The 115,343-nt window shown below is 56.3% G+C and carries 97 protein-coding genes, 1 tRNA gene, 3 pseudogenes and 1 riboswitch (1 of these 102 running past the window's edge); of the genes and pseudogenes, 50 read left to right on the plus strand and 51 right to left on the minus strand.

Annotated elements, in window-relative coordinates; genetic code table 11:
* Window positions 1–269: 269 nt before the first annotated feature.
* Both HKD28_RS02915 and HKD28_RS02920 read right to left on the minus strand, forming a co-directional pair.
* Window positions 270–704 carry a hypothetical protein gene (locus HKD28_RS02915; RefSeq protein ID WP_099287713.1) on the minus strand — a complete coding sequence of 145 codons (435 nt, stop codon included), beginning with the start codon at window positions 702–704 and terminating at the stop codon, window positions 270–272.
* 77 nt (window positions 705–781) lie between these two features.
* Window positions 782–1,060, minus strand: a complete 279-nt coding sequence (locus tag HKD28_RS02920) for a hypothetical protein (protein WP_062027183.1) — start codon at window positions 1,058–1,060, stop codon at window positions 782–784.
* Window positions 1,061–1,146: 86 nt separating this feature from the next.
* Between HKD28_RS02920 and HKD28_RS02925 the strand changes: the two genes are divergently transcribed.
* The 11 genes from HKD28_RS02925 (at window position 1,147) to HKD28_RS02975 (ending at window position 12,974) form a co-directional block, all read left to right on the plus strand.
* Window positions 1,147–2,319 carry an ABC transporter ATP-binding protein gene (locus HKD28_RS02925; RefSeq protein ID WP_194266819.1) on the plus strand — a complete coding sequence of 391 codons (1,173 nt, stop codon included), beginning with the start codon at window positions 1,147–1,149 and terminating at the stop codon, window positions 2,317–2,319.
* 168 nt (window positions 2,320–2,487) lie between these two features.
* Window positions 2,488–3,525, plus strand: coding sequence for an extracellular solute-binding protein (locus HKD28_RS02930; protein WP_228125674.1), 1,038 nt, complete (start codon window positions 2,488–2,490; stop codon window positions 3,523–3,525).
* A complete protein-coding gene (locus HKD28_RS02935) occupies window positions 3,525–3,929 on the plus strand; it encodes a hypothetical protein (RefSeq protein WP_235993265.1) in 405 nt (134 codons plus the stop codon). The genes HKD28_RS02930 and HKD28_RS02935 overlap by 1 nt, the downstream gene beginning before the upstream one ends.
* A complete protein-coding gene (locus HKD28_RS02940) occupies window positions 3,926–4,417 on the plus strand; it encodes a YcgN family cysteine cluster protein (RefSeq protein WP_194266820.1) in 492 nt (163 codons plus the stop codon). The genes HKD28_RS02935 and HKD28_RS02940 overlap by 4 nt, the downstream gene beginning before the upstream one ends.
* A 5-nt stretch (window positions 4,418–4,422) precedes the next feature.
* On the plus strand, window positions 4,423–5,106 hold the full coding sequence (locus tag HKD28_RS02945) for a M48 family metallopeptidase (RefSeq protein WP_194266821.1): 684 nt from the start codon (window positions 4,423–4,425) through the stop codon (window positions 5,104–5,106).
* Window positions 5,107–5,113: 7 nt separating this feature from the next.
* Window positions 5,114–5,199: transfer RNA gene (locus HKD28_RS02950), tRNA-Leu, on the plus strand.
* A gap of 34 nt (window positions 5,200–5,233) precedes the next feature.
* Complete coding sequence (locus HKD28_RS02955; protein WP_235993266.1) at window positions 5,234–6,997, plus strand: site-specific integrase; 1,764 nt, start codon at window positions 5,234–5,236, stop codon at window positions 6,995–6,997.
* Window positions 6,998–7,603: 606 nt separating this feature from the next.
* Window positions 7,604–8,773 (plus strand): SIR2 family protein, encoded by a 1,170-nt coding sequence (locus HKD28_RS02960; RefSeq protein WP_207728839.1) that lies wholly within the window; start codon window positions 7,604–7,606, stop codon window positions 8,771–8,773.
* A gap of 1 nt (window position 8,774) precedes the next feature.
* Entirely contained in the window at window positions 8,775–10,805 is a 2,031-nt protein-coding gene (locus HKD28_RS02965; protein ID WP_194266823.1) for an ATP-binding protein, read from the plus strand.
* On the plus strand, window positions 10,798–11,697 hold the full coding sequence (locus HKD28_RS02970; protein ID WP_194266824.1) for a 3'-5' exonuclease: 900 nt from the start codon (window positions 10,798–10,800) through the stop codon (window positions 11,695–11,697). The genes HKD28_RS02965 and HKD28_RS02970 overlap by 8 nt, the downstream gene beginning before the upstream one ends.
* Window positions 11,698–11,948: 251 nt before the next feature.
* Window positions 11,949–12,974: a hypothetical protein gene (locus HKD28_RS02975; RefSeq protein WP_194266825.1), complete on the plus strand. Its 1,026-nt coding sequence runs from the start codon at window positions 11,949–11,951 to the stop codon at window positions 12,972–12,974.
* 308 nt (window positions 12,975–13,282) lie between these two features.
* On the opposite strand, the gene HKD28_RS02980 is transcribed toward HKD28_RS02975, so the two are convergent.
* Window positions 13,283–13,864 carry a recombinase family protein gene (locus tag HKD28_RS02980; protein WP_235993267.1) on the minus strand — a complete coding sequence of 194 codons (582 nt, stop codon included), beginning with the start codon at window positions 13,862–13,864 and terminating at the stop codon, window positions 13,283–13,285.
* 119 nt (window positions 13,865–13,983) lie between these two features.
* Between HKD28_RS02980 and HKD28_RS02985 the strand changes: the two genes are divergently transcribed.
* A complete protein-coding gene (locus tag HKD28_RS02985; protein WP_235993268.1) occupies window positions 13,984–15,168 on the plus strand; it encodes an acyltransferase family protein in 1,185 nt (394 codons plus the stop codon).
* Window positions 15,169–15,192: 24 nt separating this feature from the next.
* Here the strand turns inward: HKD28_RS02985 and HKD28_RS02990 are convergent, their stop codons facing one another.
* Window positions 15,193–15,756 carry a recombinase family protein gene (locus HKD28_RS02990; RefSeq protein ID WP_194266827.1) on the minus strand — a complete coding sequence of 188 codons (564 nt, stop codon included), beginning with the start codon at window positions 15,754–15,756 and terminating at the stop codon, window positions 15,193–15,195.
* Window positions 15,757–15,958: 202 nt separating this feature from the next.
* On the opposite strand from HKD28_RS02990, the gene HKD28_RS02995 reads away from it, so the two are divergent.
* From HKD28_RS02995 to HKD28_RS15635, 3 genes are all read left to right on the plus strand, one after another.
* Window positions 15,959–16,312 (plus strand): helix-turn-helix domain-containing protein, encoded by a 354-nt coding sequence (locus HKD28_RS02995; protein ID WP_194266828.1) that lies wholly within the window; start codon window positions 15,959–15,961, stop codon window positions 16,310–16,312.
* Window positions 16,313–16,476: 164 nt separating this feature from the next.
* The gene (locus tag HKD28_RS03000) at window positions 16,477–16,899 is read left to right on the plus strand and encodes a plasmid mobilization protein (protein WP_194266829.1); all 423 of its coding nucleotides are present in this window, start codon (window positions 16,477–16,479) and stop codon (window positions 16,897–16,899) included.
* Window positions 16,900–16,920: 21 nt separating this feature from the next.
* On the plus strand, window positions 16,921–18,669 hold the full coding sequence (locus HKD28_RS15635) for a hypothetical protein (protein WP_235993270.1): 1,749 nt from the start codon (window positions 16,921–16,923) through the stop codon (window positions 18,667–18,669).
* Between the two features lie 11 nt (window positions 18,670–18,680).
* Here HKD28_RS15635 and HKD28_RS15640 read toward each other — a convergent pair.
* Window positions 18,681–18,923, minus strand: a pseudogene (locus HKD28_RS15640) (IS481 family transposase); the annotation flags it as partial.
* A 109-nt stretch (window positions 18,924–19,032) separates the two neighbouring features.
* Between HKD28_RS15640 and HKD28_RS03010 the strand changes: the two are divergent.
* A complete protein-coding gene (locus HKD28_RS03010) occupies window positions 19,033–20,244 on the plus strand; it encodes a DUF262 domain-containing protein (protein ID WP_194266830.1) in 1,212 nt (403 codons plus the stop codon).
* On the plus strand, window positions 20,241–20,756 hold the full coding sequence (locus tag HKD28_RS03015; protein WP_194266831.1) for a HEPN domain-containing protein: 516 nt from the start codon (window positions 20,241–20,243) through the stop codon (window positions 20,754–20,756). The genes HKD28_RS03010 and HKD28_RS03015 overlap by 4 nt, the downstream gene beginning before the upstream one ends.
* 107 nt (window positions 20,757–20,863) lie before the next feature.
* Here HKD28_RS03015 and HKD28_RS03020 read toward each other — a convergent pair whose 3' ends face one another.
* Window positions 20,864–22,060, minus strand: a complete 1,197-nt coding sequence (locus HKD28_RS03020; protein ID WP_194266832.1) for an MvaI/BcnI family restriction endonuclease — start codon at window positions 22,058–22,060, stop codon at window positions 20,864–20,866.
* On the minus strand, window positions 22,044–23,426 hold the full coding sequence (locus tag HKD28_RS03025) for a DNA cytosine methyltransferase (protein ID WP_194266833.1): 1,383 nt from the start codon (window positions 23,424–23,426) through the stop codon (window positions 22,044–22,046). The genes HKD28_RS03020 and HKD28_RS03025 overlap by 17 nt, the downstream gene beginning before the upstream one ends.
* Window positions 23,427–24,018: 592 nt before the next feature.
* Here HKD28_RS03025 and HKD28_RS03030 point away from each other — a divergent pair.
* The 5 genes from HKD28_RS03030 (at window position 24,019) to HKD28_RS03050 (ending at window position 31,741) form a co-directional block, all read left to right on the plus strand.
* Window positions 24,019–25,668, plus strand: coding sequence for a tyrosine-type recombinase/integrase (locus tag HKD28_RS03030; protein WP_194266834.1), 1,650 nt, complete (start codon window positions 24,019–24,021; stop codon window positions 25,666–25,668).
* Window positions 25,669–26,117: 449 nt separating this feature from the next.
* On the plus strand, window positions 26,118–27,515 hold the full coding sequence (locus HKD28_RS03035) for a class I SAM-dependent DNA methyltransferase (RefSeq protein ID WP_194266835.1): 1,398 nt from the start codon (window positions 26,118–26,120) through the stop codon (window positions 27,513–27,515).
* Window positions 27,512–29,248, plus strand: a complete 1,737-nt coding sequence (locus HKD28_RS03040) for a restriction endonuclease subunit S (protein WP_194266836.1) — start codon at window positions 27,512–27,514, stop codon at window positions 29,246–29,248. The genes HKD28_RS03035 and HKD28_RS03040 overlap by 4 nt, the downstream gene beginning before the upstream one ends.
* Window positions 29,238–30,884 carry an AAA family ATPase gene (locus tag HKD28_RS03045; protein WP_194266837.1) on the plus strand — a complete coding sequence of 549 codons (1,647 nt, stop codon included), beginning with the start codon at window positions 29,238–29,240 and terminating at the stop codon, window positions 30,882–30,884. Before HKD28_RS03040 ends, HKD28_RS03045 begins: the two co-directional genes overlap by 11 nt.
* Window positions 30,881–31,741, plus strand: a complete 861-nt coding sequence (locus HKD28_RS03050; protein ID WP_194266838.1) for an HNH endonuclease family protein — start codon at window positions 30,881–30,883, stop codon at window positions 31,739–31,741. Before HKD28_RS03045 ends, HKD28_RS03050 begins: the two co-directional genes overlap by 4 nt.
* Window positions 31,742–32,240: 499 nt before the next feature.
* Here the strand turns inward: HKD28_RS03050 and HKD28_RS15645 are convergent, their stop codons facing one another.
* Window positions 32,241–33,551, minus strand: a complete 1,311-nt coding sequence (locus tag HKD28_RS15645) for a hypothetical protein (RefSeq protein ID WP_235993271.1) — start codon at window positions 33,549–33,551, stop codon at window positions 32,241–32,243.
* Window positions 33,552–33,698: 147 nt separating this feature from the next.
* On the opposite strand from HKD28_RS15645, the gene HKD28_RS15650 reads away from it, so the two are divergent.
* Entirely contained in the window at window positions 33,699–34,061 is a 363-nt protein-coding gene (locus HKD28_RS15650) for a hypothetical protein (RefSeq protein ID WP_235993272.1), read from the plus strand.
* Window positions 34,062–34,144: 83 nt separating this feature from the next.
* On the opposite strand, the gene HKD28_RS03060 is transcribed toward HKD28_RS15650, so the two are convergent.
* Window positions 34,145–34,540, minus strand: coding sequence for a plasmid mobilization protein (locus tag HKD28_RS03060; RefSeq protein ID WP_194266839.1), 396 nt, complete (start codon window positions 34,538–34,540; stop codon window positions 34,145–34,147).
* A 225-nt stretch (window positions 34,541–34,765) separates the two neighbouring features.
* Window positions 34,766–35,200, minus strand: coding sequence for a tautomerase family protein (locus HKD28_RS03065; RefSeq protein ID WP_194266840.1), 435 nt, complete (start codon window positions 35,198–35,200; stop codon window positions 34,766–34,768).
* A gap of 773 nt (window positions 35,201–35,973) precedes the next feature.
* Between HKD28_RS03065 and HKD28_RS15655 the strand changes: the two are divergent.
* A pseudogene (locus tag HKD28_RS15655) lies at window positions 35,974–36,448 on the plus strand (IS5 family transposase); the annotation flags it as partial.
* A gap of 22 nt (window positions 36,449–36,470) precedes the next feature.
* Here HKD28_RS15655 and HKD28_RS03070 read toward each other — a convergent pair.
* Entirely contained in the window at window positions 36,471–37,337 is an 867-nt protein-coding gene (locus tag HKD28_RS03070; RefSeq protein ID WP_194266841.1) for a glycosyltransferase family protein, read from the minus strand.
* Window positions 37,338–37,551: 214 nt separating this feature from the next.
* Here HKD28_RS03070 and HKD28_RS15560 point away from each other — a divergent pair, with 214 nt between their 5' ends.
* Entirely contained in the window at window positions 37,552–37,983 is a 432-nt protein-coding gene (locus HKD28_RS15560) for an IS5 family transposase (RefSeq protein ID WP_235993273.1), read from the plus strand.
* 75 nt (window positions 37,984–38,058) lie between these two features.
* Window positions 38,059–38,334, plus strand: a complete 276-nt coding sequence (locus HKD28_RS15565) for a transposase (RefSeq protein WP_235993274.1) — start codon at window positions 38,059–38,061, stop codon at window positions 38,332–38,334.
* Between the two features lie 9 nt (window positions 38,335–38,343).
* On the opposite strand, the pseudogene HKD28_RS03080 reads toward HKD28_RS15565, so the two are convergent.
* Window positions 38,344–38,478 (minus strand): annotated as a pseudogene (locus HKD28_RS03080) (transposase); the annotation flags it as partial.
* 836 nt (window positions 38,479–39,314) lie between these two features.
* On the opposite strand from HKD28_RS03080, the gene HKD28_RS03085 reads away from it, so the two are divergent.
* The gene (locus HKD28_RS03085) at window positions 39,315–42,032 is read left to right on the plus strand and encodes an aminotransferase class I/II-fold pyridoxal phosphate-dependent enzyme (protein WP_207728840.1); all 2,718 of its coding nucleotides are present in this window, start codon (window positions 39,315–39,317) and stop codon (window positions 42,030–42,032) included.
* Window positions 42,033–42,077: 45 nt separating this feature from the next.
* Window positions 42,078–43,766: an aspartate-alanine antiporter gene (gene aspT, locus HKD28_RS03090; protein WP_194266842.1), complete on the plus strand. Its 1,689-nt coding sequence runs from the start codon at window positions 42,078–42,080 to the stop codon at window positions 43,764–43,766.
* A gap of 212 nt (window positions 43,767–43,978) precedes the next feature.
* Here aspT and HKD28_RS16040 read toward each other — a convergent pair whose 3' ends face one another.
* Window positions 43,979–44,284, minus strand: a complete 306-nt coding sequence (locus tag HKD28_RS16040) for a hypothetical protein (RefSeq protein ID WP_194266843.1) — start codon at window positions 44,282–44,284, stop codon at window positions 43,979–43,981.
* A gap of 553 nt (window positions 44,285–44,837) precedes the next feature.
* Between HKD28_RS16040 and HKD28_RS03100 the strand changes: the two genes are divergently transcribed.
* The 4 genes from HKD28_RS03100 (at window position 44,838) to HKD28_RS03115 (ending at window position 53,097) form a co-directional block, all read left to right on the plus strand.
* Window positions 44,838–47,012: a TonB-dependent receptor gene (locus tag HKD28_RS03100; protein WP_207728841.1), complete on the plus strand. Its 2,175-nt coding sequence runs from the start codon at window positions 44,838–44,840 to the stop codon at window positions 47,010–47,012.
* Between the two features lie 85 nt (window positions 47,013–47,097).
* A complete protein-coding gene (locus HKD28_RS03105; protein WP_194266845.1) occupies window positions 47,098–48,456 on the plus strand; it encodes an MFS transporter in 1,359 nt (452 codons plus the stop codon).
* A 1-nt stretch (window position 48,457) separates the two neighbouring features.
* On the plus strand, window positions 48,458–50,875 hold the full coding sequence (locus HKD28_RS03110) for a beta-glucosidase family protein (protein WP_194266846.1): 2,418 nt from the start codon (window positions 48,458–48,460) through the stop codon (window positions 50,873–50,875).
* A complete protein-coding gene (locus tag HKD28_RS03115; RefSeq protein WP_194266847.1) occupies window positions 50,872–53,097 on the plus strand; it encodes an MGH1-like glycoside hydrolase domain-containing protein in 2,226 nt (741 codons plus the stop codon). The genes HKD28_RS03110 and HKD28_RS03115 overlap by 4 nt, the downstream gene beginning before the upstream one ends.
* On the opposite strand, the gene HKD28_RS03120 is transcribed toward HKD28_RS03115, so the two are convergent.
* Window positions 53,070–54,056, minus strand: coding sequence for a LysR family transcriptional regulator (locus HKD28_RS03120; protein WP_228125309.1), 987 nt, complete (start codon window positions 54,054–54,056; stop codon window positions 53,070–53,072). The two genes, HKD28_RS03115 and HKD28_RS03120, sit on opposite strands and share 28 nt — an antisense overlap.
* A 116-nt stretch (window positions 54,057–54,172) precedes the next feature.
* Between HKD28_RS03120 and HKD28_RS03125 the strand changes: the two genes are divergently transcribed.
* Both HKD28_RS03125 and acnA read left to right on the plus strand, forming a co-directional pair.
* On the plus strand, window positions 54,173–55,195 hold the full coding sequence (locus HKD28_RS03125; RefSeq protein WP_194266848.1) for an isocitrate/isopropylmalate dehydrogenase family protein: 1,023 nt from the start codon (window positions 54,173–54,175) through the stop codon (window positions 55,193–55,195).
* A 33-nt stretch (window positions 55,196–55,228) separates the two neighbouring features.
* Window positions 55,229–57,919, plus strand: a complete 2,691-nt coding sequence (gene acnA, locus HKD28_RS03130; protein ID WP_194266849.1) for an aconitate hydratase AcnA — start codon at window positions 55,229–55,231, stop codon at window positions 57,917–57,919.
* 117 nt (window positions 57,920–58,036) lie between these two features.
* On the opposite strand, the gene HKD28_RS03135 is transcribed toward acnA, so the two are convergent.
* The 3 genes from HKD28_RS03135 to ahpC all read right to left on the minus strand — a co-directional run bounded on the left by HKD28_RS03135 (window position 58,037) and on the right by ahpC (window position 60,982).
* Window positions 58,037–58,669 carry a LysE family translocator gene (locus HKD28_RS03135; RefSeq protein WP_194261291.1) on the minus strand — a complete coding sequence of 211 codons (633 nt, stop codon included), beginning with the start codon at window positions 58,667–58,669 and terminating at the stop codon, window positions 58,037–58,039.
* Window positions 58,670–58,722: 53 nt separating this feature from the next.
* Window positions 58,723–60,294 (minus strand): alkyl hydroperoxide reductase subunit F, encoded by a 1,572-nt coding sequence (gene ahpF, locus HKD28_RS03140; RefSeq protein ID WP_194261290.1) that lies wholly within the window; start codon window positions 60,292–60,294, stop codon window positions 58,723–58,725.
* A gap of 124 nt (window positions 60,295–60,418) precedes the next feature.
* Window positions 60,419–60,982, minus strand: coding sequence for an alkyl hydroperoxide reductase subunit C (ahpC, locus tag HKD28_RS03145; RefSeq protein WP_194261289.1), 564 nt, complete (start codon window positions 60,980–60,982; stop codon window positions 60,419–60,421).
* Window positions 60,983–61,228: 246 nt separating this feature from the next.
* Between ahpC and HKD28_RS03150 the strand changes: the two genes are divergently transcribed.
* Both HKD28_RS03150 and HKD28_RS03155 read left to right on the plus strand, forming a co-directional pair.
* A complete protein-coding gene (locus tag HKD28_RS03150) occupies window positions 61,229–62,158 on the plus strand; it encodes a hydrogen peroxide-inducible genes activator (protein ID WP_194266850.1) in 930 nt (309 codons plus the stop codon).
* 7 nt (window positions 62,159–62,165) lie between these two features.
* Entirely contained in the window at window positions 62,166–63,665 is a 1,500-nt protein-coding gene (locus HKD28_RS03155) for a hypothetical protein (RefSeq protein ID WP_194266851.1), read from the plus strand.
* Between the two features lie 32 nt (window positions 63,666–63,697).
* On the opposite strand, the gene HKD28_RS03160 is transcribed toward HKD28_RS03155, so the two are convergent.
* On the minus strand, window positions 63,698–64,156 hold the full coding sequence (locus HKD28_RS03160; protein ID WP_194266852.1) for a hypothetical protein: 459 nt from the start codon (window positions 64,154–64,156) through the stop codon (window positions 63,698–63,700).
* 105 nt (window positions 64,157–64,261) lie between these two features.
* Window positions 64,262–65,536: a cation:proton antiporter gene (locus tag HKD28_RS03165; RefSeq protein WP_194261285.1), complete on the minus strand. Its 1,275-nt coding sequence runs from the start codon at window positions 65,534–65,536 to the stop codon at window positions 64,262–64,264.
* 212 nt (window positions 65,537–65,748) lie between these two features.
* On the opposite strand from HKD28_RS03165, the gene HKD28_RS03170 reads away from it, so the two are divergent.
* The gene (locus HKD28_RS03170) at window positions 65,749–65,970 is read left to right on the plus strand and encodes a hypothetical protein (protein ID WP_194266853.1); all 222 of its coding nucleotides are present in this window, start codon (window positions 65,749–65,751) and stop codon (window positions 65,968–65,970) included.
* Window positions 65,971–65,973: 3 nt separating this feature from the next.
* Here the strand turns inward: HKD28_RS03170 and HKD28_RS03175 are convergent, their stop codons facing one another.
* Genes HKD28_RS03175 through HKD28_RS03195 form a run of 5 tightly spaced genes read right to left on the minus strand, consistent with a single transcriptional unit; the run spans window position 65,974 to window position 70,304 of the window.
* Window positions 65,974–66,621: a glutathione S-transferase family protein gene (locus HKD28_RS03175; RefSeq protein ID WP_194266854.1), complete on the minus strand. Its 648-nt coding sequence runs from the start codon at window positions 66,619–66,621 to the stop codon at window positions 65,974–65,976.
* Window positions 66,621–67,706 (minus strand): tRNA 2-thiouridine(34) synthase MnmA, encoded by a 1,086-nt coding sequence (gene mnmA / locus HKD28_RS03180; protein ID WP_194266855.1) that lies wholly within the window; start codon window positions 67,704–67,706, stop codon window positions 66,621–66,623. Before mnmA ends, HKD28_RS03175 begins: the two co-directional genes overlap by 1 nt.
* A 5-nt stretch (window positions 67,707–67,711) precedes the next feature.
* A complete protein-coding gene (locus HKD28_RS03185) occupies window positions 67,712–68,026 on the minus strand; it encodes a ferredoxin family 2Fe-2S iron-sulfur cluster binding protein (RefSeq protein ID WP_194261281.1) in 315 nt (104 codons plus the stop codon).
* A 21-nt stretch (window positions 68,027–68,047) separates the two neighbouring features.
* On the minus strand, window positions 68,048–69,190 hold the full coding sequence (locus HKD28_RS03190; RefSeq protein ID WP_194266856.1) for a cysteine desulfurase family protein: 1,143 nt from the start codon (window positions 69,188–69,190) through the stop codon (window positions 68,048–68,050).
* Window positions 69,191–69,203: 13 nt separating this feature from the next.
* Window positions 69,204–70,304 (minus strand): cysteine desulfurase family protein, encoded by a 1,101-nt coding sequence (locus tag HKD28_RS03195; RefSeq protein WP_235993276.1) that lies wholly within the window; start codon window positions 70,302–70,304, stop codon window positions 69,204–69,206.
* Window positions 70,305–70,440: 136 nt separating this feature from the next.
* Here HKD28_RS03195 and HKD28_RS03200 point away from each other — a divergent pair, with 136 nt between their 5' ends.
* The 5 genes from HKD28_RS03200 (at window position 70,441) to HKD28_RS03220 (ending at window position 74,913) form a co-directional block, all read left to right on the plus strand.
* On the plus strand, window positions 70,441–71,106 hold the full coding sequence (locus tag HKD28_RS03200; protein WP_194266857.1) for an alpha/beta hydrolase: 666 nt from the start codon (window positions 70,441–70,443) through the stop codon (window positions 71,104–71,106).
* 169 nt (window positions 71,107–71,275) lie between these two features.
* The gene (tyrS, locus tag HKD28_RS03205; protein WP_194266858.1) at window positions 71,276–72,526 is read left to right on the plus strand and encodes a tyrosine--tRNA ligase; all 1,251 of its coding nucleotides are present in this window, start codon (window positions 71,276–71,278) and stop codon (window positions 72,524–72,526) included.
* A gap of 109 nt (window positions 72,527–72,635) precedes the next feature.
* A complete protein-coding gene (locus HKD28_RS03210; protein ID WP_194266859.1) occupies window positions 72,636–73,187 on the plus strand; it encodes a hypothetical protein in 552 nt (183 codons plus the stop codon).
* Complete coding sequence (locus tag HKD28_RS03215) at window positions 73,187–74,311, plus strand: sensor histidine kinase (protein WP_194266860.1); 1,125 nt, start codon at window positions 73,187–73,189, stop codon at window positions 74,309–74,311. Before HKD28_RS03210 ends, HKD28_RS03215 begins: the two co-directional genes overlap by 1 nt.
* Window positions 74,308–74,913: a response regulator transcription factor gene (locus HKD28_RS03220; protein WP_062028613.1), complete on the plus strand. Its 606-nt coding sequence runs from the start codon at window positions 74,308–74,310 to the stop codon at window positions 74,911–74,913. The genes HKD28_RS03215 and HKD28_RS03220 overlap by 4 nt, the downstream gene beginning before the upstream one ends.
* A 14-nt stretch (window positions 74,914–74,927) precedes the next feature.
* Here the strand turns inward: HKD28_RS03220 and HKD28_RS03225 are convergent, their stop codons facing one another.
* The 6 genes from HKD28_RS03225 to rpe form a co-directional block, all read right to left on the minus strand.
* Window positions 74,928–75,515: a LutC/YkgG family protein gene (locus tag HKD28_RS03225; protein WP_194266861.1), complete on the minus strand. Its 588-nt coding sequence runs from the start codon at window positions 75,513–75,515 to the stop codon at window positions 74,928–74,930.
* Complete coding sequence (locus tag HKD28_RS03230; RefSeq protein WP_194266862.1) at window positions 75,512–77,047, minus strand: lactate utilization protein B; 1,536 nt, start codon at window positions 77,045–77,047, stop codon at window positions 75,512–75,514. The genes HKD28_RS03225 and HKD28_RS03230 overlap by 4 nt, the downstream gene beginning before the upstream one ends.
* The gene (locus HKD28_RS03235; protein ID WP_099285848.1) at window positions 77,044–77,787 is read right to left on the minus strand and encodes a (Fe-S)-binding protein; all 744 of its coding nucleotides are present in this window, start codon (window positions 77,785–77,787) and stop codon (window positions 77,044–77,046) included. Before HKD28_RS03235 ends, HKD28_RS03230 begins: the two co-directional genes overlap by 4 nt.
* Window positions 77,788–77,987: 200 nt before the next feature.
* Complete coding sequence (locus HKD28_RS03240) at window positions 77,988–79,133, minus strand: glycosyltransferase family 4 protein (RefSeq protein ID WP_194266863.1); 1,146 nt, start codon at window positions 79,131–79,133, stop codon at window positions 77,988–77,990.
* A gap of 25 nt (window positions 79,134–79,158) precedes the next feature.
* On the minus strand, window positions 79,159–80,814 hold the full coding sequence (locus tag HKD28_RS03245) for a heparinase II/III family protein (protein ID WP_194266864.1): 1,656 nt from the start codon (window positions 80,812–80,814) through the stop codon (window positions 79,159–79,161).
* On the minus strand, window positions 80,811–81,488 hold the full coding sequence (gene rpe, locus HKD28_RS03250) for a ribulose-phosphate 3-epimerase (protein WP_194261272.1): 678 nt from the start codon (window positions 81,486–81,488) through the stop codon (window positions 80,811–80,813). Before rpe ends, HKD28_RS03245 begins: the two co-directional genes overlap by 4 nt.
* Before the next feature lie 156 nt (window positions 81,489–81,644).
* Between rpe and HKD28_RS03255 the strand changes: the two genes are divergently transcribed.
* Window positions 81,645–82,904, plus strand: coding sequence for an AGE family epimerase/isomerase (locus tag HKD28_RS03255; RefSeq protein WP_194266865.1), 1,260 nt, complete (start codon window positions 81,645–81,647; stop codon window positions 82,902–82,904).
* A 1-nt stretch (window position 82,905) separates the two neighbouring features.
* On the opposite strand, the gene HKD28_RS03260 is transcribed toward HKD28_RS03255, so the two are convergent.
* The 3 genes from HKD28_RS03260 to HKD28_RS03270 all read right to left on the minus strand — a co-directional run bounded on the left by HKD28_RS03260 (window position 82,906) and on the right by HKD28_RS03270 (window position 86,274).
* The gene (locus HKD28_RS03260; RefSeq protein WP_194261270.1) at window positions 82,906–83,481 is read right to left on the minus strand and encodes a YdcF family protein; all 576 of its coding nucleotides are present in this window, start codon (window positions 83,479–83,481) and stop codon (window positions 82,906–82,908) included.
* On the minus strand, window positions 83,481–84,719 hold the full coding sequence (locus tag HKD28_RS03265; protein ID WP_194261269.1) for an MFS transporter: 1,239 nt from the start codon (window positions 84,717–84,719) through the stop codon (window positions 83,481–83,483). Before HKD28_RS03265 ends, HKD28_RS03260 begins: the two co-directional genes overlap by 1 nt.
* Window positions 84,720–84,846: 127 nt before the next feature.
* Window positions 84,847–86,274 carry a methyl-accepting chemotaxis protein gene (locus HKD28_RS03270; RefSeq protein ID WP_194266866.1) on the minus strand — a complete coding sequence of 476 codons (1,428 nt, stop codon included), beginning with the start codon at window positions 86,272–86,274 and terminating at the stop codon, window positions 84,847–84,849.
* 186 nt (window positions 86,275–86,460) lie between these two features.
* A riboswitch (TPP riboswitch) is annotated at window positions 86,461–86,590 on the plus strand.
* A gap of 92 nt (window positions 86,591–86,682) precedes the next feature.
* On the opposite strand from HKD28_RS03270, the gene HKD28_RS03275 reads away from it, so the two are divergent.
* The 3 genes from HKD28_RS03275 to pnuC are packed head-to-tail and all read left to right on the plus strand — an operon-like array spanning window position 86,683 to window position 90,838.
* Complete coding sequence (locus tag HKD28_RS03275) at window positions 86,683–89,109, plus strand: TonB-dependent receptor (RefSeq protein WP_235993277.1); 2,427 nt, start codon at window positions 86,683–86,685, stop codon at window positions 89,107–89,109.
* A 2-nt stretch (window positions 89,110–89,111) separates the two neighbouring features.
* Window positions 89,112–90,266, plus strand: a complete 1,155-nt coding sequence (locus HKD28_RS03280; RefSeq protein ID WP_194266867.1) for a phosphotransferase enzyme family protein — start codon at window positions 89,112–89,114, stop codon at window positions 90,264–90,266.
* Window positions 90,257–90,838 (plus strand): nicotinamide riboside transporter PnuC, encoded by a 582-nt coding sequence (pnuC, locus tag HKD28_RS03285; protein WP_194266868.1) that lies wholly within the window; start codon window positions 90,257–90,259, stop codon window positions 90,836–90,838. Before HKD28_RS03280 ends, pnuC begins: the two co-directional genes overlap by 10 nt.
* Before the next feature lie 50 nt (window positions 90,839–90,888).
* Here pnuC and HKD28_RS03290 read toward each other — a convergent pair whose 3' ends face one another.
* The 4 genes from HKD28_RS03290 to HKD28_RS03305 are packed head-to-tail and all read right to left on the minus strand — an operon-like array spanning window position 90,889 to window position 97,106.
* Window positions 90,889–91,236, minus strand: coding sequence for a hypothetical protein (locus HKD28_RS03290; RefSeq protein WP_099285649.1), 348 nt, complete (start codon window positions 91,234–91,236; stop codon window positions 90,889–90,891).
* 12 nt (window positions 91,237–91,248) lie between these two features.
* Window positions 91,249–92,715 carry an efflux transporter outer membrane subunit gene (locus HKD28_RS03295; RefSeq protein ID WP_194266869.1) on the minus strand — a complete coding sequence of 489 codons (1,467 nt, stop codon included), beginning with the start codon at window positions 92,713–92,715 and terminating at the stop codon, window positions 91,249–91,251.
* Window positions 92,712–95,888 carry an efflux RND transporter permease subunit gene (locus tag HKD28_RS03300; RefSeq protein ID WP_283092413.1) on the minus strand — a complete coding sequence of 1,059 codons (3,177 nt, stop codon included), beginning with the start codon at window positions 95,886–95,888 and terminating at the stop codon, window positions 92,712–92,714. The genes HKD28_RS03295 and HKD28_RS03300 overlap by 4 nt, the downstream gene beginning before the upstream one ends.
* A 6-nt stretch (window positions 95,889–95,894) precedes the next feature.
* Window positions 95,895–97,106 carry an efflux RND transporter periplasmic adaptor subunit gene (locus HKD28_RS03305; protein ID WP_194266870.1) on the minus strand — a complete coding sequence of 404 codons (1,212 nt, stop codon included), beginning with the start codon at window positions 97,104–97,106 and terminating at the stop codon, window positions 95,895–95,897.
* A gap of 114 nt (window positions 97,107–97,220) precedes the next feature.
* Here HKD28_RS03305 and HKD28_RS03310 point away from each other — a divergent pair, with 114 nt between their 5' ends.
* A complete protein-coding gene (locus HKD28_RS03310) occupies window positions 97,221–97,901 on the plus strand; it encodes a TetR/AcrR family transcriptional regulator (protein WP_235993278.1) in 681 nt (226 codons plus the stop codon).
* Here HKD28_RS03310 and HKD28_RS03315 read toward each other — a convergent pair.
* Genes HKD28_RS03315 through HKD28_RS15665 form a run of 5 tightly spaced genes read right to left on the minus strand, consistent with a single transcriptional unit; the run spans window position 97,898 to window position 103,250 of the window.
* A complete protein-coding gene (locus tag HKD28_RS03315; protein WP_194266872.1) occupies window positions 97,898–100,447 on the minus strand; it encodes a tetratricopeptide repeat protein in 2,550 nt (849 codons plus the stop codon). The two genes, HKD28_RS03310 and HKD28_RS03315, sit on opposite strands and share 4 nt — an antisense overlap.
* Complete coding sequence (locus tag HKD28_RS03320) at window positions 100,444–101,166, minus strand: MotE family protein (RefSeq protein WP_194266873.1); 723 nt, start codon at window positions 101,164–101,166, stop codon at window positions 100,444–100,446. Before HKD28_RS03320 ends, HKD28_RS03315 begins: the two co-directional genes overlap by 4 nt.
* 7 nt (window positions 101,167–101,173) lie before the next feature.
* Window positions 101,174–101,662 carry a DUF6468 domain-containing protein gene (locus tag HKD28_RS03325; protein ID WP_194266874.1) on the minus strand — a complete coding sequence of 163 codons (489 nt, stop codon included), beginning with the start codon at window positions 101,660–101,662 and terminating at the stop codon, window positions 101,174–101,176.
* A 14-nt stretch (window positions 101,663–101,676) separates the two neighbouring features.
* Window positions 101,677–102,780, minus strand: coding sequence for a flagellar motor switch protein FliM (gene fliM / locus HKD28_RS03330; protein WP_194266875.1), 1,104 nt, complete (start codon window positions 102,778–102,780; stop codon window positions 101,677–101,679).
* Window positions 102,777–103,250 (minus strand): flagellar basal body-associated FliL family protein, encoded by a 474-nt coding sequence (locus tag HKD28_RS15665; RefSeq protein WP_194261257.1) that lies wholly within the window; start codon window positions 103,248–103,250, stop codon window positions 102,777–102,779. Before HKD28_RS15665 ends, fliM begins: the two co-directional genes overlap by 4 nt.
* Before the next feature lie 63 nt (window positions 103,251–103,313).
* Between HKD28_RS15665 and HKD28_RS03340 the strand changes: the two genes are divergently transcribed.
* Window positions 103,314–104,537, plus strand: a complete 1,224-nt coding sequence (locus HKD28_RS03340) for a transglycosylase SLT domain-containing protein (RefSeq protein WP_194266876.1) — start codon at window positions 103,314–103,316, stop codon at window positions 104,535–104,537.
* Window positions 104,538–104,729: 192 nt separating this feature from the next.
* A complete protein-coding gene (locus HKD28_RS03345) occupies window positions 104,730–106,148 on the plus strand; it encodes an amino acid permease (RefSeq protein WP_194266877.1) in 1,419 nt (472 codons plus the stop codon).
* Window positions 106,149–106,227: 79 nt separating this feature from the next.
* Here HKD28_RS03345 and HKD28_RS03350 read toward each other — a convergent pair whose 3' ends face one another.
* Genes HKD28_RS03350 through pstC form a run of 7 tightly spaced genes read right to left on the minus strand, consistent with a single transcriptional unit; the run spans window position 106,228 to window position 113,803 of the window.
* On the minus strand, window positions 106,228–108,336 hold the full coding sequence (locus HKD28_RS03350) for a prolyl oligopeptidase family serine peptidase (protein WP_328748939.1): 2,109 nt from the start codon (window positions 108,334–108,336) through the stop codon (window positions 106,228–106,230).
* 31 nt (window positions 108,337–108,367) lie between these two features.
* Window positions 108,368–109,663 (minus strand): sensor histidine kinase, encoded by a 1,296-nt coding sequence (locus tag HKD28_RS03355; protein WP_328748941.1) that lies wholly within the window; start codon window positions 109,661–109,663, stop codon window positions 108,368–108,370.
* A 3-nt stretch (window positions 109,664–109,666) separates the two neighbouring features.
* On the minus strand, window positions 109,667–110,389 hold the full coding sequence (locus tag HKD28_RS03360) for a response regulator (protein WP_099285662.1): 723 nt from the start codon (window positions 110,387–110,389) through the stop codon (window positions 109,667–109,669).
* A complete protein-coding gene (gene phoU, locus HKD28_RS03365) occupies window positions 110,386–111,120 on the minus strand; it encodes a phosphate signaling complex protein PhoU (RefSeq protein WP_194261254.1) in 735 nt (244 codons plus the stop codon). The genes HKD28_RS03360 and phoU overlap by 4 nt, the downstream gene beginning before the upstream one ends.
* A gap of 6 nt (window positions 111,121–111,126) precedes the next feature.
* On the minus strand, window positions 111,127–111,915 hold the full coding sequence (pstB, locus tag HKD28_RS03370) for a phosphate ABC transporter ATP-binding protein PstB (RefSeq protein ID WP_194267446.1): 789 nt from the start codon (window positions 111,913–111,915) through the stop codon (window positions 111,127–111,129).
* A gap of 38 nt (window positions 111,916–111,953) precedes the next feature.
* A complete protein-coding gene (gene pstA, locus HKD28_RS03375; protein WP_099285665.1) occupies window positions 111,954–112,826 on the minus strand; it encodes a phosphate ABC transporter permease PstA in 873 nt (290 codons plus the stop codon).
* Window positions 112,823–113,803: a phosphate ABC transporter permease subunit PstC gene (pstC, locus tag HKD28_RS03380; RefSeq protein ID WP_194266878.1), complete on the minus strand. Its 981-nt coding sequence runs from the start codon at window positions 113,801–113,803 to the stop codon at window positions 112,823–112,825. The genes pstA and pstC overlap by 4 nt, the downstream gene beginning before the upstream one ends.
* 365 nt (window positions 113,804–114,168) lie before the next feature.
* On the opposite strand from pstC, the gene dps reads away from it, so the two are divergent.
* Window positions 114,169–114,708 carry a DNA starvation/stationary phase protection protein Dps gene (gene dps, locus HKD28_RS03385; protein WP_194261251.1) on the plus strand — a complete coding sequence of 180 codons (540 nt, stop codon included), beginning with the start codon at window positions 114,169–114,171 and terminating at the stop codon, window positions 114,706–114,708.
* Window positions 114,709–114,771: 63 nt separating this feature from the next.
* Here the strand turns inward: dps and HKD28_RS03390 are convergent, their stop codons facing one another.
* Together HKD28_RS03390 and HKD28_RS03395 are read right to left on the minus strand one after the other, a co-directional pair.
* Complete coding sequence (locus HKD28_RS03390; protein WP_194266879.1) at window positions 114,772–115,065, minus strand: hypothetical protein; 294 nt, start codon at window positions 115,063–115,065, stop codon at window positions 114,772–114,774.
* A 55-nt stretch (window positions 115,066–115,120) separates the two neighbouring features.
* Window positions 115,121–115,343, minus strand: partial view of a glycosyltransferase family 4 protein gene (locus HKD28_RS03395; RefSeq protein WP_194266880.1) — the 3' portion only. Its footprint extends 1,025 nt past the window's final position; the window shows 223 of its 1,248 coding nt (coding positions 1,026–1,248); the start codon falls outside the window, past its right edge; it ends in the stop codon at window positions 115,121–115,123.

A 115,343-nucleotide genomic window follows, 5' to 3' on the forward strand; every position in this document is an offset into this window, starting at 1 on the left:
CGTCACAAAGACCGCCGCTACGGCATAAATGGAAAGCGGAGCAACGAAAACGCCAAACAGGTTAACTTCAGCCAGCATCAGAAACCAGCTCCAGCGTCAACCACCAGACTGTCAAACGCCAGACTATAAGACAACTCGCCCACAACGCTCCTCAATCAAACACACCGAGTCCCCCTCAAATAATGAGGGGGTTGTGTTCTGGAGACGTGCTTACGCCATTACGCTGGGGCTGACTATATGGCTTTGGCCAATATCAGCCACAAAATGTCTTATTTCCGAAGACCGAGGATATTACGCACCAGATCCAGTATACGCCTGAACGTGAAACGCCCGGCGGGACCAAAAACAACGCCTGTCAGGGCCGCCATGGCAACGGACTGCTTGAGCTGTGCCAGCTTGCGATCACGACGGATGCGCGCCTCAATTGCGACAGGGTCCGGAATGGAGCGGGCCGCCAGAAGTCCGAAGATCAGGACGAACAGAAGGTCCACACCCATGACGCAGAGCGCAGAGGCCACATACCCCAGTCCGACCACGTCAATAAAGAATGCCCACAGGAACCCGTGAAACGAGATCGCCGCGAACATCAGAAAGACTGCAGCGACAACACCGTAAGCGACTCTGCGGCCGATTCGCATGGCAGAGCGGGAAAGGATCTGTCCCTGGGCAGCAAGGACGTCCTGTCCGAGTTCAATGGGCTTCATGGGAAATCGTTTGCCTCTTCTTCAGGACGGAGCCGGACGCAATGCCGTCCGTCTCCTGCCTGGAAAGAACCGGGCTGTTACTTGGAGAAACGGCCGGCAAGGAAACCGACAACGGCCGAAATCAGGACGGCTGCGATCGGACGCGCCCGCACACGCGTCGAAACATTTTCAATTTCATGATCCGTGATTTTGCGGGCATTTGCAACGGCATGATCCGTACGGTCCGCTGCGTCGAGCAGGGCGGGATTGATGCGGTTGTTCAGGAGTTCCTGCAACTGGGTCCGCAGACCGTCGATCTGAGCCTGCGTGGTCTCGGTTGCAACTTCAATGTTATCCTTGACGCTTTTACGGCTCATGTTCAAACCCCTTCTTCAGTATCAGGTCAGATCCGTTCTGGCCTGATTTTGTTTCGCTCATAACGGTCCATTCTCCCAGAGGTTGCATGTCAGGCCTGTCAGGCGCTCCCCGCATGGCTCCCAAGCAGAGGAGCACTCGCCCCTCCCGCCCCAAAGCCGTCGTGCAGCCCGTGCTGGATATTGTCGGCCTGCGTGCAGCCATCGATGCACCGCCCGTCGATCTGTCGCTCCTGCCGGGAGCGACTCTAACCCTTTTCGGCAACCAGCCTGCGGCCCTGTCGCGCCTTCTGGACGTACTGGCAGGATTCCTGCCCCATCTGGGCGGCACCATCATGGTCAATGGCGACGATGTGACGTCCCGGCCGCCCGCAGAAAGGCGCATGCGGATCGTGAGTCTGCGGGACCCGCTGTTTCCGCATCTGAACCTGCGCGACAATATCGCCTTCAGCCTGCGCGCAAACGGCAAAGGTAAAACGGAGGCCCAGGCCGCCGCCGGGCGGATGATCTCGCTCATGGGACTGGATGGTCATGCCGACCTGCGCCCGGCTGAACTGAATGCTGAACAGTCGCTGCGCGTCAGACTGGCGCGCGCCCTGATCGCGTCGCCTGAGGTTCTGCTTCTGGATGACCCGCTTCACGCGCTCGATCCACATGCCGCACGCCGCATTTCGATCCTGCTGGGCACCCTCTCCCGCGCCCTGAACCTCAGCGTCATCCATGCCGTCTCACGGCGCGAGGATGCCCTGCGCTCCGGCGGTGCCATCGCGGTTTTTCAGGATAATGTACTTTTGCAGTGCGCTGACGCAGCCCGTCTCTATGACCGTCCCGCCTGCGTTGAAGTCGCAACCCTTTTCGGCGAGACAAACACGTTGACAGGGCAGATTCTGGACATTGGCGATGACGTGGCCCGCGTGCATCTCGCCTGCGGAGGGATTGTAGATGCCATGGTTTCCGAAGATCTGAGCGAGGGGCAGGAATGTCTTGTCTGCGTTCGCCCGGACCGGATATCGCCGTTTTTTGGCCCCCAGAGTCTTGGCATGGATGACGATGGGGACATCCCCGTGCGGGGCGTGCTGACCGACAGTACCCATCTCGGCGACCATATCCGCATGCGCGTCCGCTGTGCGGAAGGGACGGAAATCGAACTGCGCCGCCCCCCGCTTCAGGCCCAGAAAATCCCGGCATCGGGCACCTCCGTACAGCTTGCCTGGCCTGCTGCTCATGCGACAGCCTTTCCGCTGAGTGCCGGGATGTATTAAACTACGCCCGTTCTGTCCGAGTGTAATCGGACAGCCCCTTTCGGACACCTGAATTTTTCTGAGGATCCTCTCGTTCTGACCCGGCCCGCCTTCCCTTTGCGACATGTCTTTTGGACATCTGGTCGGATCTCCCGCAGGAGCCTTCCGCTTCGGGCGTCTTTGTGCGCGTTGCTGATTCTGTCATCGCTAAATTCGACAGTGCAGGCCGCCTCGCCCCATCAGAGCGGTGGTATCGGCACGTTTCTGACGTCTGTCGGGCGCGACATTACATCCGTTTTCGTGCCCGCACCGGCCTCCGCCCATGGGCACAGACGCGTTCGCCACGTTCGCAAACCCGTCCATCGTCCAGAACCCGGCTTCGGTGTTCCGCAAGGAACGATCGCAGCGCACGCCCTGACTTCCGCCAACACCGCGCTGCCTCTGGTAGAATGGGACGGTAAGACCAGCACCCTCCAGACTGCGATGCAGGCAGCAAAACCCGCATGGATGGCCGTCCTCGTCACCGGGACGCAATTGGCTCAGTCCTGTGAAGGCAAATGGGTTCGTCCGATAGATAACACTTCCACCTGCGGCATTCCCGGAGGCGTGAGCGACATCGCCCTCACCTGGGATCGCTCACGGCTGACAGCAGCCCCAAACTGGCAGGATTTCTGGGATGTGGCCCGCCATCCGGGACGACGGGGGTTGCATTTTGGCGCCCGGACAACACTGGAAATCGCTTTGCTGGCTGACGGCGTTGCGCCACAGAATATCTATGCAACGCTTTCGACGCCAACCGGCGTGGAGCGTGCGTTCCGCAGACTGGACTTGCTGCGCCCCTATATCGTGTGGTGGGAAACACCGGCCGATGCCGCCCGCATCATGGAACAGAGCGGCGCCCTTATGCTGAGCGCACCCGCCACTGAAGTCACCAGCGTGAGTGCGCGCGCTCCATCCGGCCCGGCGACATCACTGTTCGTTGCCGGAACACAGAATGTGCTCCGCTCGCCCCTTTTCTGGGCCATTCCCATTAATGTTTCCGCCGAAAGCGCCCACCGGGCCCTTGAGCAACTCCGGATGCACGCGCCTCATCTGGAAGACATGCCTACGCCCGTTCCCCCAGAAGCGGCTCCTACGTTCCTGACGGTCAGCGATACGTTCTGGTCCCTGCATGGCGACGCGCTCGAACAGCAGTTCGCAGCACATTTCGCTCCCCGGACGCCCTGATGGCCCTCGCGCTCCGCCTTAATCTTCCCTCGATTCTGACAGGGCTTCTGGGAGCCTGTGCGCTGATCGCACTCCTCATGCGCGTTCTTCCAGCTTCCGTTCTGCGCCGTCTGGGACTGATCCTGCTTCTGCCCGGACCGGGGCTGGCCCTTGCAATGGCCAGTCTTCATTCTGCTCCGGGATGGCTCGAAGGACTACTCATCGCCCCCGCAGTCGCTTTTCCCATTGGGGCAACTCTTTTGACTCTTCCTCCCGGCACGACCCGCGCCGCCATCGGTCTGGGAGCAGATCTGCCGACACGCCTGCGCCTGATCTGGTTTCCGCTTCTGTTGCCATCCGTTGTTCTTTCTCTTCTTCTGGCGACCGCTTTCTGCGTCGCCTGTGCCCTGCTGGACCATCCATGACGTCTTCCTCCGCGCCTTTCTGGCAAACCGTTCCTTTGGATCAGATGTCCTCCGAGCAGTGGGAATCCCTCTGCGACGGTTGCGGTCGCTGCTGCCTCAACAAACTGCGCGACGAAGATACGGAAGAGGTGATTTACACTGACGTTGCCTGCCGCCTTCTCGACACCCATACCTGCCGTTGCACCGACTACGCCGACCGCCACCGTAAGGTCCCCGACTGCGTGACCCTGACCCCTGCACTTCTGGCCGAAATCGACTGGCTTCCGCCCAGTTGCTCTTATCGCCTGCTACGCGACGGCTTTGATCTCCCCGACTGGCACCCGCTGCGCACGGGCAACGACAAAGGCGTCCACAGTTCCGGTGCATCCGTTCAGGACCGCTGCATCAGCGAACGTCGCGCTGGCCCACTGGAAGACCATCTGGAAGACTGGCCCGGCGAATGGCCGGACCGCTCGCCGCTGTGTCAGGTCCTGAAACGCAAGGGCTGACATCCATGGTCCCCCCGACCGTTCCACTGATCTGGAAGCGTTCGGCACGGGCCAAACGCATCACCCTGCGGATCGAACCAGTCCGCGGCGAAGTCATCGTCACGGTTCCCCAGACTGTCACCAAAGACCGAGCACTGGCTTTTGTTCACCAACAGACGGAATGGATCGCAAGAGCCCTTGCGGCATTGCCGGAAAAGCCCGCACTGACAGACGGTTCTCACGTCATGATCGACGGGCACCACGTTCCGATTCTTCATGACCCCATGGCCAGACGTGGATGCTGGCTTGATACAGACGGGCTCCACGTGAGCGGAGATGCTTCCCATACAACCCGTCGCGTCCGCGATTTTCTTCAGATTCTGGCAAAAGAACGTCTGACCCAGACACTTCAGGCCCATTCCGAAACAATGACTCTGTATCCCACACGTCTCGACCTGCGTGAGGTCCGAACGCGCTGGGGAAGCTGCACGAAACAGGGCCGGATCATGCTCAGCTGGCGCCTGCTGATGGCGCCAGTTCCAATACAGAATTATGTTATTATCCACGAACTGGCGCACCTGAAACACTTCAACCATGGCTCCGACTTCTGGGCTCTGGTGGACAGTTTTATTCCCGAAGGACGCATTGGACGTCTTGCAGCGGAACGCTGGTTGAGAGAAAACGGTACCGCTCTTCTGCGCGCAGCATGAGAGCTGTGCGAGCTTGGCGGAATGGTAGACGCACGAGACTTAAAATCTCGAGTCCGCAAGGACGTGCGGGTTCGAGTCCCGCAGCTCGCACCACATAACTCTCTGATTTCATTGAAAATTCGAGGGTATGACCCGCAATCTGCGGGTTGGTTCTCCAAAGCTCTTCTCCAAAATCTGGAGAAACTTCGTGCTCAAGCAAGTCGGTTCACGATTCCACTTCCGCCGTGTCGTTCCCGCGGCACTTCGTCCGATTCTCGGAAAAAGTGAGATCTGGATCTCGCTGGGAACAGCAGGCAAAGTTGAAGCCCGACGTCGCGCAGCGGAGCTGCATGCCCAAACGACTGATGTTTTCAGAGGACTTCGCAGCGTGAGCCGTTCCAAACCACCTTCTGAAACCTCCCTGCCCTCTCCGAACGAGAGTGCAGATTTCATGAAGAAACACGGCTTCAAAACCAAAGACGACGTCTATCGGGCTTTGCTGGATAAATACCAAAACATGCTCGCAACGCAGGAGACCATTCGAAAGAATGACGTCTCGTCAGCGGAGATGGCCGGACAAATCAGATACTACAAAAGCACGATGCAACACGCTCACGACGTCCGGGCTTTGAGCGCAGGCATCGAAAAAATTATTGCGGTCGCGCTCGACAGCCAAAATCACATGACGGCAATGACGCGAAAACTGATCGAGGCCTCCAATATCAGCGCCGCTGAGAAGAAAGGTCTTGAGAACGAAATCAAGCGTCTTCATGAGACGCTCTTGAGTACATTCACAAAAGCGCTCGATGGTCGGAGCACTGCAACCGAGACCTCAGCGCCTGCGACCAATGAAACTGACACAAAGCCCAAAAAGGGCGTAGCAACACCGAAGACACGGCCCGCCATTTTACTCACTGAGGCGCTCAACCGCTTTTTGAACAGCAAGCCTGCGAAAAGCCTCGAAACTCAGAGAGACACCAGCAGAACCGTAGCGCTTTTCATTGAGGCTTTTGGTGACAAGTCCATTCGCGAGATTAATGGCAAAGTCGCCGGTGATTTCAGGGATGTCCTGTTTTCTCTCCCAGCCTCACACGGCAAAACCAAGAACCTGTCCCTGCAAGACGAAATCGAAAGAGCGGCCTCTCAGGATGTGTCGACGCTGAGCGCAAAGACTGTGAAGAACCACTTCATGCGCCTCTCCTCTTTGTGGAACGACCTCCTGCGCCGAGACATGGTTGAGAAGAATCCCTGGGGCAATTGGGACTTCAATCTGACCAAGAAGACCTCACGTCGTGCCTGGACAGCAGAGGAGATGAGTAAACTTCTGCAAACGCCTTGGCCCTTGTGCAGTATTCCTGCTGATACCTTCAAAGGCATCACGATGATTGCCGCTTATAGCGGGATGCGCTTGGGAGAAATCTGCAATCTGCGCAATGGGGACATTGAGACTATTGATGGCGTTCTATGCTTCCGCATTTGTGCTCATCCTGAAGACAACTGGTCTCCCAAAACTGAGGCCGGAGAACGTCTTGTTCCTATCCACTCCGCTTTGCTTGATTGGGGTATTCTGAATTTCCAGAACGCAGGCGAGAAATATCTCTTCTCTGAGTTGAAGATATCAACGGATGGCAATCGTGGTGCTGACTTCAGTCGGGCGTTTTCACGCTACAAAACAATGATGGAGCTTCCCCCAGCGGTCACGTTTCACGGGTTCCGGCATACTGTCTCGACGCTTTTACGAAACCAGAACAGCGATATCCGGGAGCTTTGGATTGATGCGTTGCTGGGACATGAGGCCAGCCATAAAAGTCAGGGAGCGACGACGTACCTCAGCGGCATTGAGATGCAGAACCTGAAGAGGACGGTCGAAGCAATTCAGTATCCCGCCTTCAACCTTCCCCCGCTTGGATGATGACTCAAATGTCTCTTACTCTATCCCACCGCAAAACCCACGTCATACAAAGTACCATTTAGGAGATAATTTCTTATTGTGGGTAGAACAGAAGACCTTCTGCTTTCGCCTCATATTGGACACACATACGGTTAGGAAAGTTTCCCAAAGCCGACCTGCATCATCCAACGCTCTTCTAGCGATTACGGATAGTTGAATTGCTTACGCATTCAACCGCTTGAGGTTCAAATATCATCAGGCGGTCTGTTCCGGAACAAGTCGAGAATTATGTCTACGTTACAGCCCGCTTCGGTGGACCAATCTGCTCTTTGAGTTCAAGAGTATCAAGCGGGCGGCGTTAGTTTATCGGGAAATATTCTCTGAAATTGCTCTGAATAAAAATGCGGAATACCTTAGGTCAAGAACTGAGGAGCGAATTTGCGATGCACCTGATTATGTTTCTGATGGCGAGTTTGCGTGCTGATGGTCCCCATGGCAGATAACATTCCGAGCTCTCCGCCTCCTCCGCCACGCACATTTCAATTTATCCGGTCGTCCGATGTGCCTGCGCCTCCCCTGATTTGGGGTAAGGACGAGGAGCTAGTTCGCAAGGCTATCGGAGAAGCAATGAACGCCCGCAACGTAGCCTTCTTACTAGGTGCCGGCTGCTCGTCGATGTGGGTAGACGGCAAGGAATGCGGCATTCCGACTATGGCCCCGTTGGCCAAGACTTTTTGTACGCACCCAACAATCGAACTTGATGAGAACTTAGATCAGGTTGAACCACCGAAGTGGGCGCTCGTCGCAGATGACGTAGAGTTCCTCGGTAGGTTGGGGGCAAAACTCAAAGGAACAGAATACGAGAAAAACCTTGAGCGGCTAATGGAGCTTCTGCACAGCCTTCGTTTCGTCTTTGCACGGAGCGACCTCGCCAAGCATGTCGAGCAGAAGGCCAAAATCGAGAGTTTGATCGCCAAAGTGCAGAATTTTCTGTGGGAGCACTGCACCGATGGCGCATTCGCCCACGGCGATGGTTCGGTCCTCGCGCTCTACGAGTCATTCTATCGCAAGCTGGTGATGCGCGATCGCTCGCTTCCTAGGCCCTGGGTGTTCACGACCAATTACGATCTCTTCAACGAGCGGGCGATGGACCGGCTCGGCGTGCCCTATGCCAATGGCTTTTCCGGGGTTGTAGAGCGTCGCTTCAATCCGGCAACCTTTCGATATGCTCTTGCTGAACAGCTTGACCTGTCCAACCGGAAGTGGACTGCTGTCGATAGCTTTATCTATCTCTGCAAGCTCCATGGATCGATCAGCTGGACAGAGGATGACCATGGTCTATTTCCCATCCGGGAGACTGTGCCTCAGGACGTCCCCGGCAAGGTCATGATCTACCCGACCCCGGCGAAACAGAATTCGAGCCTAGGGTCGCCATACGCTGATCTTTTCAGGGAGTTCCAATCACGAATAGTCCGCGAGCAGAGCGTGCTGATCACAGCTGGCTTCGCGTTTGGTGACGAGCACCTCAACAATATCATCTACCAAGCGCTCACCATTCCAACCTTCAGGCTGATTGTTTTTGCAGATCCGGCTTCGACGGGAGAGATCGCCAAGCTCATTGCCCTGAAGGATCCCCGCATCTGGATCATCGGAGGGGAAGGACCTATCGAAGGTTCACGAGCTCACTATTTCGATACCATCGTCGAGTATTTCCTACCACAAAGGCCTGCTGAGCGGATCGATGACGCAGTGAGGCTTGTGCTGGAGACGTTCGGTCGTAAGTCTGGGGAGGTATAAAATGGGATCTGACGACCACCAGCGGGCAATTGGCAAGGTTACCTCGGTTTCAGCAGACCGGTTCGTTATCGAGATGCTTGGAGGAACCGATAATTTCACGGTGGTCGGCTTCGACGACGTGCACTATGTCGCCCGTCTTGGCTCATTTTTGATGATCCCGGCACAGTCGGAATACGTCGTGGCCGAGATTGTCGGCTTGCGTGAGAAGGATATGGCCAGCGACGGGGCTGGACAGTTCGACAAGGCAAACTCGGCGAAATACCTCGACGTTGTCCCAGTCGGGATGTTGCCTGCTTCTGGAGAAGGCAAGTTCAGGTTCGGTGTGTCTATCTTCCCGTCGCTTTATGCCGACGCGCTCTATGCGCTCGACGGAGAGTTGGATCGCATCTTTGACACAGAGACCGTCGCTGTTGCTTCGATCGGCTTTGAAGGGGCGGGCTGCGTGCCCTCCGATGCGACGCGCTTCCGTAATCTCGGCATAGGCCAGTCGGTGGTGTTCGAAGATTACAAGGTCAAGGTCAGGATCGACGACTTTTTCGGCGGTCATGTTGCGGTGTTGGGCAATACGGGTAGCGGAAAATCCTGCACTGTGGCCTCTGTTCTTCAGTCGCTGTTTGAGAAGCCTGACGAGCACCGTGCCCGCGGTGCCACTTTCGTTGTATTCGACGTTAATGGTGAATATCATCAGGCGTTCGGCGAGCTTCCAAACAAAACGGATATCAGTGTGAACCGCCTCATTCTTGACGGGACTGCGGGGGCAGGCCGTTTCCGCCTTCCCCACTGGTATCTCGACGTCTCCGAATGGGAACTGCTACTGCAGGCGAGCGAAAGGACGCAGGTGCCAATCCTGCGCATGGCGTTGGGGCTAGCAACATTGTTTGGCACTGCCAGCTCAACTCAGCACAGTAATATTCGCAATCATATCTTGGCGAGCTGCATCACTCTCATTTTGCGTGACGAAACATCGCCAGGAGCAAAAAATACCCGCATTCGCGGCATTCTGCAGCGGTTCCAGACCGCACAGATAACACTCAAAAAGCTATTGCCGATGATAAGCATCAAGTTCGGCAACATGGAGAAATTAGACGAAGCATATGAATTTTTGACCGGAGACGACAGCAATCCGGGATTCATCATGTCGGATTTCAAATTGCCGGATTATGATGGCACCCCATTTGATTTTTCAGCCCTCGGTGACGCCATTGACCTAGCGCTGCTCTACGAAGAGGCCCATGGAAATCGCCAGATCCGTGACTACTGTTCACAGATGGTCACGCGTTTCAAGGCGTTGGAAGATCGCGCTGACTACGAATTTCTGAGGCATGAGGCTGCCACCGCTGGCGACCGTGAAATCTTTCTCGCGACGTTGCTTGGTCTTTCGCCGTTGGCTGGCGGTGGACTAACTAAGTCGGCCCAAATTGTCATCATCGACATGAATGCTGTCGAGGACGAGGTCGTCGAACTGGTGAGCGCCGTCATCGCACGCATGGTGCTTCGGCTCTTGCGCCAGGCCGAACCGCGTAACCGCTTCCCAGTCCATCTCCTTCTAGAAGAGGCACACCGTTACGTCGCCTCGACGCCCTCAAAACATGCGGTCGATGCCAGTCGGATTTTTGAGCGCATCTCTAAGGAAGGCCGAAAATATGGTCTCTTCCTGCTCGTGGCTTCACAGAGGCCGAGCGAACTGTCGAAAACTGTGCTGTCTCAGTGTTCGAATTTCGTTGTCCATCGGATCCAGAACCCTGACGATCTTTCCCAAATCAGGCAAATGACGCCCTTCATCTCGGACAGCGTCCTTCGACGGTTGCCCTCGTTGCCCAAGCAGCACGCGCTGGTGTTCGGAAATTCGGTCAATCTGCCGACGACCTTCAAGGTACGCCGTGCCGACCCGCTGCCCGCCAGCGATGATGCCAAGATCGTTGACTTGTGGTTCCATGAAGCGGGGCGCCCCACCTCGTTTTGCCTGTCTCCGCCACTCCCTCTGCCCCCGCTTCCACTATCTCCCGCCAATCCGGTGAATAACGATGGATAGCGCCTCTGCTGCGGAAATGATCGCTAAGCTTGAGGCGAACGGCGACTACAGGGTGCTTCGTCGCCTTCGCCCCGCTAAAACGTTGAGAGAGGCCCCGTTGGGCACCCGACGCGCTATTCTGGCGGATGTAGAGACCACCGGTCTGGACTGTGAGAAGGATGAGATCATTGAACTTGCAATGGTCCCCTTTTTCTACACCCATTTCGGCGAAATTGTCGGTATAGGCGCTCCGTTCGAAGGCCTCAGGCAACCTGCCAAGCCGATTTTAAGTGAAGTAACCAAGCTGACGGGAATCGATAATGCGATGGTGGAAGGGAAGGTCATCAACCCGGACGAGGTCGCGGCGTTTGCCGGAACCAGCCTTGTCGTTGCCCATAACGCGGCGTTCGACCGACGCTTCCTTGAGCGCTTCTGTCATGCATTTGCGGAAAATCCGTGGGCATGTTCCATGAGCGAAGTAAAGTGGCGCGACGAGGGCTTCGAAAGCTCCAAGCTCGCCTTTCTCGCAATGAGCAGCGGCTTTTACTATAGCAAACACAGGGCTGTCCACGACTGCTACGCGACGATCGAACTTCTTTCACGCCCCCTCCCGGTGAGTGGTGAGCAAACGTTCTCGGCCTTGCTCGTTTCAGCCAGGGGGAAGACCATACGGTGTTGGGCGGAAGGTTCTCCTTTCGACGCGAAGGATATTCTTAAACAGCGCGGATATCGCTGGAGCGGTGGGGAGGACGGCACGCCGCGCGCATGGTGGATCGATGTCCCCGACACAGACTTTCCAGCTGAAAAGGCATTCTTGTGTGCCGAGATATATAAGCGCGATGCGACGTTTCCGACCGCGGAGATCACGGCATTCAACAGGTATTCCGAACGAGTTAAGCCGGTGACACGATGAGGGCGATCTATAAATCGCTCCGCTTTACCCAAGGTCTCCAAGTCTACTGTGGCTGGGATGTCCACTCCCGCCTTCAAATCAGACGTAAGAGTGTCGATACGCCCTTCCTAAAACTGAACATAACTCCACGAACAGCAAAGCCTAGCTTTCGCCATTTGCTATGAATGCAAGAAAAATATGGTATCTCGTATTCATAGTGGTCTTAACTAAGTTAGGTCGCAAAATACCTTAATAATTATCGGAGACAATAAATGAGCCAATCAGAAGAGTTAAATTATATTTATATGATAATTAGTTCAATCAATGATGTTCATGATGAATCTACTGAAATATTTACTCTTCCAAAGGGGAGGGTATTACTTCATTGGGAACGAGATGAATCTTTTAGAGCTTGTGCTAGATTTGAAAAAAAAGGATGTACAGTCAGTACCGATGAATACAGTATAGTAATAAATTATGGAGTCATTGATAGGCTGCGTAGTTTTATGGATGTATTTAATCAATTCAGATCAGATCATTTGTTCAAGGCGCAATTTCTTTCTGCTTATGAGCGCGTTAGTGAAGATATTTTCTCACCAAACATGAATAAAACCTATATTGAAGAAAGACTGGTAAAACTTTGCTCTATGTGGATATACTATCATGAACTATCACACATTGTTCAAGGCCATCGCCAAGTAGCAAAAGAATTACATAGTGAAAACTGCGAAGAAATGAACATTTTTTATGAAGCTCCCAATATTGCAGAAACGAATGCTATTGATAGATATCTCTTTGAATTTTCTGCAGATCGTGAAGCTTGTATAAGAATAATTCCATTTTTAAAAAGTACAGATAAAGATGAAATTATATATAAACGCGATATATGGATTTTTATAGTTGGGATGCATCAAACTTTTGAGATGTTTAATGAAAATTATAATATTGAATTACGAGAAATTAAAGGTTCTCATCCGCATCCGGCGATTAGGTTGAAGTTGATAGTAAAATATATTATTGAATCGATCAAAGTTTTTGCCAGAGATCTGTGGGCAGAGAGTGAAGAAGAAATTAATGAGTTAGTAAACAGTGCCATTTATATGGCTGAATCATGTAGAAAATCTCCCTACAATGGTAAAATTTCTAAGATGAATATATTTGAAAAAGTCGACAAGGATGACTATGCAAAATCACTATATAATAGACTACAGGAAATAAATAAGGCTATAAATAAAAACTATTTTGGATGCTGGAATTTTTCTAGATTTCAAGTAAATAGCCCTGAAGATTTTTGTTAAATTCATAATTTGATGTGTAAACATTTTCGTTTTTCGTTCGTGAAATTTATTGTTTCTATATTTTATAATATCTCCTATAAATTGCAATTATCATTGCAAATATGCTACTCAGTTAAGAAATCTTCAGTCAGTAGCCAAAAGTGTCGGCTAAAAAAAATTACTCGTATAGCCGACATCCCGTTTACCCGCCATCACATTGCCTTCTGCTCTAGCAACCTGACTACCTCATCGGCGTTGAAGTGTCCCGAAACCGGTCATTTGCGGAATGCTGTCAATGACCGGGGAAGGGAGAGCACAAGGACTGTCCCTCAACTCCGGGTATTGGAACAGTGCAGGCCGCAGTGAACCGTCCTCCAGACGGTCGTGCGGCTGACCCGGAAAATTCCTGCAATTTCTCCCAGTGACCGTCCAGAAGCGCTCAGTTCCTTGACATGTTTCTTCTGCCGAACAGTCAGAACAGGCGGTCGCCCGAGCTGTTTTCCGGCCAACCGGATAGCTGCAAGCCCCGCCCTTGTGCGTTCGCGAATGAGCTCCCGCTCAAACTGAGCAAAGCCTGCGAGAATGGTCAGGAACAGCTGACCATTCGGGGTGCCCGTCTCAATCCCGATATTGAGAATACGCACTCGAACGCGTCGCTCAGTCAGGTCGCTCACCAACCCCATCACGTCAAGGGTGTTACGGCCGAGCCTGTCCAGACACGCCACAACCAGACTGTCCCCTTCCTTGAGGCGGCTCAGCAGACTGGAGAGGCCTGAACGACTGGCAGCCGGAACGCTGCCGGACACCGTATCAAAAACGATATCGGTCACGCCTTCCTTTTGAAGGGCTGCGACTTGCCCATCGCAAACCTGGTCTCCTGTCGAGACCCGTGCATAGCCATACCGCGTCATCGCCTCTGTCCTCCCGGCATTCCGGAACAGGGTTTCGAAACAGCAGGGCCCATTTTCCCCGCGCTGTCCCAAAACCGACGGATTGTGAAACGCAGGTCAGGTCAACACAGGCATGCGGTATGTTTTCTTCGGGCGAATGCTTCACTCCTCTTGAGGCGGACACCGTTCGAAAGGGCCGCAACACATCGGTGCGCGCAAACACCCGTATCGTTGCTCTGGATGGCCTGCGAGGCATTGCCTGTCTGATGGTCGTCTGTTCGCATTTCTTCTGTGATACGTTTGGGCAGACCGCTGCCCTGATGGACACCCCCCTTATCAAGGCCGTGTTTGATGGCAATCTGGCGGTCGCAGTGTTCTTCATCATTTCAGGAGACGCCCTCAGCTCTGGCTTTCTGAGAAAACGGAACGCTGCGTCCATTCTCAGACCAGCCATTAAGCGATATCCGCGACTGGTTGTTCCAACCCTGCTCTCAACAGCCTTCCTCTTCCTGTTGATACGCCTACATCTCGTCTATGAAATCCCCACTCAGGATATTTTAGGAAGCAAATGGCTTTTCCACTGGATTAACGAAGACATCACCCTCGTTGATGTCCTGCGTTTTTCATTTCTGGACGTCTTTCTCAAAAACAGGGCCCATTATTTCAACCCCTTCCTGTGGACGATGCATTACGAAGCCATAGGCTCCATCGTCATTTTCCTGATGCTCGCACTTCTGCATCTCAACAGGAAAGCCTTGCCTGTTTTGTTGGCGCTAACCCTTCTGGTCTTCCATGACGGCAAATCCGTCGTCTTTCTGCTGTGCTTTCTTTTCGGTGCCTTTCTGGCGTTTCTACGAACATCGGGAAACATGAGTCGATTTGAAAGGACAGCAGCCTCCAGCGTCCTTTTTCTATCCGCTCTGCCGGTTCTGTTCGTGCTGAGTCTGGTCTTTCCACATGCTTATTTCCACGCGGGATTGTCCCTTATCAAAGCGCCTCTCTTTACATTGGCGTTTTTGGGGAATGCTCAGGGACGGCGTTTTCTGGAAACACGCGGCATTCAGTTCCTCGGAGAAATCTCTTTCCCGTTATTCCTGTTCCAATATTCGGTTCTGATTTCCGTCACGAGCTTTCTTATCGTGACCTATTATCCCCTTCATCACACCGTTGAGATGGCATGCTTCATTGCGACATCCGGTGTTCTGCTCAGCATGATACTGGCAACTGTAACCAGCCCCATGGAAAAGCTGACAAAATCCATATGCAATATCGTCTATGAGAACGCGATGCGTCTGCTGCAAGACGGCGCCGCAATCCGGGAGTGAGACGTGCTGTCGCCTCTTCGTGTTTTACAGCGACGCCTCTTGGACAACGCGATGTACGGTGGTCCGCCCGACACGAAACACGGCGGCAATGGTTCTGAGTGACGCCCCTTCCTGTGCCATTTTCCGAATATACCGACGCTGTGTCGATGTCAGACATGGCGGCCGTCCAATGCGTTTGCCTGCCGCCCGAGCTGCTGCGATGCCAGCCTGCGTTCTTTCACGGATAAGTTCACGTTCAAATTCGGCCATTGCCATCAGAATGGTCAGAAACAGACGTCCATTCGAGGTCCCTGTTTCTATTCCCAAATTCAGGATGCGCAGACGGATATTGCGTTGGTCCAGCACTCTGACCAGTTCGAGAACGTCGACTGTATCACGCCCCAGGCGGTCCAGTTTAGCAATGGTCAGGCTATCGCCTGACGTCAGCCTTTTGAGAAGAGCAGAGAGTGCCGGACGGCTATGAGCAGGCACAGAACCGGAAACCGTTTCTACAACGATGTTTTCCACGCCTTCATTCGTAAGAGCCAGAATTTGCGGGTCCGTCGTCTGGGCCTCCGTGGAAACCCGTGCATATCCGTATCGCGCCATCGCATTCTCCTAACGGAGCACTTTATATCGTCATATATGGACTAAAGTAAACATATATGGACTCACATAGATACAAGAAGCACCCAAAAAGCTCGGAAAAAACAGTGCAGGATTTTTCTAGACGTTTGTCGAAACCTACGTTTTTGGTGCAGCATGCAGACAAATACGTCGTCCTTCTTTTGTCTTCGGGGTTAAGCTTTCCATGTCTCTATTGGCGTCACAGTGCCGGGCCGCCCGGGCTATGCTGGGCTTCTCACAACGAGACCTGGCGAAACACGCAGAGGTCGCTCACCGGACGATTGCTGATTTTGAGACGGGGTCGCGGACGCCTCATCCTCGAACCCTGAAAGCCATCCGGGAGACTTTAGAGAAACACGGCGTGGTGTTCATTAACGCTGACCCAGCAGCTCCTGAAGCGTTGGGAGCTGGGGTCAGGTTAAAGGCTGTCGAAGTGACACCGTCCAAATCCTCTGATGAAGTTTCTGGACTCTCTTCTGAAGATTTAGAGCAGTGGTGGGACGAGTTAACGCCAGATAACAACGGTCACAAAACATGAAAACCATGTAATACTTCAGTTTTATTAGGCATCGGCTCTCGGGATTACCTATAACTCTTCAGAGGTTATTCTGTCTTCAGCCAGCAGTGTCGAATGGCTACCCATTCGACAGCTGGCAAGGGGGAGTACCTCCCCCGTTGACCCCCACAGAACAGGATACCGCCATGCCTTGCACGCCTTCCCGACCAGCGCCGTCGTCCCCTCCTCGTACGTCTCGTCTCTCCATCAGAGCCCACCCCGCTGAACTCGACGTGTGGGCCAGAGCAGCCCAACGGCATGGCCATGCGACCACGGCTCATTACGTTCGGTTGCTGCTGCAAGAGCATGCGATGACAGGGCAGCAGACGTCAGAGCTCGGTCCTGAACTTCGCCTCCTGCGCCTCGAGCTCAGCCGCATCGGCAATAACCTCAATCAACTTGCCCATGCAGCTCATTGCGGAGAGTCGGTTCGCTGCGGTGACGTTCTCGATGCCATTGAGACGACCAAAGACCGCACGGACCGCTTGCTCCGCTCTTTACATCTACCGCGTCGTCGACGCTTTCTCTCTCAGGCTGACGCCCAGATGGCAGGCCCGGTCTTGCACTGAAAGCGATGCAGGTGCCTCGCTATGATTGTGCAAGAGACACGTATCAAGACGTCGAGCGGCCATAAGACTGTCTCTCGACATGTTCTTGCAGGTGCAAAGAATGAAGCCATCCTTGTTTTATCCGGTAGTGATTACCTCCTCAAAGACTGGATGAAAGAAGCGAAACGCGAGGGTATCCGCTATGGCCTGCGGCATATTGCCTTCAATCCAGCAGAACCTATGACGGATGAACAGCTGGCGTCTTTTGCGGAGCGCATCTGTGCAGAGCTATCTGCTGATCCTGGCCGTATGACTCTCGTCATCCATCAGAAGGACGGCCGCACACATGGCCATCTTCTCCTGCCAGAGTGGCAAGACGACCATGTTCTCAGCAGTCGTTTTTCTTGGCAACGGCTTGAGAAAATTGCTCGAGTTGAGGAAATCCAACTGGGTCATGCTTTGGTCGCTGGACGGCATGATCACGCCATTGCAAAGGCCCTGAGGGCAGAAGGCAATCACGACGATGCGGACAGGATTGCGGCATTGGCCCCTCAAGATGGAGCAGCCCGCCCGGTTGCAGCCTATACATCACAAGCTCGCAGGATAACGGAGCGGCAAGATTTTGACCTTCCGACAGCGAGACGGGAAATCCTGAGCTTTTGGCAAGCCTCGGACAATGACCTGACAACCTTTCGAAATCTGTTGGTGACAAAGAGCTGGCATATGAGATCAGGAGATCGCACAGACGGGCGTCGGGATGCCCATATCATTGAGACTCAGGATGGAATGCTGATCGGTTCCTTCACACGGCTGACGAAAGTCAGGATGAAGGACTTTCGGGAGCTTTTGGAGAAAGAAGGCTCAACGGCAAAGAATAGAAGAAAACCCTTAAAGCTCTCGCCTCCATCCAAAGCAGCAAAAACACCTGAACCCTCTTCTCGCCCAGAAGATGCACAGATCATCCCGCTGAAGCGTACAGGTCACAAGCCTAAAATCTTGTCTTGGAGTAAGCCGGATCGTTTGCCCGACGGCTTCCGTCGTTATCTCGAGGACTGGCAGAAAGACTTCAGAGCTTCTCAGGCAATCTTGAAGAAAAAGCATCCGCTGGAGAACAAGATGTTTCTATCGGTCGACGAGCAGGCCGATCTTTTGATGAGAGATATCGCCACGTTACGGCGAAAGCTGAATACAGCAGGCCAAGAATTTGTAGCTGCCCGAGAACGCCTTAATGAGGCACGCGCCCTGCGATGGCAGGTCTTCCAGAAAAAACGTCTCTCACAAGATGAAGAACGACTACGACAGGCCGCAGCTAATCTGGGAGAGATCCTGCGCTATCTCCTCGAATACATTCTCTACCGTCTTGGCTTAACGACGCACCCACCAGCTGCACTGGAACTGCCTGTTCCTGATGAGCGAGAGCAAGCAAAACGTGCTGTTCTTCATGCCCGTCATCACATGCTGGCCATCTTGAGCGATAAGGACAAATGTCGGGATCTTCTGAAAGAATACGCGCGGGCAGCAGAACAAAAGCGGCGTAAAATCATCTTGGACTGGTATGCGGACCATCAACCCGTACGACAGGCGGCAGAGCAGCGGATGGAGCGACTGCGCGATGTGTGGCAACCGCCTGCTTCAGTATCAAAGGCGACCAAAGCCTCCATCACAGCGCATAAACGGAGAGGCGACTTACAAGGAGCACTCAAAGCGCTGGAGCAGGATCGAAGCCGAGGGGAGCTTATACCCCATCCGCTGCCAAACTCTCAAAGGCTCTCTCCTGCGCCTTCCTCGTAGCCCGAGGTGTTCTAATTGTTTGGCTCTGGATTTTGATGGGTTGGATTGATGATGAATCTTTCTGGCTCTGAAGTCCATATTTTGCAGACGCCTTCGTAAGGGGTGAAGCCGTTCACAGTCTTGAGTCTTCGCCCGAAGTTATAGGCTGCCATGAAATCGCTGAGGTACGTTCTTAACTGCCCATGGCTGTCGCAATGGAAACGCTCGAAGGTTGCCTCCTTGATTGTTCGGTTCATCTGCTTAACCTGACCGCGGCGTAAGACACATTTAACGAAAATAATATCAAATGACTTATTTACTTAATATACAATAATATGATATTTGTTTTTCAAGAGTCTTTTAAAATATTTTGGATTATTAAAAATGCACAATGACAAAGATGACATTGAAGACACAGAAATTAAAGACGATAATAGTGAGGCAGAAACAGAGAACGGTTATCGTTTCGAGGTAAGCAGCTATGGCTGGGATGTAGATGTAGAAGGTCTCGTGAAACGCCTTAACCGCGAGGATATCTACGTACCTGGATTTCAACGGGGCTTTGTTTGGTCCAATGCTGAAAAATCACGTTTCATCGAATCTCTTATTCTTGGGCTGCCCGTTCCAACAATATTTCTCGCGAAAGATTCTGAGACAAGCAAGTTAAATATTATCGATGGTCAGCAAAGACTTAAAACGCTTCAATCCTATTTAAATGGAGAGTTTTCTCTCTCTGGAGTGGATATACCACAAGATTTAAAAAATAAATACCATAGTAAGCGCAGAGATATTTATAATAAAAAAGCAAAAATTATAGACCAATCCGATGAGCGTACGCTATCCGATGCCGTAATTCATGCCGTAGTAATCAAACCCAACCCAAAACACGACGATAAAGAACTTGGAAAAGAATACAATGCAGCAATTATTCAAATATTTAAGAGGTTAAACACGAGTGGAAAAGCTCTAACTGCTCAGGAAGTAAGGGCAAGCATTTTCCACGGTAATCTTTTAACAACGATACAAAACATTAACGATTATGAAGATTGGCGAGCTCTATTTGGTAACGTTCATAGTCGCATGAAAGACCAAGAGGCCATACTAAGAGCGATTGCTCTTTATAAAAACGGATCGAACTATAAAGCAAGTATGCCAAAATTTTTAGACACATTCATAAGCGATAATAGAAATATTCCACAAGACGAATGCAGAAATATTGAAGTTATTTTCAAATCATCAGTAAGTATGATCAGAGAAAGCTTAGGAGATTCCGCATTAAAGACTGGTGGAACTTTCATAATAACTCGTTTTGATGCTCTTGTTGTATCCTTAATGTCAATTTTGGGTGATAAAATTTATAAGGATATTCAAGAAGCCACAGATCAAGCAAAAGAAATACTCGGGAAGCAATCTATTAAAGAAAAATTGCAAAATCTTCACAAGGACACGCGAGGGCTAAATGATAAAGGCGAAGAAATTTCAAGTCTTCCAGATAATCAAAAAGGTTATTTGTGGTCTGTAGATAAATTCACAAACGATACCAATCGTGTTTCAGTGCGTCTTCGGGTTTCTTTGGAAGAATTCTTAAAAAAATGAGTATATCTTCAAATGCATTGCGCCATAGTTACCGTGCACGCCTTGAAGCGTTGGCCCAAAAAAGTCCTTCTGATCCAGAAGAACAAGCCGACTGGGCAAAATACGTAAGTGTCTTGATATCAGGATATATCGAACAATCATTCAAAGAAATACTTCTCGAATTCGTTTCATCACATGAAATATCACGCCTAGATAAATATATATCAGACACCTGGCCAGAATCACGCAATATGAAAATAAGTAATATTGATTTTATTCTTAGATCCTTTGATTTGAGCTGGTCTGAGAAATTCAATAGGTGGATTGAAAGTAAAGAAAACTATAAAAGTGAAATAAATTCTTTGATATCTAGTCGCAATGATATTGCGCATGGAAAAGAAGCAAATACAACAAATGTTACGTTAAGAAGCATGCGATATAGACTGGCAATATCTTTAGAACTTATAGACGAGTTAGGAAGCATTATATGCGGAGGAAATGAAGAGTCGTTGATTGATGAGCTTGCCTCCTAATTTTAGGGAGGATAGAAATCCCTTTTTAGACAATTTTAGCGCGTATTAATATTTTGTTATTCCAAAGCACATGAAAAAAAGATTTTCTAAATCTCTTATATTGTCAGTTATAACAAAGCGTGAACACGCGGCGGGGGGAATAACGCTCCAAGGCTATCAGGACGAATTTTGAATAAATAACCGTGATCTCGTGCTCTAGTACCATTATAATGAAGGGCATAATCAACCGTAATAACCCCAGCTTCAATTAAAGCTGGCAGATTAGCAGTCATAGCTTTTTGGGTATGCTGAACTTCAACGTAATGAAACGCTTCCATGCTTCCTCGGCCCCGGCAAAATGCTTTTACCCAAAAAGTCTCTTGATGCTTAGCAGCTAAGTCATTTTTTAGAATCGGAATCTCCCAAGTAACGTCGTGCACACGTGCCCCACTTGAAGGGTCGACATAAACTTGTTTTAGCCAATCGCACTCTGGATCAATTTCAAGGATTAATCCCAATGAGTTTGGCTCTGCTGCATCGAGTGTATGATACAGAGAACGACGGCCATTTTTGTCATCATAACCTCGCATGACTAGGAGGTTTTTAGCATTGCCAATAGGGCTAAGTTTCCAATTGGGAGCTTTAGAAAAAAGAGTAGAGCGATTAACTCCTGAGCCCGCTCTGCTACGTTTCGCCTTAATTTCTATTCCTTTGAAATCCGGTGCCTTACGCGAGTTCGCAGAAATGCCGAGTAGGGTCTCTAGCGTATAGCCAACTCCAGTATCCCCAGACCTCAGCGTCTTTACAAATCCTTGTTGCGAAATACCCCGCAGCAGCCCGAGAAGCTCTCCGGCCACAGAGGAGGGCAAAGTATATTGATCGACAATTTTTCTGAAAGGCGAATCGTCATTAGTAAGAGAGGACCGGACAGCACAATCACTCATATTCAGAATGTACATGACGCTGTCTAAAACAACGATAGCTAGAAGATTGTAAGCCACCGCATATGATCGCACAGAATGCCCAAGCCAAATCCGTGGGTCACCTCTTTTAGTTTCTGGGCGATACATCGAAACTGTGGTCTTCTCGAGCGAATTCTCTCTTACTAAAAAAGCTTCGCGCTGTATCTTGCAGCCTTGACCTTGCCCCTGCTGCCTAAAATCATGGTATTGGAGATTCGAAAGATATTGGCGCAAATTATCAGTCGCATCAAATATTGATTTTTCTAATCCTGTCTTAGTTGGGACCAACAAGGCAGATTCAACACCAATTTTTCCTAAAATCTCTAGCGCTTTTACTATAGAAAAATCACTTTTTTCTAACATTATTCAGTGCGCTTTCAATAATATATTTAAAGTTATTTCCAACACGCTCCGAGAGTCCAACAGGGACAGCATTCCCAATTTGGGTATACTTGGGGACTTCACGGTCAAAGAGGCCTTCTCTGGGATTGCCAGCGCGTCTAATGCCACCAGTAGTTCGCTTTCCCTCAAATCTGTACCAATCCGGGAAAAGCTGCAATCTAGCCCATTCTCGAACTGTTAGTACGCGCGATTGAGAGTAATGTACATAATCGTCCGGCATAGATGTTGCTGTTATCGTTGGGCGCCCGTTTCCCCATGTTGCTGGAAGAACTTTTTGCGCGAACTTTTTTGTACGTGCGTGCGCAGGGATCTCACCGTGCTCGATCATGTGCTTAAACTTTTGCACGATCCGCAGCGCATGTTTTGAGTATTCGTGGTCGGTGAGTTGGTTAGACCGCTCTTCATGAACTGGCGGAGGCTGACGCAACTTCTGTTGAATTGCAGTTTGCGGAGGTCTTGGATACTCAGTCGTTTGAAACTTACTACTTTTGAAGTCCTGTGTTTCAAGGCGCTGTTGCACGTCAAGATCGACGAGATCGCTCAGGAGCTCTTCTAAATCAGGCGCCTCTGACGGGTTTGGTTTTGGCAAAAAACCACACTGCACAGCGTCTAATTGATCCGCCCCGAGATCTACAGAAAAACTTTTCTCAACGATGTCGTCCCTTATCCCTACTAGCAGGACTCGGGGGCGGTTCTGTGGAACACCGTAATCGGAAGCGCGTACCAGAGTGAAGCGAACCTGATAACCTGGAATATCTTGGAATTCTCTTAGAACGTCTGGCCAAATTAATTCATCTCCTTCCCGTGTCCACTTAGAATTAAGCAAGCCACGGACATTTTCAAACAGGAAGATACGGGGGCGTAAACGACGAATAATTTGAGCCATTCGGCCGTATAGCTGATTCGATGGCAGGTCCTTTTTATCGACCGAATAAGAGCGACGATGACCAATCCCCGAATACCCTTGGCAAGGCGGTCCTCCAGCTAATAAATCTAAAGTTCCTCGTTCTACTCGAGGCTTTGAATCAGATTGTGTTTCGATCAACGTAGGAAATTCAATCCCAAGGGCTGATAAATCTGAGACCATCCGCTCCAATCTGTCACCTTGCAAGTCATTAGCATCATTGCAGTGTAGATGTTGTTGGTCTGCGAATGGTTTGCCCCCCACATCGTGGTGTCGGTTGGCAAGATAAGTTGCTAGTGCATCCTTGTTTAGCTCATTGACAAATACTGGAGTGAAACCAGCGTTCTCCATACCAAGCGATAGTCCGCCGCAACCGGCGAACAGATCGACCATCGAGAGCTTCGGAGGGGAGAGTGTGGGCATTTAAACGCTTTCCATAACTTCTCACGCTTTTTGCCTGGTTTGTGTATAGAAATCCAGGCTTGCAAGACAAAATTTACACGTTTTTCTGCTGCATGACGAAATCAGGAGAGGATGGCTGTTGGCTCTAAAAAAATTACAATGCGACGGTGTTATTCTGCCACCTTGACTCATGATCGATATCCAAAATGTCTATCAATCGTTTTATCTATAATTTGTGATTGATTGAAAAAATCTATCCACCACCCGACATGACCGATTATCACACACAAACCCGGAGCGACCCGCAGTGCCCCGGAACGATTTCAAAATTCGCCGCATCTTCCTTCACGCCAATATGGCTACCGCCACAGAACCCTTGACTAGCTTCAGTTTTTCTCCAAACCTGTTCTCCATAATGTTCACTGAGAAGAGCGTCATATCCGCAGTTTTCTGCTGGAATTGAGAGCCTCCCAACACACCAAAAATGTTGGGGAGCAGGTTCGAGTCCCGCAGCTCGCACCACTAACCTATTGAAAATACAGAGAAAAACGCACTTCGGCGTTAAAATGGGCGTTTGTCCCACAGTCTTTCCCAGAATGGGAAAGCTAGACGCATGCTGCGAATCGCCGGATCGCAATATTATTTTAGGCGTTCTGTTCCTCTGGACCTCCGGGCTTGGTTAGGTAGAGGCGAGGTCTCGCATCCCCTGAAAACGTCGAATAAGCTCCTGGCACGACAAAAGGCGGCCTTGCTCTATGCTCGTACCGGCCAGTGCTTTGAGGAGATTCGGCGGATGACAACAAAGCCAACATCAAAAGCCCTGACCGCCACTGATATCATCCGTTTTTACGAGCAGTTCGTGAAGGATTGGGAAAGCTATCACAATGTCCGTCTGAAAGAAGAAGAGGCCAAACATGAGGTCGAAATGGCTCAACAGGCGCTCCAGACGAAAGCGTACATGCAGCAAGTCGACAATTTTCTGGATGTCATTGCAGAGCATTTCGAACAGACCGACGCTTTCCTCACTGCCTTGAGTCAGACACAGGCACTGCATACGGCCGTCACGCAGACCCGCGAAGGGATGCTTCGTGAAGAAATCGCGGGCTTGCGCAAACTGGTCGTCGATATCAAAGCTTCAGGCAGCACTTTAACGACGGTGCCTGCCCTCTCTGACGAAGAGGGGCCGGAAAGCGAACCGCTTCAAGCCTTGCCGTCTCCGACTAAAGAAAACCGTAAAAAGGCCAAAGCCCAAACCATTAGCGCGATGGCTCAACGCTTTGTCCTCAATGATGCCAATAAGAGCGCTGACACGATAAAGGGAACGAAAACAACCCTCGACCTGTTCATCGAAGCGTTCGGAGATCTGCCTGTCAGCCAAGTGACTGGGACAACGGCTGGAGACTTTCACGATTTACTCCTCGGGCTCCCTGCGACACATGGAAAATCCAAAAACCGTCTGGCCATTCGAGACGCTGTGAAAGCAGCCAAAGAACAAGGGCTTGAAACGGTCAGCGGCAAGACTGTGAAGAACCACTTCTCCCGGCTATCGTCTCTCTGGTCCATGTTGGTTCAACGCGAAATCGTTGCCAGGAACCCGTGGTCGCAATGGTCTTTCAACACAACGAAAAAGACAGAACGACGCTGCTGGACCGATGAAGAACTAGCCCTGCTCACACCGGACCAGTGGGAGCATCGCGGCATTTCCCGTCGAACGTACGCGGGGATGGTCAATGTGGCCCTTTATACTGGCCTGAGACTCGGAGAAATCTGCAATCTGCGCGGCCAAGACATCGAGAATATCCAAGGTGTGGCGTGCTTCCATGTCCGCCCCCATCCAGAGGACGGCTGGTCTCCAAAATCTGCCGCAGGAACACGGCTCGTTCCCATCCACTCTCAGCTCATTAAGGCGGGTATCATGAGTTTTTTAAAGCCCGACCAGCACTTTCTCTTCCCGGACCTCCCGACATCAAGTGAAGGCGTCAGAGGCGCTGCTTTTGGGCAAGCGTTCTCAAAACTCAAAACCAAGCTCGACCTTCCAGCGGAAATCACGTTTCACAGCTTCCGGCACACAGTCTCAACGAAACTTCGCAATCAAAATGCGAACTTTCGAGAGTTATGGATTGATCGGGTGTTGGGACACGAAGCCTCGCACCGAAGCCAAGGAACGATGAACTACACCAGCTCAATCGATGTGCAGAACCTGAAAAGCGTTATCGAAGCTCTGGAATTCCCAACGTTCAGGTTAAACATTCCGGAGAGCTGACGGCGGTTATGGGGGGAAAGCGGAATGTCGGTTGTCGGGAAAGCCCGGCTGGAATCTGCCATTCGCAGCGTTCAAGTTCATGATGGTCTCCGACCCAATGCAGTCATTCGATGAACGCGTTGTAATGCCCAAAGCCGCCATTTTTGCGGGCGGCTTGACTCGCTATCTGAGTTACGTGTTGCGCCGAACCGACTCCATAGGTCTCCGGCAGTGATAGTTTAGAGTGGTGCGCCATGATTTTCGTGCAAACCATCGGCGGGCAGCTTGCCGCGGAAAAAGAGGGGATTTGCTGGCCACCCACTTGCTGCTTTGCGTAACCTTGGCTATAGGCGTCAGGTATCGTCCGGCCTATCTTTGACGTAATAACGATGTCCGTATATGTCGTAAAAATGCAGTTCCAAATTTCTACAGATCGTCGTTGCGGCGTCTGGTGTTAAGAAAGTTTCGATGTGAACAATAGGGACGTCGTCCAGAAACTTTGGGGACTGTGTAACATCCTTCGCGACGACGGCATTACGTACCATCAGTACGTGAGCGAATTGACCTACCTGCTTTTCCTCAAAATGGCGCAGGAGATTGGGTCTGAAGCCGACATTCCTGCAGGGTATCGTTGGAAGGATCTTGCTGGCCAGGCACCTGACGCTCAATTCGATTTTTATCGGCGCCAACTCGTAATCCTCGGGACGACCAAGGATGCTACGATTCGGACCATCTTCGCCAATCCCACCTCGCTCTTGCGCCACGCTGAAAGCCTGGCAACGTTGGTGGCAAAGATCGACGAAATCGACTGGTACAGCGTGAGACGCGAAGGCCTCGGGGATATTTATGAGGGCCTCCTTGAGCGCAACGCCAGCGAAAAGAAGAGCGGGGCCGGGCAGTATTTCACACCTCGCCCGCTGATCGAAACGATCGTAGCCTTGATGAAGCCTAGTGCCAAGGAAGTCATCCAAGATCCAGCGGCCGGCACCGGGGGCTTCCTCGTGGTCGCTAATGATTACATTGCGAGAGCATCCGGCCAAAAGTCAAAGCCGCCACACTTTATCGGTGTTGAACTTGTCCAAGATACGCACCGCCTGCTATTGATGAATGCGATTTTGCACAACATGGAGGGTGAGTTTATCCATGGCGACAGCTTGTCGGCGGTAGATGCAGCGCGCATCCCGCCAGCCGACGTGGTTTTGACGAACCCACCCTTCGGGAATAAGCGTGGCGGGGGGCTTTTAGGCCGCCGCGACTTGCCACATTCCACCGCCAGTAAGCAGCTCGCCTTTTTGCAACACATCTATTTGGGGCTAAAGCCAGGAGGGCGAGCGGCAGTCGTGGTCCCGGACAGCGTGCTTTATGAGGGCCACGCTGGCAAACATGTAAGGCGCGATCTCCTCGATCGTTGCGATCTTCACACAATATTGCGGCTGCCTGACGGTATCTTTTATGCCAGCGTCACGACCAACGTGTTGTTCTTCAACCGAGACGATCGTGGTACGGCCGACGTGTGGATTTACGATATGCGATCCAACGTGCCCGTCTATGGCAAGCGCACACCCCTGCTACGTGCGGACTTTGCGCCCTTCGAAGCGGCTTACGGTAGTGACCCGAACGGACACAGCCCGCGCGTCGATCAAGGTGCTAGCGGGCGGTTTCGCCGCTACAGTCGCGATGAGATTGAGCGTCGCGATCTCGATCTTTCGATCTCTTGGCTGCGGGAGGAACGACATGGTTCGGCCGAAGCGATGCTCGATTTGGACGATATTGCGCAGCGCTTGCGCCGGCTACTTGATGGCATATCAGAGGATTTCGATAAGCTGGTAGAGTTGTTGCCGCCCGAAGAGGTCGAGCATCGTCCATGAGTGCTGTTTCTCAATTACTGCCAAATGGATGGAAATGTGTTGCATTGCGGGAGTTGGTGACGCTTGCAGGGGCGCAGGTAAAGCCATGGCTGCAGCCTGACGAGGCATTCAACTACATCGGCTTGGAGGATATCGAAGCAGGTACGGGGCGGCTGCTCGATATTCTCCCGACGTTTGGACGAGAGATAGCCAGTACAAAGAGCCAATTTCGTCGTGGCGATCTGCTCTATGGCCGACTTCGGCCTTATTTGCAGAAAGTGATCATCGCGCCGTCGGACGGTATCGCCGCGACTGAGCTGCTGGTGTTGCGCATCGATCCTGCGGTCGATGCGGCTTTTCTCCATGAGGTGCTGCTAGGCCCTGACCATCTGGCCCAGATTACTAAGCTGATGTCGGGCGCCCGCATGCCTCGCGTCCGCTCCGAGCAACTCTTCGATTGTGCCGTCATGCTCCCGCCGCGCGATGTTCAATGCAGGATCGCGCGCGCACTTGCGGTCGTTCGCGACCGACTGCGCGTGCTCGGACAAAGCGTAGCTGAAGGCCTCAGCCTTGCCGAGCAGTTTGAGAAGGCGTTGCTCAGCGCAGCTTTCGATGGCCGACTGAGCGGAGAAATCCGCACCACCTTAAACTATGATGGCGACCTCGACGTGCTTGGCGAACTTGCCGCTGCGCGTCGGGCCACATGGGAGGAAGCGAGACGACTATCTGAGGAATCGGGCAGCCGGGGGACCAAGAAGAACTATCCCTCGGCCGCCACGCCCGACGTGGCCAGCCGGACTTTTGGCTTGCCGCCTCAATGGGCGTGGGCAAGCCTCGCTGAGATCGGCTCGGCGGCTGACCCTCTATGTTATGGTATCGTTCAGCCCGGGGATGACGTCGAGCAGGGTGTGCCGCTTGTGCGGGTCCAAGACATTAAAGCCGGGGGGATTGATCAGTCCCATCTTCGGCATGTGTCGGACGCCGTTGACCGGAAATACGTACGGTCTCGCCTAAGGGGCGGCGAGGTGCTCGTGTCATTGGTCGGCATAATCGGACAGGTAGCCCGTGTGCCGGAAAGTCTTGCAGGTGCTAACATCGCCCGGGCTGTAGGCAAGATAACCCCGAGTGACCCAAGCCTCGAGAAATGGATCGCGTCGGTCCTGCAATCACCATCCCTGGAGCGTTGGATGACGAGCAGTGCGCGCGGCGTAGCCCAAAACACTCTTAACTTGTCTCGGCTTGTCCGCGCGCCCATTCCTATCGCGCCGCGTCAAGAACGACAATGGTTGCTGGAACAATTGGAACGCCGCGGCGCAGCACTTGCTGGCTTGCGAGCAAAACTTGCCGACATTGTGCTTGCGCTCGACAACCTGTGGATCAATGTTCAAACGCGCGCTCTTAATGGCACGATTGATCTGTCGGACCTGGGAGACGAAGCGGTAATGGCGGCACAGGCTGACCACAGCGCGGAAAGCGAGCATCGCCCAGGCGGCAAGAGAAGAAAGGCTAAAGGCGTGACGGCAACCAAACTCAAACCCGGTGCCCCAGCGACCCGTCGGGATTTGCAGGCTGTCCTCGACGAGTATAAAGACGGGCTGGAGCCCCTTCGCTTACTCGAAGAAGCGGGCTTCCGCCTGGACGATGTGGAGCCCTTCTTCAAGGCATTGGCTGACGGTGTGGCCGCCGGACGAGTCGAGGAGCGACGGACATCGGAAGACTGGCCCGTTTTGGTGGTCGCCCGATATGCGCGTTGACCGCCTTTTTCTACCAAACTTTCGCAACTTGCGTGACTTTGTAATTGATTTCGATGAGGATAGCGCGCGGTCAGTGATAATCGGCCGTAACGGTGTTGGCAAAACCAACATTTTGGAAGCGCTGACGATAATTTTCCGGCAGCTTGACCTGCGCACCAAGCCCGATTTTGCCTATCGGATCGCCTATTCCTGCAACGGTTATCACATCGATATTGAGGCAGCTATACCTCCGCCTGACGTTAAGAATAACCGCGGCGCACCACTTGTCATGACCTATCTGGTAAGGCCGGCCAACGCTACGACGCCGCCAGAACTTAAGGATACGCTCAGCTTTGAGGTGCTAACAGAAGCAGCATTTTACCGTCTTAACGCGCAGAACCGCGTGCTGCCAAAGCACGTCTTTGGTTATTATTCTGGTACCTCTTCGAGACTGCGAGACTTGTTTGTCGAGCATACCGAACGGTATCGTGACGAGTTGATCGCCGGTGAAGAAGAGACTATCCGTTCGCTTTTTCTGGCGGAGGATTGGCATAGCCAATTCGTCTTACTGGCTTTCTACGCCAAACAAGATCCTGAAATTCGTGAATTTCTGCTCGATCAAATGGGCATCGAGGCGCTAGAGTCCGTATTGTTCGTGCTGCAGCAGCCGCACTGGTACAATCCCGACCCGTCCGCCCAGGTCCGCGAGCGCGGCGATGAGCGCTACTGGTGGGCGGCAGGGACGGTGAAACGCCTGCTCAGCGCACTTCATCAAGTGGCGCTCGCACCGATGCGGACAAAGGAGCGAGTTCCGGTCGGTATCCGTCGACATCGTACGCTAGAGCGACGCTATTGCTACGTCCAAAGCGCCGACGATCTCATCATGCTCGCTGCGAACATCGATCAAAAGGAACTGTTCAAGCGGCTCGAAAGCACGGTGTTGAGTGATCTGCTCCATGAGGTTCGTATTCGCTTTAAAGTGAAAGACAGCGATGCGGCGCTAAGTTTCGTCGACTTGAGCGAAGGCGAGCAACAACTGCTTACCGTTCTGGGCTTGCTGCGCTTTACCAATCAAGATGAATCACTCTTTTTGCTGGACGAGCCCGACACGCATCTAAATCCGGCTTGGTGTCTCGACTACCTTGATATCCTGTCACGCTACGGCGGCGGGCTTAGCAAAAGTCAAATTATCATGACGACTCACAGCCCGCTGGTCTTTGCTGGTTTGGAGGCAAACGAGGTCATCATTCTGCAGCGCGGTGACGTCGAACGCAGAATAACAGCGGAACATCCTGCGTCGAGCCCAAAGGGCATGGGTTTTTCGGCCATCCTCACGAGTGACTTCTTCGGTCTTCGATCATCGCTTGATCGCGCATCTCTTGAGCTCTTGGACGAAAAACGCCAGCTTGGCGCGATTGAGGCTCGAACACCAACCGAGGAGGCGCGGCTTCGCGTGCTCAACGCTGAAGTTCGCAACCTTGACTTTACGAAAACAGTCAATGACCCGCTCTATGATGACTTCGTTCGCGCGATGACCGACATCGAGCGGGAACAACCGCAGCTGGGCGATGTGGTGCTCACATCGGATGCCTTAGAACAGAGGCGGAAGCGAGCAGCGGAAGCCCTCGCGCGCGTACGGAAACAGCGCGACGCATGAGGCACATCAAGCAGAACGATTTGATCGGCAGCATTTCAACCGCTTGGTCGCAAGCCGCCGCCAACGCCTTAACTGACCTTTTGACTACGGCAGTTGACGATCGTGCCGACCTGATCACAAAGAACTACAAGATTTGGAGTGACCTCAAGGCTGCAATGGCGGCGCTATCGCACGAAAAGTGCTGGTATTCCGAGAAGCGAATCGCAGTGTCAGAGTTGGAAGTCGATCACTTCCGTCCTAAAAACCGCGTCAGCGGTGTAACTCCACTTCACAGGGGATATTGGTGGCTCGCTTACGATTGGAAGAACTTTCGGTTAGCCTATTCACTTGTCAATAAGCGCCGGACCGATTCTCGGGAAGGCAACGTGCAAGGAAAGGGCTGCTACTTTCCATTGGTCGATGAGGCAGCGCGTGTTCCCGACGATACTTGCGCCTCTACAACTGCGGAACGCCCCAAGCTCGTTGACCCTTGCGTCGCGTCCGATGTGCTGCTGCTGGATTATGCTGTCGGAGACGGAAAAGTGGTCGAACGGCATAAGGTCGAGCAAGATGCGATCCGCTTTGAGCGTGCCAACGTGTCAATCGACCTGTTCCACCTCAACGAGGGCACCCTGATCCGCGATCGCCATGATCTTTACGTCTCCATCGAGCATGCGGTGAAGCGCATTGAAAAGCTTGAACATGAGCGAGAATCCATAGGCCGCTTGACCGACCAGCAAAGCGCAGAATTTGATTCACTCATCAATGAGGTCGCGGACCGGATCAATGCCTCTGCACCTTTCTCGGCCTTTTCGCGAGCTTGCCTCCGTCAGAAAGGCGACTTAGGCTGGAATACAGAGCTGCTGACGACAGTCTGAGCTATTGGACTGCTATACATTAAGTGGACAATGCGAGGCTCAGGGTTTCGTGCGCAAGATTGCTCGAAGCTTTCAGCGTCACGCTGGTCGTCCGGGTTTCCGGCGAAAGATCTAATAGCCGCCAAGCTTAACTCGTCCCAGATTCGGCCACTCTATTACCGGTTGAGAGCTGCTCGCTGAACGACAGCGTTCCTGGATATGAAGCCAGAAGTCGCCTAGCCGCAACCACTCCTTCCTGTCGTCGGCCAGTCCCTGAACGTAGGGCGGCTTTGGCGAACTAATCTAAAGCCGCTAACGACCCTATGTCGGCGTCTGCAACCAGCACGTTCGCTCCAACGCAGCGTCTGCAATCGACATCCTGGCCCTCCAAAGCCTATGCTCTCAAAGGTCCCAAACTCGGTCTATCGCTGCTCGCCTAGCAATGTCGGCTTTCGGGCAACCGTCACAATCACTTCCATATCCGACATGAAGGCGGAAGCGGTCGCTGCGCTCCCACTTTCTATGGAGATAGCGAAGATGTGGGTAACGTCCTCTTTCGCAATATTATTGGCTGAGACCCTCGATTGACGTCAGCACGTTGATCGGACGGCAGAGATACCGGGGCATCCCTATTATCAAAACGATCCAGCTCCCTCAGGGCCAACCGAAGCTGCCCCTGTCGTTTCAAATCCCTGACCGCCATGCGGACTTCCTCAGGAAGCGACCATGAAAGCCGGTGCAAGCGCTCCAGTCTGGCAATGGTCTGCTGGGCCTGCTCACATTCCGGCACACGCTCCGCATGCCATTGGGCAATCATCCGCGCCCGTTTGTGCTCCGCCTCCCGGCAGCGATCCTTAATCCAGAGGCGACGGGCTTTCTCATCCAGCAGGGTCTGAAGCAACTCGCATCTCTCTTGCAGATAATCCTGCAATGTCGTTTCTCGTTCTATGGGAACCGGACACTGGATCGGATCAGGCTTCTGACTGCTCAGCCCCAAATGATACAGAATAAACTGGACAAGATAGCGCAGGATTTCAGCCAGTTGAGCCAGCGCCTGGCGGTACTGCTCCTCTGCTTGCGTCAGTCTTTTCTTCCGAGAAAACAAGATTTTCCGCGCTTCCAGGTCATCCAATTCCTGTCGCGCCCGCTCAACGGCCTGATGGGCCTGCTTCAGTCTGCTCCATCCTTCTTTCATCATCCGCACGATGCATTCGCTTTGAATATCGAGCGGACTGTCTGGCCCATAGCTCCGTTCCAGTGGATGCCGGGCATTCAGAACGCGTCGGGCAGCCTGCATCTCCTGCTTCCAGTCTTTTAAATAAATCCGGAACCCCTCGCTGAACTGTTCGGGGTATCGAAGCGAACCGATGGACGGCAATCGCTTTCGGATCGCGTCCGCTTCTCTTCGGCCCTGTTCATGGAGCCTCTGTCGATCCAGGGCTGATAATGAGGCTGGCGGAACCCAGATCAGGTCCTTCACGGCACGTTTTCGCTCTACCCGCTGCTGATGCCGTCTTTCCTGTTGCTCCAGTTGTCTCACGACAGGTCGAAGATCCAGAGGGGACGGTCTGGAAGACTCTTCTTGCAGAAGAAGACGAAAATCTTTTGTGCGGACCTTTGTCAGGCGTGTGAATGATCCGATCAGCAGACCATCATGTGTCTCAATGACATGAGCGTCCCGCCGTCGATCCGTGCGGTCTCCCGGTCGCATGCGCCAGTTTTTCTCAGCAAGAAGGCGGCGGAACGTCTTCAGGTCATTTTCCGACTTCTCCCAAAACGCCATGATCTCGCTTCTGGCCGCAGGCAGGTTGAAATCCTGACGTTCTGTCATTCTCCGCGCTTGTGACGTGTAAGCCGCGACTGGACGTGCCGAATTGTCTTTCGGAACCAGAGCCGCAACCTTGTCTGCGGCCTCAGAATTTCCAGCATCTCTCAAAGCTTTCGCAATAGCCCGGTCATGACGTCCGGGCACGAGAGTATGACCCAATCTCAGCTCTTCCAGGCGAGCGATTTTTTCCAGACGCTGCCATGTAAATTTACTGCTGAGAACGTGATCGACCTGCCATTCCGGCAATATGAGGTGGCCATGGGTGCTACCGTCTTTCTGATGAATCACCAGAGTCATGCGCTCAGGGTCAGCACCCAGTTCCAGACAGATCTTATTGGCGAAATGGGCGAATTGCCCATCGCTCATCGGTTCGGATGGATTGAAAGCAATATGCCGCAGACCGTATCGAATACCCTCGCGTTTCGCTTCTTTCATCCAATCGTTGAGAAGGTAGTCACTGCCAGAAACAACCCGGATGGCTTCGTTCTTTGCGCCAGACAGAACGTGATGTGAAACCGCTTGGTGCCCGCTGCTGCTCTTAATTCTGGTTTCTTGCATAATCATGGCGTCGCACCTGCGAAGACCTGATCGTCGGTTCAGTGCATGAGCGGAACGGAAACAGACCGGACCCTCTGGACACGAACCGGACGCAAACCTCGCAACAGGTGATCGGTCCGGTTTTTCAGGCGGTCGATATCCTGTAACGTGTCACTACAGGCAACAGCATCACCGAGATGAGCAGCGTGAGCCAGTTGATTCAGGTTGTTGCCAATCCGTCCCAGCTCGCCACGCAACTGACGGAGCTCACGGCTGACCGTTCCGCCGCAATGGTGAGACAGGACGGCATCCTGCAACAATGTCCGGACCCAGTCAGCTGTTGTGGCATGACCGAGAAAGCGGGCGCTCTGGCTCCACCGTGCCAGTTCGTCGGGAGAGGCCCGAACAGAGAGCCGAGAGGACCGGTGACGGGATGGAGATGAAGCATCGGGCATAACGGGGCATCCTGTTTTCTTTGTCGTTTGTGGGGGTCAACGGGGGAGGTATCTCCCCCTTGCCAGCTGTTTCGTGGGTAGCCACGAAGCACTGCTGGCTGAGGACAGAAGAACTCCCAAAAACAGGATAGCAATTCAGAAGTCAGATTTCAGAAAATGACAGAATAAAAATGAAAATACTTCGATTTTTATTATCTCCTGCTATCGTTTGACTGAAAACAATTTCTACACGGGCTCAGCATTTTCTGGTGGATGACGCAGGTCATTCAATGAAATCGTTTGTCCAAACACACCCCAATTTTCAGGGGGAACATCACGCAGAACGATATAGACAGGCACCAACTCATCGGCGGCCAAACCAGTCGCTTCGCGGACAGCCTCTGTAAACCCAGCAAACAGTTTTTGCTTGGCGGCTGTGTCAAAGCCGCCTTCGAAGGCATTGACCTCAATGCCAATCACATTGCGACCGTCTGTTTTGCCACCGTGATAAACCATGCCCTCGGCGTATTCCCGAAAATAAATCCAGGTCGTACTGCGAACAAAAGGCGTGTCGGGCAGTTGTTCCGCATCGAGGGCGATAGTGGTCAGCGTCTCTGCCAAACCGTCCTGTTTCTCTTTGCTGAAGGTCCCAACCGGATAATTGATATAAATGAGGGGCATCGTTTGTCCTGACATCAACACAACGCAGAAAGGCGCTGGGACTTCGGACCGAACGTTAAACTGCGAGACGTTACCCTCACAGCTTTGCTGCCATCACATGCCGGTGAAGCTCATTGGCGTCTCTCAACGCTCCTGGTCTTGAGGACGTTCGAAACGAAAATCGACGGGCAACTTCCGGCCAATCGTTTTCAGAGACTGCAAAGCCTCTTCCTGGCTTTTGCGAGAAGGCTCCCGAACGTCCTTATCGTTCTCTTCCTGCATCTCAGCCCCCTTCCCTCTTCTGAGCTTTCAGTCGCCCAAACACATGCGACCATATCGCTTTCATGGCGTCTTGACCTTACCAGAATGTCTGCCAGAATCTGGTCTGATATTAAGGCACGGAAAGACTGGCGTCGGCGTTTTCGACGTATTTTCAATGGCTTGGCTGCGGGACGCGTCCCGCAACACTAGGTTCGAGTCCCGCAGCTCGCACCATATATAAATTATCAAAAATAAACGTCTGTTAGGGTTTTCAGCAACCTGGAGACCCTCGACAAAAATCTTGCCAAAACCCATGCATGTGCGAGGTATGGACTTATCTCTTAGCTTTTCGAGTGCATCAGTCTGGACATGTCTTCATCGCAAGAAACATCCTCGCAGAACAAGGCGGTTGATACCTTTTAGGAGACTCTGGCCACTTCTGACCTACATCCTTGTCCAGCAGGACCTGTTCCAATCCAGTGGCCAGATCGAGCGTCTGCAACCGTTTTTTCTCAAACGCCTCTAACCATTAGATTGATACAATCTATCTCAAGGCACACTGTAAAACTTCAAGCCTGCGATTAAAAAGAATCCAGGGCGTCTAATCGATCGCACCAAAGGCAGTATGAATACCAAACTACATGCGGTCACGGATCAGAACGGGCGACCGCTGAGCTTCTTCATGACAGCCGGATAGGTTAATGATTACACCGCAGTCTCTGCTCTGCTGGACAGCCTGCTGATGACACAGTGGGCACTGGCGGACCGAGGTTATTATGTTGACTGATACTGGGATACTCTAGCGGAAAAAGGGATCAGCCCCCGCATTCCGGGAAGAATATCCCGCGGAAAACCAGTAAAATACGACAAGCGAAACTATAAACACCACACCCGCATTGAGGTCATGTCTGATTACCTCAAGGACTGGCGGCGGTGTTAACATGCTATGATAGAAGCAGGACCGTCTTTTTATCGGCTATATATTTTCCTGCAACCGTCACCTTCTGACTATAAGTCATGAGCATTGTAATTATTCGCGTGCAAGGTTGAACGAGGCACAACTTTCAACGGAACCGTCATATGCGTTACGAGATTTTTGCAAGAAATCTTCCCAGACAGGTACATAAACTCCATAACCGGCAACATTCTGAAAAAACCAATGTCTCCATGTATGGAAAACGGGGTCGTGCTCCCGATAGTGATGATCGTTTAACAAATTTCGGCTCGCAGGAGCTTTGGGGCCGTGGAAATGCACGATTCTGGCATCTGCATTAGTTCCCCAGTACGGCTTCCAGTTAAATTTAGCGGATAGTGGACTCCATTGGCTGTTATAAAATATTCTCAAAAGCTCCTGATCATATCCAGAAATATGATTGAAATTATCGCAGAGAAATTCAACCATCGCCGGGAGATCATTGCGTATTCTTTCTAGGTTTAAAATCATAACCCCAGAATTCATATCTGTGTAATAGTCCTGCTGACCAAACTGGCCGCAGGCAGCAAATATTTCAGGTTTGCAAAATTCAAGGCTTGGATTTTTAAGAAACATAACATCGCAATCCGTATATAAAACGAATTTTTCATCATGCTCTAGTAAAGCTAGGTCCAGTCTCATAAAAGCCCCAGCAGCTGTATCCATATAGTTCGGCCATTCTGGTTTTTGCTTTTCTTGGGCTAATTTTAATTTTTCGTAAAAATGAATTCTATGATAAATAACCTTTACACCTTCCTTTCTCATTTCTTCAGTAAATTCACAAGGGTTTCCATCGAAGACCATATGAGGCACAAGGTTTGTGTTCTCGCGCGCAGAACGAACCGCAACTCGAATACAATCGATAAATCCATGATCTGGATCATTCGCTAAAGTCTTTTCTGTTATAGCAAAAAACCACTTCATAACGTTTCCTCGATATTTACCTAGCGTTTTATCCGTTTGAGCATAGTATGGTTTAACCGTTTATACAAATTGAGTGTGTGAAAACCCTATTGATTCTGATACATTTTTTTGTGCATCTATGCTTTACGTAGGTCACGTTGACAAAAGATCTACACGATCTGCGTGAGATCTGATTCACTATTGTCTTTAACGAAGGCGATAAGGTGGAGCGGGGATGGCCCGAGGAGATCTGACGGATCGGGGATGGGCGCTGATTGGTGCGCTTCTGCCGACTGAACGTGGCCGTTGGGCACGACCATCCGGAGATAACCGTCTATTTCTCAACGGCATGCTGCACGTCCTGCGCACGGGTTGTTCGTGGCGGGACATGCATGAGCGCTATGGCAAGTGGAACTCAGCTTATGTTCGGTTCCGGCGTTGGGCTGAACAGGGTGTCTGGGAGGCTCTTTTACAGACGCTGGTAGATCTGGGGCTGATCGATAACTGGCAACATATGGTCGACAGCACCGTAGGCCCCGCCCACTCACAGGCTATGGGCGCAAAAGGGGGGCTCATTCGGAGGGTTTTGGTCGATCACGCGGCGGCTTTACGAGCAAAATCCATGTCCGATGTAACAATCAGGGACGCCCTCTCGACTTTGTCCTGACCGGAGGTCAGGTCTCGGACTACAAAGCCATAAATGCCCTGATGAAGCTGCCGGTTCCAAACCTCAAAGTCATGCTTGGCTGATCGGGGCTATGACAGTGCCTGTTTCCGCCAGGATCTGCTGCAGCGTGGTATTCTGCCGGTTATTCCATCACGCAAAGGCCGCAGTGCTCCACAGAGAACAGATTGGTGGCGTTACAGGGAGTGGAACCGCATCGAGCGGATGTTCAACCCCCTCAGGCAGATGCGCCGCATTTCAAGCCGCTATGACAAGACCGCTTTGTCATTCATGAGCTTTCTCCATATCGCAGCCGCAAAGCTCTGGATGAGATCTTTTGTCAACGTGAGCTAGGCTCAGGACTCATTCTTTGAGGTAGAAGATGACGCTTGCTGCGATGTGGATTGCGGACATGAATGTATGAGCGCAGCGGTCATATCGGGTCGCAACACGTCGCCAGTCTTTCAGCTTTGCGAACATGTTTTCGATCAGATGGCGCTCAGACAACAAAAATACCTCACTCACAGGCCTACCCTCCATCGGTAAGCCTGTGAATCACAACCTCTCGCTCAGTTCAATAAATTAATAGGTCCTGAGCCTAGGCTTCTAATAAAAAAATAAACCCAATCCTGTTCAAAAATCAATGCAAACTAGCACGAAATTGGTTTAGAAATTTCAGGATAAGTATTTCAGTGTAATTTACATATTCTATGCTTCGTAGAGACGAAGGGTATAATTTTCAACATTTTATATAAGAGATTCACAAAGCCAAAGATATAATTAATAATTCAAAGAAATAGCATTACATATAAATTTAGAAAATTATAGATCCCATTGACAAATATATGCTTCCATATACAGTAATTGTTTATAAAACAAGTTCAGTATTATTTTTTCTACGCATTATCCAGATATCGGTCGGTATCAACTTTACCATGATAATAACTCACTTACGCGACAACAATTTTCATGACGTCGTCGAACTACGTTCGCTTTTATGCGAAGGGGAATTTATCTATTATAATACTGATCTCAAATAATTTTTACCTCTTAATATTTATAAGAAAAATATGCAGAAATTATGTATGAGCGCAGAAAATAATCGAAAAACATTTCATAAAATATCAATTAATATTATTATACCGATAGTATTTAACTGTTTTTACTGCTAAATATACCCCGAGCAATGATTCATTCTGCCATATTGTTCTATTAATCATCCATTTTCGAATCACGCATCAATGAATGTTTCTTCGGTCTTATCAATTTGTTTGTATCATTTGGATGGAACTTTTAGGGTCGATTCAACGTTGGGTTGAAAAAGGAATATATTCATGACCATCGGAATGTCTGAGCATCATAATTCCCATTCAATAATTGGGGAGGCGTTAGCTACTCCCGAACTGCGTTCAGATCTCTGGATATCCGTGCTTTATCAAGCTAGAAAATGGGAGAGGACACAGGAAGCACTTATAAAAGATAATCTAGCTAATGCATTGAAAAAGCTTGGAGAAATAGATTTATATTTCGCCTATCCCGGATCTATTTTATTAAATCGTCTCAGTTATTATTTAAGAGAAAATGATCATAAAGGATTTTTACGTCTTTCCCAGTGTATCGCCACAAATATTATTTCGAAAAAATTTCACCGGGATGTCTCGGTTTGGGATATCGAAAATTATGAAGATGATCCTTTTAATAGACTACCTCAGGCAATATCACGCATAAAAACGAAACCATATTTTGAAGTTCTGAGCGTTGTACCGCATGCTCGTTCACGTTGGCAGCATATTAAAGAGGAGGCGCGAGGCGTTAGGCGCTCTGAAGACGAATTCGTTTACGAAACAGTAGTTGCTGGCAGTGCCGTAGATGCATTAAAATGTATTATATTAAATTCTGATATTGAATCAGTGGTTTTATATGATGGATTCGAAAACGGTTACGATGAAAAAGATTCCTTCCTAAAAGTCTTCGAAGGGGTAATTGATTTTCAATCTTTAGATAATATCGATTATCTTTCTATTGGATTAGCACAAGCTATAAATAAAATAAGACCTGAACTTGATATTTTTCTATTAAGTGACCAAAATATAGAGAGTTTTTCCGGAAAAAAAGAAAGTCTTATTTTTAGCCGCATATTCTATCAAATGGAAGAACCTTTGGAAATTCATTTATCGATTATAGAATCGATAAATAATCGTTATAAGACTCCATTTTTTGATAACTTAAAAAAATATGCCGAAAGACCAATAGCAACCTTCCACGCCCTACCTATTGCGCGAGGAAAATCCATATTTACTTCCAATTGGATCAGTGATATGGGTGATTTCTATGGTCCAAATCTATTTCTTGCCGAAAGCTCTGCTACAACTGGCGGTTTAGATAGTCTGTTAGAACCTACAGGCAATATCAAAGATGCTCAGGACATGGCGGCAAAGGCCTTCGGAGCCGATCATGCATTTTTTGTAACGAATGGTACTTCAACAAGCAATAAAATGGTTCTTCAAGCTCTTTTGGTGCCTGGGGATATCGTCATACTAGACCGAAATTGTCACAAATCACACCATTATGGGTGTGTTTTAGCTGGTGCCCAACCCTACTACGTGGAGGCATTCCCTCTTGTAGAGTATTCTATGTACGGGGGCGTACCTATTAAAACAATAAAACAAAGCCTATTAAAACTGAAATCCCAGGGTGAAATAGATCGTGTTAAAATGGTCGATTTGACCAATTGTACATTTGATGGCCATGTCTATGACGTGCGACGCGTTATGGAAGAATGTTTGGCCATTAAGCCAGATTTGATTTTTCTATGGGATGAAGCTTGGTTTGGTTTCGCTCATTGGTCACCGCTGCTTCGTCAACGTACGGCCATGGGCGCGGCAGATGCCCTCAGCCAAGCATTAAGTCAGCCTGAGGCATTGATAGCCTGGGAAGAGCAACAAAAAACCCTTGGAGAAAATCCAAGTGATGAAGCTCTACTTGAAAATCGTCTGATACCTGATCCACGGCTTGTAAAGATTCGTGTATATCAAACTAATTCCATTCATAAATCTATGTCAGCCTTACGCCAAGGATCGATTGTTTTGGTGAAGGATATTAAATTTGAACATGTTGAGTCACAGTTTCATGAGGCTATTTTTACTCACGCATCAACTAGTCCAAATCTACAGATTATAGCTTCTCTGGATGTTGCTAGACGCCAGATGCAGCTAGAAGGATATGGTCTCGTTGCCAACGCAATGAGAGTTTCTCTCGAAATCCGAAAGCAAATAAACAATCATCCCCTAATATCAAAGTATTTTAGGGTTTTAAATAATTCTGAAATGATCCCTGAAAAATTCAGGGAATCCGGAATTTCGGATTATAATGACCCCAGTGTGAGCTGGATTGAAGCTATAGATGCAATCAAAAATGATGAGTTTATTATTGATCCTAGCCGTATGACGTTATCATGTGGACATGCGGGATTTGATGGTACTACATTCAAAAATATACTTGCTGATAAATTTAATATACAGCTTAATAAAACTTCAAGAAATAGCGTGCTTTTGCAATCAAATATAAATAATAATAGAAGTGATATTGCTCTTCTTTTAGGAGTTCTGAATGAAATTTCAATGGATTTGGATAATAAATCACAGAAATTTGGCAAAGATTACCAAATCAATTTTCAAAAATCTGTGGATGAATTAATATTCGATTTACCGCATTTGCCGAATTTTAGTAAATTTGACGATTGTTATCGTAGCAACCCACAATCTGACACGCTCCATGGTGATATTCGTCGCGCATTTTATGACGCTTATAATGAGTTGAAATGTGAGTATATCGATCTGAATAGTACTGAAATTGAAACAAGACTGGAATCAGGCCCTGTTTTGGTTTCTGCTAATTTCGTTATTCCGTATCCTCCTGGCTTCCCGATCATGGTACCCGGGCAAGTCATTACCAAAGAAATTATCGAATTTATGAGAAAACTAGACGTGAAGGAAATTCATGGATTTAATAAAAACTTAGGTTTGAAGCTGCTGAAAACGGGATCTATTTAGTCTTCTATATTAAGAGATCGGATTTGTGATTAAGGATATATTTTAATGATTTTTCATTGGATTGCGGAAACGCTACGCGCATCACCAGAGTTAGCAATATTTCTAGCTTTGGCGATTGGTTTTTGGATTGGTTCCCGAAAAATCGGTGGCTTTAGCCTTGGAGCTGTAACAGGAACGCTACTTGTAGGAGTTCTGATTGGACAATTAGGGATTATTATCTCGCCTCAAGTGAAATCAGTATTTTTCATTATGTTTCTTTTCGCTGTGGGCTTTGGTGTGGGTCCACAATTTGTTAGAGGAATTGCGAATAACGGTCTTCCGCAGGCATTATTCGCAGTTGTTATAGCCTCGCTATGTCTCGCTTGTGTTTATATCGCAGCAATTTTTTCTGGGTACGGACCTGGTATGGCAGAAGGTTTGCTCGCAGGCTCCCAAACAATTTCGGCATCAATAGGTCTCGCGACGGATGCGATTAATCGTAGCTCGCTCTCTCCTGAGCAGGTTCAAGAACAGTTAAATGCTATCCCTGTTGCATATGCTGTAACATACTTATTTGGAACTGTTGGTACAGGCTGGATACTGGCATTTTTAGGGCCCAAGCTCCTTAGAATCAATCTAGAAGAGGAATGCCAGAGATATGAACGTGAAATGAATATTAAACCTGTGAATGGTAATTCTGAAACAGGATGGCACGAGCATATTATTCGTGCATATCGCTTGAAAACATTAGGAAAATTTGCTGGTAAAAGTGTTTTTGATGCAGAAAAATCAACACAAGATAGAATGTTTTTGGAAAATATTCGACGTAATGGAAAAATAATTCCTTTTGATGAAAGTACTACATTGTCGGTAGGCGATTGCGTTGCGGTATCTGGAGCGCATGATGCTTTGGTATATTGGTCCAATCACGCTGAAGAGATTTCAGATCGCGAGTTAATAAATATTCCCATAGAAACAGTGAATGTTGTAATTACAAGTAAAAAAATCAATGGGCAACGTTTGGGGAATTTGGCCGAGTCCAATTCATCGCACGGTATTTACATAAATAATATTCATCGAGGATCTATGAACGTAGAGATTCCTTTGCTTTCAGAAACTGCTATATTTCGAGGGGATATTATAAATATCACCGGAAGCCGTAGAAATGTCGACAAATTAATTAGTGAGTTTGGATATGCGGATCGACCAACAGACGTAACCAGCATGGTTATGGTTGGAGGCGGGATATTTATTGGCGGGCTGATTGGATCTGTTGTGCTCCCGATAGCTGGTATTCCTATTACGGTTTCTGCTTCTGGAGGAGCCCTGATTGCAGGTCTTGTCTTAGGTTGGCTTCGTAGCGTCACGCCTAAAATTGGTAATATACCAAATGCTACTGTATGGTTTATGAATACTGTAAGCCTTAATATTTTTATTGCTGTAGTTGGGATTTCAGCTGGTCCTACCTTTATTAAAGGCCTGCAAGATGCAGGGTTAAGTGTGTTTTTGTGGGGAATTTTTTCTAGTGCGTTACCAATGATTCTTGCTCCATTAATAGGAAAATATATTTTCCGATTTGATCCAGCTATAAACCTCGGTTGTTGTGGAGGCGCTAGAACAAGTACTGCATCTGTGGCAATGGTTGCTGACGTTGCGAAGAGCAATGTCCCTATGTTAGGGTATACTGTTCCTTATGCTGTAAGCAATACATTATTGACCATGTGGGGATTAGTTATTGTTCTTCTTCTTTCATAGTGCCACTTTCGCGTGAATATTTTTAATATTATTTATTCAATTGAGAATTTACTAAATGCGTTTGCACTCCCTACAATCATACATGTCTAAGGGCCACGCCTCACTAATCAGAGCTAAAAAATGAGGTAACAGCAAGTGCAATGGCTGAGAAGAAGGCTATCCAGCACCTGTCGTAGCGGGGCGCCAGTCTTTGATGCGTCCGCACATGCTCCCTATGCGGTTGCGCGATCTTTGGCAGCGCTTTGCGTATTTGGCAGCTTTGTTCCGGAATTTTGGCTGGGGATACAGGGTTTTCTGCCCTTTTTGTTCAAGGTATCCCCGAACAAGTTGGCGTCATAACCCGGGCCAGCGCGTAGACATTGGGTTTGCGGCGACTCATTGAGCAGAACAAAAGCCCAAAAAACAGCCGTTTGCACCAGTATGTTGTGAAGCATGGCGTTCATGCTGTCTTTCGTGTGCCCAATCAGGTGTTTCCCTCCCCCTTCTTTTTTACCTGCAGACTGAAAGCCGTACTGCATCGTTTATGTCACCAGTCACGATTTAGCGGCGTACCCACAAACACCGTCAGCGGCATTTTCGGGTATTCGGTCGCTTCAACTTTCTCGACCGTCCCTATCACGCAGTCCAACGCCACATGATATCCTGAATGCTTTGGCCAACCATCCCAGCCGTAAAAAATTCTGTACGATGCCCGCCATGATCAACGATGCATACAGCACGAAGAAAAAGGAGCTATAGAACAGTATTTTACAAGTTTTTTACATAATCTAATTTTCCATTACACGTTATACAATCGCAACGTAGCTTTTCTCCGGCCTTCCCAATTCCCGCCCCTTCAGACCCGTGTGAGGGCAAGGATTGATCTCAATGTGTATCGTCCACCAGAACAAACTCGCATTGCGCCACATGGCCCTGCTTTCGACAGTGCTAGCCGTTATTCCTTCATGCGGATGGACGGCGGAAAAACCACAACATGTCCGCAGAGGAAAGACACATCCACTTCATACGGTGGCTGGATCCCAGACACCTGCCGTACGCCACACCCTGAGCCGCCCTGCGCAAGCGGAGCTTATGCAGGTCCAAGGGCGACATGTCTCTCGCGGCGCACAGACCGTTATTTCACAGCACGTTTTTACAAACGCCGTGGCCGGAACATCCGTTATGAAGGCATTGCAGAATGTACCGGGCGTGCTGTTCCAATCTGACGATGCGCAAGGCGTCGATACGGGCGGCGTCAAACTCTATATCCACGGGTTCTCGCAAAACCAGATCGGCTTTTCACTGGACGGTATTCCACTCGGTGAATCCGTCTATCGCAACTATAACGGTCTAAACGCCGTGGCGGCGCTGTCATCCGAGAATGTTGGTCATATGGAGATGTCACAGGGCGCGGGCGTCGTGGACATGCCCAGCACCAATGTGCTCGGCGGTGCGATCATGATTTCGTCGTCTGATCCCAAGGACAAGTTCGGCGGCACGCTGGCCGCGACCGGCGGAAGCAACGCCACCACACATGCCTTCATCCGTATCGACAGCGGCAAGCTGAACCCCACCGGGACCAAGTTCTATGTGTCCTACATGCGAAACGACACCAAACTGTGGAAAGGCTATGGCACCCAGTTCTTCCAGCAGGTCAATTTGAAGCTGGTGCAGCCGATCCATAATGAAAGCAGCGTCTCGCTCCTGTTCGACTGGGCGGATGTGCAACAGTTCAACTACCAGTCCGAAACACTGGAGACAGTCCAGAAGCTGGGTTATGGCGTCTCCAATTACTACCCCAACTATCGTTTGGCCTATGAAGCCGCACAGGGCATTTATTCGCACGGTGAAGACAAAACCAGCGACCCGAAGGATGTCTCTTATTATGCGGGAACAACGACTTCACGCGATCTGCTGGGAGGGCTGAATTTCCATCTGAAGCTGGCTGATCGCCTGCGTTGGGATTCTGTCGTGTACGGCCACAACCAGAAGGCCGATACCCAGTGGTCCGATCCGTGGATGGCCTCCGCAAACGGCGCCCCCCTCTCCGAAATCGTCAAACAGCCTGATATCCAGCGTTTCGGCCTCACATCAAGCATGACGTATGATATCGGCAAACACGAAATTCATGGCGGCATCTGGTACGAGAACAACAAATATATCTCGAACATGTTCGCCTATAACGACCCGCTTCTTGCTGAAGGACAGACCCTGACACCCAATCCCTTCCGCAAATGGTCCGACCCTTTCGCCAAGCTCTGGGGCCAGACCTACAATACCAACACGATGCAGACCTATATCGAGGACACCTGGCGCCCGGTTCAAAACCTCTCGCTCCATGCAGGGTTCAAATCCATGCTGAGTACCACCCATGTCGGTCAGACCGGGAATTACGAACCCTATACCGGCACCAATGCTCTTGCCGGCGGCGTGGGTCTGACGACATTCGGGGCGTTCCTGCCGCATTTCAGCGGGGATTGGCATTTCCTGACGCATCATGAGCTGTATTTCGATATCGCCAAGAACATGCGCGCCTATCCGCAAAGCGGCTATCACCTCTCTGCATCGCCATTTGCCGTCTCGCAAGAGGCCTTCGACCTGTCACGCAGTTCCGTCAAACCCGAGACAAGCTGGGCCTATTCGGTCGGCTACCGCTTCACACAGCGGCGTATAGACTTCTCGGTCAGCGCCTATCGTGTGAACTTCTCGAACCGCCTGGGTGCGTTGGTTCAGGGCAGTCAGACCAACCCGCAGACCACAGTTCTAAACCTCGGCGGTGTGACAATGAACGGCGTGGATGCCGGGATGACACTGCGCCCACTGCGTGGTCTCTCGATTTTTAACTCGATCAGCTACAACCACTCGACCTACGACAACAACATCAGCCAGCAGGGCACGACCTATGCCACCCAGGGCAAGCATGTCGTGAACTATCCGGACCTGATGTACAAGGCGACGGCAGAGTACACTTACAAGAAGGCCAGCTTCAACATCGACGCCCTCTACACCAGCAGCCGTCCGTTCAGCTACACGAACGACACGTCACTTCCATCCTATTGGCTGGTCAATTTTGGCGCACGCTACAATTTCGGACGCATCGGACGTCTGGAAAATCTGACAGCATCGTTTAACGTCACCAACCTGACAGGGTCGCGCTACCTGATCATGACCGGTGATGACGGCGGAAACCCGCTTTCGGGTGACTACCAGTCGCTGGTTGTGGGCGCACCGCGCCAGTTTTTCGGTGGCGTGAAAGCAGACTTCTGACAAAACCTTGTCCGGATCGGACATTCCCCCAAAACTGCCTTTCCGGGATAAAGAAAGACAGCCACGACACCAACCGGATAGCGGCATGAACGGCACGACGAACAACCAGCGCCCTGCCCTGTGGGAGCGGATGAGCTTCGGCTTCGGCGATCTGGCTGGTAATGCCCTGTTCGGTATTACCGGAACCTATCTCATCTATTACTACACCAATGTTTACGGTATTTCCGCGTCTGCTGTCGCTCTGCTGATGCTTCTGGCGCGTGTGATCGACAGTGTGGTGGACCCGGTCATCGGTTATCTGATCGACCGTCGCATCCTGTTCGGAGGGCGCGTCCGGCCCTACCTGAAATGGTTTTCCCTACCGCTCGGCTTCCTGACCTTCTGCTGTTTCCTGCCACTTCCGCTGGGACCGGGCGGACGCCTAGCCTGGGCTTATGCCACCTATCTCGCAATGGGCGTCCTCTTTTCGCTCGTCATCGTGCCTTACGGCCTTCTGCCGAATGTCATGACGCGCAACCGGGAAGACCGCCTGTCCCTGTCCACCTTCCGCATGATGGGCGCAACGCTTGCAACCTTTCTAGTCGGATCGTCCATTCTGCCCATGGTGCATGTCTTCGGTGGCGGTAACGAGAAACTTGGATATCCGCTGGCGATGGCCGTCGCAGGCGCTGTGGGCGGCGGACTGGCGCTCATTCCTTCCTTTACCTGCCAGGAACGTCATGCGCTTGAAGCGAATGACAGCCCCGTCCGGGTTCTGCTCGGCTCCCTGTTCCAAAACCGGGCCTGGGTGATCGTTACGATCGTACTGAGCCTATTCTACATCAATCTGACAGCGTTCTACGGCCTGTCGCTCTATTACGCGACAGAAGTCCTGCATCGCCCGCAGTATTTCGGGGGGCTGCTCATCTCGATGATGGGCGCCAGCAAGGTCGTTGGCGTATCGTGTTCGCCCTGGCTTGCACGCTGCGTAGGACAGAAGCTGACGATTGTTCTGCCCTATATCCTGTCCGCCATAGGTCTGGCGCTGTTTGCATATGGCCCGAACAATGCCGTCTATCTGACCGCCATCTTCGGCGTAATCTGCTTTTTCCAAGGCATGACCCTGCCAGTGTTTTACGCCATGGTCGCGGATTCCATCGACTATGGCACGGCCGTCACAGGCGTTCGTGCGTCCGGCATGGCCTATTCGGTCAATAGTTTTGCGGGAAAGGTCGCATGGGCCATCGGCGGCTCACTATCCGCCGCAATCCTGGCCTGGGGCGGTTATGTTCCCCATGCGGCCACCCAGACACAGACCGCCCTCGCCTTCATTACATTTGGCTTTCTGGGCGTTCCCGCCTGCGTCGCCCTACTCTCGGTCCTGATCATTCTGCTTTACCCATCGGAAGCCGAGATGACACGCACTCTCCAGCCGGAAGCCCCGGTTGAGCCACAGAGGCTCTGACATGACGAACACATTCCGAACCGAAGCAACCGCAATCGTCGCGCAGATGACGCTTACGGAGAAGCTTGATCTCGTCTGCGGAAATGGCCTGTGGCGCACGACCGGCGTACCCCGGCTGGGTCTTCCTTCCCTCCTGATGGTCGATGGCTCCAACGGTCTTCGCGTCGTGCCGGACCAGATCTCCACACACACAAAAAATACCGATCTTGGAGCTTTCCTTGATGCCGTCGAGACTACGGATGATCCAGAAAACCGGGATGACAACGTCCTTCTCGGCAAGAGCATCCCGTCGACATGCTTTCCCTCCCTCTCAGTTCTGGCCAATAGCTGGGACATCACATTAGCCCATGAGGTCGGAACCGCACTGGCACTCGAATGCCGGGCTGCGGGCGCACAGATCCTGCTCGGGCCGGGGATCAACCTGCGCCGCTCCCCGATGGCCGGTCGGGGATTTGAATATTTCAGCGAAGACCCGATCCTGACGGGAGAAATGGCTGCAGGAGTCATTCAGGGACTGCAGGACAATGGCGTGGGAGCATCGCTCAAGCATTTTGCATGCAACAACTCCGAAACCGAGCGCATCAGCATGGATTCCGTCGTCGAGCCCCGCGCGTTGCATGAACTGTATCTGCTGGGGTTCGAGCGGGCGATCGCCCGGAGTAACCCGTGGACAGTCATGACGTCCTACAACCGGCTCAACGGGGTGCAGACATCACAGAACCCGTGGCTCCTGCGCGATATCCTGCGTGGTCGGTGGCACTATGACGGTATGATCATGTCCGACTGGCACGGGATTCAGGATCTCCCCGCCGCAGTAAAAGCCGGAAACGATCTGGACATGCCGTTCAATGCCGCCCGCAGACGGCGTCTTGAAAACGCTGTCTCAGGCGGGAACGTGCCAGTCGCGGTGCTGGACGAGGCCTGCATCCATATCGCGGCCCTGACGCTCCGTAGCGCAGACGCCCAGCGCAGACTGCCGGTTTCGCGCCCGGATTTCGCTGCCCATCACGATCTGGCGCGCAAAGCTGCTTCCCGCGCCTGCGTCCTGCTCAGAAACCAGAACAATCTCCTCCCCCTCACGCCGAAACCGGGCAATCGCCTGCTGGTCATCGGCACAGGCGCGGTCTCCCCCGAAATTCAGGGCGCGGGCAGCACCGCCGTCCGCCCCATCCGATGCGACATTCCGGTGGAATGCCTGCAAGCGACTGCCCCTGAAGGCGTATCCATTCATTGGGAACCCGGCTGGAGCGTGAATGGCACGCATGACCCACACCGTCAGGATGCAGCCCTTGCCGCCGCACGCAGCGCTGAAACCGTCATCGTTTTTGCGTCCACCCCGCCCAGCGTCAGTGGCGAAAATGCCGACCGGCCCAATCTGGATCTCTGTCAGGCGCATAACACCCTGATCGCTGAACTAGCGAAGCTCCATAACAGGATTGTGGTGGTTCTCACGCATCCGGACGCCGTCGTTCTGCCATGGGCCGACAACGTGCAGGCCATCCTCTCAGCGGGCTATGCGGGGGCAGGATTTGGACAGGCCGTAGCCGATATCCTGTTCGGGCATACAAACCCTTCCGGCAAGACATCCGTCACATGGCCGGTACGATCAGAAGACTGCCCAGCCTTTCTGGGCTACCCCGGCGAACAGGGAAAACACCTGTATCGGGAAGGCATTTTTGTCGGGTACCGGTTTTTCGATATCCGCCGAATAGAGCCTCTTTTCCCGTTCGGCCACGGATTGTCCTACACGCCCTTCGCTTACGACACCCTAAAACTGACAAGCAGCGCGGAAGGTGTCGCAATTCAGTTTACGCTGTCCAACACCGGCACCCGGACAGGCCGGGAAATCTGTCAGCTGTATCTCGGACGAAACCCAGCCGCAGCCAACAGGGCCTTGCCCCATCATCCTCTCCGGGCTCTGAAAGGATTTACGACCGTTTCACTGGAACCGGGAGAAAGCCGCGTCGTGACCATGATGCTGGATCGCCGCGATCTCGCCTATTTCGATACCGTACGCGAAGACTGGACCGTCCCCGCCGGAACGGTCAGAATCGACATCGGATCATCCTCCCGCGATATCCGCCTGTCAGCCCCACTACACGTCACAGGCGATACCACACCAGCACGATGGCTTGACCTGCACACCCCACCCGGCCAAGTGCTGGAGGTCCCCGGCATGCAGGAAGAACTGGTCGCATGGCTTGCTGATGTGACCGGCCAAAGCATCATCGAAACCGAGACCCGACTTGCTCCCTGCTATCGCTCCTTTCTCGGCATTTACGACACACTCTGCTGGTCATTCGGCCTTGAACTGGACGAAACACGACTGACACACATCCTTGACGACGCCAACCGACGCAGTGGCGCAAGAAAACCCGGACATCGCCCCGACAATTGCAGCAAACAGGATCCGTCATGATTGTTGAGAGCACAGTGCCCCCAGCCCGCGCATGGAACACCTGGTCCGACCGCCCGGCGGCCATGACCTTCCTGCCGCTCGGCGTTCATGTCACGCCCCTGCTCTATTCCACCAGCCAGCGCAGCGCGACCCTGCTCCCACCGGGAAAGGATCTTCTGTTTGGTCGTCATGATATGGCCGGAAGGCTGGTCGAGTTCGAAACCCGGCATGGCGGGACGGAAATCGCATTCAGCTACGAGAAAGATGATCCCTACTGCCTGCTGGGGACATGGAAGGGGAAAGTTCTCGCGGAATGGGGCCTGCGTTACTGGGTAAACCTCTGCCTCTCTGCCGAATGCGGCGCCACTGTGACCTATAACGGCGAGGCTGCTGTTATCCAGTTGGGTTATCGGTACGTTGCCCTGATGAGCGACACGGCCCCCATTCAGGTCACAGCTCATGAAACGCTGAAAGCCGCAGCACAAGATTTCAACGATCACGGCTATTTCCAGACATCCAGCAGGGGAACATCTGCCCCCGTCATCACATTGCGCTTCAATCTGGAAATGATGCGCAAAGGGCGCTTCGCCGCAGCCGTGGCGGATAGCGAAGAACTGGCAATCGCGAAAGCTCGGGCCACGCTTGAATGCGCTCCCGAGAAAGAGCCTGCGCTTCCAACCCAGACCGGTCGGCACGCCGGAGCCTTGGATGCCGTTCGGGATGTCATGGGCTGGAACACCCTGTATGACGGTATCAATCGTCGCCCCTATACCACCTTCAGCCGGATCTGGAATCTGGGGACATTCGCGGTCTGGTACAACGATCAAACCTATTCCGCACTGATGGCCGCCCTCCTTGATGGGCAGACTGCGCGCGAAAACATGGCGGTGGCCACGGCAAGCGCAACACCGCAGGGTAATTTCGCCTGTCTCGCCACATCGAACGACACATGGGTGGATCGTACTCAGGCTCCGAATGGCGCCTTCATGACGTGGATGATTTATTTGCGCCATCGCGAAAAATCATTTCTCGAATGCCATTATGAGGCTTTATCCCGCAACCACACCTGGTGGCGCCGCGAGCGCGACCCGGATGGAATAGGGCTTGTCTCATGCGGAACATCCGATGTCGGAGAAGCCTTGTACAAAGGCACTCATTTCGGAGCCCGCAATGAGACGGGGATGGACAATTCCCCAACCCATGATGAAGCACTCTACAGCCCCGAAACACGCACGCTGTCATTGCTCGATGTCGGACTCAACTGCTCTCTGGCGCTTGATGCGGAGTGTCTGGCGCATATTGCGCGGGAACTGGGGCGCACTGAAGACGCACAGACTTTCAATGCACTGGCGAACGACACGCGTAGCAAAATCCGGGAACATCTATGGGATCATGAACGCAGCATTTTCGCCAATCGCCAACGTCATGGCGGGTTCGTCAACAGTGTCGGACCCACAAGCTTCTTCCCGCTGATCTGCGGTGCTGCCACGCCGGAACAGGCACAGTCCCTGATCAGACATTTCTCTGATCCGACCCGCTTCGATGGCCCCTATATGATCCCGAATGTCAGCCGGGATGACCCTGCCTTTGCAGATAACGTCTACTGGCGCGGCCGTATCTGGCCAAATGTGAATTATTTTGTGTGGCATGGTCTGCGGCGCTACGGGTTCGTCGCAGAAGCATCCCTGCTCGCCGAACGCAGCATGGCACTGTTCAACCAGTCATGGACGGACCGCAGAATCGCCGCAGAAAACTACTCGGCCACAACCGGCGAGGCCAACGACCAACCGGATACGGACCTGTTCTATTCCTGGGGCGCAATGCTACCCATGCTGGGTGTTGCAGACGTTATGGACATCAACCCCTGGGCGGGCTGGGAACTGCATAATACAGGCGCAGACGTCACACTTGGCCCGATCCACACACCCATCGGAAAGGTCATCATGACTGTTACGAATGGCCGCTTGACGTTATCCCGTGGGCAGGAAGAAATTCTCTCCTGGACCGGAACAGGCCGCCTGACAAACCTCAAAATCAGCGAAGGGCTCATGAGTTGCTGCATCCATGCTCATGGAGGCCAACAGGGAATTCTGACCCCCGGCCCAACCTACGCCGCGCGGATCGTAGAAAGCCGTCTGGATGGCAAGCCTCTTCCCGCCGCTCCAAACCAAGACATAGACCTGTCCAATAGTTATTCCGGGCAACGTCTCGATCTTTATCTCGCCCCATTACCCGCGGCGTGACCATTCAGGCATTGCCCGACTGGCAGACGAGGTTGATCAGATCTTCCATCCACATAAGTCTGCCTGATGCGCCGGGCCTGATGAATGAAATAAAGCTTGGCCCCCGTCATGCGGACAGAACGAAAAACCAGATAAAGCGGTGCCGTCAGGGCCGTGCGGGATGACAGTGGAATATAGACCACCTGCTCGGCATGATGTTGCTGCATGGACTGCGGGACGAGGGAAATCCCAAGTCCTCCAGCCACCAGATTCAAAGCTGCCAAAAGCTGCGGACCTTTCTGATGAACCCGTGGTGTAAAACCCGCTCCCAGACAGGCATCCACGATCGTCTTGTACAAGCCGTTATTGTATTGGCTCTGATAGAGGATGAAGTCCTCATTCTCGAGGTCTGTCAGTTTCAGCCCTGACGCCGGAGCGTCTTTCGCCAGACGGTGCGTTCGAGGAACCGCCACCACCATAGGTTCTTCCACGATCAGTTCGACCACAACATCCGACACATCGGGAATGGACGTCCGCACAAAAGCGACATCCACCGTATCCTCCCGCAAACCTCCCAGAAGCTGGCTGGAATTGCCCTCCGTCAGCGTCAGACCAACATCCGGCCAGGTTTCGCGGAACTGCCCCAGCATGTCCGGCAGACTGGGATGACACAGGGCGGAGTTGGTGAACCCGATCGACAGTTCCCCAGTCTCCCCCCGCACGATCCGGCGGACATCTTCGACGGTCTCATCCATACGCGCGATGACATCATACGCCCCTTTGAGCATGCTCCGTCCTGCGGACGTTAGCCGCATGCCCTTTGCATGACGCTCGAAGAGTTGCACCCCCAGTTCTTGCTCCACTCCCTTAAGCAGCCGCGTCAGCGGGGGCTGCTGAATGCCCAGCCGCTCGGCAGCCCGGGTAAGATTGCGCTCCTCGGCAATGGCGATGACGGCATGGAGGTGTCTGAGTTCGATCATTCCATACCTTTAAAGTATGATGAAACCCCTCTGCAAACATTGGTTCAGACACGGAACTTCTTTAAGGTCCGCCGCGTCACAGACACATATCCTTTTGCCCCGAACAGGAACGCGCCATGACCAAGACCATTCCCGCCACACTCATCGCCGGTGACGGAATTGGCCCGGAAATCATGCAGTCGGTCACGACCGTCATGGACGCCCTCGACGCCCCCTTCCTCTGGGACCACCAGAGCGCAGGCGTCGGCGCGTTCGAGCAGCACGGAACCGCCCTCCCCGAGGCCACGCTCGACAGCATCCGCCGCACTGGTCTTGTGCTGAAAGGCCCGCTGACCACCCCCGTCGGCAAGGGCTTCCGCTCCATCAACGTCACGCTGCGTCAGGCCTTTGACCTGTACGCCAACGTCCGCCCGACCCAGACCATTGTCCCCGGCGGACGGTATGAAAACGTCGATCTGGTCGTGATCCGCGAGAACATTGAAGGCCTGTATGCCGCGATGGAGCATTACATGGCCGTGGATGGGGACCCCGAAGCCGTGGCTTATGGCGCCGGGTTCAATACCCGCGCCGAATGCAATCGGATTGTCCGTTTCGCCTTCGAATACGCCATCAAGAACAACCGCAAGAAGGTGACGCTCGTCCACAAGGCGAACATCCTGAAAATCCTGAGCGGGCTGTTCCTGCATGAAGGTCGCAAGGTCGCCGCGGAATATGAAGGCCGCGTGGTGCTGGAAGAGCGGATCGTTGACGCCTGCGCGATGGAGCTTGTGATCCGTCCGGAAAATTACGACGTCATCGTCACAACCAATCTGTTCGGCGACATCCTGTCCGATCTGACAGCAGGTCTTGTGGGCGGCTTAGGCATGGCACCGGGCGCGAATATCGGCGAAAAAATGGGTATCTTTGAAGCCGTCCATGGCTCCGCACCAGATATCGCCGGACAGGGCATCGCCAATCCGCTGGCGCTGATGATGGCGGGCAGCATGATGCTCGCCCATGTCGGACGGCTAGACCTCTCTGAACGGCTTGACGGTGCGATGAAGCAGATCCTTCAGGTCGAAGGCCTCCGCACCCGCGATCTGGGCGGCAACGCCACCACGCAGGACGTCACGCAGGCCCTTCTGCGCGCCATCAACTAATTCCCTGACAGCCCTCCAAGGACTATTCCCATCATGAAACAGGTTGGACACGACCTTCTGGACTGCCAGCGCGACCTCTCGATCGAGGGGCGCTCCTATCGCTATTTCTCTCTGCCCGTCGCCGCTGAAAAACTCGGCGATATTTCGCGCCTGCCCGTCAGCCTGAAGGTTCTGCTCGAAAACGTCCTGCGCTTTACGGATGGCACGACCTATCGCGTTGAAGATGCACAGGCGATTGTCGACTGGACGAAAGCTGCACACTCCACCGAGGAAGTCCCGTTCAAGCCCGCGCGCATTCTGATGCAGGATTTCACCGGCGTTCCAGCCGTCGTCGATCTGGCCGCCATGCGCGACGGCATCGTCTCGCTCGGCGGTGATCCGCAGAAGGTCAATCCGCTTGTGCCCGTCGATCTGGTCATCGACCATTCCGTCATGGTGGACGTGGCCGGACGCAAGGATGCGCTTCAGCAGAACGTTTCGCTGGAATTCGAGCGCAATGGCGAACGTTATGCGTTCCTGCGCTGGGGTCAGGAAGCGTTCGACCAGTTCCGCGCCGTCCCGCCGGGGGCGGGCATCTGCCATCAGGTCAATCTGGAATATCTGTCGCAGGTGGTCTGGACGGGAACGGTTGGCGACGTCACCTACGCCTACCCCGACACGCTGTATGGCACGGATTCCCACACGACCATGGTCAACGGGCTTGGCGTTCTGGGCTGGGGCGTTGGCGGGATCGAAGCCGAGGCCGCCATGCTCGGACAGCCGATTTCCATGCTCATCCCCGATGTCGTAGGCTTCCGCATGGACGGGCGTCTGCCGGAAGGCACGACCGCGACCGATCTGGTCCTGACGGTCACGCAAATGCTGCGCGCCAAGGGCGTGGTCGGCAAATTCGTGGAGTTTTTCGGCCCGGCGCTGGATCATCTGCCGGTCGCGGATCGTGCGACCATCGCAAACATGGCGCCGGAATATGGCGCAACCTGCGGCTTCTTCCCTGTCGATGCGCTGGCGCTCGACTATCTGCGTCAGACCGGCCGTGACGAACACCGCATTGCCCTGACCGAAGCATGGCTGCGCGCGCAGGGCATGTTCCGCGATGCCTCCACGCTGGAGCCGGTGTTCTCGGACGTTCTGACACTGGATCTGGGCACGGTCACGCCCTGCATTTCCGGCCCTAAGCGCCCGCAGGACCGGATCGAACTCTCCGCCGCCACCCCGGCTTTCGAAAAAGCCCTGACGGAAGCGCTCGGTGTCAAACCGGACGCGATTCACAAAACCGCCCCCGTCGCTGGCACGGACTATGCGATCGGGCACGGCTCCATCGTCATCGCCGCCATCACATCCTGCACCAACACGTCCAACCCCGCCGTTCTGGTCGCGGCCGGGCTGGTGGCCCGCAAGGCCCGCGCGCTCGGACTGATGCCGAAGCCCTGGGTCAAGACATCGCTCGCGCCGGGATCGCAGGTCGTGACAGACTATCTGGATCGCGCCAATCTGAGCGCCGATCTGGACGCGCTGGGTTTTGAGACGGTCGGTTATGGCTGCACGACCTGCATCGGCAATTCCGGCCCGCTGGCGAAGGAACTGGTGGACACGATCGAAGGCAATGGTCTGGTCGCAACGTCCGTCCTGTCCGGCAACCGGAACTTCGAGGGCCGGATTTCCCCCAACGTCCGCGCCAATTATCTCGCAAGCCCGCCGCTCGTCGTCGCCTATGCGCTGCTGGGAACGATGCGCGAAGACATCACGACGGCTGTGCTCGGACATGGCCCCGACGGTACGCCGGTTTATCTGCGCGATATCTGGCCGACCAATCATGAGATCGCAGAACTCGTCGGTTCTGCCGTCACGCGCGAAGCCTTCGTCGAGCGGTACAGCCACATCACGGAAGGCACCAAGGAATGGCAGGCTCTGGCCTCCGCCGGAACCTCAGCCACCTATGACTGGCAGCCCGGCTCGACCTATGTGCAGAACCCGCCCTATTTCGACGGTCTGACCGCCGAACCCGCGCCGACGAAGGACATTTCCGGCGCGCGGATTCTGGCGCTGCTGGGCGACAACATCACGACCGACCACATCTCCCCGGCCGGTGCGATTGCGGCCTCTTCTCCTGCGGGCGTGTATCTTCAGGAGCATCAGGTTGCGGTGAAGGACTTCAATTCCTACGGCTCCCGTCGCGGCAATGACCGCGTCATGGTCCGGGGAACCTTCGCCAATATCCGCATCCGAAACGAGATGGCACCGGGAACCGAAGGCGGCGTCACGCTGCATCAGCCGGATGGCGCGCAGATGTCCATCTATGATGCCGCTAGCCGATATGCAGAGGATGACGTGCCGCTCGTGGTGTTCGGAGGCAAGGAATACGGGATGGGCTCATCGCGTGACTGGGCCGCGAAAGGCACGCGCCTGTTGGGTATCAAAGCCGTCATCGCCGAGAGCTTCGAGCGCATCCACCGTTCCAATCTCGTGGGTATGGGCGTCCTACCCCTGACCTTCGAACCGGGCACAACACGCAAAACGCTGGGTCTGGATGGAACGGAGACGATCGCCATTCACGGCATCGAAACCCTGACGCCGCGCCAGACCCTGACCATGACGATCACCCGTCAGGATGGCAGCACACAGGACGCCCCACTGCTGTGCCGTGTCGATACGGTCGATGAGGCGGACTATTACCGCAACGGGGGCATCCTGCCTTACGTTCTGCGGGGAATGGCTTCAGCCTAAAAAAAATGGCGGGGCTTCGGCCCCGCCATCTCAGTGATGGGCAATGCCGTAAGACACGACGGCAAAGGTTGCTCCCACGACGAAGCAGATCATGAAAAGATAGGTCTTGGTCATCGATCAGGCTCTGCGACTCAGCGCCAGTTTGAGGCTGAACGCCAGAAAAATACTGCCCGTCAGCCGGTCCATACGCCGCACGACCGTCGCACTCGACAAAAACCGTCCGAGAGGCACCGTCAGCACAACGAGCAGCGCCAACCACGCAAACGACAGCAGCGCCTGAATGGCCGTCAGAAGGAGCGAAAACTCCTTTACGTTCACATGCGGCGGAATGAACTGCGGCATGAACGTCATGTAGAAAATGCCGACTTTGGGATTGAGCAGATTCGTCAGCAGACCGCGCCGGAAGGCCGCCCGGGCATCGGCCTGTACCGGCACTGCCTCCGCTGTTCCAAGGGACGTCCGGGGATGCAGGATCAGCCCGATCCCAAGCCACGCCAGATACAGCGCACCGGCCCATTTGACGACCGTAAACGCCGTTTCTGACGCGGCCAGCAGGGCCGTCAGGCCAAATGCTGCCGCAAGCCCCCAGATCCCAAGTCCAAGACAGATCCCCACGACTGCGGCCAGACCGGCCTTCCAACCCGAGGTTGTAGCGGTTCGCAGCGTCATGGCGGTATCGAGGCCCGGCGTAATCGTGAAAACGGCAGCCGCAGCCGCGAAAGTGAGAAGGGGGATCAGGTAAGGATGCATAATCAAAATCTACACCCCGCCCTGAAAATCCCCAATCCCCAATCCCCTTTTCCTTATCCGGCTTTTGCAGCCACAGGCAGACGGATCAGGTAATCAAATGCGGACAAGGACGCCTTGGCTCCCTCACCCATGGCAATGACGATCTGCTTGTACGGCACCGTCGTCACATCTCCTGCCGCGAACACGCCGGGGACGGAGGTCGCGCAGTGGTCGTTGATAACGATCTCGCCATACGGGCTGAGTTTCAGTGCGCCCTTCAGCCACTCGGAGTTGGGCAGCAGGCCGATCTGAATGAACACGCCATCCGTCTTGACGTGATGCAGACCGCCATCGCCGTCGCTATAGGTCAGACTGGTAACTTCCTTACCGTCACCTTCGATCTTGGTGGTCAGGGCATTGGTCAGGACTGTGACATTCGACAGGCTCAGCAGCTTGTCCTGCAACACCTTATCGGCTTTCAGATGCGCGCCGCGCTGCAAGAGCGTGACATGCGAGACAATGCCCGCAAGGTCAATTGCCGCTTCCACACCGCTATTGCCGCCACCAGCTACCACAACCGGACGTCCCTTGTAGAACGGACCATCGCAATGCGGGCAATAGGCCACGCCCTTCGTGCGATACTCGTCCTCGCCCGGCACACCCAGATGCCGCCAGCGCGCACCGGTCGCAATGATGATCGTCTTCGAACGGAGCGTCGCGCCGCTTTCCAGAACGATCTGGTGCAGACCGCCGACGTCCTCAGCCGGAATCAACTTGGCTGCAAGCTGCGAAGCAATGATCTGGACGTCATACTGACGCACATGGGCTTCAAGTGCTGCCGAGAGTTTCGGACCTTCCGTTTCCTGCACGGAAATGAAGTTCTCGATCCCGGCCGTATCCATGACCTGACCGCCAAAGCGTTCCGCCACAAGGCCGGTCCGCAGGCCTTTACGAGCGGAATAGATCGCCGCCGCATCACCAGCAGGCCCGGCGCCAAGCACCAGCACATCGAACGGCGCCATGTCGTTCAGCTTTTCCGCCGAACGGGCGACCGAAGCCGTATCCAGCTTGGCCAGAATATCCGCTACTTCCATCCGGCCAGACGCAAAAGGCTCGCCGTTCAGATAAACCTGCGGGACCGAGCGGATGCCGAGGCGCTCCACTTCTTCCTGAAAATCCGCGCCATCAATAGCAGTATGATGGATCTTCGGATTCAGCACGCTCATGGCATTGAGCGCCTGCACCACGTCCGGGCAGTTCTGGCAGGACTGGGAGAAATACGTCTCGAAATGGAACTCCCCGTCCAGCGCGCGGATCTGTTCGACCACATCCGCCTCGATCTTCGGCGGATGGCCGCTGACCTGAAGCAGCGCCAGAACCAGAGACGTAAACTCATGCCCCATCGGCAGACCCGCAAAGCAGACCTGAATATCCGTATCCGGACGGCGGATGACGAATGACGGCGTACGGGAACCCTGCCCCTTGTCCGAAAACGTCACCTTGGGGGACAGGCTGGCAATATCTTCCAGCAGGCCACGCACTTCTGCCGAACGGGCATCCGCGCCGAGGGTCGCCTCAAGCACGACCGCATCACGCAGGTACTCCATATAGGCGCGCATCTGGGTTTTCAGGTCGTCCTGAAGCATCTTTTTTCTCCGGATTACGGGACTGAATATTTGGAACCGAAAGACTGTCCGGCGCAGCCGCCTCCCTCAGGAGACGGAAGCGGGTGGAGCCCGAAAGCCCCACCCTGATCAGATCCGGGAAGGATCAGATCTTGCCGACGAGGTCGAGAGACGGCTTCAGCGTTTCGCCGCCTTCCTTCCACTTGGCCGGGCAGACTTCGCCCGGATGGCTGGCGACATACTGCGCAGCCTGAATCTTCTCCAGCAGTTCGGTCGCACTGCGGCCGACACCACCGGCAGTGATCTCGATGTACTGGATCTTGCCTTCCGGATCGATCAGGAACGTGCCGCGATCGGCCATGCCAACTTCTTCGATCAGCACATCAAAGTTGCGTGCAATCGCGCCCGTCGGGTCGCCCAGCATCGTGTACTTGATCTTGCCGATGGCCGGGGACGTATCGTGCCAAGCCTTGTGCGTGAAATGCTTGTCCGTGGAGACGGAGAAGATTTCCACGCCCAGTTTGTCGAAAGCGGCCTGGTTGTCGGCGAGGTCTTCGAGTTCCGTCGGGCAGACGAATGTGAAGTCAGCCGGATAGAAGAAGAAAACGGACCACTTGCCGCGAACGTCGGAGTCCGTGACCGTGAGGAACTCACCGTTGCGGAAAGCATCGGTAGAGAAGGGCTTCAGCGGGGAGTTGATGCGTACCATCAGACTGTCTCCTGACCTTGGGTTGGTGTTGTGTTGCGGACTCTGTGTCACACAGAAAGAGAGGGACAGGAAACAGTTCCTGTCAATATGACTGATCGCTAAAACCGAACTTATGAGATGAAGATATCAAGACTCCCGATCATGATATGAATCCTGCCCGCAGGAAACAGCCTCTTCCGACGTTATTTTTCTTTAACAGGCAGAACCGCACTTCCCCATAATGTTATTCGGTCCTATTTATGGAACATGAGCTATGTTCCCCTTTCCGGCCTGTCCCTGCGCGATATCGAATATGTGGTGGCGGTCGATGACCTGCGCAACTTCTCCCGCGCGGCCGAACGCTGCGGCGTCAGTCAGGCCGGGCTGTCCGAACAGGTCCGCAAACTCGAACAGCTTCTGGACGTCACACTTTTCGAACGTTCGCGGCGTCATGTGGCGCCGACTCCTGATGGTGAGCGTCTACTCGCTTTAGGGCGGGAGGTTCTCGCGGCGGCGCGTAACCTGCTCGAAGTCGCCCGCGCCCAGACTGGCCCGATGGAAGGCGCGCTCCGGCTCGGCGTCATTCCCACGCTCGGACCGTATTACATTCCGGGCCTTCTGCCCCGTCTGCGCGAGCATTATCCGGCACTCAGCCTGCGCCTGCGCGAAAGCATGACGGACACGCTGGTCCATGCCCTGCGCAACAGCGAACTGGACGTCGCCCTGATGGCGCTGCCCGTGCCCTCAGAGGCTCTGGAAAGTGCGCCAATCTTCGAGGAATCTTTTCTTGCCGTGTTTCCAAGCACGCATGAACTGGCGCAGAAACCGAAACTTTCCCTCAGTCAGCTTGGCCGCCCAGACCTGCTGCTTCTGGAGGACGGACACTGCCTGCGCGATCAGGCCCTCTCCATCTGCCCGACCATTCCGCGCGAGGGCGAACAGCGTCTGGCCACTAGTCTTGAAATGCTGTGGTACATGATCGGAGCGGGCGAAGGGTTCTCCCTCATCCCCCAGCTCGCACTGCGCAACCGGGTGGACTTCGAGGATCTCATCACCGTTCGCCCGCTTCCCGAACCCGAAGCGCGCCGCACGATCGGTCTGACATGGCGCGCATCGGACCCGCGAGCCCCCGTTTTCCGTGACTTTGCGGCTTATCTTCGCAGTATCACGCCAGAACACTGCCACGTCTGTCGCTGACTCCCTCATGACGCCTCCCCGATCATCAGCCTTGCGCTCCACTGAACCCACCATCATGGGGACAGCCTATGGCGTCGTCCTGTGCGTGATGCTCCTTGTCATCGCCTTGCAGGCCGCCATTCTCCCCGCTTCTGTCTGGCAGGGAGACGAATATGATTATTTTGCCAATATCCGGGAGCATGGTCTGGCATTCCTGTCAGACAGACTGCTCCACTGGAGCCCGCGCCCATTTTCAGAAATTATCATCTTTGCCTACGGAACAGTCGCCAATGCCGCACAGAAGCCGCTGGCCTGGATCTTTCTGGCCCTGACATGGCTGTTTTGCGCTGCGGTCGCATTCGTACCTTTCCTGCGCCGAAGCGACGCTCCTATCTCGGCGCGACTGCTGATTGCAGTATCCGTTGCCGCCATTTTCATGCTCGGTCATCCGTCCGCGGATTTTTTCTACTGGCCGATGGGCACCATCGCTCATCTTCCCGTCCTTGCCGCCGCCTGCGGACTGACCCTTCTGAAGATCAGTCAGATCCTTTCTGCTCGCGCGGAAGCCCTGTTGCTGTCTCTTGCACTGACATCAAGCGAAGCGGGAGTATTTTTCGGAATGCTCTGGTTGGGAATGCGTGGGTCTGGGCTTCTATATAATTGCCGTACCGCCGCATTCGGCCGCGCCAGATGGCTGCTTTTGCCCACCGGGGTTGGACTTTGCGTTTCTGCCGAGATGCTTCTCAACCACAGAATGGGCGGGGGTGGATTTCCGTTCACTCCCACACACGGACATATCAAAGCCAGTCTTGCCGCAGCCTTTGGTCCATTCCTGAAAACGCTGATCGCCCTTCAGCCGAACGAAATGAGTTCAGGTGGTGGGTTTACAAAACAGGCCATGGCCAGCGGACTCGCATTAAAAATCATTCTGACCGGCGCCTTTACGACACTCTTCATGACTTGCGGCATCCGCCCTGCTTTACGGACGCTCATAGCGCCCGCCATTGCACTTGCAGGCACGATGTATCTGACGATCGCCGCCGCTTTCTACGCGTTTGGTTTTCTATGCTGCCAGCGCCATGAAGCGTTCCGGCTGGACCTTTCAGTCCTTCTGGTTTTGCTGCTTTCCGCAGGTCTGAGCACGATTTTATCGGAAAAATTTAAGGCATCTTTCGACGACCCAAAGAGAGAAACACGCCTCCAGATCTGTGCCCTGACGGGACTTCTACTGTTTGCAGGCTGGACAATGCGCTGGCGTCTGTCCGACCTGTCGCTCGCCCTCGCAGGTCTTCCGCTGGAAGAAACTGCTCACAATCGTGTCTGGGCATCCGGACTGTCAGCCGGAACCGATATGACCTATGCGCAAGGCACGGCCTCACCCGCATTCTATTACTGGCACTGGGAGCCAGGCACCTATCATGCGGGTGGCACCGGGTGGGAAGTTCAGTCCGCCATGCGGTATTTCGGCAAGACGACGCTTCATGTCTTGCCGCCCATCAGCCTGCTCGCCCTCCCCGCCAACCCTTAAGCGGGAAGGGACCGATTACTGACACTCAGACTTTATTCGGCCGCGTTGCAACGATGGGTGGAGCCGGGGAAATCCGAGCATTCGCCCTTCACGGAATCCCAGCGGAAATCCATTTCATCACCCGCCATGCCATTTTTCTGGAACTCGGTCGTCACCGCGCTCACATTCGTCACATGGCCTTTGGTGTAAACCAGTTCCACATAACCGTTATAGAAACCCGGGATCTTGCCCACACCTTCGAAATAGGTCGGTTTTCCGTCTTTTCCCGGCACAGCGAACAGCTTGACGACCTGGGCCGGGGTTGCATGTTCCAGCTTGCGCAGGAACTCTGGTGACAGGGTCTGACAGCTGATTTCCGGGCGTGGGTCTTCGCCCACATTCGACTGCCAGCAGGCCGTCTGACCCGGCAGCGGCGTCGCGGACGCCAGATGCGGCGCAACGAGCGACGCCCCAAAAGCTGCGGCCATCGTGACATGCTTCAAACGTATCATCTGTAAAATGCTCCAGCAGAATTCTCTGTTTTCCGAACCTATCACAGCCCTCTTCCGGAACCCACAGACCCTGCCGAACACCTTTTACGGAAATACCCACCCCCATCAGGCCGGAGGCACTTCAACTGCGGAAGGCTTCTCGGGATACAGCCAACGCGCCACACGCCCCATACTCAGGCCCTGAACAATGATCGTGAACACCACAACACCGTAGCACACAGGCAGAAGCGTATCGCGCAGTTCCCCCGCCGGGAGCCCCAGCGCAAGCGCAACGGAAATACCACCCCGCAGCCCGCCCCATGTCAGAAGGCCCAACGCACGCCCCCGCTCTCCGGGCTGCAACTGAACGGGAATGGTGCACAAGAAAACACTCGCCCCGCGCACCAAAACCGAGAGCGGGATGGCCACCACCATCATCAGGAACGGCGCGAGATGGGGCCTGATTTCCAGAAGTTCAAACCCGATCAGAAGGAAAAGCAGAGCGTTCAGGATCTCGTCGATCAGGTTCCAGAACCCTACCATTTCCGCGCGGGATTGCGGCGTAATGGCCCTGTGCCCCGCCTTGCTGGCCAGACTCATTCCGGCCACCACAACTGCAATCGGCCCGGACATATGCAGCCCGTTCGCAAGACTGTAGGTGCCCGCCGCCAGCGCCAGAGAGCCCAGAAGATCAATCTGTGCATCCTCCACGCCGCGAAGCAGCAACAGCGCCAGCCAGCCGGTGAATGCGCCGAACAATCCGCCTCCCACGGCTTCAACCAGAAAACGCACGATGAAATCACTGGCCGAGACGGACGCGATATCTCCCGTGGCCATCCCGATCATCGTTCCGTAAATGACAACGCCTACGCCGTCATTGAACAGGCTTTCCCCCGCGAATGTCGCCTGAAGCGAGGGCGGCAGCCCCAGACGCCGCAACATGCCCACAACCGAGACCGGGTCAGTAGGTGCCAGCATCGCGCCCAGCAGCACGCACCAGCTGAAAGGCACAGCAAGCCCGAATACGGGAAAAATGAACCAGACCGGAACGGCCATCAGCGCCACGGCTAGCGACGTTCCTACGATCGCCAGCGCCGCGACCGCCTTACCGCGAGAGACGATCATTCCCAGATCGACCTGCATCGCCCCTGCGAACAGCAGGAAAGACAGAGCCCCATCCAACAATGTCCGGGGCAGGTTGATCGTGCCCAGAAGGCTCTGAGGAACCTGCTGGAGGTCATAACCCGGAAATAGCGGGTTCAGGAGCATGACGACCAAAGAAATCAGCATCGAAAACAGCAGGATTCCGATGGCCAGTGGAAGTTTCAGGGTCCGGTAATTGATGATTCCCAGCAGCGTTGCCACGGCCAGCAGCAGAGCAAACAGCCCCAGAGAATTCATGACCGCATTGCCCCTTCCCGATCTCTGATCCCACAACCACTTACGTCATGACAGACCAGCAGCGGACAGATCCACTCTGCTTAACTACGCGGAGCACCCGGAAGTTTCTTTTGAAAGACGGCACGCTTACGCTTCCTTACCGTTCCTGACATGACAGACGTTACGGCAGCACGCATTCTTCGGCGGGACAGCAACCGGAGGAAACGGAATTCGTGAAAAAGGCCTGCACCGTAACCGTTTTCATCCTGCTCGCAGCCTGCGCCTCACACGCACCGGCCGACATAGCATCAACTGCCAATGACGACGATGACCCCGGTTACACAGTCAAAAGTGATCGCGGGCACGGCGGTGGTGGCATGGGCGGTAACGGCAGCGTCTGGGGAGAGGTTTTCAGAACTGCTCTTCAGACCGGCATGGGCTTCGTCCACCACTAAGCCTCAGTAAAGCAGCCGCCACTCCGCCGGTTCGGCCTCCGCCAGCGCGTACCATTCCCGCATCAGCGGCTGATCGAGCATCGTCCGCACCCAGACCTTCACGACCGGATCAACTGCCAGTTCAAACGTGTGAATCCGAATGGCAATCGGCGCATACATGCAGTCCGCCACCGTCATCCGGTCCCCGAACAGGAACGTCGTCGGCTGACCCGAGCGCAGGAGCGCATCTTTGAGTGTGCGGCTCAGCAGCGCCACATCGGCCGCCAGTTCCTCGCTGATTTCGGGCAGAGGCGCAGGAATACGCTCGACATCCATGGAGCAGTTCTGGCGGATCGGGCGAAAACCGGCATGCATCTGCGCGCTGATGCTACGGGCATGGGCCCGCACGATCCGGTCTTCGGGCCACAGAGACGGTGCGATTTCCGCGCAGTATTCGCAGATCGCCAGACTTTCCCAGACATCCGCGCCGTCATGCTGAAGATACGGCACCATCCGGTTGGGCGAGCGCACATGAATCTCGGTCGTCCGGCCACCACCCTTGAGCGCAATCACCTCTTCCGTCACGTCCAGGCCGGCCAGCCGCACCGCCAGCCAGCCCCGCAGGGACCACGACGAATACCGACGCGACCCCAGAAGCAGCATTCCCGCCATCAGGCCTCTCCCGCAGTAATGAAGCCGCCGCCCAGCACGCGGCTTCCATCATACAGCACACAGGCCTGACCGGGCGCGGGCATCGCGGCCTCGTTCAGTTCCACCAGCGCACCGCCATTCTCCAATGGCTTTACAACAGCCTCGCGCAGCTTTTCGCGCGCGCGGATCTGCACGCCACAGCGCACGCCCTCAGCAGGCGCATCGATCAGCCAGTTCATGTCGCGCAGACGCACGGTCCGGCGACTGTCAGCTTCCGAAAGCTGCACGCGCGGCCCGACCACGATGCGCCGCTTGGGCACATCAATGCGCGTCACCATCTGGCGTTCGCCCGTTGCGGTATGGATGTCGCCCAGACGTTTGCTCTGCCCGACCGTATAGCGCGCCACGCCTTCGTGCCGCCCCAGAACCCTGCCGTCCTCGTCCACGATCTCGCCCTCGCCCCGCACTTCCGGGCGCAGCTTCTCGACCAGTTCGGCATAGGAGCCGGTTGGGACGAAACAGATATCCTGACTGTCGGGCTTGGCCGCAATCGACAGGCCCAGTTCTTCGGCCAGCGCCCGGACATGCGCCTTGTCCGGCATCTCGCCCAGCGGAAAGCGCAGATAGTCAAGCTGGTCTTTGGTCGTGGCGAACAGGAACCAGGTCTGGTCCCGCTCGGCATCGACAGGACGGTGCATTTCCGCTCCGTCCGGCCCGTCGACACGACGGACGTAATGCCCGGTCGCCATGGCCTCACAGCCCAGATCCCGCGCCATGCCCAAAAGATCCGTGAACTTCACGCCCTGATTGCAGGCCACGCAAGGAACAGGCGTTTCGCCACGCGCATAGGCATCCGCAAAGCTCTCGACCACACTGTCACGAAAGCGCGTTTCCGCATCAATGACGTAATGCGGAAAGCCCAGACGGTCTGCCACGGCGCGCGCATCCATGATGTCACGCCCCGCACAGCACGCACCCGGCTTGGCAGCCTGTCCGTGATCGTAAAGCTGGAGGGTGGCGCCAATCACCTCGTGGCCCTGCCGTTTGAGCAGCGCGGCCACTACGGAACTGTCCACGCCTCCCGACATGGCAACGAGGATCCGCATGGTGCTCAGCCCGCCTTCGGAAGGCGGACGGTCAGGCCATCCAGCGCATCCGTCATGACGATCTGACAGCCCAGACGGGATGTCTTTTCCAGACCGAACGCCAGATCGAGCATGTCTTCCTCGTCATCGGTCGGCTGGCTCAGCTTGGCAGCCCAGTCCGGATCGACGACCACATGGCAGGTCGCGCAGGCCAGCGAGCCTTCGCAAGCGCCTTCAAGGTCGATGTCATGCTTGTGCGCAATTTCCAGCACCGACAGTCCGACAGGCGCGTCCACGTCACGACGGGTTCCATCACGCTCGATAAAGGTCATCTTGGGCATAGGTCGTCCGTTTTTCCGGTTTCAGTTGGGTTGGCACGTCCGCGCAGCGGCGATCAGAAGTTCGGCCGCACGGTCAATATCGGCCTTGGAGGTAGAGCGTCCGACCGACAGGCGCAAGCATTGCGACGCCTTCTGCGCAGAAAGTCCCATCGCCGTCAGCACATAGGAAGGCGCAATCTCCGCTGCCGTACACGCCGATCCGGTCGAAGCGGCAACATCCGGGCAGGCTTCCAAAACGTCGAGCGCCCGGAGTCCCTCAGGCAGACAGACATTCAGCGCCCCCGCCAGACGCGGCGCCCCGGCACCGTTCAGGGCAATCCCCGGCAAGCCATTTTGAAGCTGCACCCACAAATCGTCCCGCAACAGGCCCAACCGCACGGCCTCATCCGCCATGTTCGCAACAGCCAGTTCCGCAGCCACTCCAAATCCGACGACAAGCGGTGTCGGCAGCGTGCCAGACCGGAATCCGCGCTCCTGCCCGCCCCCCGAAAACAATGCCTCCAGCCGAACGCGCGGTCGTCGGCGGACGTACAGAGCCCCGATCCCTTTCGGTCCGTACATCTTGTGCGCGGACACGGACGCCAGATCCACATCGCGCAACGACACCGGCATTTTCCCGGCCATCTGCGCCAGATCGACATGCATCAGCGCGCCCGCCGCCTTCACCAGCGCCGCAAGCTGCGGAATATCCTGCAACACGCCGGTCTCGTTGTTCGCGGCCATGATGCTCACGAACAGCGTCGGCACCTTCAGCGCCTCCCGCAGGATTTCGGGATCAACCCGCCCGTCAGCATCCACGCCCAGCACAACCGCCTCAAAGCCTTCAGACGCCAGCGCCCGCACCGATTCCAGAACACATTTATGCTCGGTTGCGACTGTGATGATCCGCCGTCGCGGATCGCCCAGCCGTACCAGATGCCGCGCCGCCCCCTTGATGGCGAGATTGTTCGCTTCCGTCGCACCGGACGTGAATACGATCTCCCGCGCTTCCACGCCCAAAAGCCCAGCCACGCTCTCCCGCGCCCGCTCCACGGCCTCCGCCGCTTTCCGTCCCGGCCCATGCACACTGTGCGGGTTGCCGAAATCCTCCCCGAACCAGGGCAGCATGGCCTTCACAACCGCCGGATCGCATGGCGTTGTCGAAAGATAATCGAGATAGATCATGCCCGTTTCCCGATCATTTCCTTAAACGGCGCGCCATCGCCTCATACGCCTCACAAAACGCCTCAACCTGAGCTTCCTGCACATTCCAAGGAAGTGAAACACGGATGGCCTGTGCTGCGCCCTCCGTCTCCCCCATCGCCCGCAACACATGCGAAGACGACACTTTCCCCGACGAGCAGGCCGACCCCGCGGACACACAGAACCCCGCCAGATCCAGCGTCATAAGCTGCACCTGCGCCGCCACACCGTCCAAAATCAGACAGCTCGTATTCGGCAGCCGCGCCACCGCCTCCCCCGCAACCCGCGCGCCAACAGTTTTCGCCACAGCTTCGACCCGATCCCGAAGACGTTGCACCGGCCCCCAGTCCTGCACACGCGCCGCATCAAACGCCGCCGCCATGCCCAGAATGGCCGGAAGCGCCTGCGTTCCGCCCCGCCGTCCCCGCTCCTGACCGCCGCCCGCCACCAGAGCGTCCATGGGCTCGTCTTCCGCCAGCAACAACGCGCCCGCCCCTTTCGGGCCACCCATCTTATGCCCCGACACCGCAACACTGCACCCGCCCAGCGCGAACGGCACCCGTCCCGCGCTCTGCACAGCATCCACATGCAGATGCGCACCCGAGTCGCGACACACCGCCAGTACATCCTCCAGCGGCGAAAGCACCCCCGTCTCGTTATTGGCGGACATCACACAGACCAGTGCCGGACCACTCTCCCGCAGCCGTGCGCGGAGGTGTTCCACATCCAGAATTCCATCCCTGTTTACGGGCAGGATTTCAGCGTCCGGCGCGGCCTTGAGGATGGCATCATGTTCCGTAGCCCCAACAAAAATCCGACACCCCTGCCCGAAAGCATGAACCGCCATAGCATCGGCTTCCGTCGCACCGGACGTGAACACGCAAGCGCCGGAAATCCGCCCGAAACCTGCTGCCATCCGGCTGCGGGCATCTTCAAGAAAACGGCGGGCCTCACGCCCTTCAGCATGAACCGAAGACGGGTTTCCCGACAGCATCATCCCCTCCAACGCAGCGTCCCGCGCACAAGGGCGGAGCGGCTCGGTGGCATTGGCGTCCAGATAGGTCGTCCCGGGAGCAGTTTTCAGCGCAGTCATCATGTTTTCCAGATTGGGCAAACAGGCGGAAATCGCAATGGCATGTCGATTTTGGTGGAAATCGGCTTTTGCGAATCGGTATACACAGCACCACCGGACGGCAGAGTTCCAATCCTGCCTGACACAGCGCGAGAGTATTATGCCTGAAGTGATGTTCGCCGGCCCAGACGGCCGGCTTGAGGGTCGTTACCACCACTCCAGCGAACCCAACGCTCCGCTCGCCCTGGTGCTGCATCCCCATCCGCTCCATGGCGGCACCATGAACAACCGCATAACCTACACGATGTATCGCAGCTTCGAGAAAATGGGCTTCTCGGTCATGCGCTACAATTCGCGTGGCGTCGGCCGCTCCCAGGGCCGTTATGACGGCGGTATCGGCGAAATTTCCGATGCGGCTGCAGCCCTTGACTGGATGCAGATGGTCAATCCGAACTCCACCGAATTGTGGATTTCGGGCTATTCCTTCGGCGCGTTCGTCGGCATGCAGCTTCTGATGCGTCGCCCTGAAATCAGCGGCTGGATCAGCGTGGCCCCCCCGGCCAACGACTACGATTTCGGCTTTCTGGCCCCCTGCCCGTGCGGCGGCCTCATGATTGCCGGCGGCAAGGACGAAATGGCGCCCGAGCCTGGCATCCGCAAGTTGGTGGACAAGCTGAACACCCAGAAGAACGTGACCGTCGACTACCGTATCTTCGACGACGCCGACCACATCTTCGCCAAACAGGCCGACCGCGTCGGCGAGGCGCTGGAAGATCACGTCAATACGATGCGTGGCCGCAAGGCACTGGCTCTGGCCGCAGACTGATCCGGGACAAACATCCCGACAGACACCTTCAAAAAGGCTCTCCCTCGCGGAGAGCCTTTTTGATTTAGGCTCCACAAATCCCTGTCAAACGCCGAAATTTCCGCTCCCGGGCCGGTCATGCTAGGGTCCGTGTCCCTTCTTTCCAGCAGCAGCGTAGCAAGATCGACCCATGCCAAAGAGTCCGTTCCTCCTCGAAGCCCAGGCCCGCGGCCTGATCTTCCAGTGCACCGACCTCGACGCCCTCGACGAGGCCCTGCTGGCCGGACCGATCACCGCCTATGTGGGTTTCGATCCGACAGCAGACTCCCTGCATGTCGGCAATGCGCTCTCCATCATGGCGCTGCGCCTGCTCCAGAAACACGGCCATCGCCCGATCGCACTGATGGGTGGCGGTACGGCCAAAATCGGCGATCCGTCTTTCCGTGACGAGGCCCGGTCTCTGATTACGAACGAAACGATCGCGCACAACATCGCCGGGATCGAGAAATCCCTGCGCCAGTTCATCACCTTCAGCGATGAAGACCCGTCCAGCGGCGCCATTCTCGCGAACAACGCGGACTGGCTGGACAAGCTCTCCTACATCGACCTGCTGCAGGATGTCGGCGCACATTTCTCCATCAGCCGCATGCTATCCTTTGACAGCGTGAAGCAGCGCCTGGAGCGGGAACAGGGTCTAACGTTTCTGGAGTTCAACTACTCCATCCTTCAATCCTACGATTTCCGCGAGCTGAACCGCCGCCACGGCGCCGTTCTCCAGATGGGCGGCTCGGACCAGTGGGGCAACATCGTCTCCGGCATTGATCTGGCCCGCCGCACTGATGGCAAGCAGATTTTCGGTCTGACCACGCCGCTCGTCACCACGTCCTCGGGTGCGAAGATGGGCAAGTCCGCCAACGGCGCCACATGGGTCCGGGCGGAACGTCTGCCCGCCTTCGAATACTGGCAGTTCTGGCGCAACACCGAAGACGCCGATGTCGGCCGTTTCCTCAAGCTCTTCACGGATCTTCCCGTCGAGGAGTGCGAACGGCTTGGGGCGCTCGAAGGCGCGGACATCAACGAAGCCAAGAAAATACTCGCCACCGAAGCCACCGCCATCTGCCACGGTCGCGCGGCGGCTGAAGACGCCGCCGAAACGGCACGCCGCGTCTTCGAGCAGGGCTCCACTCAGGCTGCCCTGCCAGAAATCGACCTGCCTGCCACTCTGATCGCTGAAGGTCTGCCCGCATTCCGCGTCTTTCAGGAGGCCGGACTGGCCGCAAGTGGCGGAGAAGCCCGCCGCCTGATCCGCGGCGGCGGCGGTCGCGTCAACGACGTGGTAGTTTCGGACGAAAACCAGACTTTCACGCTCGACGACCTGCGCGACGGTGTTCTGAAAGTGTCGTCTGGCAAGAAGAAGCACATCCTGCTCCGTCCGGTCTGACATCCGTCATGACCGATGTCATCCGCGACTCCTGACACTGCACCCTGTTTTTTCTTCGCCGGAACGGGCATCCTCGCCGCAGGTTGCCCCCAACGGAGACGCAGCGCGGATGATGACGGAACGCAAAAACTGGCGTGGCCTGCTGACTGACTGCGCAGGTCTGGCCTTCGCAGCCGTCTGGGCCACACGCGGCGCACAGGCGGGCAAACTGCCTACAGCCTTGACCGCCGCACTCATCGCCATCCCGACGCTTCTTCTGGTCCTCGGTTTCGCCCGCCGCGACCTCATCCTCCGACGCCCCGAAATCTCCGTTGACCCGAAACTGACGCGCCGTATCAAAATCCTGCGTTTCGTAGGGATTTTCGCCGCCGCATCATGGACCCATTCCCATCATCGGCTGGACCTGTTCTATCCGGTGCTCGGGGCCATCATTGGCCTGTCCTACGTCCCGCTGGGCCGCGCCCTGCAAGAACCGGTGCATGTGTTCATGGGCGGCGCCATCGTCCTGATTTCGGGCCTTTCCATGCTTCTGCCCGAACCGCACCATCTGGAAGTCGCAGGTTTCGGAACGGCCCTCGCCATCTGGGTTGGCAGCGCGATACGACTATGGCGGTCCGGCCTGTTCCTGCCTGCCGAACCGGCCTCCATCACCCTCACCTGATGGCCGCAGATTCCCTCTCCCGCCATCTGGCGGATCGCAAAACGCCCTGGCCGCACTTCAACCATTATCTGGTGGCCTATCTGAGCTACCTGCTGTTCTATCCGATTCCGTGGCTGCTGGGCTATCACCGCCCCACGCTGCCGGGCGTCCTGTTTTCGGCAGCGGCCATGCTGCTGTTTCTGCTGGTCTATTTCGCGCCCTACCGCAAAGATCGCTATTACGGCTATGGCGAAATCATCCTCACCGATCTGATCGGCCATGCCTGTGCCTGGACGCACGGCGACTGGGAAGTCTACTGCATTTTCGCTGCTGGAATGTGTGCACGCCTGCCCGAAAGGCGACAGTCCATCACGATGGTCATCCTGTTGCAGGTCGTGCTCATCATTTCCGGCCATTTCCGACACAAAACCACGCTTGAAGTCATTCCCGGCGCCTTTTTCAGCATCATCACCTATATGGGCACGCTCGTGCAGTGGCAGCTCGGTATCCGCAATTTCGAACTGCGCGAAGCCCAGAACGAGATCCGTGCGCTCGCCACCACCGCCGAGCGCGAACGCATCGCCCGGGACCTGCATGATCTTCTGGGTCATTCCCTGACCGTCATTTCGGTCAAGGCCGAACTTTCTGAACGCCTGTTCACAGCCGATCCGCCCCGTGCCCGACAGGAAATCAACGAAATCAGCCAGATCGCCCGCACGTCCCTGCGCGAAGTCCGCGAAGCTGTGTCCGGCATGAATGGGGCGTCCCTCCTGCGCGAACTGGAGCGTGCCCGCAAAGCCCTGCACACGACAGGCATCACGCTCGTTCTCGAGGGCCGCGAGCCTCCTGCCGACGCCCCACCAAACAGCGTGCTCGCCCTCGCCCTGCGCGAAGCCGTTACGAACGTGATCCGCCATTCCGATGCCCGAACCTGCACTCTGACCTTCCTGTACGACGCCAGCGGGCACATCCACACCTTCACCCTCGAAGACGACGGCCCGCTTCAAGCCGCGCAACCCGCCCGGACCATCGTTGAAGGCAACGGTCTGCGCGGCATGCGCGCCAGATTGGCCGCCTCGGGCGGCACCCTGACCATCTCTCCCCGCCCCCGGGGTTTCACACTGACTGCGACGACCCTGCCATGATCCGCCTCATCCTTGCCGAAGACCAGACCATGCTCCTCGATGCCTTCGAGGCCCTGCTCCATCTTGAAGACGATATCCAGATCGTCGGACGCGCCACGGACGGGCGCGAAGCTCTGGACCTGATCCGCGAGCACCGGCCGGATGTGGTCCTGACCGACATCGAAATGCCCCATGTTACGGGTATCGAACTTGCCGAGAAAATCCTTCAGGAAAATCTCCCCAGCCGCGTCATGATCGTGACAACCTTTGGACGCTCCGGCTATCTGCGCCGCGCGCTCCAGGCGGGAGTGCGCGGCTACATGCTCAAGGACGCCCCCATCACGCAGCTTGCCGCCGCCATCCGCAAAGTCGCCGCCGGGGGACGAGCCATCGCCCCCGATCTGGCCGAAGCCGTCTGGGACGCCCTGCCTGATCCCCTTTCCGAACGCGAGCGCACCATGCTCCGCCTGGCCGAAGCCGGGCGTACGAACCGCGAAATTGCGGAAGAACTGTCCTTGTCCTCAGGAACAGTCCGCAATTATTTCTCGGAAATCGTACAGAAGCTGGACGCCCGGAACCGCATAGAAGCCGGCCGCATCGCCCGCGCGAACGGTTGGCTGTAAGCAGCCCGCCATTGTCAGGGCTGAAGCAGAACGCTCAGAGACCGCACGCCCTGAGCACCATGCACCAGAACCCCTTCAATATCCGCCGTTGCTGACGGACCGCTCTGGAACACGGCATAATGCGCCTGCAACCATTCCGGACGCTGATAGGCATTGTGCAGGTTGTAAACGATCTGGGCGGGGTCCAGCAGAACGATCAGATGCTGCGGCAGAAAGCCCGTCGTGTTCACATGAAGCTGCTTTTCCGTAAAACATAGCGACCCGGTCTCCGCCACACCGAACGCAGCACGCAGAACGGCGTATTCGACCGGCGCGATATCCGTGGGCTTCGTCTGGGGCGTGATTTTCATATCCCCCTCAAACTCCGGCACGCAGGACACGACAGGCCCCGGCTTGACGATGGCCTGCCGCACGGGCGCCATCGGGTCAGGCACATCGGGGATCAGTATTTTCCCGCCCATGCGTTCCAGAGACTTCTGGAACAGAACCTTCAGATCGGCTGGGGCTGCCTGATCGAACAGCGGCACGGCAGGACGGGGATGCTCGCCCTGAATATGATTGTGCCGGATTGCGCCCAGAATGGCGTCGCGTGAGCCGCTCATGAGTTTTCTCCCTCGCTCTGCGACTTTTCCTGCGACTTCCGGTTCTTGCGGTACCACTCATTGAACGTCTGCTTGGGCGTTTCGGGAATGTCGCGCTTGCGGCCCCAAGTATTGAGCTTGTTGTACAGCATGAAATGCGGCAGGTGCCGCAGCGCGCTCCGTCCCAGAGGCAGGCTCGCGCGATAGACCACAGGCGATGCCAGAACCTCGCCCGCCGCCTTCATCATGACCTTCTTGACCGGAGAGATTTCCCCATCGCCCGCCAGCGTCTTGCGCCAGTCCGCAATCTGTTCGTGAATATTGATCTTCACCGGACAGACATTGGTGCAGCTCCCGTTCATCGTCGATGAGTACGGTAGGTTGCGGTATTTATGGACGTTGAAGGTCGGGTCGATAATCAGCCCGATCGGCCCGGCGTAAGTCGCGCCATAACTCAGACCACCGCTGCGCCGGAAAACCGGGCAGGTGTTCATGCAGGCGCCACAGCGGATGCATTTCAGCCCCGGCCAGAACTTTTCCATTCCCAGACGCTCGGAACGCCCATTATCCACGAGCACGACATGCATCTCGCCACCCTCACGCGGGCCGCGGAAATGCGACGTATACTGCGTGATCGGGGACCCCAGCGCGCTCCGCGACAGCAGCCGGATAAAGACCGGCAACTCGTTCAGGCCGGGAATGAGCTTCTCGATCCCGATGGACGCGATATGCAGCGGCGGCGTATTGGCGGACAGATCCGCGTTGCCCTCATTCGTGCAGACAACGAACGTCCCCGTTTCCGCCACCACGAAATTACCGCCCGTCATCCCTGCCTGCGCCGAGAGGATCAGCGGGCGCGTAGCTTCGCGCTGACATTCCGTCAAGTAATGTGCATCGGCATTGTCAGGGTCAGAGCCGATCGTTTTGGCAAAAACGCTGGCGACATCGGTGCGCAGCTTGTGCACGGCCGGAACCACGACATGGCTGGGGGCTTCATCATCCAACTGCTGGATGCGTTCGCCAAGATCCGTTTCAATCACCTCGACATGATTGTGGGCCATGAACTCCCGGAAGCCACATTCTTCCGTCAGCATGGACTTGCTCTTGATCAGCCGCTCGACGCCCCTGCTCCGCAGGATTTCCAGAACAATGGCGTTATGCTCGGCCCCGTCCTTCGCCCAGTGAACCTTGATCCCGTTGGCCGTCGCATTTTTCTCAAACAGTTCGAGATAGTAATCGAGCTTCGAAAGCGTGTGTTCCTTGATGCCTGAGGCGAGGTTCCGCAGTTCTTCCCACTCCTCGATCCCATGCATTTCCTTGTCGCGCTTCTGGCGCAGATCCCACAGGCGCGCGTCATGCATGGCTTCATGTTCGGTCGCGGCCATGAAGCGGTTCGCAGCTTCGGACTGGTCAACAGGCCGGTTGCCACGGATTTTCGCCCCCCTGGGCTGAGGCTCCGCAATCCGGGATTTCAGAGGCCGGGAGGACGCGGCACCGTGATCGAGCTGTTCGCCATGCGGGTCCGTCAGCTCTTCATGCAGTTCGGCGGTCATGCGCGTGCTCCGTTCAGGATCTGGGCGATGTGGATATATTTGAGGTTGGCGCCCATCCGCCGCGCGCAGCCTTCCTGATGCATCATGCAGGAACTGTCGGATGACGTGACATATTCCGCCCCGGATTTGAGCTGGTCTGTGACCTTATCCTGCCCCATTTTGGCAGAAACACCTTCCTCGAACACCGAGAACGTCCCGCCAAAGCCGCAGCATTCATCAGGCCGTGTCAGATCGGCGAATTCAATGCCCTTGACCATCCCCAGCAGCGCCTTCGGCTTGGAAAACGGCTCTTCCCGACGTTCGCTCATGCTGGCAATCCGCAGATTCCGCAGCGTGTTGCAATTGTTGTGCAAGGCAACACGATGCGGAAACTCGGCCCAGGGGAACGCATCGACCTTGAGAACGTCGTGCAGGAACTCGACCAGTTCATAGGTGCGGCTGCGAACATGCTTGACGGCATCGGTCTGTTCGATGGCCGTCATGTTGTTGCGCACCTGATTGGTGCAGCTTCCGGACGGCGTAACGATGTAGTCGTATTTCCCGAAATTGCGGACGAACAGTTCTTCCGTCTTGGCGGCCTCGCGCTCGCAGCCGGTATTGGTCATGGGCTGGCCGCAGCATGTCTGATCGACAGGATATTCAACGGACAGTCCGAAACGTTCCAGCAGTTCCAGCGTCGCAATTCCTGTCTCGGGATGAAACATGTCCACATAACAGGGAACAAACAGACCGACCTTCATGGGAATACCTTTGCCTTCAATCAACGCGTGTGATCACAGTCTCATGAAAACAACATAAAAACAAAAGACAAGTTTACGGGAGAATCGAAGTCATCATAACCGGAGTATTTTAGTACTGATAGTAATACCAATATCTGATCGTGATTTGAAAAGATGATTTTCAAGTATTCATCAAAGCAGACTGAAAAAACGAAATACTCTCAGTCTCTCTGACCGCCGACAGCATGCTCAGAGGCAACCTTTTCCATCAGAGCCACGACATGCCGGAGAATACGACGCTCGTCATAAGTCTCCAGCGCCAGCCGTCTTGCGGCATTACCCATGGACTCTCTCAACGCCGCGTCCTGCACCAGAAGACGCAGGGCGCGGGCAAGCGGAGCAGAAAGCCCCGGCGGCACCAGAAATCCGGTTGTTCCATCCACGACCTGCTCTCTGGGTCCGCGAACATCCGTCGCCACGACCGGTAGCCCTGTCAGCATCGCCTCGATGACAGACATGGGCAAACCTTCAAAATGGCTGGGCAGCGCGAAAATATCCGCCGCCATCAGAAGCTCGGCCACATCCTCCCGATATCCAAGCATCCGCAGACGCGGCCCCAGACGCTCCCCTGCACGTTCGAACGGTGCCGTCAGATCCGCCCCGTGATCCGAAGGCAGGCGCTCGCCAACGACCCAGAGTTCGGCATCGGGAACATCTTCCATCGCCCGCAGCAACTCGGGATGCCCCTTGTGCCGCACCAGACGCGACACCACGATAACCACCGGTCGATCCTGCGGAACCCTAAGTTCCTCGCGTATCTTGGCCCGGACGGCCGGATCGGGATGAAAGCGTTCCGGGTCCCGGCCGTTGCCGATGGCAATAGGGTTGCGGTTCAGATGCAGCCGACGCGCATCCCGCGCTTCCTCGCGCGAAACGGTCATATACAGATCCGTCATGCGACCCGCTGCCCATTCCAGTATCAGGGACAGCATCCGACGGCGCCATGATCCCGGCTGGTTGAACAGAAAGCCGTGGCAGGTATAGGCCACGATCCGTACTCCACAGAGTCGGCCGGCAAACCGTGCCAGAATACCGCTAATGGGCATATGGCCATGCACCAGATCCGGCTTTTCACGCCGGATCAGGCGCAATAACGCAAGAAAAGCGCGATACTGGGCAACCGGCGACAGCGATCGCGCCATCGGAACGCCATGCACCGTAAAGCCCTCGGCCCGCACAGCCTGAAGATGGGCCCCTTCGGCACAGGCCCCCTGAACATCATGCCCGGCCTCGCGCAGTTCTCGCATCAGCGGCAGTAGAAACTGCCTGAGCGCAAAATCCACATTCGTAATTTCGAGGATCTTCACGCCGAAACCCTGAACACGAGACGGCCTATTCCGGAATGCGTTCGAGAAGCCATGTCACGCTCTGATGAGTCCGTTTGACCGGCTTCTGCACTGCGGGTTTTTCAGGCTCGGGCGCGCTGTCGCCCTCAGGCGGGGCCGCAACCTCGGCAACCGGCTGCGGCGTGATGATGATCTGGCGGCAGATTTCGCGTTTTCCACGCCCTAGATACACGTCGTTTTCCAGACGTACGACACCGTCTCGCTGCCTGAAACGCCAGATCGTCCCGCCGACCTGAAGGATGATATCCTCGTCATCCTGCGTCACCGTCACATCCGGGTGGATGTGAAAACGGATGGCGAAATCGATATTACGCTCGCCGTCGATCAGTTCCTGCCCGCGCAGGTCCTCACCATCAGCACCGAAATACAGACGCCGCGTCCATTTCGCGCCCAGAGGCGCGTGATAGCCGTCATGCGACATATCCAACCAGTGGGCGGTCCCATCGGTCTGATGGTCGCAGGAGACAGTGACCGGACGGCGCGTCATGCCGCCATCAGGTCCGAAATCCGCCGACGACAGACCATCCGCGACGAGAACCGTATGGGCCGCACTGCTCCGCATGGCTTCACGCCACGCCCCGATCACGGCACTGCCGCAATTGACGAACAGACGGTGCCGCTGATGCGAGAATTCAAAAGACAGCGTTCCAGCGTGAGCGGTTGTATCGAACCCTGCCTGGGCGGGCGGTCCGCTATCGACAATCAGCAGCGATTTCCCGAGCGCCAGCCGCGTGAAGCGACCCTGCGGCATGGCAGGCGCGATCAGCTTCTGGCGCGATCCCTGCGCGAGAACATCCTCCACCGCCGCGCTGTGCCGTTCGTTCGCCCCATTAAAGACCGCAAGCCCTCCATCCCCGTGCCGCATGGCCCGCAGAACAGGACAGACCTTGTCCAAGGCACGGTCGATGAACGGCGGCACACTCGCATGGGCCGTGCGAAACATGACGGACATTTCCGCCAACTCACGCGCCACCAGAAACTGCGCCTCAGGACTACGCTCAATCACGGTCCCATCCGCGAGAACAAGGCGCTCCAACTCCGCCGGAAGATAGCGCAGAAAGCGCGACATGAATCCGGTCTGCTCCGGCATTGCCATCGCAGCAGCCAAAAGCCCACGGAAGGCCATCAACCCCCGCGCACCCTGCGGCGGCAGCGGCAGAAGGGCCGCAATGGTGCGCCCCTCCACCAGCATCCGCTCCATCAGACGCTGCTGAAGTCGCGGATCAGCGGATGCCAGACAGAACTCATGGTTCGACAGCCACGACGCCAGACGCGATCCCGTCACACAGGCATCACGGACCAGAGGATCTGTCGGCGGGTGCGCCAGCCAGTCACTAACGAGTCCGCGCGCAGTCAGGCGTGCCCTGTCGCTCCCGAGCGTCCTCAGGTCCCGCAGCCAGCCGAACCCATGCAGCCATTCCCGCGCTGGTTCGGGCCAGGGGCCCCGCTCCCAGTTGCCGCTGGGCAGGACATAATCGTGCCGGTCGAAACGGAACTTCCCGCCAATCAGGCGCGCCCCCTGCTCCGCATCCCCTTTCCAGGGATCACGGAACACATGCACCGGCCCTTCGGGGGCAGGCGCGCCAAACGGCAGACGGGCAAGAGAGAGACGCAGACCGCGAAGCCAGGGACTGCCTGTCATCCGGGCGTCTGTTCCACGAACGGTCCTTCAAGCGCCCGGATCGCCGCGTCCCGGTCTTCTTTTCCAAAAATCGCCGATCCTGCGACGAGCATGGTCGCACCGGCTTCGACAACGCGCGGCGCCGTCTGCGGGTCGATGCCGCCATCCACGGCAAGAATGATCTCACGACCGCTCTTGCGGATCATCTCCGCCAGCGTTCTGATTTTGGCAAGCTGGCTATCGAGGAAGCTCTGTCCGCCAAAACCCGGATTGACGGTCATGACGAGGATAATGTCCACCAGATCCATAACTTCCGACAACGCCACGGCAGGCGTCGCCGGACAGATCGCCACACCCGGACGACAGCCTAACGCGCGGATGGTCTGAAGCGAGCGGTGCAGATGGGGCGCGTTCTCGACATGGACCGTAATATGGTCGGCACCGGCTTTTGCCGTCGCTTCCAGATATGGATCGACCGGATCAATCATCAGATGCACGTCGAATTTCGCATCCGTATGCTTGCGCAATGCCGCAATCACCGGAGGGCCGAACGAGATGTTCGGCACGAAATGCCCGTCCATCACATCGAGATGGAGCCACGGCGCACGCGCAATGGAGGCAATCTCTTCCCCGAGGCGGGAAAAGTCAGCAGCCAGAAGGCTGGGGGCGACAATGATCGAAGAACGCTCAGTCATACACTCATGTATCGGCAAAGCCATCGCGCGACGCAAGCCACATCCGCATCGATGCGCATCTTCGTGAGGTTCATGTCTGCGTGTTCGCCACTTTGGAACCCCGGCCCGTCTGAAACGTCCTGATGCCCAAATCCGCCGATCTGCCCGGAGTGCCCCATGACCGATCGCCTTTCGCCTACCCTGCTCAGCCGCGACAGCTGGATCCGCCGCCCCTCGCACCGGGCCTGGCTGGAAATGCAGGGCCGTCGCCTTCTGGACTTCAGCAAAGGTGGATGCGTGGACGGAGGCTTCGCGGGACTGGATCTGGAAGGCACCCTCCCCGAAAATGCCAAACCCGAAGCCACCCTGACCGCACGCTGCGTCCATGCCTATGCCCTGGCCGAACTTCAGGGCCTGCCCGGAAGCGCACCGCTGGTCACACACGGCATTCACGCCCTGCGCACGCATTTCCGCGATGACGCCCATGGCGGCTGGCAGCATTTCGCGGACAAGGACAATGACCGCAAACAGGCTTACCTCCATGCGTTCGTTGCCCTTGCCGCCTCTTCCGCCGTCCTGATCGGAGCGGAAGGCGCAGGCGAACTGCTCAAAGACGCCATCCATCAGATCGACACCCATTTCTGGAGCGAGGACGAAGGCGTCATGCGCGAGAGCTTCGCGCCAGACTGGTCGGACGAGGAAAATTATCGAGGTGCAAACAGCAACATGCACTCCACCGAAGCCTTCATGGCCTTGGCGGACGTCACCGGAGACGTGAAATGGCTGCATCGCGCCCGGCGCATCGTCACCCGCTTCGTGCACGAACTGGCCGCCGGGCAGGGTTTCGCCATGCCGGAGCATTTCGATCGCGACTGGACCCTCATGCGCGATTATCACAGCAACAAACCCAATGACGACCTGCGCCCCTATGGCATGACGCCGGGGCATTTCGTGGAATGGGCGCATCTGACCTTAAAGCTCGAAGCCGCCCTGCTCCGTCATGGGCTGGAGGCCCCGGACTGGATGCTGCATGACGCGCAGGCGCTATTCGAAACGGGCATGAAAACCGGATGGAACGCCGATGGCCGGCCAGGAATGCTCTACACGATCAACTGGGAGCACGCCCCCCACAACCGCAGCCGCATCCACTGGGCTCAGGCCGAAGCGCTGACAGCCGCCATCAACCTCTACAAGCGGACCGGAAACCCCCATTACGAGCACTGGTACCGCACGATCTGGGACTATATCGACACAACCCTGATCGACCGGGATTTCGGAAGCTGGTTCAACGAAGTCAGCCCCGAAGGCGAACCCACCGAAACGATCTACAAGGGCAAGGGCGACCTGTATCACGCTTATCAGTCCACACTGGCCCCCATGATGCCTCTGGCACCTTCTCTCGCCACAGCCATCGAACAGATCGGCGTTCCCTACTGAGTCAGCCGGGCGGCGCTTTCGTCAGCACATAAACCGGAAGCGCCACGGAATCCCGAAACAGATACCAAAGCTCCGCCAGCCGGAACCGTGACGGGGCTGCCCCCGACACCGGCGACACGCCTGCCCGGCCCAGCGCCCATTCTGCCCGCAGAATGTGAAACCACTGCGTGACCACGACCGCCCTCTGTGGATGCAGGCGCGCGACATGCAGGGCCGTCAGCCAGGTATTGTTCCCGTGCGAATCCACAATGATGGCGGCTTCCGGCACACCCCGCACCATCAACCAGTCCGCCATGATCCGGGCTTCGTCGCGACGATTGCCGCTCTCGATCGCACCACTCACCATGACAGTCCGCACAAGCCCAGCACGCCAGAGCCGCAGTCCTTCCTGCAACCGTTCCTGCAACGCTGGGCGGGGCTTGCCTTTCGCAGTCACCGCCGTCCCGAAAATAACCGCCATTTCAGACTGCTTCGGCACGGCTGAAAGCCCCCGAAACGCCACGAAGCCCATCCAGAGCAGAAACAGACCCGGGAGAACCGCACCAAACGTCAACCCGCTTACAACCCAGCGCCTCATCAGGACACCGTTTCCTTATCCGTCTGCGTACGGTGCAGATAAAGCAGCGCCACCCCTGCCGCCAGAATCCCCGACAAAGACCCCACACCCAGCGCCCAGCGCGGCCCCAGCGAATTGGCCACCATCCCCACCAGCGGCGCGCCCAGCGGTGAGGAGCCCGCAAAGACTGCAAAACGGATCGACACCACGCGTCCGCGCATGCCCGGATCGGTCGCAAGCTGCATGTAGCTGTTACTCACCGCCGTAAATGTCAGAGTCGACATCCCCGCCATGACCAGCGTGACCGCAAACGCCCAGTATCCCGGCGCAAGCGCCCCCAGCAGACAGGCCAGACTGAACACAATCGCCCCCTGCGGCAGCGCCGAGAACTTCATGGTTTTACGGCTGGCAGCGAACAGCGCGCCCGTAATCGTCCCCACCGCCATGGCTGAATTAAGCACCCCGTAACCATGCGCCCCGACGTGAAAGACACTGACAGCCATGGTCGAAATATAAATCGGGAAATTCAGTCCGAAGGCACCGAGCAGAAACAGCATGAACAGGATGGTCCGCAAATCATCGCGCTTCCAGACATACCGCACCCCCGACAGCAGATCCTGCTTTTCCTGATGCGCGCTTTCCGGCTTTCGGGCCGAAAGACGGTGCAGATCCTGCGTCCGCAGAGACAGGAGCGACATCAGCACGCCATAGAACGAAAACCCGTTCAGGATGAAGGACCATCCCGAACCGAGTTCCGCAATACAGAATCCGGCGACCGCAGGTCCGATCATGCGGCCTGCATTGTAAGACACGGAATTGAGCGCCACCGCATTCGGCAAGTCTTCCTCGCCCACGAGTTCACCGGCAAAAATCTGCCGGACCGGACTGTCAAACGCCGCCACACAACCGCTCAGAAAGGCGAACAGATCCACCTCCCACAACCGGACCATCCCCGTCACCACCAAAGCCCCGAGCGCGATGGCCAGTGTACCGAGAGCAGCCTGTGTCAGAAGCAGGAAGCGATGTTTCTCCACCCTGTCGGCGATTTTTCCGGTCCAGAAAATCAGCAGAAGGGGCGGCGCAAGCTGAAGCGCCGTGACAATCCCGACTGCCGTTGCGTCATGCCGTGTCAGTTCCGTCAGGACCAGCCAGTCCTGCGTCGTCATCTGCATCCAGGTTCCGATATTCGAAACCAGTGCCCCCATGGCCCAGACGCGGTAATTCCGCCGCCCCAGAGATCGGAAGGCCCCGCCCATCATGGGCAGGCCCCGTCATTCAGCGCAGAAAGAAAGAGCGGACTGACAACCATGGGCGTCAGTGTCGGGAATATCGGCTCCGATGTCGAGACATGTCAGGAAAATGCGTCTTTCACTTTCCTGAAAAGCCTCAGAAACCCGCCGGAGCCAGTTCACGGGGTATGGACCCCGGTCTCCTGCTTGCAGATTGTGACGGGCTGAAACGGAATTTGGACAGTTCGGCGAAAAGATCCTTCGCCTCGTTGCTTAGATTCCGGCAGGCCACATTGACCTCTTCCACCATCGCGGCATTGCGCTGGGTCATCTGGTCCATTTCGTTGATGGCCTTGTTGATCGTCTCAAGACTCTCGGCCTCACCCGTCGTGGAGCGGGAAATGTCTTCAAGCAGCAACGTGATGCCGTCCACATGCTCACTGATAACCTTCATCGAGCGGTCCGCATCCCCGACAAGCTGGACACCCTCTTCCACCTGTCGGCCCGAAGACGTAATGATGTTGCGGATATCCTGCGCCGATTTTGCGGAGCGCTGCGCAAGCGCCCGGATTTCCTTGGCCACAACGTCAAAACCCTGACCGGCCTCTCCCGCGCGGGCTGCTTCGATCCCGGCATTCAGCGACAGAAGATTGGTCTGGAACGCGATTTCCTCAATCAGGCCCAGAATGCTCTCGACCTGTCGTGACGACGTCCGGATTTCGCCCATGGCCCGGTTGGCCGAATGCATGATCTCCGAAACCACGACGGTCTGCCCCCGCGTTTCAAGAGCCGTTTCACGCGCCCTCACCGCAGAACGCGCCGTTTTGCCGACCGTCTGGGTGATGCTGTTAATGGAGGCGGCAGACTGGGCCAGAGTGATGGCCTGACGTTCCGTCCTTCCGCTCAGTTCCGTTGAAGCGGAGGCGATTTCGGCGGTTCCGTTAGCGATGACGGAAGTCGCATCGGAAATCTTGGCGATCGCCGTCCGATAGATCTGGATGAGCGTGTTGAAATTCTGCCGGAATTCCTCGAACCGGTCCTGAAAACCGTCGCCGAACATGAAGGTCAGATCCCCTTCCTTCACAATCTCTAGCCCCGCACAGATGGTTCCGATCGTCTCATCCTGCACACGGCGAATCCGCTCGCTGCGGCCGGACAGTTCCTTCTGGATCTGCGCCGCATCGCGCGCTTCTTCCGCCGAATTTTCCTGAAGGGCCAACTGCTTCTGACTGTTCTCCCGGAACAACTGGAGAGAGCGTGCCAGCCGCCCCGCACAGTCACGATGATGAAGGCACGGAATGGTGATGTTGAGAGCGCCACTCGCAACCTTCTCCGTCGCAGCGGTAATCTGCTCGAAAGGCACGGCAATCACATGAATGGCGAACCGGGCGATCAGAAGTGTCAGTCCAACCTGAAACAGCAGCCCCATGCACTGCGACAGCATCTGTTCATGCTGGTAATGAACAAACAGACGATCGCAAAGCTGTTCGACAGCAAACTGTACTACGGCGATCAGAACAAGAAGCGCAAACAGCACCTTGATTTTCTGGCGAACGTAAGCGGTTTTTTCAATCCAGTTTAACATGATCGCCTTTATTGACCTCAGGTCTCACGCCCCGTTCAGGCACTGGCGTGATTTTTTTGAAAACTATACATGTCGTTATTAATAAAGAATGAAGAATACTCTCGAAATTGTTTGCAACACTTCCCCTGCACGGCCCGGACAGAATCTGCTCATATTGACAATTTTCCGTCTCCGGAGGATTTCTGAGGTTTCACCGTGGGGAGCCCCGACAAGGGGCTGAGATTCTGCTGGCATGACGCTTGTCCGTCATAGGACGCAGTGACCCATTGAACCTGATCCAGTTCACACTGGCGGAGGGATGGTGGTCGCTGCCTGCCGGACGCATTTTCATGATCCCGCCAGCCAGCAGCTTGAACCCTTCCTGCCAGCGCTGAACACCCATTGCTTGCAGGCGAGGCGTTTTCCATCATGGCCCACGGACACCCCGGAGACTCTGCTGCGTCCCGCCTGCGGTATCATGGCATCCTGCCCGCCCTGATCGGCACCACGGTCTGCCTGTCCGTCGCCCACGCGGCCGATACGAGCAAACCGCCAACGCATCACACAGCACCCGCCCCTTCAGCCGCGACTGCACCGCGCCCGGCACCAGCCGAACATATTGTCGTTCACCGGCTTGCGGACAGCGCCCCCGGAAACCAGCCGGGAGGCGGCCTGATCCACCCACAGGACGGTGTGAAATCCGTCAGTACGGTCAGTCAGGATTTCATTTCCAAACAGGCCCCGATGGCAACGGCCTTTCAGCTCGCATCCATGCTGCCCGGCGCCAATGTATCCTCGTCCGATCCGATGGGATTTTCCCCCAATACCGATATCACCGTCCGAGGGCTCGATAACAGCGCCATCGGTTATGTGCTCGAAGGCATGCCGCTGAACGATGTCGCCGCGTATTCCGGCACGCCCAGCCAATTCGCGGACAGTGAGAACTATCAGGAAATCGCCCTGTCGCAGGGCTCGGCCGATCTGGACAGCCCGGTCCTGAACGCCGCCGGGGGTTTAATGAACCTGACCTTCCGCGACCCGGCCAAAAAAGCGGGTGGCGACGCCAGCGTGTCTTACGGATCCTACAACACCAACCGCGAATTCATCCGCCTCGACACCGGCGACATCGCCCATACCGGCATCCGTGGCTTCGTCTCCTACTCCCACGGCGCGACCGACAACTGGCGCGGGCCCGGACGCGACGAAAAGCAGCATGTCGATTTCAATTTTCTCAAGGAATGGGGACAAGGCAACCGCGCCAGCCTTATCGGCACTTTCAACACAACCATCACAAGCTGGTATCCCGAACCCACGATGGACACATGGAAATCGGACGGGATCAAAGGCCAGAACAACCTGCTGGCCCATTATGACAGCAGCAATCCGGAAAACGGCGCGAATTACTGGCGTCTGTGGCGGGACGGAGAGCGCACGCTTTATGGCGGCGCGCCGGTTCATCTGACGCTGACTGACCATCTGACGCTGGACGCCACACCCTACGCGCAGCTTGCATATGGTAACTGGCCGGGCGGAAGCACCCTGTCCGAAACCGGGCTTTACCAAGGCACACAGGCCCTGTCCGACACGCTGAACCTTCCCGGCGCGCAGGACGGCGTGGGCGTCGTCCGCGCGGATTACACCCAGCGCAGCTACCGCTCGGGCTTTACCAGCGCGCTGCATTACAAAACCGGCTGGAACGATTTCGTCCTCGGGTACTGGTACGATTACGGTGACGACAACGAGCAGCAGCCCTTCACGGCGGTCCAGACCAACGGCTATGCGCCGGACATCTGGGCGCAAAACGGCCGCGACGTGATCCGCCTGTCCAACGGCGAACGCCTTCTGGGCGGCAGCTTTCACACCATTTCACAGACCAACGCGCTGTTCATCGGCGACCACATGTCTCTGCTGCATGACCATCTGGCCATAGACCTCGGGTTCAAGGCCGTCATGATGAGCCGCGATGGCACGAACAGCATGCCGGGCCCGCAATACCATGTCGGCTCCAACAGCATGGAGCCCCTGCCCCGCCTTGGCGTCCGCTGGCGCATTGACGCGGAAAACCAGATCTTCTTCAACGCCACAACCAATTTCCGCGCCCCGGATCAGAGCGCGCTGTACAACACCTATGACCCCTCTTCGGGCGAAATGTACGGAACCGGATCGGCTGACGTCCGGAACGAATATTCCATTTCCGAAGAACTGGGATACCGCCGCACGGGGCGCTGGATCATCGGCAGCCTGACGCTGTTCAACTACAACTTCACCAACCGCCAGGTTTCCACTCAGGCTGTCCAGAACGGCTCCGTCGTCAGTACGACGATGAACGCGGGTGGCCAGACCTCACGCGGCGTGGACGTGGAAATCGGCCTGCGCCCCTGGCATCATTTCAGCCCCTATGTCTCGGGCGAGTACCTGCATGCCACGATCGACAACGACCTAATGTCGGGCGGCGACCTGCTGCGCACCCGTGGCCGCATCGCCGTGCGCAGCCCGACGCTTCAGGCCGCGGCCGGGCTGAGCTACGATGACGGGCATATCTTCGGCGTCGCCACCGTGCATTACACCGGCCACCAGTACGCGACCTTCATGAACGACGAGCGCGTTTCGGATCACACGACCGGCGATCTCGCCATCGGCTACCGCTTTTCGGACCATATCCATCTGCATCAACCGACCCTGCGGATGAACTTCATCAATATCACGAACGAACACTACCTTTCCGGCGTGGCGAGCCCGACCATGAATGCGAAAGACACAACCGGCGTGTATGGCACTACCATCGCCGGAAGTGCCCCGAGCTACTTTATCGGAGGCGGGTTTGCAGCCCTGTTCACCGCTTCGACGGGGTTCTGAGCATGATGGGGGCTTCCGGACAGTTCGGCGTCAATGGCCCCGAAAGCAGACGGGACTGGCCCGCCTTGTCGGACGCCGAGGCCCGCGATGTCCTGTCCCGTTTTCCACTTCTTTCCCCCGCGCGGCAAGTCGTATGGCACGGACGACGCCCCTTTTCCTCCACCGGCGTTGTTTTGCTGGAGGATGGAAGCCGCGTTTTCCTCAAACGCCACGACCATTGCCTGCGCGATGCGACAGCCCTTGCGGAAGAACACCGCTTCATCACACATCTGGCTGAACAGGGGGTTCCTGTCGGCCACACATGGCGCACCAAAAGCGGGGATGCCGCGCTCGATCTCAACGGATCGGCCTACGAAGTCTTTTCCATTATGCCCGGCCATGATCTGTACGAGACCGTGCAATCCTGGGAAGCGTTCCACAACGCCCAACATGCTTTCTCCGGCGGCCAGCGTCTTGGCCAGCTTCACGCGGCGTCCAGAAGCTTCGACGCCCCTGCGCGCCCTTCCCGCCGCCCGCTCCTCTCCACCTTCGAGGTCATCACATCTTCCGACCTGATGACCGGGCTGGAACGCTGGCTCCCACATCAGGCCGGGCTTGCCAAAGCCCTGACACATCACCGCTGGCGCGACGATCTTCCGCAGGCCCTCCTGCCCTTTCATGCACGACTGAAGCCATATCTCGACACAATCCAGCCCCGCTGGGGTCATGGCGACTGGCACCCCTCAAACCTGTTTTGGACCGGCACCGGACCGGAAGCGCAGGTCTGCGGCATTCTTGATTTCGGCATGTCGGACCGCACCTGTGCCGCTTACGATCTCGCTGTCGCCATTGAACGCACCGCTATCGCATGGCTGAACCCCGAAAACGACTGCCCTGTCAGTCTCGACTGCCTCGAAGCCTTCTTGTCAGGCTATCGGACACACTATGCCCTTTCGAGCGAAGAACGCCGTCTGGTACCGCTTTTCCTGCCGCTCGTTCACGTCGAATATGCCCTGTCCGAAGTCGCGTATTACGAAACACTCGTTCATGACAGAGCCGGGGTAAAAGCCGCCTATACGGACTATCTTCTGGGCCATACCCACTGGTTTTCGTCTCCCACAGGACAGCAATTCCTGCACAAGCTGACGCATCTTCTCCAGACGGCGCCATGTCCCTGATCGAAATTCTGGGGGCCGTCCTCAGCGCACTTGCCGTCTGGCTGACATCGCGGCGCAGCATGATCTGCTGGCCCGTGTCTCTGGCCGCAGCAGGGCTGTATTCCTGGATTTTCCTTCAGGCCCGACTTTACGCCGATGCCGGGCTTCAGATCGCATTCTGTCTGTATGTCATCTACGGCTGGCAGCACTGGCGCCAGATGGCGAAACCGGATGGCCGCATCCACGTCCGTCGTCCGACACGCCCCACGCTTCTGAAAGGGCTACTCTGCGGTGCGGCGGGAAGTGCTGTCTGGGCGTTCGTCCTTGCCCGCTTCACCAACGATCCCACGCCCATCACGGACGCCACCCTCACAGCCTACAGCATTCTCGCCCAGTACTGGGACACCATGCGCTATCGTGAAACCTGGCTGTTATGGATCGTGGTAGACAGCGCCTATGTCGCCCTGTTCATCAGCCGCGGCCTTTATCCGACAGCCCTGCTCTATGCCGGTTTTGTCGTGCTGGCAGCAAACGGGTACCGACTCTGGAAACCCGAAATTTCTGCCGGGGCGGCATCCGGTCCGCAACCCTGAATAAAAAAACCGCTCTGACAGGTCAGAGCGGCTTTGTATCAAGACAGCATTCAGTCGACCGGTTCATCCTCCGGCAGAGGCTGGATCTGACGCAGCTTGCCGTAGCGATCGTAATAAAAGACCGACGTTCCCCGCCGTTCGGCATAACCGTCCGGCTGACCGTCCTTCGTCTGGAACAGCAGCCGGAAGGCATCCGGCTGCTCGATCACCTTGTCCCCCGGCGGGCGATACCGATACCGGCTGAAATCGGCATGGCTCTTGGGCAGCGACGAGTTGTGATACAGGTCGTGCATGCTCGGCTTTTTAGGACCGTCATCCGCATCCTGCGCCACGGCCGTACCAAGGGCCGCGCCTGACACGGCAAGAACGGCCAGTACTGGGACAATCAACCTGCGCATGATGCTCTCCGGTCAGTGCGTTTGTGCGGGCACCTTAGGCGAAACCGTCTTCTGGCTCCACCCACCACCGAGCGCGCGATACAATGTCACAATATTCTGGAACCGCGCGGCCTTGACCATGATGTCGTTCTGCTGCGCCTGATAGAGGGTGCGCTGCTGCGTTAGGGTCGTCAGATAGCTGTCGATGCCTGCCTTGTAGCGCATGTTGGCCAGATCGAACGCCTGCTGCGACTGCGCCACCAATTCGTCCATGTGGTGCTGCTGGGTCGTATAGGTTTCCCGTGCCGTCAACGCATCCGAAACTTCCCGGAACGCCGACTGTACGGTTTTTTCATACTGCGCTGCATTCTGACGGGACTGCGCCTTGGCCATCATCAGGTTCCCTTCGCTCTGCCCCCAGGTCAGCAGCGGAATGCTGATGGACGGGGAGATGCTCCAGGTTTCGGCACCCGGCGTGAACAGCTTGCGGAACTGCAGCGAACTGGTGCCTTCCGAAGCCGTCAGCGTAAAGCGGGGGAAGAACGCCGCACGCGCTGCACCCACATTGGCATTGGCCCCGAGCAGGGTATGCTCCGCCGCACGGACGTCTGGCCGCTGCTCCAGCAAATCCGAAGGCAGACCCTCCGGCAGATCCGTGATCATGGTCTGCGATCCGAAAGGCGCCGGTTCCGGCAAAGTCGAAGGCAGCGGCGAGCCGACGAGAAGCTGAAGCGCATGCTCGTCATCCGCCAGAGCGCGCGTATATTGCGCCTCGTAGGCGGACGCCTGCTCGACCTGTGTCTTGACCTGCGCCAGCGTCAGCGCATCCGTTTCGCCATTGTCATAGGAAAGCTGTGTCAGCCGCAGCGTATCGCGCTCGGACGCCAGCGTGGCGCGCGTCACCCGGAGCTGCTCACGGTCAGCCAGCCACTGGATGTAGGTCGTCCCGATCTGCGAGACCGTCGTGATGAGAACGTTCCGCGCGTTCTCGACGTTGTTCAGCACCGTTTCCTTTTGCTGACGCGTCAGGTTGCGGATGCGGCCCCACAGATCAATTTCGTAAGACGAAAATCCGATCGACGTCTGATACAAACGCAGGGTCGAGATATGCTCACCAACTCCAGGCGCAAACGAGAAACCTGCCGTATCGGATGGCGCCATGAACATCCCCTGCCCGCCGGCCGAGATGATCGGAAACAGCGAGGCATTCTGGATCTCGTACTGACCGCGCGCAACGCCCACAGCATCAAGCTGCGCTGCGATGTCGCGGTTGTTTTTCAGAGCCAGCGCCACGAGCGCCTTCAACCGCGGGTCGGTGAAGAAATCCTCCCACCCGAGATTGGACGCAGCCTGAGCCGCAGGCGTGTTCTTTGATGCCGTATCTGCAGGGTAGCTGTTCTGGATGGCCTGCGTGGGCCGGTGGTAAACCGGCGCCATGTTACAGGCCGAGAGCATCAGCATCCCGGCAAATCCGGAAGTCAGTCCGAGACGGGCCTTCATGCGCCGTGCTCCCCTTCAGCGACAGATGCCGCCTTGTTGTCCAGATGGGCGTACGGGTCTTTCCGGTCCCTGATCCGGCTGACCCGGAACAGACGCAGCACCACCACGAAGAAGACCGGGACGAAATAGACCGCCAGCAGCGTTGCCGAGAGCATGCCACCCACGACACAGGTGCCGATCGCCACACGCGCCGCCGATCCAGCCCCGGTCGCGATCGCCAGCGGAAACACACCGCAGACAAAGGCGATCGACGTCATGAGGATCGGACGCAGACGCTCGCGTCCGGCTTCCAGAACCGAATCTTCCAGACTTTCGCCACTTTCAAAGAAGGCTTTGGCGAATTCCACGATCAGGATCGCGTTCTTCACCGACAGACCCACCGTCGTGAGCAGTCCGACCTGAAAATAGACGTCGTTGGCCAATCCGCGTCCCAGCGTCGATGCGATGGCACCCAGCACGCCGAGCGGGAGCACGAGCAGCACCGCGAACGGAATGGCCCAGCTCTCATAAAGCGCCGCCAGACAGAACATGATGACCACAACGGCCAGAGCATAGAGCGGCCCGGTCGATCCACCCGAAGCAAGCTGTTCGAACGACAGACCCGTCCACTCATAACCAATGCCGCGCGGCAGCTTGGCCAGAAGCTTCTCCATTTCCGTCATGGCCTGCCCCGAGCTTGCGCCCACGGCCGGCTGACCCTGGATTTCGTAGGAGTTCAGACCATTATAGTCCTCGACCTTCTGCGGCCCGTTGACCCAGTGCCCGGAGGCAAAGGCATTAAACGGCACCATCGTCCCCATCGCATTGCGGACATACCAGCGGTTCAGATCCTCCGGCGTCATACGCGCCCAGGCTTCACCCTGGATATAGACCTGCTTGACGCGGTCATTCCGCATGAACTGGTTGACGTAGATGGAGCCCAGCGCCCCTTCGATCGTCGTGTTGATATCCGCATTCGTCAGACCAAAAGCATTGGCGCGCTCACGGTCGATATCGAGCTTGAACTGCGGCGCATCGTCCATACCCAGAGGGCGGACAGCCATCAGAAGCGGATTTTTCGCCGCTTCGCTCAGGATCTGGTTTCGCGCGGCCAGCAGCGCTTCATGGCCCAGATGTCCGGTATCTTCCAGCTCCAGATCGAAGCCGGTCGCATTGCCAAGTTCCATCACGGCAGGCGGATTGACGGCGAAGATCTGCGCTTCCGGGTCCATCCAGAAATGCATCATGATCTCACGCGACACGGTCATGGTCGTGTGTGCAGAGCCCGGACGCTGGTCCCACGGCTTCATACGGATGAAGAACGCACCCGCACTCTGCCCCTGCCCCGCGAAGCTGAAGCCCGTCATGGTGAAGACGGATTCAACATACGGACCGTAGGTCTTGAGAACGTAGTCGGTAATCTTGCGGTTGACGGCCGCCGTCTGTGCTTCGGTCGCTCCGTTGCGCATTGTGACCTGCCCGAAGATGATCCCCTGATCCTCGTCCGGCAGGAACCCACCCGGCACGCGCATGAACAGGAACCCGACAAGCGCCGTCAGAAGAACGAACCCGATCATACTGACCACCGGCACGCGGATCAGCCATTTCACGCCGCCGATATAACCGTTCGTCATACGATCGAACGTCCGGTTGAACCAAGCTGCGGGCCCACGATCATGCCCCTTGTGGGTCGGCTTGAGCATGGATGCACAGAGGGCCGGCGTCATGACCATCGCCACCAGAACCGACAGCCACATGGCCGCGACGATCGTGATGGAGAACTGGCGATAGATCACACCCGTTGAACCACCAAAAGCCGCCATCGGAAGGAACACCGCCGTCAGCACCAGCACGATGCCCACAAGCGCGCCCGAAATCTCGTCCATGGAGACGCGGGCCGCTTCCTTGGGTGACAACCCCTTGTCCGTCATCACACGTTCGACGTTCTCGACCACCACGATCGCGTCATCGACCAGCAGACCGACCGCCAGCACCATGGCCAGCATGGTCAGCGTGTTGATGCTGTAGCCCACAATGGACATCAGCCCGAACGTTCCCAGAAGAACGACCGGCACGGCAATGGTCGGGATCAGCGTGGCGCGGAAGTTCTGAAGGAAGATCAGCATCACGATGAAGACGAGGACGATCGCCTCGATCAGCGTCTCGACCACTTCATGGATAGAGAGCGTGATGAACGGTTCGGTATCCAGCGGATAGACGAGTTTCAGACCCTGCGGGAAATAGCGGCTCAGCTCACCCAGACGCGCCCGAACGGCAGCCTCGGTCTTGAGCTGGTTCGCCCCTGGTGCCAGCTTGAGCGCCATCGCGGCGGCCGGATGGTTGTTGTAAGACGATCCCAGAGCATAGCTCTGCGCCCCAAGCTCGACCCGCGCCACGTCCTTCAGACGCACCTGACTGCCATCCTGCTGCACCTTGAGCAGGATTTCCTTGAACTGGTCAGGCGTGCTCAGACGGGTCGGACCAATGATCGTGGCATCGAACCCGATGCCCTTCTTGGCCGGAAGACCGCCAAGTTCACCCGAAGAAACCTGGATGTTCTGCGCCTGAATAGCGGACTGGACATCGCCGACCGTCAGGCCGAAATTGTAGAGCTTCGACGGGTCCAGCCAGACGCGCATCGCATATTCGGAACCAAACAGCGTATGATCGCCCACCCCCGAAACACGCGACAGCGGATCGGAAATATTGGACGCGACATAATCCGAGATGTCCTGCCCGGACATGCTGCCATCTTCGGAAATGAAGGCCACGACCATCATGAAGTTCTTGGTCGCCTTCGTGATGCTCAGACCCTGCGCCGTGACTTCCGCCGGCAGACGCGGCTGGGCCAGCTGGAGCTTGTTCTGAACCTGAACCTGCGCGATGTCAGGGTTCGTCCCCTGCTCGAACGTCAGGTCAATCTCCATCTGTCCGCTCGCATAAGACGAAGCCGACAGGTATTCGAGATGATCCAGACCATACATCTGCTGAAGGATCGGGCGGACAACCGTGTTGTTCACCGTCTCGGCAGATGCACCCGGATACATGACCGAAATGGCAATCTGGGGCGGCGCAATGTTCGGATACTGCGCAATCGGCATGCGCGTGATCGCGACACCACCGACGAGCATGATGATCAGACCGATCACCCACGCAAAGATGGGCCGGTCAATAAAGAAGCGGGACAATGACATGCGGGGTTACTCCGCCTTTCCCGCAGGTGCTGCGGGCGGCGCTTCATGAGGCGATACTTTCGCACCCGGCTGCACTTTCTGCAGGCCGCTCACAATCACCTTTTCGCCTGCCTTCAGACCGTCCGAAACGAGCCAGGACTCGCCGACCGTCCGCAGGACCTGAATGGAACGCTGGCTGACCTTGTTCTCGTCGTCCACGACCATGACATAAGGATTGCCCTTGGCATCCCGTGCCACCGCAACCTGCGGCACCAGCATACCGTGCGGATCAATGCCTTCCTGAATGTGGGCATTCACGAACATGCCCGGCAGAAGCAGATGATCGGGGTTCGGGAAAACGGCACGCATGACGAGCGTTCCAGTCGCCGGATCCACCGTGACTTCGGAAAGCTGGAGCTTTCCACGCACCGGATATTCGGTGTTGTCTTCCAGCCGCAGACCGACCGCCGCATCCGTGCCATTCCGCTCCAGCTGCCCATCCGCCAGTTCACGCTTCAGGCGCAACATGTCGGTGGCGGCCAGATTGACGTCCACGTAAATCGGATCGAGCCGTGTCACAACCGCAACCGGCTGGGTCTGCCCGGCCGTCAGAAGCGCACCCGCCGTATAAAGCGTACGACCAATACGCCCACTGATGGGCGCACGAACATGCGTGTAATTCAGGTTGACGGCGGCTGCTTCCAGCGCTGCTTTTGCCTGTGCCACCTGCGCTTCGGCCTCACGCGCCGTTGCCAGCGTATTGTCATAGTCCTGCGAACTCACGGCATGAGCCGCCACCAGCGGACGATAGCGCTTGAGCTGCCCGTCTGCCCGCGCCGACACGGCCTGTGCGTTCAGCAGCTGCGCCTTTGCCTGATCGTAAGCGGCCTGATACGGCGCGATGTAGATCTGGAAAAGCTGCTGCCCAGCCTTGACGTCCGCACCCTGCTCGAAATCACGCGAGACAATGACACCATTCACCTGCGGACGGATCTGCGCCTGTTCGTAAGCATCCGTCCGTCCCGGCAGGGACGTCTCAAGCGTAACCGGCTGGGTCTTGAGCGTGACCACATCGACAGGCTGGGGCGGCATCTGGGGAGGGGGCGTTTTTTTCTGACACCCTGCCACCAGCAGCGGGAGCGCCAGAAGCGGCACCAGAAAACTGCCCCTCCCACCCCACGAACCGACCGGAGACAGGGCAGCAGAACAATTCAAAGACATTTTCTGAAAAGAAGGCATGATACGGCCGCTATCCTGTGATACAGAAACCCGCTAGTTTCCCGCGAGGACGGAAACTAGCGGGTTTCTTTGACAGACGTCAATTCGGTCTGTGAAATAATATCGGAGTTCATCTTGCCCAGTCAGTCGAGCAGCCAGTCCGAAGACCGGAAACAGTCCTGCTGTGGCCGCCCAGCGCAGCTCGACGAAGCGGAAAGACGCAACCGGATTCTCGACGCCGCCAGTTCGGTCCTGATCACCCATGGCTATCACGCCACGTCGATGGACAGCATCGCGTCCTGCTCGGGAATGTCTAAAAAAACTCTCTACCAGTTTTTCGACTCCAAACAGGTCCTGTTCGAAACGCTGATCCTCGAGCGGCTGTTCGCTCCCATAAACTACACGCCCGTCCCCACGGACTCTATGGAAAAACAGCTTCTGGGCCTCATGACCAGTATTGCTGCCTGCATGTTCTGTGATGAGCGTCTGAGCCTGCTGCGCTCCGTCATTACGGAAACAAGCCGCAACCCCGCTGTCCGGCAACTGGTCGCAGATCTTTTTCAGCTCTCGGGGCGCGTTCTGCCCATTCAGAACTGGATGACCATTCAGTCCGAAGCAGGCAGACTGGACATTCCCGACATCACAGAAGCCTCGGACCTCCTTTTCGGCATGACACTCGGCGGCCCGACACTGGGACGCCTCACACATTGCAAACCAAGCCGTTCAAAAGAAAAGCTCGAGGAATTCATGGCTTACGGCATCAGAGTTTTTCTCGAAGGACATCGTCCTGTCAGCCCTCCCCCGAAAGGGCATTAACCACCAGCCGAGACGGGTGGCGTCGCGGCGCCATCCTTGCTCCCTGTCAACAGACTGAAAACACCTTCAGAAGCTGTCCCTTTCATCGACGGACCAAACCGGGTCTGAAGATTTCTGAGCGTCTGCTGATCCTGCGCTCTGGACGCATCTCCGCCAATCCGAAGAATGAGAGCCTGCTGGTCAGGAGAAAGCGGCACCTTCGCCGCCTCGCCAGCCCCGGGCAGCGCGTCCAGCATGGGCGTCAGGGCCTCCACCGCCCGGGACCACTCCCCTGCCTTTTCAGCCATCTGGGCCCTCAGCGTCCAGGCTCGCGGATCCCGAATAGTGGCAAGCTCGCCCGCTGCTTCATCCGAACGATGATCGGCCAGCGCAATCTGCGCACGCAAAAGCGCAACCTCCACGGACTGACTGCTGCTCCCTCCCGGCAGAGCCAGCGCCGCATCAGGAGAGCCTTCGGCAAACGCCGAGAGATCCTGCCGTGCTGCCTTGGCATCTCCCATATCGAGTTCGAGCCTAGCCAACCGGGTCCGGACCGCCATACCCTGCGCACCACTCTGAAGGTCCACAAGTTTCCTCAGAGCATCCCGTTCCTGATCCGGCAGCCCCATGGCCTCATAACGACGCGCCAAACCATCGAGAATATCCCGCAGTAAGGGAACGTTCTCTGAAGCTCCGTTCAGCGCATCCTTCAGAAAAACGACTTCATCCATATTCTGCCTCCCGCCTGAAGGGGCAGCCTGCGCCATACGGCGGATGATATCCGTCTTCTGGAGCTCCACTTCAGCCATATCGTCAGGATAGAGGCGATTCCATTCCTGAATCGCTGCCGCAGCACCTGCGAGATTGCCACCGTTCATCAGCGCCTCAATCTGCAAAAGCCGGGCATTCTTTTCCCGACCCGCGATCCGAAGTGCCGGCAAAATGCCATCAACCTGATCGGCCACAGCCTGCGACGGCAGAGTTTTTCTATCCAATGCCTGTCGAAGCAGCGCTTCTCGCGCCACCGGCCAGACCAGGGGCGACGTTTCATGTGACAGCGCCTTCAGCTTCTCTTCTGCATCCGGGGCATTCCGGCGAGCCGCCAGAAGCGCTTTCGCGAGAGCCACCTGCGGATCATCTGGAAACTGCTCAAGAATTTTCGTCGCGTTTTCATTGCCATATCGCGCCACCCACTGGGCGGCAGACGGCATGAGACGGTCTCGCAAAGGGGCCGCATATGCCTGAAGAACAGGCAAGCCAGTCGCAATCAGGTCTGCCGTATGGCTATGGTCGCTTTCCAGCGTCCCTGATGCAGTTTGCCCAGCCCGACTGGCGGACGGCATAAGCATGCGCATCATCCCGCGCCAGAGCTGATCCTCAGGAGTACTCCCTCCATCTTCAGTCAGATAGGATGAGACTTCGCGCTGGTTAAGCACGGCCGAAATCTGTTGCAACCGGCGCGCCTCAGGTTTTTCCGCGCCTTCAGGCCAGTCCTGTAATGCCACCTGCATGACTTCACCCAGAAGCGGTCCATTCCCCGCGCGCGCTGCCGCCTGAGCAACCCGCATACGAGCCTCAAACCGGTCAGCCGACGAAGCCAGAGCGGCAGCATTCACACTCCTTCTAAGCGCCTCGCGCAGTTCTTCTGGTGCTCCGGCTCCCAGACTGACGCCACTCAGGGAGGAGCCATAGGGTTGAAGCCGGTTGGACGCCATCAAAGGAAAACTGCCCGGCCCCATCGTATCCAGAACCAGCTTTCCTGCCGCCTGACGCAATTCGATCTCGTCAGAATCAGCCGCAACCACCACACCCATCAGACTGCTTCGAACTGCAAAGCCGCTTCCCTGACGGCGCATGGGCTGTTCGATACGTCCCGATCGCGTCATTCCCAGCAGCAGCCTCCGACCCGAAGCCGGATCATCCAGTGCCACGACCTGTGGCAACCCATCCTGAACAGGCGATGTGAACGTCAATGCGTTTCCGTCCTGCCCCAGCAGCATATCAGCCTGAGGCTTTACGTCAGAAGCGATCGAAACCGTCCACCCCGCCCCCACAGGACGCAAAACCGGATCACGATCATCAGACACTCCGATGGTGATAACCGTTACATCAGGGAGAAGTCTGCTGGAGACGGACGTGAAAGGCCCGACGCCAGACAGGCCTGCTGTATCAAGAGCATGCCGCCCAGCCGCCACAAGGACGATATTCTGGCCGTTCCGAAAGGCCGCGACAGGCGTTAGTTCTCCAAGCGGCAGCCAGAGCCCGGTCGCGTCGGGAATCTGCATGGACGCTACGGGAGGCGCATTCACAACTTGAGGCCGAGGTTCGGATAGCGGAGCAGAATCGGCCGAAATCCGTTTCTCCTGCATCGCTTTTTCCGGGTGCGGGAAAAGCGGTGCAGGATCGTTCAGAAACGACCATCCAGCAGGCAACAGCTTCTCATCTGTTGCAGGACTGACATGGCCTTTCTCTGGTCCGGATTTTACACTGGACGTTCTGGTCTGCGCGGCGACTTCTCCTCCAAAGGAAGAAAAACCCAGAACTGCGGCCAGGATCGCCCTTTTCATCCGTTGCCACCCATCCGGGAGACAGGTCGTGCGTGGGAATTTGCCAAGAGCTGCGTCGCCAGAATGGCGCGCTGAGGCGACATTGCTTCCATGATGGCTGAAGCCTTGCGAGGGTTCATCCTGTTGAGGAGCGCCACACCAACGCGCAAATCAAGAATGTTGAAGATCGCAGCAGCATCTTCCGGCCTCATCGTCTGATAGATTTTGACGAGCCGATCCGCGTCATCGTTCCGCAACTGGTCCGTATGTTGTTCGCTGCTTTCGAGCGCAGTTCGGGAATTCTCCAGCGCAGTCATGCGGCGCTGGAGTTCTTCCTCAGCAGCATCAACAAGACGTTGACGGTCATTCAGAGCCGCATCCCGGCGATCCAGTTCTTTCTCCCGTGAAGCAAGTTGCTCAGCAAGAGCAGGATCAGCTGGCTGGACCAAAGACGGCACATCTGCAGGTGCAGGGCCCTTGCATCCCCCTTTGGCACACAGATCATCGGTTTTCGGAGAAGCCACAGTGGCAGAAGGAACGGTTTCAGCAGGCTTGGGAGGCTGGACCTGAGGGGGCGCCACTACGGGCGCAACAGGTTGAGGTTGAGCCATGGCGACAGTGGCCAGAGCGGACGATGGGGTGTCTGTATCGCCCATCAGATCTCCCGCAATCGCGTAAACCTTAACCCCGAGAAGAACAATCATCAGGCCGCAGGCGAGATGCAGAATACGGAAAAACATGCCCTGGTTATCCCTGCTTCTGACGCAGAGCGCGCAGAAGCTCACGCTCGGCCGCACTCTTGCTGCCACTGGGCTTCATCGTCCGCACCTCCTCCGGCTTCAGACGGAGCGCTGAACGAAACGACGTTTCCTCAGGCTTTTCTTCAACCCGAGGCGCGGCTTTAGCTGCGACACGCCCGGCTGGCAGCAGGGATTCCAACTGCTGGGCAAGAGTTTCCGAGCGGTCACAGAGCATAGCCAGGTCTCGTTTCAGGCTCTTGCCGGACTCAACCGTCTTGCCCAGAGCACGACCTACGAGTTCCGTGGTCTGACGCAGATGATCAATGCCGGACTGAGCCTGAGCACTGCTGGACTGAAGGCTGGAAATCAGGGCGTCGAGCTGGCCCCGGTCACGCCGCAGCACGGACAGGGCCCGCCCCAGATAAAGGCTGTAAAAAATAGTCACCAGAAGCAGCACTGAAAGGGCAATTTCGATCCCAAGCTGAAATCTGTCCATGAAATATGCTCCGATCAGCTATAGGATGCGGCACGATCAGTACCGGGTTTCTGGTTAAGAACTTCTTCAATCTTGACGGCCACCTGTCCCTGCTTTCGCCCGACACGCCCTTTAAAAAGAACATGTTCGCCACACCGCAGAGTGACGGGAGCGTCAGGTTTTCGGCGGAGAACCAGTTGATCTCCCGGGGCGAGCTTCATGATTTCTTTCAGACCCACGGTTTGCTCCTCCAGAACGGCATCAAGGGTCAGATCCGTTTGCCAGAGCTCCTCCGCCAGATGGCTCTCCCACATCCCGTCATGGCCGAATTTCTCCCCCATGAACTGCTGAAGCAGAATGTCCCGAACCGGCTCGAGTGTAGCGTGCGGCAGAACAACGTCCACGTCCCCGCCGCGACCTTCCATATCAATGCCGAACCGTGCCGTAATCACACCGTTCCCGGCACGGCAGATCATTGCAAAACGTGAGTTCATTTCGAGACGCTCGAAATGAAAATTGACCGCACAGAGCGGGCTGAAACTTGTTTCCAGATCATCAAGAATAATTCTGACCATAGGTTCGATCAGAGCGCGTTCAATGGCTGTGTGATGTCGACCCGTCTGTCGGGCGATCGCCGGACCATCGTTTCGGACATGGCCGCCGAGCAGCGCATCGACAATGCTGTAGATCAAAGACGAACTCAGTACGATGATACCGTAATTGTCCCATTCTTCCGCCTTGAAGACCGCGAACATGGCCTGCCCCGGAACATTTTCGAGATAGTCTCCAAAACGTTGGGAACCCAGCCGGTCCATGGACGCTTCAACATTGTCGCTTGTGAAATTCCGCAGGCTGGTGGTCAGGATCCGCGTGAAACGGTCAAAAACAACTTCGAGCATGGGCAGGCGCTCGGACGATATGCCAGACGTACTGACAACACGTTCGATTCCGCTGCTGTGCGAAGGGCCGCTGACTGCCGAATCGTTCCCAAAAAAGCTGTCGATTTCGGCTTGGCTGAGAACCTGATCGCTGCCTTGTTCAAAAGCAGAAAATCCGTTTCCGGCGAGCGGGAAAGCCGCCGCAGGTATCCCGGGATCCTGATCTGCAAACGTGGTGTCGGCCTGTCGGTCGTCGGTCACTGAACCAGCACCTCTACGAAAAAGAGATCCCTGACCCGAAGAGGCGCCACGATATTGGTGATCTGGGCCAGCATTGTTTCCCGCAAACGATAGATGCCGCTTCCGGAAAGCTCCGAGGGCTGCATCCCATGCAGGCAGGTCTGGAAAGCATCCTGAATCTGAGGCATCAGGGCGGCGACATTTTCGGCATTCTTCCCGTCTTCAACCTCCAGCCGCGCGCCGATCCGGACATATCGTGTCCGATCAGATCCGGAGTCGAGATTGGAGAGAATGGTCGGGATGGTAATGGTCGTCCATTTCACAGGCTGGGCAGCAGTCTTGGCGGCCGGGGTTGCCGCGTGATGAAAATGCTTCCATGCAAAGGCTCCACCACCCGTCAGAAGCAGGCATGCGAGCACTGCAAGGATGATGATCTTGCGCTTACCCCCCTTCTTGACCGGGGTTTCGTTTTCCGGAGTCTCCGTCGTCACCGTTTGCCTGCCTTCTCTTTCGGACAGTGCTCATCATCTGCGTAAAAGATTAACAGTGGGTTTATGATGCTCAGGAAAAGGCAAGTCTTCCTTCAGACGGGAACTATGATCCTGAGCCTCACGGCCCTTGCGGGCTGCGCGTCCCAGCGTTCTCCTTATAACCGCTATTATTCTTCAAGCGGGGCCTACCGCGCACCGGGACCGGCCGAAGATCCTTGGCGGCCTTACATCCTACAGGCCGCCAGCCGCTTCTCGATTCCGCAGGACTGGATCCGGGCCGTCATCCATCAGGAATCGGGGGGCCACCAGTTTCTGGACGGACGGCCCATCACCTCCCATTCCGGGGCCATGGGACTGATGCAGCTCATGCCACAGACCTACGCCGACATGCGTTCGCGCTATGGTTTGAGGTCGGACCCTTACGAGCCCCATGACAACATCATGGCCGGCACCGGCTATATCAGTATCCTCGCGAGAAAATACGGAGCCCCGGCCTTTCTTGCGGCCTACAATGCAGGGCCGCAGCGACTTGAGGAGTACCTTTCCGAGGGACGCCAACTCCCTAACGAAACCGTCAATTACGTTGCAAACATCACACCTCATCTGGGCACGCAGATTGCCATGACAGGCCCCTTGGCCGCCTATGCCAGCGCAGATCAGTTGAACGCCTTCCAGTCCGGAGCCTCCTATGCCGGACTGCCAGCGGCCCGGAGCACTCCTGCGCCCGTCATGACGGCCTCGCGCAGTGTCGAGCAGGTCTGGGCAAACCGACATGTCACGAGCGCTGCGGCCCAGACACCGATTGCAGAACCGATCGCCGCTCCCAGTGCCGTGCCCTGCAATCCGGACGACGCCTACGATCCGAACGTCCCTTGTGCCATCCAACCTGTTGGGACCTCTCAACTCCCTCCGCCTTCTGCCACGGTCGCGTCCCGTCCTCTCCCTGCGCCTCCCGTCATGCTGACGCCGCATACGTTTCCGGTTCAACCGACGGAATCGACCACAGTGGTCGTGGGCTATCACCGGCCAGGAAGCTATGGGTCCTGGGCCGTTCAAGTGGGGGCATTTGGCAGTATCGGACAGGCCAAATTCGCCGCAACCATGGCGCGGCAGGCGGCCTTTGCGCCGCTTCAGTCTGCCCGAATCGAAGTCCATCCCACACCAAGCCACGGCACCACGGTCTGGCGTGCGCGCCTGACAGGGATCAGCCGCGTTGGAGCCGCCGAAGCCTGCTCAACTCTTTCCGGACAGGGAATGGCCTGCATGGCCGTTCCGCCGGGGCATTGAAGGCACAGTCAGCAGCCCAGTTTCACCCATGCAATCAATCCGCGTTGGCAATGTGGCGACTTTCGCCTATGTTTCCATGCATGAGACACATAGCTGCCGCGCATGAAGCGTAGGCCCACCCGGCCTCCGCCTCTCGTCACGCCCTTTCAGCTTCACCGAACACCCTTCCAGACGACTTCTCAGGACGCGCAGATGACGACAAGCCCGGCTCCCGATCACACCCCGACCCATCAGACAGGGGCCATCAGCGAGGAAGGCTATCACAAGGATCTCGGACGCCGTCATGTCCAGATGATCGCTATCGGGGGTGCCATCGGTACAGGGCTGTTCCTTGGAGCAGGCTCACGCCTTCAGATGGCTGGACCCTCTCTTGCCATCATCTACGCAGTCTGCGGCGTTTTTTCGTTCCTGATCCTGCGCGCACTGGGCGAGCTGGTCATGTATCGCCCGACCAGCGGCAGCTTCGTGACCTATGCGCGCGAGTTCCTCGGTGAGCGTGCGGCCTATATGGCGGGCTGGCTGTCCTTCCTGAACTGGGCGATGACCGGCATCGTCGATATCACGGCCGTTGCCCTCTATATGCATTACTGGGCGGTTTTCCTGCCGATTCCGCAATGGGTTTTCGCTCTTGTAGCACTGACGATCGTCGGCACCATGAACATGATCGGTGTGCGCTACTTCGGCGAGATGGAGTTCTGGTTCTCCCTCATCAAAGTCGTAGCACTAACGCTTTTCCTGATTGCAGGCGCCCTCATTCTCGGCACGCGCATGCCGGTGGCCGGCCACACGACAGGCTTTCACCTGATTACTGAAAACGGCGGTATCTTCCCGCATGGACTGTTCTCAGCCCTCATGCTGCTTCAGGGCGTGGTGTTCGCCTATTCCGGCATCGAGCTGCTGGGGACAGCCGCAGGCGAATGCGAGGATGCCCGTGAAATCCTCCCGCGCGCTGTCAACAGTGTGATCTGGCGCATTGCCCTGTTCTATGTCGGCTCGGTTATCCTACTGGTCTGCCTGCTGCCCTGGACCGAATATCATGCTGGCACCAGCCCGTTCGTGACGTTCTTTCAGGCGCTTGGCATTCCGGGCATCGGCACCATCATGAACATCGTGGTGCTGACGGCCGCGCTTTCCAGCCTCAATTCCGGCCTGTATTCCACTGGGCGGGTCCTTCGGGCGCTGTCCCTCGGTGGGTCCGGCCCCCGGGCCCTGAGCAGGCTGAACAAAAGCTCCGTGCCTTATGTCGGTATTCTCACCACTCTGGGCGTGTATCTGGTGGGCGTGATGCTGAACTATCTCATCCCGTCCCGTGTATTTGAAATCGTCCTGAACTTTTCGGCACTGGGCATCATCAGCACGTGGGGCTTCATCCTGTTGTGCCAGCTCCGCCTGCGGGCTGCGATCAACCGTGGAGACATCATGCCGACGGGCTTCAACATGCCCGGCGCGCCTTACACGACATGGGCGACGCTGGGTTTTCTGGGCTTCGTTCTGGTCATGATGGCCTTCGACTACCCGGACGGCACGATCACGATCGGCGCCATCCCGCTGATCGGCGCCGTGCTGATCGGGGGCTGGTGCCTGCTGGATCGCAGCCGCCGCCACGGCTGACCCCGTTTTTCCGGCTTTTGGCATTAAAAAAGGGCGCTCCGCAAAGCGCCCTTTTTCATGTCCGCGTAATTGCGGAGACTTATTTCGCCTGCCCCAGTTCCGACCATAGATACGCATAGCTGAGTGCCTGCGTCTGGGCGATTTCCTTCTGGCTTGCTCCGAAACCATGACCGCCCGCAACCTGCTCCCAGTAATAATAGGGCAGTTTGAGCTCGCTCATCCGCCATGCGAAACGCCGCGCATGAACCGGGCCGACACGGTCATCCTTGGTGGTCGTCTCAATGAACGGCACAGGATATTTCACATCGGGCTTGAGGTTCTGAAGCGGCGAAATTCCGCGCAAAAACGCCTTCTGCTCAGGGATGGAGACCGTTCCATATTCCCCGACCCACGACGCACCCGCCGACATGTGTTCGTAGTTCATCATATCCAGCAACGGCACTTCAATATCAACAGCCTTCCAGAAATCCGGATGCTGCGTGAACTCCACGCCCATCAGCAGACCGCCATTGGAACCGCCCTGAATCGCCAGATGCTGCGGCGACGTCACTTTGCGGTCCATTAGGTCCTTCGCCACGGCAGCAAAGTCGTCATAAATCCGCTGGCGATTGGTCTTCAGACCCGCATCGTGCCAGGCCGGTCCGAATTCTCCACCGCCGCGGATATTCGCCAGAACATAAACTCCGCCGCGCGCCAGCCAGTTATTACCGATCCCGGCCGAATAGAACGGGAAGAGCGGCACTTCAAACCCGCCATAAGCGTAAAGAAGTGTCGGGTTGGTTCCATCCAGCGCCATGTCCCGGGGATGGACGATAAAATACGGGATGCTGGTGCCATCCTTCGAACGAACTTCCTGCTGTTCCACCGCCATCTTCGAGGCATCGAACTGCGCTGGCAGCGTATGGAGCTTCTGGACCGAAGCCGTATCGCTGTTGATCTCCCAAAGCGTGGTCGGGCTCAGAAATCCGGTCGAGACGGCATAAGCCACCGGGCTGTCTTCGTCAGTACTGGCAAGTTCAACAGACATGTTCTGCGGCAGAGGCAGATCCCGGTGCGTGAAGGTCGCCCCCGCAGGCGTGTAGATCGAAATCTTGCCCCGCACATTGTCATAGAGCGTGACGATCAGATGACCATGACTCGTGGACGCCCCCTCAATCATCTGACGGCCCGTCGGTGCCACCAGAAGTTGGGGTGCGACCGTTGCCGCAGCCGGATCGACCAGCACCACGCTACCCTGTGGGAAGGTCTGCGCCCCGACCTTCCAGTCTTCCTTAAGCTGGATCACCAGTCGGCCATTGAACAGCCCGGCAACATCCGCCTTCCGGGGAATGGCAATCTGCGTCACCTGACCGCCCCGATACAGGAACAGCTTCGACGAAAATGCATCCAGACCTTCGCGGATCAGCGTGGCCTGATGCCCTGCGCCGTCATGCAGTACTTCCGGTCCGACTTCGACGTCCTTCCGGTTTCCAGTAAAGACCGTCTGCGCCTGATCGAGAGACTGGCCGCGCTTGAGAAGCTTCACGATGTACGGGTAGGACGATTCCGTCACATCTGCAGACGTCCAGGGATAGCTGACCAGAAGCGTGTCACGGTCCAGCCAGCTCGAATCCTGCTTGGCATGCGGAAGATTGAACCCGCCTTCAACGAATTTGCCAGTCCGCAGATCGAATTCCCGCACGGTCTTGGCATCCTCGCCACCGTCGGAAAGATGAAGCAGGCAGAGATTCTGCTGGCTGTGCAGGCAGTCCACCCCACCATAGACCCAGTTGCGCTTTTCCTTCGCCGCCAGCGCATCCAGATCCAGCGCGACGGTCCATTCCGGATGATCGGTCGCATAGGAATCCGGGGTCGTCCGGCGCAGGACACCCCGCAGATGTCGGTCATCCCGCCAGAAATTATAGATCATCCCGTCGATCTGGATGGGAGAGGCGAGGCGATCATGCGTCTGAAGCAGTTTCAGGGACGTCGCATACAGGCTCTGGTAAAGCGGACCATGCCCCAGAAGGCGCAGGGTACGATCGTTCTGATCCTTCACCCAGGCCATCGCCTGCGCGCCATTAATGTCGCTCAGCCAGGCAGGAATAGTGTCGGGAACATCCGCCGCATGAAGCGGCGTGAACATGCTGCCCGTCAACAGAACGGCCAGAGCGGCCCGGTGAAAACTGCGGAAAACTGTCACAGTCACAATACCTTCTGATTGTTTCAGAAAGAAACTGTCATTCCACCAGCGAAACCGCAAGTGTCGCCCCCGCAGGGGGCAGCCAGACCAGACAGGTCGTCCCCTTGCCCGGCGCGCTCGCAATCCGCAGACGCCCACCATGCCGGTCCAGAATATGCCGCACGATAGACAGACCCAGGCCCGTCCCCTGCCCGGCTCCATCGGTCGGCGCACCAACACGATAAAAACGCTCGGTCAGGCGCGGCAGATGATGGGCCTCCATCCCACAGCCATTGTCCTCGATCCCGAGAATGACGCCCCCATCCGCAGGCCACCGATCATCGGGGATGACGGCGCGCCGGGCCGACAATGTGATGGTCAGAGGCTCGTCTTCCTTTGCACCATAGCGCAGGGCATTTTCGATCAGGTTGAGCAGCACCTGGACCATTTCGTCCTCGTCGGCCCGCACCATGAGGTCGTCTTCGATTTCGAGAGTCAGCGTGCGTCCTTCCCGCTCGAAACGCGGCGCGACCTCCCCGAGCACAACCGCCATCAGATCCGCCACATCCACCAGATCGCGCGGGCGCTGATGCTCGTGCGCCTGTACACGCGACAGATACAGAAGGCGGTCGATCAGGCGCTTTAACCGCTCGGACTGCTGACGCATGATATCGAGAAACTGCTGTCGCATGACTGGATTTTCCCCGGCCGCGCCCTGCAATGCGTCAATAAATCCGCTCAGCGACGCCAGCGGCGTACGCAGTTCGTGGCTGGCATGCGCCACAAAGTCCGTCCGCATCCGATCCGCAGCCCGCGCCTCGCTATGATCGTTCAGCACGACCAGAACACGCTTGTCCTGCCCCTTGCCGCCCGGCAGACGGCGCAGCATCAGGTGAAGCGTTCGCGGAACCGGGACATCAAGCGTGAACGTCGTCGAGCAGACAGGCGGCAAGTCACTCCGGCTGCTACTCTCCCCTATCCCGGACGGTGCCGGAACGCGCAGTGCCGCTGAGAGGGCCGAACGGGCCGCCGGATGACGCAGGATCGCGCCCACCGTTTCCCCGAACTGGGACGCCGCCTCTTCATTGACCTGCACGATCGCCCCCAGCCCATCCAGAACCACGGCACAGGCGGGCAACGGATCGACCGGCAGATCGGCCGGAGAGACAGGTTTCAGATAATCGTCAGGAGGCGAAGTCGGAACGCGCGGCTGCCGCAGCAGGAGCCAGACCGCCAGCACCCATCCCGCGAGCGCCACACAGACGAGAACCATGCCCACCTGCAAAGGCAGCGTGTCCGCTACAGGCGGAAGTCCCCCTCCCGGCAGCGCTCCGGAAAGTGCTCCCGACGGCACCCGTCAGGCGCCGTCCGTCGTCGGGCCGTCATCCAGCGCATAACCGGCCGCACGCACGGTCCGCACCAGATCCATCTCGCCCGGTCCGTTGATGGCCTTGCGCAGACGCCGGATATGGACATCGATCGTCCGGATCTCGACATGAATGTTCTGCCCCCAGATCCGGCGCAGCAGGTCCTCGCGGGAGAACACCTTGCGCGGATTGCGGATCAGCAGGTCCAGCAGGCGGTATTCCGTCGGCCCCAGAGACAGCATCCGCCCGCCACGCTCCACGCGGTGCGTTTCGGGGTCAAGCGTGATATCCGCAAAAGACAGACGGTCGTAGGAAGACTGGTGCCGTCGCAGCAGGGCGCGCAGACGCGCATCAAGCGTATCGACACTGCACGGCTTCATCAGATAATCGTCCGCACCCGTGTCCAAGCCACGGATCGCATCCTGCTCGGCCGAACGCGCCGTCAGCAACAGCACCGGCACGTCACGCAGCGCAGGATTGGCCCGGATGCGACGGCACACATCCAGTCCGGAGAGACCCGGAAGCATCCAGTCCAGCACGACGGCGTCAGGGCGGGACGTCTCAAGCGCCAGAAGCGCAGCTTCTCCATCTTCCGCCGTCTCGACGCGATAACCGCGCTGTTCGAGATTGTAGCAGGTCATCAGCAGCAGGGCAGGATCGTCCTCGACGAGAAGAACGAGCCCCTTGGCACGTGCGGGGGATGGGCTCTTCACCGAACGTCCGGCTCCTGCATCGTTTCCGTCACCGTCAGGGCGGAAGCCGGGCCACCGCGCGGACGCAGGGACGGCAGATTATCGCCCGTCACGGCGTAGAAAACGCGCTCGGCGATATTGGTCGCATGATCGCCGATCCGCTCAAGGTTCTTGGCGATGAACAACAGTTCCGTGCAGGCACGGATATTGCGGGCATCTTCCATCATGTACGTCACGAGTTCACGGAACAGAGCTGTGTAATATTCATCCACCGCACGGTCCGAGTGCCAGACTTCCATGGCCCGGTTGGAATCCTGCTGCGTAATCGCATCAATCGAACGGCGCAGGTTTTCCTGCACGAGGCGTCCCATGCTGCGTAGACCCGAGAGCGAAATCTGGTTTTCCGGCATCCGGATCCGCAGCGAACGGCGCGCGATGGAAGACGCATAATCGCCAATCCGCTCCAGGTCGCCCGTAATTTTCAGCGCTGCCACGATCTCGCGAAGATCGCCCGCCATCGGGCTTCGCAGCGCCAGAAGACGGATGGAAAGACCTTCGACCTCACGTTCGAGCTGGTCCACTTCCGGGTCCTGCCGCGCCGCTGCATCGGCGGCTTCCTCGTTACGGTCCGCAATGGCGGACAGCGCGAGGGCAACCTGATTTTCCACGATGCCGCCCATCTGCGCCATCATGGAGCGGAGCTGGCCCAGCTCCTGTTCGTAGCTTTTGACGATGTGAGATCTGTCAGCCATGACGCGTTATCCAAACCTGCCGGTGATGTAGTCCTGAGTCTGCTGCTGCTTCGGATTGGTGAACATCCGGTCCGCGCTGTCCACTTCGATCAGACGCCCCATGTAGAAGAACGCTACCTGATCCGCACAGCGTGCAGCCTGCTGCATGTTGTGGGTCACGATCGCAATCGTGAACTCCTCCTTAAGCTCGTCAAGCAGTTCTTCAATACGCGCCGTAGAAATCGGGTCGAGCGCCGAGGTCGGTTCGTCAAGCAGCAGGACTTCAGGCCGCGTCGCAATGGAACGCGCAATGCACAGACGCTGCTGCTGACCGCCGGAAAGACCGGAAGCAGGAGCGTTCAGACGGTCCCGGACTTCGTTCCACAGCGCCACACGCGTCAGGACGTCCTGAACGCGCGCATCCATGTCCGCCTTGTTCAGCTTTTCATGCAGACGCACGCCGAACGCGATATTGTCATAGATCGACATCGGAAACGGCGTCGGCTTCTGGAACACCATACCCACACGCGCACGCAGGATATTCAAGTCCAGATCGTGATCCAGAATATTGCGCCCGTCGAACATCACTTCGCCGGTCGCACGCTGGCCAGGATACAAGTCATACATGCGGTTGAAAATTCGCAACAGCGTGGATTTGCCACAGCCGCTCGGCCCGATCATGGCCGTTACCCGACGGGCCTGAAAATCCACCGAAATGTCGTGCAGGGCGTGGTTTTCGCCGTAATAGAAATTCAGGTTGCGGACAGCCAGCGCCACTTCAGGGATCTTCGCCGCCTGCGGATCAGTCTTGGTCATCATGGAATCCTGTGTCATCCCCTGCAGTGTTCCCGAGGTCATCCGCGTCGCGCCGAGACGCGGACGGCAATATTGATGGCCAGCACACCCATCGTCACCAGAAGCGCACCGGCCCAGGCAAGCTGCACCCAGTCTTCATAGGACGCACCGGCATACTGGTAGATCGTCACCGGCAGGCTCGCCATCGGGCGGGTGAGGCTGAAAGACCAGTTCTGGTTGCCCAGCGACGTAAACAACAGCGGCGCCGTCTCACCGCTCACACGGGCCAGCGCAAGAAGAATGCCTGTCAGGACGCCCGTCTTGGCAGAGCGCAGACATAGAGAAAGCGTCACCCTCCAGCGCGTCGCACCCAGAGCCGCGCCCGCTTCGCGCATGGCGGTCGGGACGAGACGCAGCATGTCTTCGGTTGTGCGAACAATAATCGGAACAGCCAGAATGGCCAGAGCAACGGAACCCGCCAGCGCGGAGAAATGTCCGAACGGAGCCACCATGACCTGATAGACGAACAGACCCACCAGAATGGACGGCACCGACATCAGAACATCCGAGACGAACCTAACGCAGGATGCGAATTTGTTCGTGTCCGTCCCATATTCCGAAAGATAGATCCCGCATCCGAGCCCGAGCGGCGTCGCGAGCAGCAGGGCCAGAAACGTCTGGATCAGACTGCCCACGATGGCATTCGCCAGACCGGAAGACGAGCCCGGCGGCCCCATCGGTTTCATGATCGCGGCGGCAGACAGTCCGGCAAGACCACGGGACAGAAGGGTCCACAGAATGGACGCCAGAACCAGTACGAGGATGCCTGCCATGACCATCCCGAAAGCGGTCGCCACATGATCGGCGCTCCGACGACGGGCCGCACGGGGGTTGGGCTTCCAGCCGTTTGTGGAGACGACGCTATCGCTCATTTCGTATTCCCCCGCAGCATCCGCGCCAGCGCTAGACTGGCGAATGACAACAGCATCAGGATGAAGCCCAGCGCCAGAAGCGCCGAAAGCCGAAGAGATCCAGCCGGACTTTCCGGGAACTGAAGGGCGATCAGGGACGCGACCGTGCTGCGCGGGGCAAATAGCGACCAGCCGACAGCCGTCACGTTCCCGATTACGAAGGTTACAGCCATGGTCTCGCCCAGCGCGCGGCCCATGCCCAGCACGATCGCACCGATCATGCCAGAGCGGGACCACGGCACCACAACCTTCCACATCACGTCCCAGCGCGTGGCCCCAAGGCCATAGGCGCTTTCACGCAGCATATTGGGCATCGCCGCGAAGACGTCACGCATCACGGCCGTCATGAACGGCGCAATCATGACAGCCAGAACCAGACCGGCCGTCATAAGACCCGTTCCGAACGGCGCACCATGAATGATGAATCTGATGCCCGGCACATGCTTGAAATGATGGGTCAGGAAAGGCTGGACCGTCCGCGCCATGAAGGGAACGATCGTAAAAAAGCCCCACATACCAAAGATGATCGACGGCACGGCGGCCAGAAGCTGCACCGCTGTTCCCACGATGGCGGCAATCCGGGGCGGCGCCATCGCTGTCAGCCAGAACGCCGTGCCAAACGCCAGCGGCAGCGCAATCGCTACACCGATCAGCGTACTGACAATCGTTCCAAACAACGGTGCCCAGGCACCATAGAGATCCGCGACCGGATTCCAGACATCGCTGAAGGCAAAGCCCAGACCAAACGTCCGAAACGCCTGGCCTCCCCCAATGCCCATGAGGACCACAAGGCCGCCCAGCACCACGAGAACCAGCAGCGCCGATGCCGCCACCAGAAAATGGAAGGCGGTATCAGGACCGCTGCGGCGGCTTCCACTTCTGGAAGCACCGGCCGTGTCGCGGGCCTCTTCGGACGGCGTGGCTGTGGCAAGGGTCATGCGTGAGAAGCTCTGACTTGAAAAACGGGCATTATCCGGCGACCGAAGCCACCACATCAGTGCATTAGCCCTCCTGTCAGGGAAGAACAACCGGAACAGGAACGACACCGGATGAAAGATTTATGTCATCACCGCACCAAATGCCTGAAACAGGCCTTGGCAAACCTTGGAAAAAGCCGGGGATGAGGGCCTGTTCCAAAACAGAAAACCATCAGGTCAGAAATGGGAACACCTTCAACGGAACCTCCCTAAGGATAACACGTTTGGGACACTGACAGCCCCGCATCAAGCGGAGTGCCAAGACATCTCAGCGGCTCTGACGGCCCCCTGAAACGGGCCGTGAGCCAATGCTCAGGAGTATTCTCATGGTTTCCAGAACAGACCGTCACGTGACGCAGAACAACACTGCGGACAACACCAAGAATGTTTCCATCGAAACGCTGAACGCCCGCCTGTCGGACCTGATCGATCTGGCGCTGATCACCAAGCAGGCTCACTGGAACCTCAAGGGACCGCAGTTCATCGGGGTCCACGAAATGCTTGATGGCTTCCGCACCAGCATCGACGGTTATTCGGATACCGTTGCCGAACGCGCCGTACAGCTTGGTGGAACAGCACTCGGGACCGTGCAGGACGTTTCCAAAAATAGTGCCTGCACCCCCTATCCGAACAACATCTATCGCGTTGCGGACCACCTCGCAGCGCTGATCGATCGCTATGCGACCGTGGCGAACAACGTGCGTGAGTCCATCAAGACGACGGACGAAGCAGGCGATGACGACACGGCCGATATCTTCACGGAAGTGTCCCGCGGCCTCGACAAGCATCTGTGGTTCCTTGAAGCCCATGTTCAGGAGCCGACAGGCCAGATGCGTGATGGCGACCACAAGGGCAGCCGCGGCTGATCCGAACGGTTTGGCGGAAAAATGAAGAACGCCCTGCAGGCTTCCTGCAGGGCGTTCTGACGTTCAGAGGCAGCGTCCGAGATGCTCCCGAGCAAAGACGAGTTTTTCGTCTTCATGACACGATTGCGCATCTGAACATGCCGGGGCAATCAGAGTCGCAAGATATTCAAAATCGTGGTTCTGCAACGGCTCCGGAATGGCGTCCGGTTCTTGCTGCACAATCCAGCCCTTCGTTAACTCCCGCAGATTTCCCCATTCCCGTACGCCCTCCGGACATGGTACAGGCACCATGCCTGCTTTTGTCGCCACGGCCAGGTCGTGAATATCCGGCTCCGTCAGCAGAGCAGGTTTAGACAAGGCGTCTTTTTTGCAAACCCAGCTCCGCAGAGCAGTTTTCAAAACTGAAACGACTTCATTGTCCATCATCCCCGGCTCCTTTCCTGTTTGTGATCCTGCTCACAAGGTCGTCATACCGACTCAGATAGTCATCCAGACAGAGCTCCGCTTCGGCATAACGCCGCGCCTCCTGCCCCAGTCGGCGTGCGGTTCGACGCTCCTCCAGAAGCTGGAGCGTGGCCTCGGCAATTGCCGATGAGTCCAGAAACGGCACCAGCCGGCCCGTAACATCATGCGTG

The sequence above is a fragment of the Gluconobacter cadivus genome (assembly GCF_015244745.1).
Classification (GTDB): domain Bacteria; phylum Pseudomonadota; class Alphaproteobacteria; order Acetobacterales; family Acetobacteraceae; genus Gluconobacter; species Gluconobacter cadivus.

What these genes read in the sequence shown, in the direction of transcription:
- HKD28_RS02915 (WP_099287713.1), bottom strand. Translation starts at nt 704, where the DNA reads ATGAAGCCCATTGAACTCGGACAGGACGTCCTTGCTGCCCAGGGACAG.
- HKD28_RS02920 (WP_062027183.1), bottom strand. Translation starts at nt 1,060, where the DNA reads ATGAGCCGTAAAAGCGTCAAGGATAACATTGAAGTTGCAACCGAGACC.
- HKD28_RS02925 (WP_194266819.1), top strand. Translation starts at nt 1,147, where the DNA reads ATGTCAGGCCTGTCAGGCGCTCCCCGCATGGCTCCCAAGCAGAGGAGC.
- HKD28_RS02935 (WP_235993265.1), top strand. Translation starts at nt 3,525, where the DNA reads ATGGCCCTCGCGCTCCGCCTTAATCTTCCCTCGATTCTGACAGGGCTT.
- HKD28_RS02940 (WP_194266820.1), top strand. Translation starts at nt 3,926, where the DNA reads ATGACGTCTTCCTCCGCGCCTTTCTGGCAAACCGTTCCTTTGGATCAG.
- HKD28_RS02945 (WP_194266821.1), top strand. Translation starts at nt 4,423, where the DNA reads ATGGTCCCCCCGACCGTTCCACTGATCTGGAAGCGTTCGGCACGGGCC.
- HKD28_RS02955 (WP_235993266.1), top strand. Translation starts at nt 5,234, where the DNA reads ATGACCCGCAATCTGCGGGTTGGTTCTCCAAAGCTCTTCTCCAAAATC.
- HKD28_RS02960 (WP_207728839.1), top strand. Translation starts at nt 7,604, where the DNA reads ATGAACGCCCGCAACGTAGCCTTCTTACTAGGTGCCGGCTGCTCGTCG.
- HKD28_RS02965 (WP_194266823.1), top strand. Translation starts at nt 8,775, where the DNA reads ATGGGATCTGACGACCACCAGCGGGCAATTGGCAAGGTTACCTCGGTT.
- HKD28_RS02970 (WP_194266824.1), top strand. Translation starts at nt 10,798, where the DNA reads ATGGATAGCGCCTCTGCTGCGGAAATGATCGCTAAGCTTGAGGCGAAC.
- HKD28_RS02975 (WP_194266825.1), top strand. Translation starts at nt 11,949, where the DNA reads ATGAGCCAATCAGAAGAGTTAAATTATATTTATATGATAATTAGTTCA.
- HKD28_RS02980 (WP_235993267.1), bottom strand. Translation starts at nt 13,864, where the DNA reads ATGACGCGGTATGGCTATGCACGGGTCTCGACAGGAGACCAGGTTTGC.
- HKD28_RS02985 (WP_235993268.1), top strand. Translation starts at nt 13,984, where the DNA reads ATGTTTTCTTCGGGCGAATGCTTCACTCCTCTTGAGGCGGACACCGTT.
- HKD28_RS02990 (WP_194266827.1), bottom strand. Translation starts at nt 15,756, where the DNA reads ATGGCGCGATACGGATATGCACGGGTTTCCACGGAGGCCCAGACGACG.
- HKD28_RS02995 (WP_194266828.1), top strand. Translation starts at nt 15,959, where the DNA reads ATGTCTCTATTGGCGTCACAGTGCCGGGCCGCCCGGGCTATGCTGGGC.
- HKD28_RS03000 (WP_194266829.1), top strand. Translation starts at nt 16,477, where the DNA reads ATGCCTTGCACGCCTTCCCGACCAGCGCCGTCGTCCCCTCCTCGTACG.
- HKD28_RS15635 (WP_235993270.1), top strand. Translation starts at nt 16,921, where the DNA reads ATGATTGTGCAAGAGACACGTATCAAGACGTCGAGCGGCCATAAGACT.
- HKD28_RS03010 (WP_194266830.1), top strand. Translation starts at nt 19,033, where the DNA reads ATGCACAATGACAAAGATGACATTGAAGACACAGAAATTAAAGACGAT.
- HKD28_RS03015 (WP_194266831.1), top strand. Translation starts at nt 20,241, where the DNA reads ATGAGTATATCTTCAAATGCATTGCGCCATAGTTACCGTGCACGCCTT.
- HKD28_RS03020 (WP_194266832.1), bottom strand. Translation starts at nt 22,060, where the DNA reads ATGTTAGAAAAAAGTGATTTTTCTATAGTAAAAGCGCTAGAGATTTTA.
- HKD28_RS03025 (WP_194266833.1), bottom strand. Translation starts at nt 23,426, where the DNA reads ATGCCCACACTCTCCCCTCCGAAGCTCTCGATGGTCGATCTGTTCGCC.
- HKD28_RS03030 (WP_194266834.1), top strand. Translation starts at nt 24,019, where the DNA reads ATGCTGCGAATCGCCGGATCGCAATATTATTTTAGGCGTTCTGTTCCT.
- HKD28_RS03040 (WP_194266836.1), top strand. Translation starts at nt 27,512, where the DNA reads ATGAGTGCTGTTTCTCAATTACTGCCAAATGGATGGAAATGTGTTGCA.
- HKD28_RS03045 (WP_194266837.1), top strand. Translation starts at nt 29,238, where the DNA reads ATGCGCGTTGACCGCCTTTTTCTACCAAACTTTCGCAACTTGCGTGAC.
- HKD28_RS03050 (WP_194266838.1), top strand. Translation starts at nt 30,881, where the DNA reads ATGAGGCACATCAAGCAGAACGATTTGATCGGCAGCATTTCAACCGCT.
- HKD28_RS15645 (WP_235993271.1), bottom strand. Translation starts at nt 33,551, where the DNA reads ATGACAGAACGTCAGGATTTCAACCTGCCTGCGGCCAGAAGCGAGATC.
- HKD28_RS15650 (WP_235993272.1), top strand. Translation starts at nt 33,699, where the DNA reads ATGACCCAATCTCAGCTCTTCCAGGCGAGCGATTTTTTCCAGACGCTG.
- HKD28_RS03060 (WP_194266839.1), bottom strand. Translation starts at nt 34,540, where the DNA reads ATGCCCGATGCTTCATCTCCATCCCGTCACCGGTCCTCTCGGCTCTCT.
- HKD28_RS03065 (WP_194266840.1), bottom strand. Translation starts at nt 35,200, where the DNA reads ATGCCCCTCATTTATATCAATTATCCGGTTGGGACCTTCAGCAAAGAG.
- HKD28_RS03070 (WP_194266841.1), bottom strand. Translation starts at nt 37,337, where the DNA reads ATGAAGTGGTTTTTTGCTATAACAGAAAAGACTTTAGCGAATGATCCA.
- HKD28_RS15560 (WP_235993273.1), top strand. Translation starts at nt 37,552, where the DNA reads ATGGCCCGAGGAGATCTGACGGATCGGGGATGGGCGCTGATTGGTGCG.
- HKD28_RS03085 (WP_207728840.1), top strand. Translation starts at nt 39,315, where the DNA reads ATGACCATCGGAATGTCTGAGCATCATAATTCCCATTCAATAATTGGG.
- aspT (WP_194266842.1), top strand. Translation starts at nt 42,078, where the DNA reads ATGATTTTTCATTGGATTGCGGAAACGCTACGCGCATCACCAGAGTTA.
- HKD28_RS16040 (WP_194266843.1), bottom strand. Translation starts at nt 44,284, where the DNA reads ATGCAGTACGGCTTTCAGTCTGCAGGTAAAAAAGAAGGGGGAGGGAAA.
- HKD28_RS03100 (WP_207728841.1), top strand. Translation starts at nt 44,838, where the DNA reads ATGCAGGTCCAAGGGCGACATGTCTCTCGCGGCGCACAGACCGTTATT.
- HKD28_RS03105 (WP_194266845.1), top strand. Translation starts at nt 47,098, where the DNA reads ATGAACGGCACGACGAACAACCAGCGCCCTGCCCTGTGGGAGCGGATG.
- HKD28_RS03110 (WP_194266846.1), top strand. Translation starts at nt 48,458, where the DNA reads ATGACGAACACATTCCGAACCGAAGCAACCGCAATCGTCGCGCAGATG.
- HKD28_RS03115 (WP_194266847.1), top strand. Translation starts at nt 50,872, where the DNA reads ATGATTGTTGAGAGCACAGTGCCCCCAGCCCGCGCATGGAACACCTGG.
- HKD28_RS03120 (WP_228125309.1), bottom strand. Translation starts at nt 54,056, where the DNA reads ATGATCGAACTCAGACACCTCCATGCCGTCATCGCCATTGCCGAGGAG.
- HKD28_RS03125 (WP_194266848.1), top strand. Translation starts at nt 54,173, where the DNA reads ATGACCAAGACCATTCCCGCCACACTCATCGCCGGTGACGGAATTGGC.
- acnA (WP_194266849.1), top strand. Translation starts at nt 55,229, where the DNA reads ATGAAACAGGTTGGACACGACCTTCTGGACTGCCAGCGCGACCTCTCG.
- HKD28_RS03135 (WP_194261291.1), bottom strand. Translation starts at nt 58,669, where the DNA reads ATGCATCCTTACCTGATCCCCCTTCTCACTTTCGCGGCTGCGGCTGCC.
- ahpF (WP_194261290.1), bottom strand. Translation starts at nt 60,294, where the DNA reads ATGCTTCAGGACGACCTGAAAACCCAGATGCGCGCCTATATGGAGTAC.
- ahpC (WP_194261289.1), bottom strand. Translation starts at nt 60,982, where the DNA reads ATGGTACGCATCAACTCCCCGCTGAAGCCCTTCTCTACCGATGCTTTC.
- HKD28_RS03150 (WP_194266850.1), top strand. Translation starts at nt 61,229, where the DNA reads ATGAGCTATGTTCCCCTTTCCGGCCTGTCCCTGCGCGATATCGAATAT.
- HKD28_RS03155 (WP_194266851.1), top strand. Translation starts at nt 62,166, where the DNA reads ATGACGCCTCCCCGATCATCAGCCTTGCGCTCCACTGAACCCACCATC.
- HKD28_RS03160 (WP_194266852.1), bottom strand. Translation starts at nt 64,156, where the DNA reads ATGATACGTTTGAAGCATGTCACGATGGCCGCAGCTTTTGGGGCGTCG.
- HKD28_RS03165 (WP_194261285.1), bottom strand. Translation starts at nt 65,536, where the DNA reads ATGAATTCTCTGGGGCTGTTTGCTCTGCTGCTGGCCGTGGCAACGCTG.
- HKD28_RS03175 (WP_194266854.1), bottom strand. Translation starts at nt 66,621, where the DNA reads ATGGCGGGAATGCTGCTTCTGGGGTCGCGTCGGTATTCGTCGTGGTCC.
- mnmA (WP_194266855.1), bottom strand. Translation starts at nt 67,706, where the DNA reads ATGCGGATCCTCGTTGCCATGTCGGGAGGCGTGGACAGTTCCGTAGTG.
- HKD28_RS03185 (WP_194261281.1), bottom strand. Translation starts at nt 68,026, where the DNA reads ATGCCCAAGATGACCTTTATCGAGCGTGATGGAACCCGTCGTGACGTG.
- HKD28_RS03190 (WP_194266856.1), bottom strand. Translation starts at nt 69,190, where the DNA reads ATGATCTATCTCGATTATCTTTCGACAACGCCATGCGATCCGGCGGTT.
- HKD28_RS03195 (WP_235993276.1), bottom strand. Translation starts at nt 70,304, where the DNA reads ATGATGACTGCGCTGAAAACTGCTCCCGGGACGACCTATCTGGACGCC.
- HKD28_RS03200 (WP_194266857.1), top strand. Translation starts at nt 70,441, where the DNA reads ATGCCTGAAGTGATGTTCGCCGGCCCAGACGGCCGGCTTGAGGGTCGT.
- tyrS (WP_194266858.1), top strand. Translation starts at nt 71,276, where the DNA reads ATGCCAAAGAGTCCGTTCCTCCTCGAAGCCCAGGCCCGCGGCCTGATC.
- HKD28_RS03210 (WP_194266859.1), top strand. Translation starts at nt 72,636, where the DNA reads ATGATGACGGAACGCAAAAACTGGCGTGGCCTGCTGACTGACTGCGCA.
- HKD28_RS03215 (WP_194266860.1), top strand. Translation starts at nt 73,187, where the DNA reads ATGGCCGCAGATTCCCTCTCCCGCCATCTGGCGGATCGCAAAACGCCC.
- HKD28_RS03220 (WP_062028613.1), top strand. Translation starts at nt 74,308, where the DNA reads ATGATCCGCCTCATCCTTGCCGAAGACCAGACCATGCTCCTCGATGCC.
- HKD28_RS03225 (WP_194266861.1), bottom strand. Translation starts at nt 75,515, where the DNA reads ATGAGCGGCTCACGCGACGCCATTCTGGGCGCAATCCGGCACAATCAT.
- HKD28_RS03230 (WP_194266862.1), bottom strand. Translation starts at nt 77,047, where the DNA reads ATGACCGCCGAACTGCATGAAGAGCTGACGGACCCGCATGGCGAACAG.
- HKD28_RS03235 (WP_099285848.1), bottom strand. Translation starts at nt 77,787, where the DNA reads ATGAAGGTCGGTCTGTTTGTTCCCTGTTATGTGGACATGTTTCATCCC.
- HKD28_RS03245 (WP_194266864.1), bottom strand. Translation starts at nt 80,814, where the DNA reads ATGACAGGCAGTCCCTGGCTTCGCGGTCTGCGTCTCTCTCTTGCCCGT.
- rpe (WP_194261272.1), bottom strand. Translation starts at nt 81,488, where the DNA reads ATGACTGAGCGTTCTTCGATCATTGTCGCCCCCAGCCTTCTGGCTGCT.
- HKD28_RS03255 (WP_194266865.1), top strand. Translation starts at nt 81,645, where the DNA reads ATGACCGATCGCCTTTCGCCTACCCTGCTCAGCCGCGACAGCTGGATC.
- HKD28_RS03260 (WP_194261270.1), bottom strand. Translation starts at nt 83,481, where the DNA reads ATGAGGCGCTGGGTTGTAAGCGGGTTGACGTTTGGTGCGGTTCTCCCG.
- HKD28_RS03265 (WP_194261269.1), bottom strand. Translation starts at nt 84,719, where the DNA reads ATGATGGGCGGGGCCTTCCGATCTCTGGGGCGGCGGAATTACCGCGTC.
- HKD28_RS03270 (WP_194266866.1), bottom strand. Translation starts at nt 86,274, where the DNA reads ATGTTAAACTGGATTGAAAAAACCGCTTACGTTCGCCAGAAAATCAAG.
- HKD28_RS03275 (WP_235993277.1), top strand. Translation starts at nt 86,683, where the DNA reads ATGGCCCACGGACACCCCGGAGACTCTGCTGCGTCCCGCCTGCGGTAT.
- HKD28_RS03280 (WP_194266867.1), top strand. Translation starts at nt 89,112, where the DNA reads ATGATGGGGGCTTCCGGACAGTTCGGCGTCAATGGCCCCGAAAGCAGA.
- pnuC (WP_194266868.1), top strand. Translation starts at nt 90,257, where the DNA reads ATGTCCCTGATCGAAATTCTGGGGGCCGTCCTCAGCGCACTTGCCGTC.
- HKD28_RS03290 (WP_099285649.1), bottom strand. Translation starts at nt 91,236, where the DNA reads ATGCGCAGGTTGATTGTCCCAGTACTGGCCGTTCTTGCCGTGTCAGGC.
- HKD28_RS03295 (WP_194266869.1), bottom strand. Translation starts at nt 92,715, where the DNA reads ATGAAGGCCCGTCTCGGACTGACTTCCGGATTTGCCGGGATGCTGATG.
- HKD28_RS03300 (WP_283092413.1), bottom strand. Translation starts at nt 95,888, where the DNA reads ATGTCATTGTCCCGCTTCTTTATTGACCGGCCCATCTTTGCGTGGGTG.
- HKD28_RS03305 (WP_194266870.1), bottom strand. Translation starts at nt 97,106, where the DNA reads ATGCCTTCTTTTCAGAAAATGTCTTTGAATTGTTCTGCTGCCCTGTCT.
- HKD28_RS03315 (WP_194266872.1), bottom strand. Translation starts at nt 100,447, where the DNA reads ATGAAAAGGGCGATCCTGGCCGCAGTTCTGGGTTTTTCTTCCTTTGGA.
- HKD28_RS03320 (WP_194266873.1), bottom strand. Translation starts at nt 101,166, where the DNA reads ATGTTTTTCCGTATTCTGCATCTCGCCTGCGGCCTGATGATTGTTCTT.
- HKD28_RS03325 (WP_194266874.1), bottom strand. Translation starts at nt 101,662, where the DNA reads ATGGACAGATTTCAGCTTGGGATCGAAATTGCCCTTTCAGTGCTGCTT.
- HKD28_RS03340 (WP_194266876.1), top strand. Translation starts at nt 103,314, where the DNA reads ATGATGCTCAGGAAAAGGCAAGTCTTCCTTCAGACGGGAACTATGATC.
- HKD28_RS03345 (WP_194266877.1), top strand. Translation starts at nt 104,730, where the DNA reads ATGACGACAAGCCCGGCTCCCGATCACACCCCGACCCATCAGACAGGG.
- phoU (WP_194261254.1), bottom strand. Translation starts at nt 111,120, where the DNA reads ATGGCTGACAGATCTCACATCGTCAAAAGCTACGAACAGGAGCTGGGC.
- pstB (WP_194267446.1), bottom strand. Translation starts at nt 111,915, where the DNA reads ATGACCAAGACTGATCCGCAGGCGGCGAAGATCCCTGAAGTGGCGCTG.
- pstA (WP_099285665.1), bottom strand. Translation starts at nt 112,826, where the DNA reads ATGAGCGATAGCGTCGTCTCCACAAACGGCTGGAAGCCCAACCCCCGT.
- pstC (WP_194266878.1), bottom strand. Translation starts at nt 113,803, where the DNA reads ATGACCCTTGCCACAGCCACGCCGTCCGAAGAGGCCCGCGACACGGCC.
- dps (WP_194261251.1), top strand. Translation starts at nt 114,169, where the DNA reads ATGGTTTCCAGAACAGACCGTCACGTGACGCAGAACAACACTGCGGAC.